The 115343-nt window shown below is 32.1% G+C and carries 114 protein-coding genes and 1 other RNA gene (2 of these 115 running past the window's edge); 76 read left to right on the top strand and 39 right to left on the bottom strand.

Annotation, left to right across the window (positions count from 1 at the left end):
- Positions 1-1218, top strand: the 3' portion of a protein-coding gene (menD, locus tag RSE15_RS04410) for a 2-succinyl-5-enolpyruvyl-6-hydroxy-3-cyclohexene-1-carboxylic-acid synthase (protein ID WP_324069755.1). Its footprint begins 441 nt before the window's first position; only the last 1218 of its 1659 coding nucleotides appear in the window; its start codon lies beyond the left edge, outside the window; the stop codon is at positions 1216-1218.
- Between the two features lie 127 nt (positions 1219-1345).
- On the opposite strand, the gene RSE15_RS04405 is transcribed toward menD, so the two are convergent.
- Complete coding sequence (locus RSE15_RS04405; RefSeq protein WP_324069754.1) at positions 1346-2080, bottom strand: NERD domain-containing protein; 735 nt, start codon at positions 2078-2080, stop codon at positions 1346-1348.
- Between the two features lie 109 nt (positions 2081-2189).
- Between RSE15_RS04405 and RSE15_RS04400 the strand changes: the two genes are divergently transcribed.
- From RSE15_RS04400 to priA, 21 genes are all read left to right on the top strand, one after another.
- Positions 2190-2960, top strand: a complete 771-nt coding sequence (locus RSE15_RS04400; RefSeq protein WP_324069753.1) for an OmpA family protein — start codon at positions 2190-2192, stop codon at positions 2958-2960.
- A 56-nt stretch (positions 2961-3016) separates the two neighbouring features.
- Positions 3017-3841 carry an OmpA family protein gene (locus RSE15_RS04395; protein WP_324069752.1) on the top strand — a complete coding sequence of 275 codons (825 nt, stop codon included), beginning with the start codon at positions 3017-3019 and terminating at the stop codon, positions 3839-3841.
- Positions 3838-4287 (top strand): hypothetical protein, encoded by a 450-nt coding sequence (locus tag RSE15_RS04390; RefSeq protein WP_324069750.1) that lies wholly within the window; start codon positions 3838-3840, stop codon positions 4285-4287. The genes RSE15_RS04395 and RSE15_RS04390 overlap by 4 nt, the downstream gene beginning before the upstream one ends.
- Before the next feature lie 75 nt (positions 4288-4362).
- Positions 4363-5541, top strand: coding sequence for an AIR synthase related protein (locus tag RSE15_RS04385; RefSeq protein WP_324069748.1), 1179 nt, complete (start codon positions 4363-4365; stop codon positions 5539-5541).
- Between the two features lie 72 nt (positions 5542-5613).
- Positions 5614-7146 carry a glutamine-hydrolyzing GMP synthase gene (gene guaA / locus RSE15_RS04380; protein WP_324069747.1) on the top strand — a complete coding sequence of 511 codons (1533 nt, stop codon included), beginning with the start codon at positions 5614-5616 and terminating at the stop codon, positions 7144-7146.
- A 110-nt stretch (positions 7147-7256) separates the two neighbouring features.
- On the top strand, positions 7257-8975 hold the full coding sequence (locus RSE15_RS04375; protein ID WP_324069746.1) for an amino acid ABC transporter substrate-binding protein: 1719 nt from the start codon (positions 7257-7259) through the stop codon (positions 8973-8975).
- Positions 8975-9379, top strand: a complete 405-nt coding sequence (locus tag RSE15_RS04370) for an OsmC family protein (protein ID WP_324069745.1) — start codon at positions 8975-8977, stop codon at positions 9377-9379. Before RSE15_RS04375 ends, RSE15_RS04370 begins: the two co-directional genes overlap by 1 nt.
- 92 nt (positions 9380-9471) lie before the next feature.
- A complete protein-coding gene (locus RSE15_RS04365) occupies positions 9472-9699 on the top strand; it encodes a DUF3820 family protein (RefSeq protein ID WP_262317572.1) in 228 nt (75 codons plus the stop codon).
- Positions 9700-9956: 257 nt separating this feature from the next.
- A complete protein-coding gene (locus RSE15_RS04360; protein ID WP_324069744.1) occupies positions 9957-11570 on the top strand; it encodes a CTP synthase in 1614 nt (537 codons plus the stop codon).
- 40 nt (positions 11571-11610) lie between these two features.
- Entirely contained in the window at positions 11611-13497 is a 1887-nt protein-coding gene (gene yidC / locus RSE15_RS04355) for a membrane protein insertase YidC (protein ID WP_324069743.1), read from the top strand.
- A 284-nt stretch (positions 13498-13781) separates the two neighbouring features.
- Positions 13782-14546: a toxin-antitoxin system YwqK family antitoxin gene (locus RSE15_RS04350; RefSeq protein WP_324069742.1), complete on the top strand. Its 765-nt coding sequence runs from the start codon at positions 13782-13784 to the stop codon at positions 14544-14546.
- Positions 14547-15734, top strand: coding sequence for a tRNA 2-thiouridine(34) synthase MnmA (mnmA, locus tag RSE15_RS04345; protein ID WP_324069741.1), 1188 nt, complete (start codon positions 14547-14549; stop codon positions 15732-15734).
- 57 nt (positions 15735-15791) lie between these two features.
- On the top strand, positions 15792-17393 hold the full coding sequence (locus tag RSE15_RS04340; RefSeq protein WP_324069740.1) for a S8 family serine peptidase: 1602 nt from the start codon (positions 15792-15794) through the stop codon (positions 17391-17393).
- Positions 17393-18337, top strand: a complete 945-nt coding sequence (locus RSE15_RS04335; RefSeq protein WP_324069739.1) for an NAD(P)H-dependent flavin oxidoreductase — start codon at positions 17393-17395, stop codon at positions 18335-18337. The genes RSE15_RS04340 and RSE15_RS04335 overlap by 1 nt, the downstream gene beginning before the upstream one ends.
- Before the next feature lie 12 nt (positions 18338-18349).
- The gene (locus RSE15_RS04330) at positions 18350-18778 is read left to right on the top strand and encodes a hypothetical protein (RefSeq protein WP_324069738.1); all 429 of its coding nucleotides are present in this window, start codon (positions 18350-18352) and stop codon (positions 18776-18778) included.
- 111 nt (positions 18779-18889) lie between these two features.
- Positions 18890-20500 carry an alkaline phosphatase PafA gene (gene pafA / locus RSE15_RS04325; RefSeq protein ID WP_324069737.1) on the top strand — a complete coding sequence of 537 codons (1611 nt, stop codon included), beginning with the start codon at positions 18890-18892 and terminating at the stop codon, positions 20498-20500.
- A 148-nt stretch (positions 20501-20648) separates the two neighbouring features.
- Entirely contained in the window at positions 20649-21842 is a 1194-nt protein-coding gene (gene sucC / locus RSE15_RS04320; RefSeq protein ID WP_324069736.1) for an ADP-forming succinate--CoA ligase subunit beta, read from the top strand.
- Positions 21843-21964: 122 nt separating this feature from the next.
- The gene (gene nadC, locus RSE15_RS04315; RefSeq protein ID WP_324069735.1) at positions 21965-22822 is read left to right on the top strand and encodes a carboxylating nicotinate-nucleotide diphosphorylase; all 858 of its coding nucleotides are present in this window, start codon (positions 21965-21967) and stop codon (positions 22820-22822) included.
- Positions 22823-22825: 3 nt separating this feature from the next.
- Positions 22826-23749, top strand: a complete 924-nt coding sequence (locus tag RSE15_RS04310) for a YihY/virulence factor BrkB family protein (RefSeq protein ID WP_324069734.1) — start codon at positions 22826-22828, stop codon at positions 23747-23749.
- Between the two features lie 23 nt (positions 23750-23772).
- Positions 23773-24336 carry a chalcone isomerase family protein gene (locus RSE15_RS04305; protein WP_324069733.1) on the top strand — a complete coding sequence of 188 codons (564 nt, stop codon included), beginning with the start codon at positions 23773-23775 and terminating at the stop codon, positions 24334-24336.
- Positions 24337-24451: 115 nt separating this feature from the next.
- A complete protein-coding gene (gene priA / locus RSE15_RS04300) occupies positions 24452-26902 on the top strand; it encodes a replication restart helicase PriA (protein WP_324069732.1) in 2451 nt (816 codons plus the stop codon).
- Here priA and RSE15_RS04295 read toward each other — a convergent pair.
- On the bottom strand, positions 26899-27594 hold the full coding sequence (locus RSE15_RS04295; protein WP_324069731.1) for a LytR/AlgR family response regulator transcription factor: 696 nt from the start codon (positions 27592-27594) through the stop codon (positions 26899-26901). The two genes, priA and RSE15_RS04295, sit on opposite strands and share 4 nt — an antisense overlap.
- A gap of 151 nt (positions 27595-27745) precedes the next feature.
- Here RSE15_RS04295 and rpsF point away from each other — a divergent pair, with 151 nt between their 5' ends.
- The 6 genes from rpsF (at position 27746) to RSE15_RS04265 (ending at position 32122) form a co-directional block, all read left to right on the top strand.
- Positions 27746-28087, top strand: a complete 342-nt coding sequence (gene rpsF / locus RSE15_RS04290) for a 30S ribosomal protein S6 (RefSeq protein WP_008253663.1) — start codon at positions 27746-27748, stop codon at positions 28085-28087.
- 2 nt (positions 28088-28089) lie between these two features.
- Positions 28090-28386, top strand: a complete 297-nt coding sequence (gene rpsR / locus RSE15_RS04285) for a 30S ribosomal protein S18 (protein ID WP_008253655.1) — start codon at positions 28090-28092, stop codon at positions 28384-28386.
- A gap of 63 nt (positions 28387-28449) precedes the next feature.
- The gene (gene rplI, locus RSE15_RS04280) at positions 28450-28893 is read left to right on the top strand and encodes a 50S ribosomal protein L9 (RefSeq protein ID WP_324069730.1); all 444 of its coding nucleotides are present in this window, start codon (positions 28450-28452) and stop codon (positions 28891-28893) included.
- Between the two features lie 73 nt (positions 28894-28966).
- A complete protein-coding gene (locus RSE15_RS04275; protein ID WP_324069729.1) occupies positions 28967-29440 on the top strand; it encodes a DUF6495 family protein in 474 nt (157 codons plus the stop codon).
- A gap of 2 nt (positions 29441-29442) precedes the next feature.
- Entirely contained in the window at positions 29443-31434 is a 1992-nt protein-coding gene (gene ligA, locus RSE15_RS04270) for an NAD-dependent DNA ligase LigA (RefSeq protein WP_324069728.1), read from the top strand.
- Positions 31427-32122, top strand: a complete 696-nt coding sequence (locus tag RSE15_RS04265; RefSeq protein ID WP_324069727.1) for a hypothetical protein — start codon at positions 31427-31429, stop codon at positions 32120-32122. Before ligA ends, RSE15_RS04265 begins: the two co-directional genes overlap by 8 nt.
- 11 nt (positions 32123-32133) lie before the next feature.
- Here the strand turns inward: RSE15_RS04265 and RSE15_RS04260 are convergent, their stop codons facing one another.
- Entirely contained in the window at positions 32134-33051 is a 918-nt protein-coding gene (locus RSE15_RS04260) for a metallophosphatase (protein ID WP_324069726.1), read from the bottom strand.
- A gap of 9 nt (positions 33052-33060) precedes the next feature.
- Entirely contained in the window at positions 33061-33849 is a 789-nt protein-coding gene (locus RSE15_RS04255; RefSeq protein ID WP_324069725.1) for a 5'-nucleotidase C-terminal domain-containing protein, read from the bottom strand.
- Positions 33850-33893: 44 nt separating this feature from the next.
- Here RSE15_RS04255 and RSE15_RS04250 point away from each other — a divergent pair, with 44 nt between their 5' ends.
- The 14 genes from RSE15_RS04250 to RSE15_RS04185 all read left to right on the top strand — a co-directional run bounded on the left by RSE15_RS04250 (position 33894) and on the right by RSE15_RS04185 (position 53991).
- Positions 33894-34412 carry a DUF6913 domain-containing protein gene (locus RSE15_RS04250; RefSeq protein ID WP_324069724.1) on the top strand — a complete coding sequence of 173 codons (519 nt, stop codon included), beginning with the start codon at positions 33894-33896 and terminating at the stop codon, positions 34410-34412.
- Positions 34413-34414: 2 nt separating this feature from the next.
- Positions 34415-35293 (top strand): 4-hydroxy-tetrahydrodipicolinate synthase, encoded by an 879-nt coding sequence (dapA, locus tag RSE15_RS04245; RefSeq protein WP_324069723.1) that lies wholly within the window; start codon positions 34415-34417, stop codon positions 35291-35293.
- 97 nt (positions 35294-35390) lie between these two features.
- The gene (locus tag RSE15_RS04240) at positions 35391-36185 is read left to right on the top strand and encodes an outer membrane protein assembly factor BamD (protein WP_324069722.1); all 795 of its coding nucleotides are present in this window, start codon (positions 35391-35393) and stop codon (positions 36183-36185) included.
- Positions 36186-36195: 10 nt separating this feature from the next.
- Complete coding sequence (locus RSE15_RS04235) at positions 36196-36510, top strand: DNA-directed RNA polymerase subunit omega (protein WP_324069721.1); 315 nt, start codon at positions 36196-36198, stop codon at positions 36508-36510.
- Positions 36511-36516: 6 nt separating this feature from the next.
- On the top strand, positions 36517-37728 hold the full coding sequence (coaBC, locus tag RSE15_RS04230; RefSeq protein ID WP_324069720.1) for a bifunctional phosphopantothenoylcysteine decarboxylase/phosphopantothenate--cysteine ligase CoaBC: 1212 nt from the start codon (positions 36517-36519) through the stop codon (positions 37726-37728).
- Entirely contained in the window at positions 37718-38611 is an 894-nt protein-coding gene (locus RSE15_RS04225) for a type IX secretion system protein PorD (protein ID WP_324069719.1), read from the top strand. Before coaBC ends, RSE15_RS04225 begins: the two co-directional genes overlap by 11 nt.
- A gap of 23 nt (positions 38612-38634) precedes the next feature.
- Positions 38635-40287 (top strand): DNA repair protein RecN, encoded by a 1653-nt coding sequence (recN, locus tag RSE15_RS04220; RefSeq protein WP_324069718.1) that lies wholly within the window; start codon positions 38635-38637, stop codon positions 40285-40287.
- 62 nt (positions 40288-40349) lie between these two features.
- On the top strand, positions 40350-41540 hold the full coding sequence (fabV, locus tag RSE15_RS04215; RefSeq protein ID WP_324069717.1) for an enoyl-ACP reductase FabV: 1191 nt from the start codon (positions 40350-40352) through the stop codon (positions 41538-41540).
- Positions 41541-41791: 251 nt separating this feature from the next.
- Entirely contained in the window at positions 41792-45715 is a 3924-nt protein-coding gene (locus RSE15_RS04210) for an NIDO-like domain-containing protein (protein WP_324069716.1), read from the top strand.
- A 107-nt stretch (positions 45716-45822) separates the two neighbouring features.
- On the top strand, positions 45823-49890 hold the full coding sequence (locus RSE15_RS04205; RefSeq protein ID WP_324069715.1) for an NIDO-like domain-containing protein: 4068 nt from the start codon (positions 45823-45825) through the stop codon (positions 49888-49890).
- Positions 49891-50030: 140 nt separating this feature from the next.
- The gene (locus RSE15_RS04200; protein ID WP_324069714.1) at positions 50031-51029 is read left to right on the top strand and encodes a glycosyltransferase family 2 protein; all 999 of its coding nucleotides are present in this window, start codon (positions 50031-50033) and stop codon (positions 51027-51029) included.
- Positions 51030-51031: 2 nt separating this feature from the next.
- Positions 51032-51619 carry a dephospho-CoA kinase gene (coaE, locus tag RSE15_RS04195; RefSeq protein ID WP_324069713.1) on the top strand — a complete coding sequence of 196 codons (588 nt, stop codon included), beginning with the start codon at positions 51032-51034 and terminating at the stop codon, positions 51617-51619.
- 71 nt (positions 51620-51690) lie between these two features.
- On the top strand, positions 51691-53274 hold the full coding sequence (locus RSE15_RS04190) for a sensor histidine kinase (RefSeq protein WP_324069711.1): 1584 nt from the start codon (positions 51691-51693) through the stop codon (positions 53272-53274).
- Positions 53275-53292: 18 nt separating this feature from the next.
- Positions 53293-53991 carry a response regulator transcription factor gene (locus RSE15_RS04185; RefSeq protein WP_324069710.1) on the top strand — a complete coding sequence of 233 codons (699 nt, stop codon included), beginning with the start codon at positions 53293-53295 and terminating at the stop codon, positions 53989-53991.
- 30 nt (positions 53992-54021) lie between these two features.
- Here RSE15_RS04185 and RSE15_RS04180 read toward each other — a convergent pair whose 3' ends face one another.
- The 8 genes from RSE15_RS04180 to RSE15_RS04145 form a co-directional block, all read right to left on the bottom strand.
- Positions 54022-54747 carry an acyl-[acyl-carrier-protein] thioesterase gene (locus RSE15_RS04180; RefSeq protein ID WP_324069709.1) on the bottom strand — a complete coding sequence of 242 codons (726 nt, stop codon included), beginning with the start codon at positions 54745-54747 and terminating at the stop codon, positions 54022-54024.
- Between the two features lie 2 nt (positions 54748-54749).
- A complete protein-coding gene (miaA, locus tag RSE15_RS04175; RefSeq protein WP_324069708.1) occupies positions 54750-55676 on the bottom strand; it encodes a tRNA (adenosine(37)-N6)-dimethylallyltransferase MiaA in 927 nt (308 codons plus the stop codon).
- A 2-nt stretch (positions 55677-55678) separates the two neighbouring features.
- A complete protein-coding gene (locus tag RSE15_RS04170; RefSeq protein ID WP_324070403.1) occupies positions 55679-57040 on the bottom strand; it encodes an exonuclease domain-containing protein in 1362 nt (453 codons plus the stop codon).
- 62 nt (positions 57041-57102) lie between these two features.
- Complete coding sequence (locus tag RSE15_RS04165) at positions 57103-57768, bottom strand: YggS family pyridoxal phosphate-dependent enzyme (protein WP_324069707.1); 666 nt, start codon at positions 57766-57768, stop codon at positions 57103-57105.
- A complete protein-coding gene (locus RSE15_RS04160; protein ID WP_324069706.1) occupies positions 57753-58277 on the bottom strand; it encodes a hypothetical protein in 525 nt (174 codons plus the stop codon). Before RSE15_RS04160 ends, RSE15_RS04165 begins: the two co-directional genes overlap by 16 nt.
- A gap of 87 nt (positions 58278-58364) precedes the next feature.
- On the bottom strand, positions 58365-59585 hold the full coding sequence (locus tag RSE15_RS04155; RefSeq protein WP_324069705.1) for a DUF1015 domain-containing protein: 1221 nt from the start codon (positions 59583-59585) through the stop codon (positions 58365-58367).
- Positions 59586-59650: 65 nt separating this feature from the next.
- Positions 59651-60541 carry a 3-hydroxyacyl-CoA dehydrogenase family protein gene (locus RSE15_RS04150; RefSeq protein WP_324069704.1) on the bottom strand — a complete coding sequence of 297 codons (891 nt, stop codon included), beginning with the start codon at positions 60539-60541 and terminating at the stop codon, positions 59651-59653.
- Positions 60542-60573: 32 nt separating this feature from the next.
- Complete coding sequence (locus RSE15_RS04145; RefSeq protein ID WP_324069703.1) at positions 60574-61539, bottom strand: Gfo/Idh/MocA family protein; 966 nt, start codon at positions 61537-61539, stop codon at positions 60574-60576.
- Positions 61540-61682: 143 nt separating this feature from the next.
- Here RSE15_RS04145 and RSE15_RS04140 point away from each other — a divergent pair, with 143 nt between their 5' ends.
- The gene (locus tag RSE15_RS04140; protein ID WP_324069702.1) at positions 61683-62324 is read left to right on the top strand and encodes a protein-L-isoaspartate(D-aspartate) O-methyltransferase; all 642 of its coding nucleotides are present in this window, start codon (positions 61683-61685) and stop codon (positions 62322-62324) included.
- Here the strand turns inward: RSE15_RS04140 and RSE15_RS04135 are convergent, their stop codons facing one another.
- Together RSE15_RS04135 and smpB are read right to left on the bottom strand one after the other, a co-directional pair.
- Complete coding sequence (locus tag RSE15_RS04135) at positions 62325-62687, bottom strand: helix-turn-helix domain-containing protein (RefSeq protein ID WP_324069701.1); 363 nt, start codon at positions 62685-62687, stop codon at positions 62325-62327.
- A gap of 10 nt (positions 62688-62697) precedes the next feature.
- Complete coding sequence (smpB, locus tag RSE15_RS04130; protein ID WP_324069700.1) at positions 62698-63150, bottom strand: SsrA-binding protein SmpB; 453 nt, start codon at positions 63148-63150, stop codon at positions 62698-62700.
- 138 nt (positions 63151-63288) lie between these two features.
- Between smpB and RSE15_RS04125 the strand changes: the two genes are divergently transcribed.
- The 3 genes from RSE15_RS04125 to RSE15_RS04115 all read left to right on the top strand — a co-directional run bounded on the left by RSE15_RS04125 (position 63289) and on the right by RSE15_RS04115 (position 64609).
- Complete coding sequence (locus RSE15_RS04125) at positions 63289-63963, top strand: OmpW/AlkL family protein (RefSeq protein ID WP_324069699.1); 675 nt, start codon at positions 63289-63291, stop codon at positions 63961-63963.
- A gap of 171 nt (positions 63964-64134) precedes the next feature.
- Positions 64135-64416, top strand: coding sequence for a hypothetical protein (locus RSE15_RS04120; protein ID WP_324069698.1), 282 nt, complete (start codon positions 64135-64137; stop codon positions 64414-64416).
- A gap of 19 nt (positions 64417-64435) precedes the next feature.
- Positions 64436-64609: a hypothetical protein gene (locus RSE15_RS04115; protein WP_324069697.1), complete on the top strand. Its 174-nt coding sequence runs from the start codon at positions 64436-64438 to the stop codon at positions 64607-64609.
- A 168-nt stretch (positions 64610-64777) separates the two neighbouring features.
- Here RSE15_RS04115 and RSE15_RS04110 read toward each other — a convergent pair whose 3' ends face one another.
- Together RSE15_RS04110 and RSE15_RS04105 are read right to left on the bottom strand one after the other, a co-directional pair.
- Complete coding sequence (locus RSE15_RS04110; RefSeq protein WP_324069696.1) at positions 64778-64918, bottom strand: SsrA-binding protein; 141 nt, start codon at positions 64916-64918, stop codon at positions 64778-64780.
- Positions 64919-65163: 245 nt separating this feature from the next.
- Complete coding sequence (locus RSE15_RS04105) at positions 65164-67707, bottom strand: zinc-dependent metalloprotease (protein WP_324069695.1); 2544 nt, start codon at positions 67705-67707, stop codon at positions 65164-65166.
- 186 nt (positions 67708-67893) lie between these two features.
- On the opposite strand from RSE15_RS04105, the gene RSE15_RS04100 reads away from it, so the two are divergent.
- The 3 genes from RSE15_RS04100 to RSE15_RS04090 all read left to right on the top strand — a co-directional run bounded on the left by RSE15_RS04100 (position 67894) and on the right by RSE15_RS04090 (position 69822).
- Positions 67894-68844, top strand: a complete 951-nt coding sequence (locus RSE15_RS04100; RefSeq protein ID WP_324069694.1) for an NAD(P)H-dependent flavin oxidoreductase — start codon at positions 67894-67896, stop codon at positions 68842-68844.
- 34 nt (positions 68845-68878) lie between these two features.
- On the top strand, positions 68879-69268 hold the full coding sequence (locus tag RSE15_RS04095; RefSeq protein WP_324069693.1) for a hypothetical protein: 390 nt from the start codon (positions 68879-68881) through the stop codon (positions 69266-69268).
- Between the two features lie 83 nt (positions 69269-69351).
- Positions 69352-69822: a hypothetical protein gene (locus RSE15_RS04090; RefSeq protein ID WP_324069692.1), complete on the top strand. Its 471-nt coding sequence runs from the start codon at positions 69352-69354 to the stop codon at positions 69820-69822.
- A 51-nt stretch (positions 69823-69873) separates the two neighbouring features.
- Here the strand turns inward: RSE15_RS04090 and RSE15_RS04085 are convergent, their stop codons facing one another.
- Complete coding sequence (locus tag RSE15_RS04085; RefSeq protein WP_324069691.1) at positions 69874-70917, bottom strand: glutaminyl-peptide cyclotransferase; 1044 nt, start codon at positions 70915-70917, stop codon at positions 69874-69876.
- Positions 70918-71005: 88 nt separating this feature from the next.
- Between RSE15_RS04085 and ffs the strand changes: the two genes are divergently transcribed.
- Positions 71006-71104: signal recognition particle sRNA small type (gene ffs / locus RSE15_RS04080), an RNA gene on the top strand.
- Positions 71105-71225: 121 nt separating this feature from the next.
- Here the strand turns inward: ffs and RSE15_RS04075 are convergent.
- The 3 genes from RSE15_RS04075 to RSE15_RS04065 form a co-directional block, all read right to left on the bottom strand.
- Positions 71226-72347 (bottom strand): endonuclease, encoded by a 1122-nt coding sequence (locus RSE15_RS04075; RefSeq protein ID WP_324069690.1) that lies wholly within the window; start codon positions 72345-72347, stop codon positions 71226-71228.
- A 3-nt stretch (positions 72348-72350) separates the two neighbouring features.
- Positions 72351-73568 carry an RsmB/NOP family class I SAM-dependent RNA methyltransferase gene (locus RSE15_RS04070; RefSeq protein ID WP_324069689.1) on the bottom strand — a complete coding sequence of 406 codons (1218 nt, stop codon included), beginning with the start codon at positions 73566-73568 and terminating at the stop codon, positions 72351-72353.
- Positions 73569-73654: 86 nt separating this feature from the next.
- Entirely contained in the window at positions 73655-74788 is a 1134-nt protein-coding gene (locus RSE15_RS04065) for a hypothetical protein (RefSeq protein WP_324069688.1), read from the bottom strand.
- A gap of 161 nt (positions 74789-74949) precedes the next feature.
- On the opposite strand from RSE15_RS04065, the gene RSE15_RS04060 reads away from it, so the two are divergent.
- On the top strand, positions 74950-75981 hold the full coding sequence (locus RSE15_RS04060; RefSeq protein ID WP_324069687.1) for a WD40/YVTN/BNR-like repeat-containing protein: 1032 nt from the start codon (positions 74950-74952) through the stop codon (positions 75979-75981).
- 82 nt (positions 75982-76063) lie between these two features.
- On the opposite strand, the gene RSE15_RS04055 is transcribed toward RSE15_RS04060, so the two are convergent.
- Genes RSE15_RS04055 through RSE15_RS04045 form a run of 3 tightly spaced genes read right to left on the bottom strand, consistent with a single transcriptional unit; the run spans position 76064 to position 77540 of the window.
- Positions 76064-76513 carry a sensor of ECF-type sigma factor gene (locus RSE15_RS04055; RefSeq protein ID WP_324069686.1) on the bottom strand — a complete coding sequence of 150 codons (450 nt, stop codon included), beginning with the start codon at positions 76511-76513 and terminating at the stop codon, positions 76064-76066.
- Between the two features lie 19 nt (positions 76514-76532).
- The gene (locus tag RSE15_RS04050) at positions 76533-76967 is read right to left on the bottom strand and encodes a hypothetical protein (RefSeq protein ID WP_324069685.1); all 435 of its coding nucleotides are present in this window, start codon (positions 76965-76967) and stop codon (positions 76533-76535) included.
- Between the two features lie 30 nt (positions 76968-76997).
- Complete coding sequence (locus RSE15_RS04045) at positions 76998-77540, bottom strand: RNA polymerase sigma factor (protein WP_324069684.1); 543 nt, start codon at positions 77538-77540, stop codon at positions 76998-77000.
- A 118-nt stretch (positions 77541-77658) separates the two neighbouring features.
- Here RSE15_RS04045 and pdxH point away from each other — a divergent pair, with 118 nt between their 5' ends.
- Complete coding sequence (gene pdxH, locus RSE15_RS04040) at positions 77659-78303, top strand: pyridoxamine 5'-phosphate oxidase (RefSeq protein WP_324069683.1); 645 nt, start codon at positions 77659-77661, stop codon at positions 78301-78303.
- A gap of 125 nt (positions 78304-78428) precedes the next feature.
- Here pdxH and RSE15_RS04035 read toward each other — a convergent pair whose 3' ends face one another.
- From RSE15_RS04035 to RSE15_RS03985, 11 genes are all read right to left on the bottom strand, one after another.
- Positions 78429-79052 (bottom strand): hypothetical protein, encoded by a 624-nt coding sequence (locus RSE15_RS04035; RefSeq protein ID WP_324069682.1) that lies wholly within the window; start codon positions 79050-79052, stop codon positions 78429-78431.
- A 486-nt stretch (positions 79053-79538) separates the two neighbouring features.
- Positions 79539-80051 (bottom strand): hypothetical protein, encoded by a 513-nt coding sequence (locus RSE15_RS04030; RefSeq protein ID WP_324069681.1) that lies wholly within the window; start codon positions 80049-80051, stop codon positions 79539-79541.
- A gap of 489 nt (positions 80052-80540) precedes the next feature.
- Positions 80541-80840, bottom strand: a complete 300-nt coding sequence (locus tag RSE15_RS04025; protein ID WP_133606404.1) for a type II toxin-antitoxin system RelE/ParE family toxin — start codon at positions 80838-80840, stop codon at positions 80541-80543.
- Positions 80837-81085 (bottom strand): type II toxin-antitoxin system ParD family antitoxin, encoded by a 249-nt coding sequence (locus RSE15_RS04020; RefSeq protein WP_324069679.1) that lies wholly within the window; start codon positions 81083-81085, stop codon positions 80837-80839. Before RSE15_RS04020 ends, RSE15_RS04025 begins: the two co-directional genes overlap by 4 nt.
- 220 nt (positions 81086-81305) lie before the next feature.
- Positions 81306-81755, bottom strand: coding sequence for a hypothetical protein (locus RSE15_RS04015; RefSeq protein WP_324069678.1), 450 nt, complete (start codon positions 81753-81755; stop codon positions 81306-81308).
- A gap of 169 nt (positions 81756-81924) precedes the next feature.
- Positions 81925-82335: a DUF4265 domain-containing protein gene (locus tag RSE15_RS04010; protein ID WP_324069677.1), complete on the bottom strand. Its 411-nt coding sequence runs from the start codon at positions 82333-82335 to the stop codon at positions 81925-81927.
- Between the two features lie 61 nt (positions 82336-82396).
- Positions 82397-82561: a hypothetical protein gene (locus RSE15_RS04005; protein WP_324069676.1), complete on the bottom strand. Its 165-nt coding sequence runs from the start codon at positions 82559-82561 to the stop codon at positions 82397-82399.
- Between the two features lie 168 nt (positions 82562-82729).
- Positions 82730-83089 carry a hypothetical protein gene (locus tag RSE15_RS04000; protein WP_324069675.1) on the bottom strand — a complete coding sequence of 120 codons (360 nt, stop codon included), beginning with the start codon at positions 83087-83089 and terminating at the stop codon, positions 82730-82732.
- 159 nt (positions 83090-83248) lie between these two features.
- The gene (locus RSE15_RS03995) at positions 83249-83602 is read right to left on the bottom strand and encodes a hypothetical protein (RefSeq protein ID WP_324069674.1); all 354 of its coding nucleotides are present in this window, start codon (positions 83600-83602) and stop codon (positions 83249-83251) included.
- 165 nt (positions 83603-83767) lie between these two features.
- Positions 83768-84178 (bottom strand): hypothetical protein, encoded by a 411-nt coding sequence (locus RSE15_RS03990; RefSeq protein WP_324069673.1) that lies wholly within the window; start codon positions 84176-84178, stop codon positions 83768-83770.
- 114 nt (positions 84179-84292) lie between these two features.
- Positions 84293-84487 carry a hypothetical protein gene (locus RSE15_RS03985; RefSeq protein WP_324069672.1) on the bottom strand — a complete coding sequence of 65 codons (195 nt, stop codon included), beginning with the start codon at positions 84485-84487 and terminating at the stop codon, positions 84293-84295.
- Positions 84488-84564: 77 nt separating this feature from the next.
- Here RSE15_RS03985 and RSE15_RS03980 point away from each other — a divergent pair, with 77 nt between their 5' ends.
- The 23 genes from RSE15_RS03980 (at position 84565) to RSE15_RS03870 (ending at position 111619) form a co-directional block, all read left to right on the top strand.
- Positions 84565-84906 (top strand): hypothetical protein, encoded by a 342-nt coding sequence (locus RSE15_RS03980; protein WP_324069671.1) that lies wholly within the window; start codon positions 84565-84567, stop codon positions 84904-84906.
- Positions 84907-85265: 359 nt separating this feature from the next.
- Positions 85266-86483 (top strand): tyrosine-type recombinase/integrase, encoded by a 1218-nt coding sequence (locus RSE15_RS03975; RefSeq protein WP_324069670.1) that lies wholly within the window; start codon positions 85266-85268, stop codon positions 86481-86483.
- Between the two features lie 270 nt (positions 86484-86753).
- The gene (locus RSE15_RS03970; protein WP_188601943.1) at positions 86754-87641 is read left to right on the top strand and encodes a hypothetical protein; all 888 of its coding nucleotides are present in this window, start codon (positions 86754-86756) and stop codon (positions 87639-87641) included.
- Between the two features lie 144 nt (positions 87642-87785).
- Positions 87786-88067 carry a helix-turn-helix domain-containing protein gene (locus tag RSE15_RS03965; RefSeq protein ID WP_103727006.1) on the top strand — a complete coding sequence of 94 codons (282 nt, stop codon included), beginning with the start codon at positions 87786-87788 and terminating at the stop codon, positions 88065-88067.
- A 97-nt stretch (positions 88068-88164) separates the two neighbouring features.
- Complete coding sequence (locus tag RSE15_RS03960; RefSeq protein WP_324069669.1) at positions 88165-90258, top strand: VapE domain-containing protein; 2094 nt, start codon at positions 88165-88167, stop codon at positions 90256-90258.
- Positions 90259-90629: 371 nt separating this feature from the next.
- Entirely contained in the window at positions 90630-90920 is a 291-nt protein-coding gene (locus tag RSE15_RS03955; protein ID WP_324069668.1) for a DUF6660 family protein, read from the top strand.
- A gap of 96 nt (positions 90921-91016) precedes the next feature.
- Positions 91017-95333, top strand: coding sequence for a CusA/CzcA family heavy metal efflux RND transporter (locus tag RSE15_RS03950; protein WP_315176716.1), 4317 nt, complete (start codon positions 91017-91019; stop codon positions 95331-95333).
- 11 nt (positions 95334-95344) lie between these two features.
- Positions 95345-96613 (top strand): efflux RND transporter periplasmic adaptor subunit, encoded by a 1269-nt coding sequence (locus tag RSE15_RS03945; RefSeq protein WP_324069667.1) that lies wholly within the window; start codon positions 95345-95347, stop codon positions 96611-96613.
- A 31-nt stretch (positions 96614-96644) separates the two neighbouring features.
- Positions 96645-97001 (top strand): hypothetical protein, encoded by a 357-nt coding sequence (locus RSE15_RS03940; protein ID WP_064715035.1) that lies wholly within the window; start codon positions 96645-96647, stop codon positions 96999-97001.
- Between the two features lie 5 nt (positions 97002-97006).
- A complete protein-coding gene (locus RSE15_RS03935) occupies positions 97007-97633 on the top strand; it encodes a class I SAM-dependent methyltransferase (RefSeq protein ID WP_064715036.1) in 627 nt (208 codons plus the stop codon).
- The gene (locus RSE15_RS03930) at positions 97623-99614 is read left to right on the top strand and encodes a heavy metal translocating P-type ATPase (protein WP_064715277.1); all 1992 of its coding nucleotides are present in this window, start codon (positions 97623-97625) and stop codon (positions 99612-99614) included. The genes RSE15_RS03935 and RSE15_RS03930 overlap by 11 nt, the downstream gene beginning before the upstream one ends.
- A gap of 59 nt (positions 99615-99673) precedes the next feature.
- Positions 99674-100051, top strand: a complete 378-nt coding sequence (locus RSE15_RS03925) for a hypothetical protein (protein ID WP_324069666.1) — start codon at positions 99674-99676, stop codon at positions 100049-100051.
- A gap of 191 nt (positions 100052-100242) precedes the next feature.
- Complete coding sequence (locus RSE15_RS03920; RefSeq protein ID WP_315176711.1) at positions 100243-101112, top strand: DUF3347 domain-containing protein; 870 nt, start codon at positions 100243-100245, stop codon at positions 101110-101112.
- A 17-nt stretch (positions 101113-101129) separates the two neighbouring features.
- Entirely contained in the window at positions 101130-102185 is a 1056-nt protein-coding gene (locus RSE15_RS03915) for a YncE family protein (protein ID WP_315176710.1), read from the top strand.
- A 74-nt stretch (positions 102186-102259) separates the two neighbouring features.
- On the top strand, positions 102260-102730 hold the full coding sequence (locus RSE15_RS03910) for a TlpA family protein disulfide reductase (protein WP_315176708.1): 471 nt from the start codon (positions 102260-102262) through the stop codon (positions 102728-102730).
- A gap of 1 nt (position 102731) precedes the next feature.
- A complete protein-coding gene (locus RSE15_RS03905) occupies positions 102732-103220 on the top strand; it encodes a heavy-metal-associated domain-containing protein (protein ID WP_064715040.1) in 489 nt (162 codons plus the stop codon).
- Complete coding sequence (locus RSE15_RS03900) at positions 103220-104032, top strand: hypothetical protein (RefSeq protein WP_064715041.1); 813 nt, start codon at positions 103220-103222, stop codon at positions 104030-104032. The genes RSE15_RS03905 and RSE15_RS03900 overlap by 1 nt, the downstream gene beginning before the upstream one ends.
- A gap of 21 nt (positions 104033-104053) precedes the next feature.
- On the top strand, positions 104054-104791 hold the full coding sequence (locus RSE15_RS03895) for a DUF3347 domain-containing protein (RefSeq protein WP_064715042.1): 738 nt from the start codon (positions 104054-104056) through the stop codon (positions 104789-104791).
- A 1-nt stretch (position 104792) separates the two neighbouring features.
- On the top strand, positions 104793-105251 hold the full coding sequence (locus RSE15_RS03890) for a heme-binding domain-containing protein (protein ID WP_064715043.1): 459 nt from the start codon (positions 104793-104795) through the stop codon (positions 105249-105251).
- A 5-nt stretch (positions 105252-105256) separates the two neighbouring features.
- Positions 105257-105817, top strand: a complete 561-nt coding sequence (locus RSE15_RS03885) for a helix-turn-helix domain-containing protein (protein WP_064715044.1) — start codon at positions 105257-105259, stop codon at positions 105815-105817.
- 76 nt (positions 105818-105893) lie between these two features.
- Positions 105894-108431 (top strand): heavy metal translocating P-type ATPase, encoded by a 2538-nt coding sequence (locus RSE15_RS03880; protein ID WP_324069665.1) that lies wholly within the window; start codon positions 105894-105896, stop codon positions 108429-108431.
- 9 nt (positions 108432-108440) lie between these two features.
- Positions 108441-109313 (top strand): DUF2911 domain-containing protein, encoded by an 873-nt coding sequence (locus RSE15_RS03875; protein ID WP_229324094.1) that lies wholly within the window; start codon positions 108441-108443, stop codon positions 109311-109313.
- Between the two features lie 32 nt (positions 109314-109345).
- Positions 109346-111619, top strand: a complete 2274-nt coding sequence (locus RSE15_RS03870; protein WP_315176701.1) for a multicopper oxidase domain-containing protein — start codon at positions 109346-109348, stop codon at positions 111617-111619.
- Between the two features lie 76 nt (positions 111620-111695).
- On the opposite strand, the gene RSE15_RS03865 is transcribed toward RSE15_RS03870, so the two are convergent.
- Positions 111696-111836 carry a hypothetical protein gene (locus tag RSE15_RS03865; protein ID WP_315176699.1) on the bottom strand — a complete coding sequence of 47 codons (141 nt, stop codon included), beginning with the start codon at positions 111834-111836 and terminating at the stop codon, positions 111696-111698.
- Positions 111837-113138: 1302 nt separating this feature from the next.
- On the opposite strand from RSE15_RS03865, the gene RSE15_RS03860 reads away from it, so the two are divergent.
- On the top strand, positions 113139-113561 hold the full coding sequence (locus RSE15_RS03860; protein ID WP_315176697.1) for a DUF6943 family protein: 423 nt from the start codon (positions 113139-113141) through the stop codon (positions 113559-113561).
- A 185-nt stretch (positions 113562-113746) separates the two neighbouring features.
- On the opposite strand, the gene RSE15_RS03855 is transcribed toward RSE15_RS03860, so the two are convergent.
- The 4 genes from RSE15_RS03855 to RSE15_RS03840 form a co-directional block, all read right to left on the bottom strand.
- Positions 113747-113989 (bottom strand): hypothetical protein, encoded by a 243-nt coding sequence (locus tag RSE15_RS03855; RefSeq protein WP_324069664.1) that lies wholly within the window; start codon positions 113987-113989, stop codon positions 113747-113749.
- On the bottom strand, positions 113979-114242 hold the full coding sequence (locus tag RSE15_RS03850; protein WP_103726998.1) for a hypothetical protein: 264 nt from the start codon (positions 114240-114242) through the stop codon (positions 113979-113981). The genes RSE15_RS03855 and RSE15_RS03850 overlap by 11 nt, the downstream gene beginning before the upstream one ends.
- 12 nt (positions 114243-114254) lie before the next feature.
- Positions 114255-114707: a DUF5675 family protein gene (locus RSE15_RS03845; protein WP_315176696.1), complete on the bottom strand. Its 453-nt coding sequence runs from the start codon at positions 114705-114707 to the stop codon at positions 114255-114257.
- 68 nt (positions 114708-114775) lie between these two features.
- A protein-coding gene (locus RSE15_RS03840; protein ID WP_315176695.1) for a hypothetical protein crosses the window boundary here: on the bottom strand, positions 114776-115343 show its 3' portion. 236 nt of this gene lie beyond the right edge of the window; the window shows 568 of its 804 coding nt (coding positions 237-804); its start codon lies off the right edge, out of view; its stop codon occupies positions 114776-114778.

The raw sequence follows: 115343 nt of genomic DNA, 5'->3' as shown, positions 1-115343 counted from the left end.
ATGGCGTTGCATATTTCGGTTACCCAAAAAGGGCCAGTGCATGTTAATGCGCCTTTTGAAGAACCTTTGTATGAAACAGTTACCGAATTACAAGTACAACCAAAAATCATCGATTTTAATACCGAAGAAAAGCAGTTTAAAATAGAAAATTTAAGTATTGAAACATGGAGTAATGCCACTAAGAAATTGGTTTTAGTAGGAGAGTTGCTTCCAAATTCAGTAGAACAAAAATATTTAGATGTTTTAGCGAATGACCCTAGTGTGGTGGTGTTAACAGAAAAGACATCGAATTTACATCATCCAACATTCATCGACCAAATTGATACATTGATTACGCCATTTACGGATGAAGATTTCAAAGCGTTTCAACCCGAAATTCTTTTAACTTTTGGCGGAATGGTCGTTTCGAAACGTATCAAAGCGTTTTTACGAAAATACAAACCAGCACATCATTGGCATGTAGACGAATTACGTGCGTATGATACTTTTGGAGCACTTACGAATCATTTTGAAACTAAAATCAATACATTTTTAAGTCAGTTATTTACTGAAAAAACAGTTGAAAGTTCATATCAATCAAGTATTGCAGAGATTTGGAAGAGCAGAGTAGCCAAACACCAACAATACATTGCGCAAATTCCGTTTTCCGATTTTAAAGTGTTTGATTTTCTTTGTAAAAATGTGCCTAGTAATATTCAATTACAAGTAAGCAACAGTTCGGCAATACGCTATTTGCAATTGTTTGATTTGAATAAAACCGTGCAAGTTTTCTGCAATCGAGGCACAAGTGGAATTGATGGAAGTACTTCTACAGCCATTGGAGCTGCTTTAGCGTCTGATTTACCAACGATGTTGATTACAGGCGATATTAGTTTTTTATACGACAGCAATGCTTTGTGGAACAATTACATTCCAAAAAACTTCAAAATCATTTTACTGAATAACAGCGGTGGAGGGATTTTCAGAATTCTACCAGGTCATCAAGAAACCGAAACGTTTAACACGTATTTTGAAACTTCGCACCAATTAAACGCCTCACATTTAGCCAAAATGTATGGATTGTATTATTTAGAAGCAAATGATGAAGCTACATTACAACAACATTACAAAGAGTTTCTAAACCAAAACGAAAAACCAAGTATTCTAGAAATTTTCACTCCAGAAAAAGAGAATAATAGTATTTTATTAGATTTTTTTAGAAGTTTGAAGGGATTTTAGTAACACTTAAGATTGTTAGTAGACGACGAACTTTGGACACTAACAAAACACAGAGAATTGTTATTTACGAAGTAATTAGAAATAGAAATCCCAATCGAAAGATTGGGATATTTGTTGTTGAATAAGATTATATATTTCTAATGAATTTACATTTTGGATAGGATTTGCAACCTAAAAAATCACCAAATTTTCCATTTCTTCTAATTAAATTATCATCACAATTTGGACATGTATTTTCATTAATTAACTTTTCTCTTTTTTGAATTCGATTTTTAATTGATTTTATATGTTTTTGTTTATCAAAAGTGTTGATTAAATTGTCCGATTTGATTTTTCTAAAAATAATTTCTTTATCATCTATTGACAAATTTTTTTCTTGATAATTTTTTATAAATGGCAAAAGTTGATAAGAATAAATTACATCTTTTGATGTGTTAACTTTGATAGTAGCTCTTGTTGAGAAAACAATAATTGATTTATATTTTAAATTAGGATATTCTTTAAGGCAAGTCTTTAAAGCATTTATATGTCTATGATTTTGCCGTATTGGATTATAAAATTTTATTTTACTTTTAAAAATAACTTGTTGCCAATATTCTGTATTTTCTCCTCCAAATATCCATCCTTTGAAATTTTTTGTTTCAATAACAAAAATGCCAAAATCTGAAATAATTAAATGGTCTATTTGAGTAGTGACTGCTCCTGATTTTAAAACAATATTATTTATTACTTTATATTCTGTTTTGTCTAAAAGTAATAAAATAGATGAAATTGTTTTTTCTCCAACTAAACCTTTTATTCTTTTTGAAAAGGTAATTAAAAGAATGAGCCCAAATAAAAATAGTATTACAACAAATTTCATTTCAATTAAAACGATTTAAATTGTTTATTCCAAAAATATAAAAAAAGTGTACAACTTAAACAATCAATCCGCAATATTTTACTATTTTCGGTAAACCAAATTTTATACAATGAAAAACCTACTTTTCCTTTTTTTATCTATTAATTCTATTTCTTTTGGACAATCTAAATTTACGGTCTATTTTGATACCGATTCGCATCAATTAAAACTTTCTGAGTTAAACAGATTGGATGATTTTTTAAAGAATAAAGACCTAAAATTTACCAAAGTAATTGGGTATTGCGATTATCGTGCTTCAAATCGTTATAACGATACTTTGGCATTGAAAAGAGCAAATTTTGTATTCGGAATTATCGAAAAAGTAACCAATCAAAAACAATTAGTAATCGAGAGTAAAGGTGAAAATTTCGAACAAAATTCTGATTTAGCTTTAAACCGAAAAGTTGAAATTTATTTTGAAGAGATTCTTGTAAAAATTGAAGAAGAAGTAGTGTCATATGGTTTAGAGAATCAATTTTTAAAGGCAAAAGTTGGTGATAAACTCGTTTTAAAAAACCTTTATTTTTATAATCGTTCAGGAATTCTAAGGCCTGAATCTAAACCTGTTTTTGAAGAATTATTAGCAATAATGCGCGCTAATCCAAAACTTAAAATCGAAATCCAAGGTCATATTTGTTGTCAAAAAGGAAAAGATGTTGAAGATACAGCTAAAATTAGAGCGTTAACCATTTATAATTATTTGGTAAACAATGGAATTGCAGCAAATAGATTGAATTATATAAGTTTTGGAAGTACACTTCCCATTCATAAAATTCCTGAAAAAACAGAAGAAGAACGCAATGAGAATCGTAGAGTAGAAATTCAAATAATTGAAAATTAACTTTAGGATTCTTTTGTATGTACTATATTTGTTGTTATTTCGTAAAAATTAAAAAAATGAAATTTGTATTTTCAATAGTTTTTTTCTGGTTAGGATATTTTTCTTTTTCGCAAGATCAAGTTGCATTTTATTTTGACAATAATAAATTTGAATTGAATAAAACGGAAGCTGCTAAATTTCAAAAATGGATTTCAGAGAATACAACTTCTAAAATTCTTTCCATTACTGGTTCTACGGACGAAGTAGGTACTTCAGGATTTAACGATACGTTATCGAAAAAAAGAGTAAGTCATATTTTTAACCAAATTAAAGGAAAGGTAAATATAAGACCCGATTTTAAAAGCATTTCTTTAGGGGAAAAGGGAGCTACTTCTAAAAACAAAGCTGAAAACAGAAAAGCGATAATTCATTTTTTGTTAGAAAAAGATTTAGCAAAAGAAAATGAAATTTTAGGTATTAAAGAAATTGAACCAGAAGTTATAATTCCAGAAGATGCTACTTTAGCAGAAAAAGTCAAGTTGTCAAAAGTTGGGATGAAAATCACTTTGAATAATATCAATTTTTATCAAAATACATTTGCAACTATGCCCGAATCGCAAGGAACTTTGTATGATTTATTATTTATCATGCAAAATAATCCCGAGTTAAAAATCGAAATTCAAGGTCATATTTGTTGTATTGATAAAGATTACCGAAATTTGTCACTTGATCGTGCAAAACAAATTAAGCGTTTTCTCGTTTATAATGGAATACAAGATTATCGTGTTAAAACGAAAGGTTTTGGTGTGACACAACCGATACATCCTATTCCTGAAGCAACGCCAGAGCAAGCAGCAGAAAACAGAAGAGTGGAAATTGAAATTTTAAGTAAAACAAGATGAAAAAAATAATTGGTAGTATATTGGTTGTGGTTTTAGTCCTATTAAATAGTAGTTGTAATGATAGTTGCGACGAAGGAAATAAACCTACACCAGCTTCTTTTTTTGTAAATATTGTTGATGAAGTTTCGGGTGTAAATGTTTTTGAAAATGAAACGTATACTTTTCAACAGATTACTGTAACTGATTTAAATGATGTTGCGATTCCCTATAAATTTATTACAAGTGCTAATTTAATTCAGATTTTTCCTCTTGATATAAATCCTACAGGAAATACTTTGCGTGTAAAACTGAATAATGAAACAACTTTGCAAATGGATGAGATCGATGTGGATTTTGATGTTTCTTCCAGTGCAGGTGAATGTTTTACTACGTATAAAATTGAAAATATCCTGTTTCCAAATCATACATCTGAATTCGTAGAGGGAGTTTTTGTTATAAAAATTTAACAATTTCTAAATTCAAACTTCTAATTTCTAATTTTTAAAACTATCTTTGCGCCACAACAACAACACACTACATTCATGAGTTCTGATACGAGCAAACGCTACAATTTACGAGGAGTTTCGGCTTCTAAAGAAGATGTGCACCAAGCTATCAAAAACATTGACAAAGGCTTATTTCCGCAAGCATTTTGTAAAATTATCCCTGATTATTTAACTAACGACGACCAATATTGCATCATTATGCATGCAGACGGTGCAGGAACCAAGTCTTCCTTAGCCTATATGTATTGGAAAGAGACAGGAGATATTTCAGTTTGGAAAGGAATTGCTCAAGATGCCTTAATCATGAATATTGATGATTTATTATGTGTTGGTGCAACCGATAATATCTTACTTTCATCCACTATTGGAAGAAACAAAAATCTAATTCCTGGCGAAGTTATTTCAGCCATCATCAACGGAACGGAAGAATTAATTTCAGATTTAAAAAGTCACGGAGTTACCATTCATTCAACCGGTGGAGAAACTGCTGATGTAGGAGACTTAGTTCGTACGATTATCGTAGATTCAACCGTAACAGCTCGCATGAAACGTGCAGATGTAATTGATAATGCTAATATTCAAGCAGGTGATGTAATTGTAGGATTGGCTTCATTTGGTCAAGCTACTTACGAAAAGGAATACAATGGCGGAATGGGAAGTAACGGTTTAACTTCAGCTCGTCATGATGTTTTTGCAAAATATTTGGCTGAAAAATATCCGGAAAGTTTTGATGCATCAGTTCCAAATGAGCTAGTGTATTCAGGTCAAACGAAATTAACGGATACAGTCGAAAATAGTCCAATTGACGCAGGAAAATTAGTGCTTTCTCCAACGAGAACGTATGCCCCGGTTATCAAAAAGATCTTATCAAAATACAATTCAAATCAAATTCATGGAATGGTGCATTGCAGTGGTGGTGCCCAAACAAAAGTGCTTCACTTCGTAGAAAACGTTCACGTGATTAAAGATAATTTATTTCCAGTCCCACCATTGTTCCAATTAATTCAAGAGCAATCCAAAACCGATTGGAAAGAAATGTACCAAGTTTTCAATTGTGGTCACCGCATGGAATTATATGTTCCTGCCGAAGTAGCGCAAGACATCATCGAAATTTCAAAATCATTCAACATCGACGCACAAATCGTAGGAAGAGTTGAAAAATCAGATAGCAAGAAATTAACAATTATATCCGAATACGGAAAATTTGAATATTAATCTGTAGAGACAAGTCATGACTTGTCTCTCTGTTTTTAATGAAATTAAAATTTACAACACAACAACAATAAAATGCAACACAACATATTAATTTTAGATTTCGGTTCGCAATACACCCAATTAATTGCCCGAAGAGTAAGAGAATTAAATATTTTCTGCGAGATTTTTCCATTCGATAAAATTCCAGCAGATTTATCATCATATAAAGCAGTAATTTTAGGTGGAAGTCCATGTTCAGTGCGTTCAGAAGAAGCACTTCACCCAGATTTATCTCAAATTAGAGGCAAAATGCCGTTGTTAGCAGTTTGTTACGGAGCACAATATTTAGCCCATTTTTCAGGTGGAGAAGTAGCAGCTTCTAACACAAGAGAATACGGAAGAGCAAATCTTTCGTACATCAAAGAGAACGAATTGTTTTTAGAAGGTGTTTCTGAAAATAGCCAAGTTTGGATGAGTCACTCGGATTCCATCAAGAAACTTCCGACAAATGGTGTCATGATTGCGAGTACAAAAGACGTAGAAAACGCAGCATATAAAATTGAAGGAGAAACTACTTATGCCATTCAATTTCACCCAGAAGTATACCATTCAACAGATGGAAAACAAATGTTGGAAAACTTCTTAGTGAAAATTGCGCAAGTACCTCAAACCTTCACGCCAAACGCTTTCGTAGAGGAAGTGGTTGCAGAAATGAAAGCTAAAATCGGAAACGATAAAGTGGTTTTAGGACTTTCGGGTGGTGTAGATTCAACAGTAGCCGCGGTTTTATTGAATAAAGCAATTGGTGAAAACTTATATTGTATTTTCGTCAACAACGGATTATTACGTAAAAACGAATTCCAAAATGTACTAAATCAGTACAAAGGAATGGGTTTAAACGTAAAAGGAGTTGATGCTTCGGCACGCTTTTTGGATGCGTTAGCTGGATTAGATGATCCAGAAGCAAAACGTAAAGCCATTGGAAAAGCGTTCATTGAAGTTTTTGATGATGAAGCACACCAGTTAACCGATGTAAAATGGTTAGGTCAAGGTACAATTTATCCAGATGTTATCGAATCAGTTTCGGCAACTGGCGGACCTTCGGCAACGATTAAATCGCATCATAATGTAGGGGGATTGCCTGATTTTATGAAATTGCAAGTTGTAGAGCCTTTACGAATGTTATTTAAAGATGAGGTTCGTAGAGTAGGAAGATCATTAGGAATTGACGAAGAATTATTAGGTCGTCATCCATTTCCAGGACCAGGATTAGCGATTCGTATTTTAGGTGATATTACACCAGAAAAAGTTGCTATTTTGCAAGAAGTAGATGCTGTTTTCATCAACGGATTAAAAGAACATGGATTATACGACAAAGTATGGCAAGCGGGAGCAATCTTATTGCCTGTAAATAGTGTTGGAGTAATGGGTGATGAGCGTACTTATGAAAAAGTAGTAGCATTGCGTGCAGTAGAATCTACAGATGGAATGACAGCGGATTGGGTACATTTACCTTATGAATTCTTAATGAAGATTTCGAATGAAATTATAAATAATGTTAGAGGCGTGAATAGAGTGGTGTATGACATCAGTTCGAAACCACCTGCAACGATAGAATGGGAATAAAATAAATTTTTCAAATTCAACATATAAATTTCAATAGCAATTATTTTTATTCTATTTTTACGATATAAATTGCTATTGAAATTTTTGTTTTTAAAATGTTATAGAGTATCATGAAAAGAATCATTTTTTTTATTTTTTTATTTCAAGCTTTTACTTTTCAGCTTCAAGCACAAATAAAACATATTGTAGCAAAGGGGGAAACTGTTTTTCAAATTGCAAAAAAATACCAAATAACTCCCTACGATATTTATCGTTTGAACCCAGATGCTAAAGGAGGTGTTAAAGAAAATACGACTTTATTAATTCCAAAACCATCAACGGGTAAAGCAATTATTCATGAAGTTGGAGAGAAAGAAACTCTTTACGGAATTGCTAAAAAATATAACGTAACTGTTTCTGATTTAGAAAATTGGAACAAACAACAATTAGATGGCGGGTTGAAAAAAGGGCAACAAATTTTCGTTTCCAAACCTTCCTCGAATCAGGTAAAGACTCCCTCTTTGTTTGTGCCAGATGCCAAGCCTAAATTGGATAGTAAAACAGCATTGTCTAACTATGAAGTGCAAGCGAAAGAAACGTTATATAGTTTAACCAAGAAATTTGATATTAGTCAGGAGGAGTTAATCAAGTTAAATCCTGATTTACAAGATGGCTTGAAAATTGGAATGATTTTAAAAGTGCCATCGAATGGATCTGTAATCACAAAAGCAAAAGATTCAGTTTTAGTTGCTAAAAATAAAGTGAATTTGTTAGGATCGGTAGATAAATCGAAACAAAAAAACTTAGTATTGTTGTTGCCGTTTAATATCAATAAAATTGAAACAGATTCGGTTAAAACCAAAACAGAGCAATTAAAAACTAATAAATTCTTAAACCTTACTTTGGATTTTTATGCAGGAGCGCTTATGGCAATTGATTCGGCTAAAGTGTTAGGATTGCCAGTAAATGTTAAGGTGTACGATGTAGAAAGTACTAAATATTCTTCTAATGTAGCTTCTATTATTTCTAAAAATGATTTCGAAAATGTAGATGCGGTTGTAGGACCTTTTCAAAATTCAGTAGTAGAAACAACAGCACAATTGCTAACAAAATATAATACACCAGTAATTTCGCCACTTTCTAAAGAGCGAGGGTTACCGTTACCAAATTTATATTACACCGTTCCAGCGGAAGATCGTTTACGTGCTTCGATGTTTGATTATTTCAAATCGAAAAACGGAAATGTAGTAGCCATTATTAGTGCTAAGAAAACAACTTCAAAAGATTTTATAATAGCAAATCATCCAGAAGTTAAGCATGCTTTGTTTAATGATAAAGGGGCTTTAGATGTGGCGCTTTTAAAAACAAAATTAGTTAAAGGTCAAAAGAATTTTGTTTTGATGGAAATCGAAAAAGCAAGTACTATTATAAGTATTACCAATATTTTAAAAGGGTTGCAAAAAGAATACGACATTCAATTAGCGGTTTTCGAATTATATGATGCGTTGAACTTTGAAGAAATTCCAATGAAGAATTTAACGGATTTAAAATTGTTATTTCCATCAGCAACTAAAATAGCCGAAACACCAGAAGAAAAAATATTTGAAAAACAATTCAAGAAAATTAACAATATTTATCCAAACGCTGCCGCTAAAAAAGGTTTTGATGTTACGTTTGATGCCATGTTGCGTATTTGCCAACCAGAAGGATTTGTAAAATCAGCAGCAACTACCAAAACTGAATACATTGAAAACGCATTTGATTATAATTCTAGTAACGGATTAATTTCAAATAACGCGACGTATTTATTGTACTACGACAGTGATTTAACGATTAAACAAGCACAATAATGGCAACTTCAAAAGTGACTTATTTAGGTGATTTACGCACCTCTTCTATACATTTACAATCAGGTTCGGAAATTATTTCGGATGCACCACTAGACAACAACGGAAAAGGAGAAGCTTTTTCTCCAACCGACACTGTTGCCAACGGATTAGCAAGTTGCATGTTTACCGTTATGGGAATTAAAGCACGCGATTTAGACGTAGATTTTTCAGGTTCCACTGCAGAAGTAACCAAAATTATGGGAACCGAACCAAGAAGAATTACCGAAATTCATGTAACTTTCAATTTCTCCATAAATCCCGACGAAAAAACAAAAACTATCTTAGAAAGAACGGCAATGACTTGTCCTGTTTTATTAAGCTTGCATCCAGATATTGAAAAGGATGTTGTTTTTAATTGGAAGTAATAGATAAAAGAACAAAGATGAAAGAGAAAAGAATATAGGCAGTTTTAAAAAGTCTTTCTTCTATTCTCTTTTTTCTAACCTCTAAAGCAAAAATGACCAACCAAGAACTTCTCGTAAAACTCGCACATACTAAAATGCCGTTTGGCAAATACGAAGGCTATTACTTAATCGACCTTCCGGAGTATTATGTGGTTTGGTATGCCAATAAAGGTTTCCCAAAAGGACAATTAGGCGAACAATTAAAATTGGTACACGAACTCAAGCTAAACGGCTTAGAAGAACTCGTTCGAAACATCCGCAGAAACTTTCCAAAAAAATAAAATTTTTTTGCCACGGATTAAAGGATTTTCAAGGATTAATCAGTGTTAATCTTTGTAATCCGTGGCTATTAAAATTGATAATTTGTATTCTTTGTAGAAACGTTGGATTTTTCCTTCACTAGAAAGTATATTGTTTACAATTTAATTACAAAATTGATACATCGACTAATTGGCACATTGACTAATTAGTGTTATCTTTGCACGATTTTATTATAGATAAAAGATATTTATCGCAACAACAACACAACAACAATACAATGAACCAAACTAAGTACATTTTTGTTACCGGAGGTGTGACTTCTTCTTTAGGGAAAGGAATCATCGCTGCTTCGTTAGCTAAATTATTGCAAGCCAGAGGATACCGAACGACCATTCAAAAGTTTGATCCATACATAAACGTGGATCCAGGAACATTAAATCCTTACGAACACGGAGAATGTTATGTAACAGACGATGGAGCAGAAACGGATTTAGATTTAGGTCACTATGAGCGTTTTTTAAACGTTCCTACTTCTCAAGCGAACAACGTAACTACAGGAAGAGTGTATCTTTCAGTTATTGAAAAAGAACGTAGAGGAGAATTTTTAGGAAAAACGGTTCAGGTAGTACCTCATATCACAAACGAAATCAAGGAACGCATGCAGTTACTTGGAAAATCGGGTGATTTTGATATTGTAATTACTGAGATTGGTGGAACTGTTGGAGATATAGAATCATTACCTTATATCGAGTCAGTACGTCAATTGATTTGGGAATTAGGTGAAAATAACGGAATCGTAATTCATTTAACGCTAGTGCCTTATTTGGCTGCTGCCGGAGAATTAAAAACGAAACCAACACAACATTCGGTGAAAACTTTAATGGAAAGCGGAATCAAAGCTGATATTTTAGTGTGTAGAACTGAACATGAAATTTCGCAAGATTTACGTCAAAAATTAGCGTTGTTTTGTAATGTAAAAAAAGAAGCGGTAATTCAATCGATTGATGCTTCCACTATTTATGAAGTTCCCAATTTAATGTTGGAAGAAGGATTGGATAGAGTAGCGTTGAAAAAATTAGATTTACCGGAAAAAAATACACCAGATTTAAACAACTGGAACGAGTTCTTATTTAGATTGAAAAATCCTAAGCACGAAGTAAACATTGGTTTGGTTGGAAAATATGTGGAATTGCAAGATTCGTACAAATCGATTTTAGAAGCTTTTATTCATGCAGGAGCAGCAAATGAGACCAAAGTGAATGTTATTTCTATTCATTCTGAATATTTAGATGCCAATTCGGCAGAAAGTCAGTTGAAAGATTTAGATGGTATACTTGTTGCACCAGGTTTTGGCGGTCGTGGAATTGAAGGTAAAATCGATACGGTTCGTTATGCAAGAGAAAATAATATTCCATTTTTCGGAATTTGTTTGGGAATGCAAATGGCGGTCATTGAATATTCGCGAAATGTTTTAGGTTATACGGATGCGAATTCAACCGAAATGAATGAAAATACAACTCATCCCGTTATTAATTTAATGGAAGAGCAAAAAAATATTGAAAACAAAGGAGGAACTATGCGTTTAGGTGCATGGAAATGTAGTATCAAAGAAAATACGTTGGCACAAAAAATCTATGGTAAAACGGAGATTATGGAGCGCCACCGTCACCGTTACGAATTCAATGGTGCGTATTTAAACGAATTAGAAAAAGCAGGATTAGTAGCTTCGGGAGTAAATCCAGATACGAAGTTGGTAGAAATTGTTGAAATTCCTACACATCCTTTCTTTATCGGCGTTCAATACCATCCTGAATATAAAAGTACTGTTGCAAATCCGCACCCACTTTTTGTGAGTTTTGTAGCTGCAGCTGTACAACATAAAACTAAATAATCGGTTCATTAAAAACTGAACTTTGAACACTAATAAATAGATGGAAGAAAAAAAATTAGACCTTAATTCGATTATCGGATTTGTATTGATTTCTGGAATTTTGATTTGGATGTTATATTCCAATGCTCCAACACCAGAAGAACAAAAGGAAAAAGAGAAAAAAGAGCAATTAGACAAACAAGCCAAAGAAGTTAAAACGGTTACCTCAACGGTTGCGGCAACTCCAGTAGCGGATTCTACTAATAATGCTGCAACGCAAGCACAATTAGGTTCGTTTGGATATTCTGCAACACTTCCGTCAGCTACAGATGCTGTTACAGAAATCAAGAATGAAGTTTTATCACTTAAAATTTCTAATAAAGGAGGTTATATTACAGAAGCAACTGTTTTAGGATTTGATCAATTTGAGAAAAATTCAAAAAAAGCGGTTCAAATCATTAAAGATAAAAACGCTTCTTTAGACATTGCTTTAAATACAACTGATAACAGAACGTTGCATACAAAAGACATGTATTTTGAACCTAAGTTAACTACTGAAGGTAAAAATCAAGTTTTGACATTACAATTAAAAGCAGGTCCAGATCAGTTTTTGGAATATCGTTATGTGTTAAAACCTAACGAATACATGTTAGATTTTGCTATCCGTTCTCAAGGTTTAGAAAAAGTAGTGAATACTTCTAAACCATTAGATTTAGAATGGCAATTAAAATCATACAGAAACGAGAAAAGTATTTCGTATGAAAATCGTTATACGGAGTTAGTTTTCGAATATGAAGATGATAAGGATGATTATTTAAACGCAGCAAAAGATTCAGAAGATGAAGCAAAAGATGTTTCTTACATTGCTTTCAAACAACATTTATTCACTTCTATTTTATTAACCGATACGAAGTTTAAAACAGCAAAATTCAAATCTGATAATTTAGTGGATGATGAAGAAATTGATACTGTTTTTACAAAGAATTTCACAGCACAAGTTCCTTTAGAATTTAAAAACGGTGCTTTGAATTATAACATGAATTGGTATTATGGTCCTTCAGATTATACTATCTTAAATGATTATGAGAAAAATCTTGACGAAATTATGCCATTAGGTTGGGGAATTTTTGGATGGATTAACCGTTATATTTTTATTCCTGTATTCGGATTTATTTCAGCGTTAGGTATTGGTTACGGAATTGCGATTATTTTATTCACGATTTTAGTTCGTATAGTAATGTCGCCAGTAACATATAAATCATACTTGTCACAGGCAAAAATGAAAGTGTTACGTCCTGAAATTGCTGAATTGAATGAAAAATTCAAGGACAATCCGATGAAGAAACAACAAGAAACTATGAAGTTGTATTCTAAAGCCGGCGTAAATCCTATGGCAGGATGTTTACCAGCCTTGATGCAAATGCCTATTTTCTATGCCTTGTTTCAGTTCTTCCCATCGATGTTCGATTTAAGACAAAAATCGTTCTTATGGGCAGATGATTTATCTTCATTTGATGCTGTACTTCAATTACCTTTCCATATTCCATTTTATGGAAGTCACGTGAGTTTATTCCCAATTTTAGCGTCTATTGCTATTTTCTTCTACATGAAAATGACAACTGGAGACCAGGCAATGAGTACACCTCCACAAGAAGGGATGCCTGATATGGGGAAAATCATGAAAATTATGATTTATATTTCTCCAATTATGATGTTGTTTTTCTTTAACAACTATGCATCAGGATTGAGTTTATATTACTTCGTTTCTAACTTAATTACGATTGGAATTATGTTGGTTATCAAGAATTACATCGTGAAAGAAGACAAAATTCATGCTCAAATTCAGGAGAATAAAACAAAAGAGAAAACGGAAAGTAAATTCCAAAGAAAAATGCGCGAAATGATGGAGCAAGCAGAAGCTCAAAAAGCCGCACAAAAGAAAAAGTAAATTTATCTTAATATTAACCCTGTCTGCACCGACAGGGTTTCTTTTTTAGTAATTATGAGAATTGCAATTATAGGATTTGGTAACTTAAGCAATATATTTAATTAAGAAAAGGAGAATATATATCAAAAAAAGCATGTACATTTATTTTATTGGAGTAATTAGTTTAGGATGTATAGAATTAACAAAATTTAATTAAACAAAAGATTATGTTTATTTGATTAATTTTGTAAAGGGAATAATAATTGCTTATAAATTATAGTTACATAGAAAATAAAGAACATAAAATGAAACAAATTTTCGTATTGCTTTTAGTATTAAATTCTTTTTTAGGATTTACTCAAGATAATATCAATCAATTAGATGATAAAGGAAATCGTCATGGTTTGTGGAGAGGAACTCATAAAGAATCGAATAGAATTCGTTATGAAGGCACTTTTAATCATGGAAAAGAAACAGGTATATTTAAATATTTTGATGATACTAAAGCCGCAACTGTAATTGCAACGCGTGATTTTTCTAAAGGTAACGGTTCTTGTTATGCTGTATTTTATGATCAAAAAGGGAATAAAGTTAGTGAAGGAACTTTGGCAAATAAACTACCATCAGGTGAGTGGAAGTATTATCATTTTGAATCAAAACAGTTAATGACTCTAGAATTTTATAAAAACGGAAAGTTAGATGGCGTTAGAAAGGTTTTTTATAAAGATGGAACAATTGCTGAAGAAACTAACTATAAAATGGGGGTTAAAGTTGGAAATTCTAAAACTTATTCTGAAAAAGGTCAATTAATAGATTCTCATATCTATAAAAATGGACAATATGATGGTATAGCAACTTATTATGATGGAATGGGGAATAAAATGTATGAAGGAAATTATGTTAATGGAAAACGTGTAGGTATTTGGAAATTTTTTGAGAAAAATAAAGTAATTAATGAAGTAAAAGCAGCAAAATTTAGTAAAGAATTAATAAAATACGAGCAAAGAAATACACAAGAAGTATCAAAAACGCTCGATCAATTGAAACAAGAAAAAGGAGGGCAGGAATAAATGAAACGAGTAGTAGTTGGACTTTCTGGAGGGGTAGACTCAAGTGTTGCCGCTTATTTATTAAAAGAACAAGGTTATGAAGTTATCGGGTTGTTTATGAAAAATTGGCACGATGATTCAGTTACAATTTCTAATGAATGCCCTTGGTTAGAAGATAGTAATGATGCTTTATTAGTAGCAGAAAAATTGGGAATTCCTTTCCAAACGGTTGATTTGTCAGAACAATACAAAGAAAAAATTGTCGATTACATGTTTAACGAATACGAAAAAGGAAGAACTCCAAATCCTGACGTATTGTGTAACCGTGAAATTAAATTTGACGTTTTTATGAAAATTGCAATGTCTTTAGGTGCTGATTATGTAGCAACGGGACATTATTGCCGCAAAGGAACACTTGAAAAAGACGGAAAAGAAGTATATCAATTATTAGCAGGTAAAGATGACAATAAAGATCAATCTTATTTTTTATGTCAATTATCACAAGAGCAACTTTCAAAAGCTTTATTTCCAATTGGCGAATTAACAAAACCAGAAGTTCGTGAAATTGCATCTAAATTGGATTTGATTACTGCTGAAAAGAAAGATTCGCAAGGGCTTTGTTTTATTGGTAAAGTTCGGTTACCCGAGTTTTTACAACAAAAATTACAACCTAAAGAAGGTATTATTATTGAAATTCCTACTGAAGCAATTGTGTATACTCAAGAAAAACCTCAATTCAGCTCAGATGAAGAGGCTTTTGCTTTTGAAGCCAAACGCATTGATTACTTGAAAGTGCCTGGTAAAGTTATGGGCAAACATCAAGGTGCTCATTATTTCACAAAAGGACAACGTAAAGGATTAAATGTTGGTGGAACAAAAGAGCCTTTATTCATCATTGAAACAGATGTAGAAAAAAATATCATTTACACGGGTCAAGGAAATAATCATCCAGGCTTATTCAAAAAAGCATTGTTTATTGCAAATGATGAAGTACATTGGATAAGAGAAGATTTAGCATTAAAAGAAAGTGAAAAAATGGAGGTAATGGCTAGAATTCGTTATCGTCAACCTCTTCAAAAAGCAACATTACATCAATTTAAAGAGGGAATGTATGTTGTGTTTGAAAAACAGCAATCTGCAATTACAGAAGGACAATTTGTAGCTTGGCACCATAATGATGAAGTTTTAGGAAGTGGTGTTATTGCTTAATAAAATTATAATTCTTCAATTAAAATAAGTAAATTTGATTATGATAAACACATTTATATGAAGAATTTCTTATTTTTTGTAGTATTTATTTTTAATTTAGGTTTTTCTCAAGAAGACGCATGGGTGTATTTTAATGACAAACCTGATGCAACTAATTATTTATCAAATCCGCTTACTATGCTCACGCAAAGAGCTTTAGATAGAAGAACTGCGCAAGGAATTGCATTAAATAATACAGATGTTCCAATAGCCCAAACCTATATTGATCAAGTTGATTTAGCAACAGGTATTTCTGTTTTGGCAAAATCAAAGTGGCTGAATGCTTTGCATATTAGGGGTACTCAAACAGATATTCAAGCTTTAACGAGTTTGCCATTTGTAAATTCGATTGAGTTTGCAAATCAAACATTAAACAATAGAAGTATAGCTACAAATAATTCTCAGGTCAATAAACAAATGAATGTTGAAATTACATATAATTATGGTACTTCAGCTAATCAAATTCAAATGCTAAACGGACACTTATTGCATGAGCAAAATTATACGGGTGCAGGGAAAATTATTGCGGTTTTAGACTCAGGTTTTTTAAATGTAAATACGGTTCAACCATTCCAACGTCTTTTTACAAATAATTTAATATTAGGAGGTTACAATTATGTAAGTCAAAGTTCTGATGTTTATACATTGCATAATCACGGAACGATGGTGCTTTCTTGCATGGGTGGTTATGTAGATGGTCAATTAATCGGTACAGCTCCAGATGCCCAATATTATTTATTTGTTACCGAAGATGTAGCTGGAGAAAATCCAGTAGAAGAAAGTTATTGGGTAGAAGCTGCAGAAGAAGCCGATAGATTAGGAGTTGATGTAATTACGTCATCACTTGGTTATTTTGGTTATGATAATCCAAATTACAGCCATACATATAGTCAAATGACCGGAAATCAAGCTTTTGCTTCAAGAGGTGCTAATATTGCTTTTTCAAAAGGTATTGTGGTTATTGCAAGTGCAGGAAATTCGGGTGCTTCTGCGAATCCTTATGTTGGTGTTCCAGCTGAAGCTACAAATGTATTGGCTGTTGGAGCTGTTAAGGCAGATGAAACGTATGCAGCATTTAGTTCCAGAGGGCCTTCGTTTGACGGTCGTGTGAAGCCAGATGTTATGGCTCAAGGACAAGCTTCGGTGGTGTCAAATACAAGTGGAACCATTGTAACAGCAAACGGAACTTCCTTTGCGGGACCTATTATGGCTGGTATGATTACAAGCTTTTGGTCAGCAGTACCAAATTTAACAGCAGCAGAAGTGGTGCAATTTGTAAAAGAATCATCAGATAGATTTACGATTCCAACAAATCAATTTGGATATGGAATTCCAGATTTTCAATTGGCTTTAAATAATGCTTTGTCAACCGTTTTATTTGATAATGAGACCATATTAATCTATCCTAATCCCCTTCAAAACGAGCTTACAATTCAACTTCCTAAGTCAGAATCAATAGGGAAATTAACATTGTGTAACAATTTAGGACAACAGGTAAGCGAATTTACTATTTCAGAAGCGAATAAGACAATTTATCTCTCTAATTTGGCATCAGGATTGTATTTTTACCAATTCAATACAACTAATAAATCAACTACAGGAAAATTATTAAAATTATAATGAATAAAATTACCCAACTCTTCAATATAAAATATCCAATTATTCAAGGTGGAATGATTTGGAACAGTGGTTATAAATTAGCTAGTGCAGTAAGTAATGCTGGTGGATTAGGATTAATTGGGGCAGGTTCTATGTATCCAGAAGTATTAAGAGAACACATTCAAAAATGTAAAAAAGCAACAGATAAACCTTTTGGAGTAAACGTACCAATGTTATATCCTAACATTGAAGAAATTATGCAAATTCTAAAAGAAGAAGAAGTAAAAATCGTTTTTACTTCAGCTGGAAATCCAAAAACATGGACTCCATTTTTAAAAGAAAATGGCATAACCGTTGTACATGTTGTAAGTAGTTCAAAATTTGCTCTAAAAGCCCAAGAAGCGGGAGTGGATGCTGTTGTTGCAGAAGGCTTTGAAGCTGGTGGACACAATGGTAGAGAAGAAACTACAACATTGACTCTTATTCCAATGGTGCGAGAACAAATTGATATTCCACTTATTGCTGCAGGAGGAATTGCAACAGGAAGAGGAATGCTTGCCGCTATGACTTTAGGTGCCGATGGTGTTCAAATGGGAAGCCGTTTTGCTGCTTCAACCGAAAGTTCTGCTCACGATGAATTCAAAAGAACGATTGTGGAAACGGGTGAAGGCGATACGCAATTAACTTTAAAAGAGTTAGCTCCTGTTCGATTAATCAAAAACAAATTCTTTAATGATGTTCAGGAATTATATGCTAAATGTCCGTCTAAAGAAGATTTAGAAAATTTACTTGGAAAGCGTAGAGCAAAACGTGGTATGTTTGAAGGTGATTTAATAGAAGGAGAACTAGAAATTGGTCAAATTGCAGGATTAATTCACGATATTTTACCTGTTGAAACTATTGTTGATAACATAATAACGGAATTTAACGTTGCTAAACATGAGGTTGCTACCTTTGAATTTTAATATAATAATGAAATGAAGAGTTTAAAATACATTCTATTGTTCTTGTTTTTTGCATCGGTGACTGCTTATGCGCAAAAATATAATTTCAAAACTTCTGGTTTTATGGTAAGCCAGAAAGACAAAAAAGGAAATTGGGGCGATTGGTCTAAATTACAAAAAACCGAAATGACCGTACTTTTAGATATGGAAAGTCATAGAATTGTGGTGTATTCAGAAGTGTTACAATTGTTTTCTATTATAAAATATGGAAATCAAGAAACGATAGGAGATGATGATGTGGTAAAGTTTAATTGTGTAGATAATAATGGAGTAGAGTGTACTTTAGCTATTTACACAAGAAAAAAACAAGGTAGTAGAAACCAACTTTACATTACATATCAAGACATAATTATTGCTTACAATATGGATGTTCTTGAAGATAAGGCAGCTAAGAAAAAATAAATTTAAATTATACTTGAAATGACTTTTTATTGAATCCAATAGAAAGTCATTTTTTTATTTATTAACATTCCATTTACATCAAAAACGTACTTTTGTATAAATTATTTAAAAATGAAGAAAGCCTTAATCTTATTAGTTGTTTTAGTTTCTTTTTTAGTAACTGCTCAAGACAAACCAAAATTAGTCGTTGGAATCGTGGTTGACCAAATGAAAATGGAATATCTATACCGTTTTTCAAGCGATTTTTCTGAAAATGGTTTCAAAAGATTAATGAATCAAGGTTATACGTTTCATAATACGCACTACAATTACATGCCAACATACACAGCTCCAGGTCATGCTTCAGTTTACACCGGAACTACGCCATCGGTTCATGGAATTGTTGGTAACGAATGGTTTAATAAAGATACAGGAAAAGAAATGTATTGTACTGATGATGCAACTGTTTCAACCATTGGAGATGATTCTGAAAAAGAAGGCAAAATGTCGCCAAGAAACTTGCAAAGTTCTACTATCACTGACGAATTAAAGTTGTCAACCAATTTCAAAGGAAAAGTGATTGGAATGAGTATTAAAGATAGAGGAGCCATTCTTCCAGCTGGGCATTTTGCTGACTGGGCATTTTGGTACAGCAAAACTGGAGCATTTATATCAAGCACCTATTATGGGGAAAAACTTCCAGATTGGGCAACGCAATTCAATGCCGAGAAAAATTATTTAAAATATGTAAGCAAAGGTTGGAATTTACTAAAACCAAAAGAAGCTTACAATGAAAGTTTAACGGATAACAATCCATACGAAGGAAAATTATATAAAAAAGCACCGTTTATGCCTTACAACTTGCAAGATATGTATGATGCAAACGATGTTGGAATCCTACGTTCAACGCCTTATGGAAATAACTTATTAGCCGATTTTGCTAAAAAAGCCATCGAAAGTGAAAATTTAGGAAAAGATAATATTACCGATTTCTTAGCCGTAAGTTTCTCCTCTACAGATTATATTGGTCACGTTTTAGGACCACGTTCTATTGAATTACAAGACACCTATTTGCGTTTAGACGAAACGATTGCTGATTTCTTGGCTTACTTAGATAAAACCGTTGGAAAAGGAAATTACTTGGTTTTCTTAACAGCTGATCACGCTGGTGCGGAAAATGTAACCTATTTGAAAGATAATAAATACAAGGTAGATAACATCAATTATAAAAACATTCAAAAAGAGTTAAAGGAGTTTTCAGAATCTACTTTTGGAGAAAATTTAGTATTGGATTATTCCAATTATAATGTGTTTATTGATAAAAGTAAAGTCAAATCAAAAGGCTTGAATTTACAAGAGGTAAAACAGAATTTTAAAGATTATTTGCAAAAACAAGATTACATCAAACGTGTTTATACCGAAGAAGAAGTGGCAAACGCTAACGAAAGTGACTATTATTTAAACTTTGTTTCCAAAGGCTACGACCCAACACAAAATGGAGAATTAGTATTGATTTTTAAACCAGGTTATGTTGAGTATTCTTCAACTGGAACTACGCATGGTTCACCTTATTCTTATGATACGCATGTTCCACTAATTTTCTTTGGTTGGAACATCAAAAAAGGACAAACCCACGACAGAAAAGAAATCATCCAAATTGCGCCAACTATCACACAAATGCTAAAAATCACTATGCCAAATAGTACTGATGGTAAGGTTTTGTTAGAGGTTTTAGGGGAGTAAAAATTAATACAACATCAATTTGGGCTTATTTCAATTAATAAATTAATGTATATCAAATTCCCAAATTAAACCAAAAAAAGTTAGTCCATTAAAAATTACTTTGCTATTTTTGTGGCACTTTTTTAAACAAGATAAACGCATAATAATTATGAACATACACGAATATCAGGGTAAAGAAATCCTAGCTAGTTATGGAGTACGCGTTCAACGTGGAATTGTAGCTAACAATCCAGTTGAGGCGGTTGCTGCAGCAAAACAATTGACTGCTGAAACAGGTACAAGTTGGTACGTAGTAAAAGCACAAATCCATGCTGGAGGTAGAGGAAAAGGTGGAGGAGTTAAATTAGCTAAAAACTTAGATCAAGTTACTGAAATTTCTGAGCAAATCATCGGAATGCAGTTAATTACACCACAAACACCACCTGAAGGAAAAACAGTTCACAAAGTTTTAATTGCTGAAGATGTATATTATCCTGGAGAAAGTGAAACTTCTGAATTCTATGTGTCAGTTTTATTAAATAGAGCTACGGGTAGAAATATGATTATGTATTCTACAGAAGGTGGAATGGATATTGAAGAAGTGGCAGAGCACACTCCTCATTTAATTTTTACAGAAGAAATTGATCCTGCTATTGGATTACAAGGTTTCCAAGCTAGAAAAATTGCCTTCAATTTAGGTCTTTCTGGAAATGCTTTCAAAGAAATGGTTAAATTTATTGATGCTTTATACAATGCTTACATTGGTTCAGATGCTTCAATGTTTGAAATTAACCCAGTATTAAAAACATCTGATAATAAAATTTTAGCAGTTGATGCTAAAGTAAATATCGACGATAACGCTCTATTCAGACAAGCAAAATATGCTGAAATGAGAGATGTTAGAGAAGAAAATCCAATTGAAGTTGAAGCTAAAGAAGCTGGATTAAACTATGTTGACCTTGACGGTACAGTAGGATGTATGGTGAATGGTGCTGGTTTAGCAATGGCAACTATGGATTTAATTAAATACGCAGGTTTTGAACCAGCTAACTTCTTAGATGTAGGTGGAACTGCTGATGCAAAACGTGTTGAATTAGCTTTTAGAATTATCTTAAAAGATCCAAACGTTAAAGCAATTTTAATCAACATTTTTGGAGGAATCGTTCGTTGTGACCGTGTAGCTCAAGGTGTTGTAGATGCATATAAAAACATGGGTGATGACATTAAAGTGCCAATCATTGTTCGTTTACAAGGAACAAACGCAGAAATCGCTAAAGAATTAATTGATAATTCAGGTATGCCAATTTTATCTGCTGTTCAATTCCAAGAAGCAGCTGACCAAGTTAAAGCAGCTTTATCTTAATTAGAACTTAAGACCAATTATAAAAAGACTCTCAGATTTATCTGGGAGTTTTTTGTTTTTGCACCCACAATATTTTTAAAACATCAAAGGATTTCTTACATTAGCCATTCAATTAAAACATCATGATTTCAGAAGCCCAATTTCAAAAAGAATTAGAAATAATCATTAGTAATGCCATTCGAGAAGATGTTGGAGATGGTGACCATAGTTCGTTGGCTTGTATTCCAGCATCGGCGGAAGGAAAAGCTAAATTATTAGTGAAAGATGAGGGCATTATTGCTGGAGTAGAATTCGCTAAAATGATTTTTAACTATGTGGATAAAAACATGGTTGTGGAGGTAGTAATTCAAGATGGTGAAAAAGTTAAGCACGGCGATATTGTTTTGTATGTTTCAGGAAGTTCACAATCTATTTTAAAAGCAGAACGTTTGGTTTTAAATTCAATGCAACGAATGAGTGCTATAGCAACTAAAACTAAAATGTTTGTTGATTTATTAGAAGGTACTAAAACCAAAATTTTAGATACTCGTAAAACCACACCAGGTATTCGTGCCATAGAAAAATGGGCAGTGAAAATTGGAGGTGGAGAAAATCACCGATTTGCCTTATACGATATGATTATGTTAAAGGATAATCATATTGATTTTGCAGGTGGAATAGCGGAAGCAATTGCTAAAACAAAACACTATTTAATCGATAATAACAAAGATTTAAAAATTATAGTTGAAGCCAGAAATTTGGATGAAGTACAGCAAATTTTAGATGCTGGAGGTGTATACAGAATTCTATTAGATAATTTCGATTACGAAACGACCAAGAAAGCTGTTGCGATGATTGGAAATCAATCTTTAACAGAATCTTCAGGAAATATTAATGAAAAAACGATTCGTAATTATGCAGAATGTGGTGTAAATTACATTTCTTCTGGGGCTTTAACACATTCTGTTTATAACATGGATTTAAGCTTAAAAGCGATATAAATTATGTCGGAAGAAATAGAAAATAAAATCAATAAAATTCCTATTGTAAAGCAGCTAGTTTTCTTTGCAAAAGCCATAAAGTTAAAATCTTTAGAAGGAATGTCTCTATATGATATTTTGGAAATGTATGTTTTAGGGATTTTTAGAGGTGCTTTTTCATATCGAGCAAGTGCTATTGCATTTAGTTTCTTCATGGCGTTATTTCCATTTGCCTTATTTATTTTGAATTTAATTCCATTTATTCCTTTAGAAAATTTTCAAGCCGATTTTTTAAAATTTGTTGAAGAAGGTGTTCCGCCAAATACGTATGATGCTATCGAAATCATATTAAAAGATATCATGGGGACCAGTCACCAAGGGTTGTTATCTTCTGGTTTTATTTTGTCAATATTATTAATGACAAACGGTATTAATGCTATTTTAGGAGGATTTGAAATGTCTGAACACATAACAATTACTCGTGGGTTTTTTAAGCAGTATTTTATTTCATTAGCCATCTCTTTAGTTTTGTCAATGATATTAATCATTACGGTTTCAGCCATTGTAATTACGGAGGTTATGATTCAAAAAATTAATATTCATGGGTATGTTGCAGATGTTTCGGTAATTGAATGGAGTCGTTTTGGCTTTATTATTTTAATGATTTTAATTACAACTTCTATCCTATATAAATTTGGTACTAAAGAAACTTCAAAAATTTCGTTTATAAGTTATGGAGCTGTGTTTACTACTATCTTAATTATCATTTCTTCCTATATTTTTGGAGTATATGTTGTAAAGTTTGCACGTTATAATGAGTTATATGGTTCTATTGGTACGCTTCTTGTACTTATGTTTTATATTTGGATTAACTGCATGGTTTTGTTATTAGGATTTGAATTAAATGCAACAATTTCAAAATTGAAAAGAAAAAATTTATATATTTAACCAAACTAAAAAAAAATCAAATTATGAAAAAACAGGTTATTACACTTTTATTGCTAGTTGCGACTGTATTTACTGTAAATGCACAAAAAACGGTAGCAGGAGTTAAAGTAGATGCTAAAATGAGTTTAGAAGGGCAAAATTTAATATTAAATGGAGCTGGAACTCGTGTTAAGATGTTTATGGATATGTATGTTGGTGCTTTATATGTAGAGAAAAAAAGCGCAAATGCTACCGAAATCATGAACAGTAAAGAAGGAGCTGCTATTAAATTAAACATTGTTTCAGGATTAATTACTTCTGATAAAATGGTTTCTGCTATTAACGAAGGTTTCGAAAATGCAACAGGTAAGAAAACAGCACCATTAAAAGCTAAAATTGACAAATTCAAAGGCTTCTTTAAAGAAGAAATTAAAAAAGGAGATGTTTTTATTATCATCAACGTACCAAATGAAGGAGTTGTTGTTTATAAAAATGGAGTTAAAAAAGGAAGCATTGACGGACACGATTTCAAAAAAGCTTTATTCGGAATTTGGTTATGCGACAAACCTGCTGATAAAGATTTAAAAGATGAGATGTTAGGAAAATAATTCTAACTAAATACAAAAGCTAAGCGTTCTCAACTGAGGACGCTTTTTTTATTGATGAGTTTATCTTTTCTCTTTTTTCTTTTCTCTATTCTCTTTTTCCAACTATATTTGTTCTATGCTGTATTTTATCGAAGTCGTTTTACCGTTGGCTGTTTCAAAAACCTTTACATATCAGGTTTCTGAGGCAGAATTTAACTACATTCAAATTGGAATGCGAGTGGCAGTTCCTTTTGGTAAAACAAAGATTTATACGGCTCTGGTGTTGAGTAAAACCAATACACCACCTCAATTATATGATGCAAAAGAAATTCATCAAATTTTAGATGAAAGACCAGTTGTAAATTCAAAACAAATTGAACATTGGAAATGGATTGCTTCCTATTATATGTGTTCGCTGGGTGAGGTTTTTAGAAGTGCATTGCCTTCAGGTTATATCTTAGAGAGTGAAACAATTATTTCGGCAAAAGAAAATTCTGAAATTGATTGTAATGAACTAAAAGATGATGAATATCTAATTTTAGAAGCCTTAAAAAGTCAATCTTCTATTACAGTTCAAGAGGTGATTAAAATTTTAGGAAAGAAAACCGTTTTCCCAATAATTAATCGATTATTGACAAAAGGCGCTTTGGTTTTACAAGAAGAAATTTCGGAACAATACAAACCGAAGTTAGTTCGCTATATTAAATTGCACGAATCTTTTTTACAACAAGAACAATTAGCCGAGTTATTGGAAGTGTTATCCAAAGCCAAAAAACAACGCGAATTGGTTTTGTATTATTTTCAATTACAAGCTCGAGAAAAAGCACCTATTTCGGTTAAGAAATTAATTGAAACATCAGGTAGTACTTCAGCTATTGTTAAATCGTTGGTCGATAAAACTATTTTTGAAGAATATTACATTGCAAAAGATAGAGTGACTTTCGATAAAAAAGAGGATAGTCAATTTGTATTGAGTGAAGCCCAACAATTAACATTTGATAGTATTCAAGAAAATTTTAAAACGTTCGATGTGAATTTGTTACATGGTGTGACGGCTTCGGGTAAAACCGAAATTTACATTAAACTTTTAGAACAATATATTAAGGCAGGAAAGCAAGTGTTGTTTTTATTGCCAGAAATAGCTCTTACTACACAATTAGTCCAAAGATTAACTGCTTATTTTGGAAATGAAGTAGCGGTTTTTCATTCAAAATATACAAATAACGAAAGAATTGAAGTTTGGAATCAAGTCATAGAAAATTCTCCAAAAGCTAAAGTAGTTATTGGTGTTCGAAGTGCTTTGTTTCTTCCATTTTCAAATCTAGGTTGTATTATTGTGGATGAAGAGCATGAGCAAACGTTCAAACAACATGATCCAGCGCCAAGATATCATGCACGTGATGCTGCCATAGTTTTGGCTAAGCAACACGGTGCAAAAGTGGTTTTAGGAAGTGCTACGCCTTCTTTAGAAACCTATTATAACGTGCAATCTAATAAATACGGTTTAACTGAATTAAAAGTGCGTTATGGAAATGTAGTATTGCCTGAAATTCAATTGGTTGATTTAAAAGATAAATATTTCAGAAAGAAAATGTCAGGCCATTTTTCAGATGAATTATTGGAGGAAATTACTGAAACGTTGTCTAAAGGCGAACAAGTTATTTTATTTCAAAACCGCAGAGGATTTTCACCTTATGTGGAATGTATGACGTGTGGTCATGTGCCGCATTGTCCAAGTTGCGATGTGAGTTTGACGTATTATAAATTTAAAAATCAATTACGTTGTCATTATTGTGGTCATTCGATTGCAAATCCTACACATTGTCATAGTTGTCAATCAGTGGATGTTACTTCAAAAGGTTTCGGAACCGAGCAAATCGAAATGGAATTGAAAACACTTTTTCCAGAGAAAAATATCGGAAGAATGGATCAAGATACTACTCGAGGTAAATTTGGTTTTGAAAAGATAATTGATTCGTTTAAAAACAGAGAAATTGATGTTTTGGTAGGAACGCAAATGCTTGCCAAAGGTTTAGACTTTGACAACGTAACTTTAGTTGGAATATTAAATGCCGATAATTTATTGAATCAGCCGAATTTCAGAGCTTACGAAAGAGCATATCAAATGATGATGCAAGTTTCAGGTAGGGCAGGACGTTCTGAAAAGAAAGGGAAAGTCATCATTCAGACCTATAACCCCTATCATAATACTATTCAGCAAGTTTTGGGTAATGATTATTTGGGAATGTATAAAGAACAAATTTACGAGCGTCAGAATTTTAAATATCCGCCATTTTTTCGATTAGTAAAACTAACATTGAAACATCGTGATTTTGATAAGTTAAAAGAAGGTTCTATGTGGTTGTATAATGTGTTGTCTCAAAATTTAGATATGCCAGTTTTGGGTCCGGAAGAGCCAGCTATAAATAGAATTCGAAATGAATACATTAGGACTATAATGGTTAAAATACCAATTCAAAAAAACTTAGGCGCAACCAAACAAACTGTAGCAAAAGTGTTAATGAGTTTTGAAGCGGTTCCACAATATCGTTCTATTAAAGTAAAAGTGGATGTAGATGTGTATTAAGCGTTTTCTATAGCTCTAACAATTTCTTCTTTTTTGTTTCTGCTTAACGGTATTTTAGTTGTTCCAATTTCGGCAAACTTACTATTGAATTTTTCTACGCGATCTAAATTGATGATATATGATTTATGTACGCGAATAAATTTACCTTCTGGGAGTTCTTTTTCAAAACCTTTCATGGTTGATAATACTAAATGACTTTCATCATCAGTCACTAATTTAATATAATCACCATAGGCTTCAATCCATTTTATTTTAGAAACAAATATTTTAAGTTTTTTTAAGTTACTTTTAATCACAATACTTTCTATATTTTCTTCGTTGTTTTCAGAACGAAGAAAGTGCAACTCAATAGCTTTTTTTACTGCTTTTATAAAACGTTCCTTAGAAATTGGTTTTTGAAGAAAATCAGTAGCTTCATAATCAAAAGCTTTTACAGCATAGTCAGCTTTAGAAGTGATAAATATAATTTGTGGTTTTATTTTTAGTCCATCTAAAAAATCAAAGCCGTTAATTAAGGGCATTTCAATGTCTAAAAACATTAAGTCAATAGTGTTGTTATTAATGCAATTCTTAGCTTCAAGGGCATTAGCAAAATCTCCAATTAAATTCAATAATATTGATTCGTTAACTAGTTTTGTGATAGTAATTCTTTGAAGGGCGCTATCATCTAATACAATACAATTCAACTTCATAGTCTGATTTTTTATTCGGGATTGATAAAAGTAGAATATATATTACAAAAAAACAAATTTATTCGTGTAAAATTAATATCTGCTTTGATTTGTTAATTCAAATAAAAGTATTATTTTTGCACCCAATTTTATAACAATAAATATAAAGATTATGAATCATTATGAAACTGTTTTCATCTTGAATCCCGTTTTATCTGAACAACAGGTAAAGGAAACAGTAAGCAAGTTTGAAGATTTTCTTACTTCTAAAGGGTCTGAGATGGTATCGAAAGAAGATTGGGGCTTAAAAAAATTAGCTTACGAAATTCAACACAAGAAAAGTGGATTTTACCACTTATTCGAATTCAAAGCGCCAGCTGAAATTATTATTGCATTTGAAACTGAATTCCGTCGTGACGAGCGTGTTATGCGTTTCTTAACTGTGTCTTTAGACAAACATGCAATTTCTTGGGCAGAAAGAAGAAGAGTTAAATTAAAAGCTAAATCAAACTAATCATGTCTACATTAGAGCAATCTGCAAAAGGTAAAAAAGACGGAGATATCAGATATCTTACGCCTTTAAACATAGATACAAACAAAACTAAAAAGTATTGTCGTTTTAAAAAATCAGGTATCAAATACATCGATTATAAAGACGCAGACTTTTTATTGAAATTTGTTAACGAGCAAGGTAAAATTTTACCAAGACGTTTAACAGGTACTTCATTAAAATACCAAAGAAAAGTTTCTGTAGCTGTTAAAAGAGCTCGTCACTTAGCTTTAATGCCATACGTGGCCGATTTATTAAAATAATATTTAACAAATAGTTGTTGCTTCGCCATAAGCGGGCTAACTTCTACTAAAAAGGACAACAACATGGAACTTATCTTAAAACAAGACGTTCAAAATTTAGGATTTAAAGATGATGTAGTAACTGTGAAAAACGGATACGGACGTAACTTCTTAATTCCTCAAGGTGCTGCTATTTTAGCTACTCCTTCTGCTAAAAAAGTTTTAGCCGAAAACTTAAAGCAAAAAGCGCACAAAGAAGCTAAAATTGTTGCAGATGCTAAATCTTTAGCAGAAGCATTAAAAGCTTTTGAAATTAAAATTACAGCTAAAGCTGGTGGTGATAAATTGTTTGGTTCTGTTACTAATGCTAACATTGCAGAAGTATTAGAAGCTAACGGTCATTCTATTGATAGAAAATTCATCACAAGTGGTGTTGTTAAACGTGTAGGTAAATATACTGCAAGCGTAAGATTACACAGAGACGTTATCGTTGAATTAGCTTACGAAATCGTAGGTGAAAAAGCATAATTTTTCTTAAAATATAAATTAGCTCCGATATTATCGGGGCTTTTTTTTTATCTTTACTTTATAAAATTACTACATGAAGTACACAAGATTAACTAAAGAGCAATTAGAAGAATTACATCCCGAATTTATTACCTTTTTAGCTACCCAATCGATAGATAAAAAGGAATGGGATGAAATCAAACAAAATAAACCACAAATTGCCGAACAAGAAATCGATGTTTTTTCCGATATGATTTGGGAAAAAGCATTGACGAATGTTACACATATTGATCATTTTTCTAAAAACTATATTTTTCTTTTTAAATGTTTGCAAAATGCGGTTTTTTCTTTCGTAATAAAAACCAATAATCCACAAATTGATTTTGTTTCTGCCGATGGAATTCACTGGTTATCTGAAAATCTTTTTTCTGATGATGTAGAAATAACAAGAGGAAAAAAAGAGTTAACTGAAAACAGAAACGAATCGTTGTTTGAAATCATCAAGCAAGGAGGAATCATCAGCAAAGGAGAATTGTTTACCAAATTAGACAGCTTAATCAATCAATAAATATGAGCTTTTTAGAGACTATTAAGAATTTAAGAGACGAATTAAACCAACATAATTACAATTATTATGTGTTGGACAATCCTACAATTTCTGACTTTGAATTTGATCAAAAGCTAAAACAATTGCAAGATTTAGAAGCACAACATCCTGAATCTTTTGATGAAAATTCACCAACTCAACGAGTAGGAGGAATGGTTACCAAAAATTTCGAAACCATAAAACACGAATATCGCATGTATTCGTTGGATAATTCCTATTCTATTGAAGATTTGCAGGATTGGGAAATCCGAATTCAAAAGGTTTTAGGTGATGTTCCGTTAGAATATACATGTGAATTAAAATACGATGGTGCATCAATTAGTATTGGTTATGAGAATGGTCGTTTGGTTCGTGCGGTAACGCGTGGCGATGGTTTTCAAGGCGATGATGTAACCAATAATATTAAAACTATAAAAGCAGTTCCAATTCATTTAAAAGGCGATTTTCCTGAAAAATTTGACATTCGTGGCGAAATCATTCTTCCGTTTGCTGGATTTGAAAAAATGAACCAAGAATTAATTGAAATTGGCGAAACTCCTTATTCAAATCCAAGAAATACAGCATCTGGAAGTTTAAAATTGCAAGACAGTGCTGAGGTAGCCAAGCGGCCATTAGATTGTTTGTTGTACTTCGTAATTGGGAATAATTTAACATTTAAAACGCAATATGAAGGCTTGCAAAAAGCTAGAGATTGGGGATTTAAAGTGCCATCACAATCTAAATTAGCTAAAAATTTAAACGAAGTTTTTGAATACATTAATTATTGGGACAAACACCGTCACGATTTACCTTATGAAACGGATGGTGTGGTAATAAAAGTCAATAATTTACAGCATCAAGAGGAATTAGGTTATACGGCAAAATCACCACGTTGGGCGATGGCTTATAAGTTTAAAGCCGAACAAGTAACTACGAAATTAAATTCGATTTCGTATCAAGTTGGGCGAACTGGTGCTATTACTCCAGTAGCAAATTTAGAACCTGTGCAATTGGCAGGAACTATTGTAAAACGTGCTTCATTGCACAATGCCGATCAAATCGAAAAATTAGATATCCGAATTGGAGATGAAGTTTTTGTTGAAAAAGGTGGCGAAATTATTCCGAAAATTATTGCAGTTGCTAATCGCGGAATTCAAGCCGAGCCTACACAATACATCACACATTGTCCGGAATGTCAAACTGAACTGGTTAGAACTGAAGGCGAAGCAAATCATTTTTGTCCGAATTTTTATGGTTGTCCGCCGCAGATTATTGGAAGAGTTCAGCATTTCATTACCCGAAAAGCAATGGATATTGATGGTTTAGGTGGTGAAACAGTTGCGTTGTTATTCAATGCGGGTTTAGTTACGAATTATGCTGATTTGTATGAATTGAAAAAGGAACAAATCATTCCCTTAGAACGAATGGCTGAAAAGTCAGCTGAGAATTTGATTAATGGAATTGAAAAATCCAAAACCATTCCTTTTGAACGAGTTTTATATGCTTTAGGAATTCGTTATGTAGGTGAAACGGTGGCAAAAAAATTAGCCAAACATTACAAGTCTATAGATGCTTTAACAAATGCGAGTATTATGGATTTGATTTTAGTAGATGAAATTGGCGATAAAATTGCACAAAGTGTGGTGCAATTCTTTGAAAATCAAGAAAATATTCGTATTATTGATAGGCTTAAGAATTATGGTGTTCAATTAGAGTCAGGTGTAGAAGATATCTTACTTTCTGAAAAGTTAAAAGGGAAAACTTTTGTGGTTTCAGGTGTTTTTGAGATTTATTCGAGAGATGAACTCAAAAAAGCGATTGAAGATAATGGCGGAAAAGTAGGAAGTTCAATTTCTTCTAAAACCGATTTTGTAATTGCAGGAGATAATATGGGACCATCAAAATTAGAAAAAGCGAATCAATTAAAAATTACAATAATTTCTGAAACAGATTTTAAAAACATGATAGATGGGTAAAGTACATTCTGCTTTAATTCTTTATTTTGCGGCTATTTTATTGTATTTAATAGCTGTATTGTTAGGAAGTGATAATTTAGAGCTTTTGAGTAAGCCTATTATTATTCCTGCGGTCTATTATTTTTATTATTTTAGTGTAAAAGGAAAAATTAATTTTTTATTTTCTTTTTCAATTCTATCCTATTTTTTTGCTGAGATCTTACTATTGATTAGTTCTACTGACTTCTTGTATCCAGGATTGATTTCTTTTGGAATTCCTTATTTAATTATCACTTATTTTTTAGCTCAGGATTTTTTGTATTACTTAAAAAAACGAAAATATTCTATCAATAATTTTTCATTTTATATCATAATAATTTTGCTATTATATTTATTATATAATGTTTTGTCTTTTATTAATGAATCATCTAAACTAGAATTTAGTTTCTATATTTTTAATGGTATTCTATTGTTTGTAATGGGAATATTTGCTTTTTTAATTCAATTTAATTTTAACAACAAAACCATATTATACATGGTGTTAATGGTTGTTTTTTTTATTATTTCTGATTTGTTTTTTATTTTTTCAAAATCAACAAAAGATGTAATTGCTCTAAAAATGATTAGTATTATTAGCCAACAGTTGTCTTATTTTTTTTATGTGTCTTATTTTATTTATAGAACTAAAACCTATTATTTTAAAAAGTAAGTGATTGTTGTTTAAACAATAATATTTTTTCCTTTGTTGATTACTTCATTATTATTGGATAAATAAAAATCAATTCTACCTAAATTTAGTCCAAAACATCCTACTTGATTGATTAAAACATCTTTTCCTTCACTATTTTTTTCAATTATAGGTTTGTCTAAAAAAGTATGTGTGTGACCACCAATTATTAAATCAATATATTTTGTTTTTTGTGCTAATAGGATATCACTTGGTTTTTCAGGTTCATCTTTGTATTTGAAGCCCAAATGCGACAAACAAATAACTAAATCACATTTTTTTTCTTCTTTGAGAATTCGCGTCATGTCTTGTGCTACTTCAATCGGATTGTTGTAAACGGTTTCTTTATAAAGTTTCTTGTCAACAAGTCCATCTAATTGAACGCCTAATCCAAAGATTCCAATTTTAATTCCGTCTTTAATAATGATTTTATATGGTTTTACAATATCATTTAAAATAGTGTTTTTAAAATCATAATTAGCGGATACGAAATCAAATTTTGCATGAGGTAATTGGGCGTAAAAACCATCAATTCCGTTGTCAAAATCATGGTTTCCCATTGTAGCTAAATCATATTGCATCATGCTCATTAGCTTGAATTCTAACTCTCCGCCATAATAGTTAAAATAAGGTGTTCCTTGAAAAATATCACCAGCATCTAATAAAAGAACATTTTTTTCTTCTTTACGAATGCCTTCAATAATAGCTGCTCTTCTGGCGGCTCCACCTAAGTTTGGATTTTTTGGATGATCTGCAGGAAATGGATCAATATGGCTATGCACATCATTAGTATGCAAAATAGTGATTTTTTTAATATCGCTTGGGGTAGAAAAACTGCTTAAACTCACTCCAGTTAAGCCAAGTAAAGCTGAACTCGCAGCTGTTTTTTGGATAAAATCTCTTCTTTTCATAGTTAAGTGTTATTCTAAAATTATTGTTTCAGTTGTAATGTTTGGAAGAATATCTACTTTTTTGAAATAATCAATTAACATATTTCTAAGTTTATATTCTATGTCGAATTTGATTTTACTTTCTTTAAAAAACGTCATATTGTCACCACCATTTGCTAAATAATCGGAAGTCGCCACATAATAAATCTGATTATCATTTAAACTTTGATTGTTAATTTCAATTTTATTGATTGTTAAAGTTGTTTTATCAATGTAAATTTTCATTCCATATAAAGGGTGTGGCTTCTTTTCTTTTATGAAATATTCGGCTAACGTTTTTATTTCTTTTCCAGTAAGTCCAACAATTACTAGGCTATTCTCAAAAGGCATTACTTCATAGGCTGTTCTTGAGGTAACATCGCCTTTTGGAATTATAGCTCTTATTCCGCCATTATTTAGTAAACAAATATCAATGTTTTTTTGCTCTCTTTTTTGGAAAATAGGATTTCCAAGTTCAAAAGTAATTTCGGCTAGTAAATTCCCTATATTAGTATGCCATTTTCCTTTACTTTTATCTTGTGTTTCAGGGCAATAAGCTAAAACATTGTTTAAATCCTTTTTGATGTTATTGCTATAGGGTTTTACATAACTTGCAATTGCTTCGTTTTCACCTCGTTCATCGGTTATACCAATTTTTTTTCCTTCAATTTTAATAGTTTGATAGGAAGACGTTGATTTACAGGATATAATTAAGTTAAATGTTAATAATATAACAAAAAACCGAAAAGATATTGTATTCTTTTTTACATTTACAAGCATAATATAAGCTTAATTTTTAATTTTGTTGAATAGGTAAAAATACTATGTTTTATAATATTATAAAGAACTTTTTTCTTAAAAAAAATGTTACTAAAAAGTTAGCAACACATAATGCTTTGGCTTCAAATGAAAAAGTAGTTACGGTTGGCGTTTTAGTAGATGAATCGTATTTTAGTCAAACTCAGCAATTATTAGATAAAATTGTTTCTCAAGGAATTGATGCTAGTAATATTTCGCTGTTGGTTTATAAAGATAAAATAAAGAAAAAGGAAGAAATTAATGAACCTTTTTTAACGTTGAAAGATGTTTCAATTTCAGGTGAAATAACTAAAGAAGTTGTGAATGATTTTATTAAAACTCCTTTTGATTTATTAATAAATTATTACGACGTAAATAAAAGTTCACTTTTACTTTTGTCTATTAAGTCAAAAGCAAAATTTAAAGTTGGATTTGATACGGTAGATAAAAGAGTTAATCATTTCATTATTAAGTCGCTAGTTGAAAATTTTGACGAATTTGTCTTGGAATTATTCAAGTATTTAAAAATTTTAAATAAAATATAAAAATGCAATCATTTATTGGAACTGGTGTTGCTTTAGTTACACCATTTAAAAAAGATTTCTCAGTTGATGTTGAAGCTTTAACAAGAATTGTTAACCATGTAATCGATGGAGGAGTAGAGTATCTAGTAGTACTAGGAACAACTGCAGAATCGGCAACTTTATCTCAAGAAGAAAAAGAATTGGTGATTGATACCATTGTAAAAGCTAATGCAGGAAAATTGCCTCTTGTTTTGGGTGTTGGGGGAAATAATACACTTAAAGTTGTGGAAGAATTGAAAACAAGAGATTTTTCTAATTTTGAGGCTATTTTATCGGTTTCTCCTTATTATAATAAACCAACGCAAGAAGGAATTTATCAGCATTTTAAAGCTGTTGCAGAAGCGTCTCCAATTCCGGTTATTTTATATAATGTTCCAGGAAGAACCGCAAGTAATATGTTGCCATCGACCGTAATTCGTATTGCAAATGATTTTAAAAATGTAATTGGAATTAAAGAAGCGGCAGGTGATATTGTGCAAGCAATGAAATTAATTCAAACCAAACCAGAAGGGTTTTTGGTGATTTCTGGAGATGATATGATTACTTTACCAATGGTTTTAGCAGGTGGAGCAGGAGTAATATCTGTTATTGGAGAAGGTTTTCCAAAGGAATTTTCTGAAATGGTGCGTTTAGGTTTGCAAAGAAGAGTAGATGAAGCGTATAAATTACATTATTTATTGGCTGATAGTATTGATATGATTTTTGAACAAGGGAATCCCGGAGGGATAAAAGAAGTGTTTAAAAGTTTAGGTCTTAGTGAAAATACGGTTCGATTGCCACTTGTAAATGTTAATGAAGATTTAGCAAGTCGTTTGAATCTTTTCACAAAGAAATTAAGTTAAAAAAAGATTTTTGTTGTAAATAAATAATGTCTAAATTTGCAGTTGCTTTTTTGGACTTCAAAAATATTGAATTTTAAGAAAGTTTAAATTTAAATAAATGAGTAAAGTAGTTAGTTTCCTTTTTATTGCGTTTTTTTTGATTTCTTGCAGTGAGTATCAAAAAGCTTTAAAATCAGATGATGTTGCGGTTAAAAATGAAGCTGCAAATAAAATGTATGAGGCAGGAAAGTATTTAAAAGCTATTAGATTGTATGAACAAATTGCTCCAGCTTATAAAGGGAAACCAAGCGCTGAGCGAATGTTTTATTTTTATTCTATGGCTTTGTATAAATCAAATCAATACTATTTAGCAGGGTATCAGCTGGAAAATTTTGTTGCTACGTATCCTAAAAGTGAAAAAAGAGAAGAGTGTGCTTTTTTAGCTGCTGAATGCTTTTATAAATTATCACCTAGTTATAGTTTAGATCAAACGGATACAAGTAAAGCTTTGGATAAAATGCAACATTTTATTGATGTGTACCCAGATTCTCAGTTTTTACCACAAGCAAATGTTTGTGTAAAAGAATTAAGAGAAAAATTAGAGAAAAAAGCATTTGAAATTGCAAAACAGTATAATACTATAGCTGATTACAAAGGTGCTTTAAAAGCTTTTGATAATTTCATAGCAGATTATCCTGGAACACCTTTTAAAGAACAAGCTTTATATTACAGATTAGATTCGGCATATAATTTAGCAATTAATAGTGTTGAAGCAAAAAAGCAAGAACGTTTAACTTATGCTAAATCAACATATACAAACTTGATAAAGCATAATAGTCAGTCAGAATACAAAGATAAAGCCGATAAAATGTTGGCTGAAGTAGAAAAAGAATTACAAAAATATACCAAATAAAAAGTAAATCATGGATTTAAAGAAAACAAATGCTCCTGTAAACACTATTACTTACAATAAAAGTAAATTAGAAGAGCCTACTGGAAACATTTATGAAGCGATAACTATCATGGCTAAACGCGCTAATCAAATCAATACTGAAATTAAAAAAGAATTGATTGAAAAATTAGAGGAGTTTGCAACTTATAATGATAGTTTAGAAGAAGTTTTTGAAAATAAAGAACAAATTGAAGTTTCAAAATTCTATGAAAAATTACCTAAACCACATGCTTTATCAGTACAAGAGTGGGAAGAAGGTAAAATTTATTACAGAGACTCTAAATAAATCAACATGTCTGTTTTAAGCGGTAAAAAAATCTTACTAGGTATTTCTGGTGGTATAGCTGCATATAAAACAGCCACATTGGTTAGATTATTCATAAAAGCAGGTGCACAAGTACAGGTTGTAATGTCGCCTGCTTCTTTGCATTTTGTTACACCACTTACTATAGCAACTCTTTCAAAAAATCCGGTTTATTCTACCTTTTATGATGAAGAAGAAGGTACAGGTGAATGGAATAATCATGTAGAATTAGGCTTATGGGCTGACTTAATGATTGTTGCTCCTGCTACAGCTAATACGCTCTCTAAAATGGCAAATGGTAATTGTGATAATTTATTAATTGCAACCTATCTTTCTGCTAAATGTCCTGTTTATTTTGCTCCTGCAATGGATTTTGATATGTATAAACACCCATCTACTTTAGATAGTTTTTTAAAATTGAAGTCCTTTGGAAATATAATAATTCCAGCTGAAAATGGTGAATTAGCTAGTGGTTTATCTGGTGAAGGGAGAATGGCTGAACCTGAAAATATTATCACTTTTTTAGAAAATGATATTTTAGATAAGTTGCCCTTAAAAGGAAAAAACATCTTAATTACTGCAGGTCCTACCTATGAGGCTATTGATCCAGTTCGTTTTATTGGAAATCATTCTTCAGGCAAAATGGGGTTTGATATTGCTAATGAAGCTGCTAATAAAGGAGCCAATGTAATTTTAGTTTCTGGACCTACTCATTTAAAGGTGAGTAACTCTTCAATTGAATTAATTCGCGTTACATCAGCTCAAGAAATGTATGATGTTTGTCTTGAATGTTATTATGGTGTTGATGTTGCTATTGCTGCAGCTGCCGTTGCAGATTATCGTCCAAAAAATGTTGCAAGTCAGAAAATAAAAAAGAATGAAGCAACGTTCTCTATAGAGCTTGAAAAAACAAAAGATATTTTAGCAACCCTTGGTGAACAAAAGAAAAATCAGTTTTTGATTGGTTTTGCATTAGAAACTGAAAATGAAATTGAACATGCAAAACAAAAAATTCAGAAAAAAAACTTAGATTTGATAGTTTTAAATTCTTTAAATGATGAAAGAGCGGGTTTTGGAAGTCCAACAAATAAAGTAACTTTTATTTCAAAAGACTTTTCTATTGAGCCAAAAGAGCTAAAATCAAAAGAAGAAGTAGCTCAAGATATTATTAATAAAGTAATTCAATTTTATGATGCGTAAAGTATTAGTAGTAATAGTTTTCTTATTTTCGTTTGTAAATGTGTTTTCACAAGAGCTAAATGCAACAGTTTCTGTGAATTATCAACAAGTTGCTAATGGAAATCCTCAATTATTTAAAAATTTAGAATCACAAGTGAAAGAATTTTTAAATACAACTAAATGGACTACAAAAGAATATAAAGATGTTGAAAAAATTGATTGCAATTTTTTTATTAATGTAAATTCCTATGGTTCAAATGTTTTTGAAGCGACTTTGCAGATACAATCTTCAAGACCTATTTATAATGCTTCATTATCTTCGCCAATATTAAATATTAACGACAAAAATTTTACTTTTAAATTCATAGAGTATGAAAATTTAATTTATGATCAAAACTCATTTAACTCTAATTTAGTCTCTGTTTTGGCTTTTTATTCAAATTTGATAATAGGTTTGGATTTAGACAGTTTTTCAGAATCTGGAGGAACCCAATATCTTGAAATAGCTTCAAATATTGTTAATGTAGCTCAAACCAGTGGATACAAAGGATGGAGTCAGTCAGAAGGGAATAACAACAATAGAAATTTTTTAATTTCCGATATTTTATCGAATACTTTTACACCTTTTAGATCCTCTCTTTATCAATACCACCGCTTAGGATTAGATATCATGGAAAGTGATGTTAAAAAAGGAAAAGAAGGCGTTATCAAAGCAATTTCTACATTAGCGCTTATACAAAAAACAAGACCCAATGCCTTGCTAACCAGAACTTTTTTTGATGCCAAGGTAGATGAAATAGTTTCTATATTTGGCGGCGGGCCAAGTCTTAATGTTGCAACATTGGTTGAAACATTAAATAGAATTTCACCGTTGAATTCTCAAAAATGGAGTGAAATTAAATAATAATTTATAAAAATATATTATTAATGTTACTTTCTCTTTCTATAAAAAATTATGCTTTAATAGAATATCTCGAAACTGATTTTTCTAATCAATTTTCCGTTATTACAGGAGAAACAGGTGCTGGAAAGTCAATTCTTTTGGGAGCTTTAGGTTTGGTTTTAGGTAATAGAGCTGATTTAACCTCACTTAAGGATAAGGAACAAAAATGCATTATTGAAGCACAATTTGCAATCTCTAATTATAATTTACAGTCGTTTTTTAATGAAAATGACATGGACTATGATGATAAAACTATTATTAGAAGAGAAATTTTACCCTCTGGGAAATCAAGAGCATTTGTAAATGACAGTCCTGTTAATCTTCAAGAGTTACAAGAGCTTGGCGCTTTATTGTTGGATATTCATTCCCAACATCAAACTCGGGAATTGACAGAAGAAAATTACCAAATTGATATTTTAGATGCTGTAGCCAATAATAATGATTTAGTGGTTGCATACAAACAAGCATTAACTACTTATAAATCGATTCAAAAGGAAGTAAAACAATTAACTTCTGAAAAAGAGGCTTTGGTTAAGGAATATGAATATAATTCGTATTTGTTAAATGAACTATTAGTTGCTAATTTGGTGGATGGTGAACAAGAAGACCTAGAGCAAGAGCTTGAACAACTAAGTAATGTTGAATTCATAAAAGAAAATTTTGAAAGAATTTTAGCTGTTGCCAACGAAGAGCAAGTAGGGGCTTTGGTGAATTTAAAGGAAATGAAAATATCCCTTCAAAAAATTATTGGCTTTTCAACTTTATATGCTCAATTGTATGAACGGTTGACAAGTAGTTTGCTTGAAATTGAAGATATAGTTTCTGAATGTGAACAAAATAATGAAAAAATATTAGCCGATCCTGAACGATTAGAATTTGTAAATACAAAACTACAATCTATTTATAATTTACAAAAGAAACACCAAGTACAATCTATTGCTGAATTACTGGTAATTCAAAATGAATTGGATGCTAAAGTTATTCGAGTTGACGATTTGGATGGTGCTATTAATAAATTACAATCCGAGTTAAATAAGCAGCAATCTAAAGTAGATGAAATTGCCAAAACTATTTTTGAAAATAGAAAAAAAATAGTTCCTGTCTTAATTGATAAAATGAAAACAATTTTATCGCAATTAGGAATGGTTGAAGCAAATTTTCAAATTGAAATTAACCATACCAATTCGTATTTTCAAAAAGGGAAAGATGAAGTTGTTTTGTTGTTTTCGGCCAATAAAGGAACAAGTTTTGGTTCATTGAAAAAAGTTGCTTCGGGCGGAGAAATGTCTCGTATTATGTTAGCTATAAAAGCTGTTTTGGCCAATTATTCTAAATTACCAACCATTATTTTTGATGAAATTGATACGGGTGTTTCTGGAGAAATTGCAATTAAAATGGGAGAGATAATGAAAGAAATGAGCACTACAATGCAGGTGTTTGCAATTACTCATTTACCACAAATAGCCGCTAAAGGGAATTCTCATTATAAAGTCTCTAAGCGAAATCAAGGAGAAACAACGATATCTGAATTAAATCTGTTAACTTCAGAAGAAAGAATTCAGCATATTGCAGAAATGTTATCAGGAAAAGATATTACCGATTCGGCTTTACAACATGCAAAAGCTTTGTTGAATTAATTTTTTAAAGTACTTTTGTTGACCAATTTAACGAAAACAAACCAACATAAAATAGGAATAAGATGATTATAGAACCAAGAATGAGAGGATTTATTTGTTTAACAGCTCATCCAAAAGGTTGTGAACAAAATGTAAAAAATCAAATTGAATATGTAAAGTCTAAAGGAAAAATAAACGGACCTAAACGAGTATTAGTTATTGGTGCTTCGACTGGTTTTGGTTTGGCTTCAAGAATTACAAGTGCTTTTGGTTCTGATGCTGCTACTATTGGCGTGTTTTTTGAAAAAGCACCATCAGAAGGAAAAACGGCTTCTCCGGGTTGGTATAACTCTGCAGCTTTTGAGCAAGAAGCACAAAAAGCGGGATTGTATGCAAAAAGTATCAATGGTGATGCCTTCTCAAATGAAGTAAAACAACAAACTATTGAATTGATTAAGGCTGATTTAGGTCAGATTGATTTAATTATTTACAGTTTGGCTTCCCCTGTTCGTCAACATCCTGTAACTGGTGTTTTACACCGTTCAACTTTAAAACCTATTGGTTCAACTTTTACAAATAAAACAGTTGATTTTCATACAGGAAATGTGACCAATGTGTCAATTGAACCTGCAAATGAAGAAGATATTGCAAATACGGTTGTTGTAATGGGAGGTGAAGATTGGTCTATGTGGATGGACGCACTTAAGGGTGCAGGAGTGCTAGCAGAAGGAGCAACTACAATTGCTTATTCATACATAGGACCTGAAGTTACTGAAGCGGTTTACAGAAAGGGTACTATCGGAAGAGCAAAAGATCATTTAGAAGCAACAGCATTTGAAATAACAGAAAAATTAAAAGATATCAATGGAAAAGGTTTTGTTTCTGTAAATAAAGCGTTAGTTACGCAAGCAAGTTCAGCTATTCCAGTAATACCATTATATATTTCATTGTTATACAAGATAATGAAAGCTGAAGGAATACATGAAGGTTGTATAGAACAAATCCAGCGTTTATATGCAGAGAGATTATATGCAGGAAATGCTGTTCCAACAGATGATAAAGGTAGAATTCGTATTGATGATTTGGAAATGAGAGCTGATGTTCAAGAACGCATTGCAAAATTATGGTTAGAATCTACAACTGAAACATTAGTAGAATTAGGAGATTTAGCGGGTTATAAGCAAGATTTCTTAAACTTATTTGGTTTTGGATTTGAAGGTATCGATTACCAAGCTGATGTAAATGAATTGTTTATGGTTCCAAGTATTAGATAAATTTTAAAAATTATAAATAAAATAACCTCGATTTTATCGAGGTTATTTTATTTATGCTAATTATTATATATGAAATACGGCTTTTAAAAAAGTTATAAAAATAATTTTCCACAAAAAAATGGACACTTTATCGGCATTTTAATACATTTCAACGATATTAAGGAAATAATGAAACAAGGATTAATAATTTGTTAAAAATATATGAGTTAATTGTTTAAATTTGTTTTTGATAAATTATAAATTATTAATAAATGAAAAAAATTACTTTTATTTTATTTGCACTCTTTACGTGTTGGCAAATAAATGCTCAGGTAAGTTCTTATGCTTTTGCTGAATCTACCGAGGCATATGCGCAAATTACGGGTACTACATCGACCGCTACTGGTGATGATGGTGAACAAAATGCATTGCCAATTGGCTTTAATTTTAATTTTGGAGGTACTATTTATAACACATTTAGTATTAGTACAAATGGGATTATTAAGTTAGGAGGGAATATTGTCGATGGTGTTGATAACCATTGGGGAAATGGTTTGACCAATGCTGCTCAAGTTAATAAGCCATTAATAGCAGTTTTTTGGGATGATAACCATTTAGGTTCTGGTACTATACGTTATGCGGTTACTGGTTCTTCACCAAATCAAGTATTAACTATAAATTGGCACAATACTAAGATTGGTGGTGGTGGAAATAATGGTGGAGCAGATGTTTCTACAATTATTAGATTATATGAGACAACAAATGTTATTGAAATGGTGTATAGTACTCCATTTACAACAGCTAATACTGTTACCGCTTCGGTTGGGTTAAATGATGCAACATCTTTTTTGAGTGTAACTCCAGCTGCTACTTCAACTGTATCATCAGTAACGGCAAACAATGCAATTAATGCGACTGTAATGGCTAATTTAGCTGGTAAAAAACTTACATTTACACCGCCTTCATGTGCTGCTCCTGGAAGTTTTGTTGCATCAGCAATAACTCCTACATCTGCTACTATTTCATGGAATGCTGCTATACCAGTTCCTTCAATAGGTTATGAATATTATTATTCTAATGTAAATACGGCTCCTTCAGGTGCTGGTACATCGACTACTAATTTAACAGAAAGTTTATCAGGATTAAGTGTTAATACAGCTTATTATGTTTGGTTACGCTCAGATTGTGGTAGTGGAACTTACAGTGCGTGGTCTGGTCCTTTTACTTTTGCTACTCCTTGTAATCCATATTCAGTTCCTTATTTCGAAGGCTTTGAATCTGGTTATACACACAATACCACAGTTGCAGGGTGTCTGTCTCAAGCTTCTGTAACAGGAGGAGGTGTTTGGACTGCAAATAGTACATTTACAGATTACAATAGAACTCCAAGAACGGGTTCTTATAATGCTTTTTTGGTGTATAGTAATAATGATTGGATGTTTATTCCAATTCAATTAGTTGGAGGAACTAGTTATAGAGTTTCTTTATATGCTCGTCAAGATGGTGGTACTGCTACAGATTCAAATATGGCAATCAGCTATGGCTCTACAAATAGTGCGGCTGGCATGACTAATTCAATTGTTGCTGCAATAGGAATTATTAACGGAAATTATCAAGAAATATTCGGTGATTTTACTCCAGCAACTTCAGGTACTTATTATGTAGGTATTAAAGGATTTATGAATGGTACACCTTGGTACATTTCTTTAGATGATATTTCAATCACTGAATCGCCATCTTGTTTGAATCCAACAGCTATAATTGCTTCAAATATTACATCAAATTCAGTTGACTTATCTTGGACTGACGGTTCAGGTGGTTTACAATTTGATTATGAATATGTAATTCAAGCTCCAGGTACAGGAGAGCCTACAACTAATGGTGCTCCAATTGATGATATTACTGTGATTGGAGAAGGATTTGATGTTAACGGAAATCCATTAACTGCAAATACACTTTATGAAGTATATGTGCGATCAGTTTGTGGTGCAGGAGATTTTAGTACCTGGTCTGGTCCAATTACTTTTAGAACTTTGTGTAATGCAGTGGGAACTATTAATCAAAATTTTGATGGTGTAACAACACCTGCATTACCTGATTGTTGGTCAAAAATTTTAAGAGGTGCAACATTGTCAACATTTGCAACTGTTACTACTACAGGAACTACAACTAATTCTGCTCCAAATTCTGCTGCATTATATAATTCTAGTTCAGCGACAACAACTACTGATGATATTATTTTAGTCTCTCCAGTTTTATCTAATTTAAGCGCTGGAACTCACAGATTAAAATTTTATGCTAGAACAACTGGTTCAATTCAAGTTGGAACTTTAAATAACAATACAGCATCTGCGGTATTTACACCATTTCAAACTATTGCTACAACAGCAACTTCAACACTTTATGTAGTTGATTTTAGTGCTTATGCAGGTACAGATACTTTTATAGGTTTCCGTCATAACGCTGGTACTTATATAACTATTTATGTAGATGATGTAGTTTGGGAACCAATTCCAGCATCTGCTCCATCATGTGCAAGTAATGTTGTTGCTACACCAAACCCTTCTTGTGGAAATTTTGCTAACTCAATTACTTGGGACGCAACTCCAAATGCTGATGGATATTATATTACAGTAGGTACTACTTCAGGTGGTAGTGATATTGCAAATGCTACAGCTATTACAACAAATATCTATTCATTTTCTGGTAACTTTGGAACTACCTATTTTTATACTATTGTTCCTCATAATGCAATTGGTTCAGCCACAGGTTGTACAGAACAATCTTTTACTACTAATGCAAATGGATGTTATTGTGTATCTGCTCCAACATCTGTTGATGGAACAGGTATTACAAATGTTCAATTAGTAGCTACAAACTTTGCAAACACAGTTTCTACAGCACCAGTTTATAATGATCATACTGCTACTGTAGTTGATATGACTCAAGGAATTAATAATAATGTTCAAATTACATTTAATGTACCATCATTTGGTTCAAATAGTTATAATTATAATACTGTGATTTGGATTGATGCAAATGATAATTTTACTTTCGAGTCTTCAGAAATTGTTTATACTGGTCTTTCGGCTACAACAGCAGCACCTACATTATTGAATGCATCTTTTGTTATGCCTGCTGGAATTTCATTAGGTCAACATAGAATGAGAATTGTTGCTACAGATGCATTACAAACTCCTTCTAATCCTTGTTATTCTGGTACTTATGGAGAAACAGCTGATTTTACAATTAACATTGTTGCGGCTTCATGTACACCTCCTTCTGCTCAAGCTACTATTGTTCCAGTTTGTGGTACTGCACAATTTACTGTTGATGTTAACGTAACAGTTTTAGGAAGTGGTACGCCTTCAATTTCAGATGGTACAACAACATGGCCTGTATCTGCAATTGGTGTGGTTAATGTTGGTCCTTTTGCTTCAGGTTCTTCTGTAACTTTAACTTTATTACATGGATCAGATGCTACTTGTAATTTACCTTTAGGTTCTTTAACATATTCTTGCCCTCCAGCTAATGATGATTGTATAAATGCAATTGCTTTAACTCCAGGTGGAGTATTTGGAGATAACGATATTGTTGGAACAAATGCTGCTGCTACAGCTTCTGCTGGTGAAACAGCTCCAGGATGTGCTAGTTACTTAGGTGGTGATGTTTGGTATTCTGCAGTAGTACCTGCTTCTGGTAGTTTGACATTTGAACTTAATACAAACGTAGGCGGTATAACTGATGGTGCTGGTGCGGTATATAGTGGTACTTGTGGTTCATTAGTATTATTGGGTTGCAACGATTCTGCAAGTTCAGATCCAAACGATCAGCCATTAGTTACAGTAACTAATAGAAATCCAGGAGAAGTGCTTTATTTTAGAGTTTGGGAATATAGTAATGATGCTTTTGGTACTTTCAAAGTGTCAGCTTATGATGCTTCATTATCTTCAGATTCATTTAATAATGCTAATTTCTCAGCTTATCCAAACCCTGTTAAAGATGTATTAAATATTTCATATACTACTGAAATTTCTTCTGTAAGAGTTATCAATATGATAGGTCAAGAGGTACTTTCGAAAAATATAAATGCAACTTCATCACAGGTTGACATGTCTCAATTAAGCGCTGGTACTTACATTGTAAATGTAACAGTTGGAGACGCTATTAAAACTTTAAAAGTAGTTAAGCAATAATTAATTTATTTATGTTATGATTAAAGTCCCGATTTATCGGGACTTTTTTTATAATTATTTTTTTTACTGAAAAAAATAATTAATTTTATGGCAAATTTTTTAATATTATGAAAAAACAAAATTTATTATTTATACTTCTTTTTTTTATAAACCTTATCAATGCACAAAGTGTACCAAATTATTATTTTAGTCATTCGATAGGTTCATATGTCGAAACAAGTGCTTCGGCTACACTTCTCTCTAGTGTCCGTGCTGATGATGCTATAAGTACTGCCCAAAACATTGGTTTCTCTTTTGTTTACGACGGTAGTACCTATACGCAATTCAAAATGTCATCAAATGGGTTTATTAGTTTTGGTGCGGGTTCTAGTTCAAGAATATCAAATACTTTTACTTCTGCTGTATATTCTAGTTCTAGACCATTTATAGCGCCTCTATGGGATGATTTATCTGGTATAAGTACTAATTCAGTAGCCGCTTATGAAGTAACAGGAAGCGCTCCAAATAGAGTACTTACGGTTGAATGGCGTAATTGGTTTTGGGATAAAAATGCCGCTACTGCAGCTATTCCAAATCCTACAATTAGCTTTCAAGTTAAATTATATGAAACTACTAATGTGGTAGAATTTTTGTATCGTCAAGAAACAGGTTCTGTGTCACCTGTATCAGGAGGAGCTTCTATTGGAATTGGTTCATCTGGTAGTGCAAGTTATTTAAATTTGACAAGCGTTAGTAATCCAGTGGTTTCTAACTCTAACCATGTTATAGATATAACTACAAAACCATTGACTGGTCAAATATTTTCGTTCAGTCCTTGTGCGCCTATTTTAGCTCCAACAATTAGTTCAACAGCTACAAGTTGTTCATCGGCAGGTACTAGTACTATTTCAAATTATAGTGCTTCTAATACTTATACCTTTTCACCTGCTACATCAGGAATTACAATAGCACCAAGTGGTTTGATATCAGGCATGGCAGAAGGAATAAGTTATACAGTTATTGCAACAAATGGAGCATGTTCATCAGTAGCTTCTGCTTCTTTTTCGAATGCTACACAATTACCTACACCTTTGGTTCCAACGATTAGTTCAACGGCTACAAGTTGTTCATCAGCGGGAACAAGTACAATTTCGAATTATGATGCTTCAAATACATATACTTTTACGCCTGCTACGTCAGAAATTACTATAGATGCAACAGGATTAATATCAGGTTTAATAGAAGGAACAAGTTATACAGTTATTGCAACAAACGGAGGATGTTCATCAGTATCTTCTGCTTCTTTTTCGAATGTTGCACAATTACCTACACCTTTGGTTCCAACGATTAGTTCAACGGCTACAAGTTGTTCATCAGCGGGAACAAGTACAATTTCGAATTATGATGCTTCAAATACCTATGTATTTACACCTGCTACATCAGGAATTACAATAGCACCAAGTGGTTTGATATCAGGCATGGCAGAAGGAATAAGTTATACAGTTATTGCAACAAACGGAGGATGTTCATCAGTAGCTTCTGCTTCTTTTTCGAATGCTACACAATTACCTACACCTTTGGTTCCAACGATTAGTTCAACGGCTACAAGTTGTTCATCAGCGGGAACAAGTACAATTTCGAATTATGATGCTTCAAATACATATACTTTTACGCCTGCTACGTCAGGAATTACTATAGATGCAACAGGATTAATATCAGGTTTAATAGAAGGAACAAGTTATACAGTTATTGCAACAAATGGAGCATGTTCATCAGTAGCTTCTGCTTCTTTTTCGAATGCTACACAATTACCTACACCTTTGGTTCCAACGATTAGTTCAACGGCTACAAGTTGTTCATCAGCGGGAACAAGTACAATTTCGAATTATGATGCTTCAAATACATATACTTTTACACCTGCTACGTCAGGAATTACTATAGATGCAACAGGATTAATATCAGGTTTAATAGAAGGAACAAGTTATACAGTTATTGCAACAAACGGAGGATGTTCATCAGTAGCTTCTGCTTCTTTTTCGAATGCTACACAATTACCTACACCTTTGGTTCCAACGATTAGTTCAACGGCTACAAGTTGTTCATCAGCGGGAACAAGTACAATTTCGAATTATGATGCTTCAAATACTTATACCTTTTCACCTGCTACATCAGGAATTACAATAGCACCAAGTGGTTTGATATCAGGCATGGCAGAAGGAATAAGTTATACAGTTATTGCAACAAACGGAGGATGTTCATCAGTAGCTTCTGCTTCTTTTTCGAATGCTACACAATTACCTACACCTTTGGTTCCAACGATTAGTTCAACGGCTACAAGTTGTTCATCAGCGGGAACAAGTACAATTTCGAATTATGATGCTTCAAATACATATACTTTTACGCCTGCTACGTCAGGAATTACTATAGATGCAACAGGATTAATATCAGGTTTAATAGAAGGAACAAGTTATACAGTTATTGCAACAAACGGAGGATGTTCATCAGTAGCTTCTGCTTCTTTTTCTAATGCTACACAATTACCTACACCTTTGGTTCCAACGATTAGTTCAACGGCTACAAGTTGTTCATCAGCGGGAACAAGTACAATTTCGAATTATGATGCTTCAAATACTTATACCTTTTCACCTGCTACATCAGGAATTACAATAGCACCAAGTGGTTTGATATCAGGCATGGCAGAAGGAATAAGTTATACAGTTATTGCAACAAACGGAGGATGTTCATCAGTAGCTTCTGCTTCTTTTTCGAATGCTACACAATTACCTACACCTTTGGTTCCAACGATTAGTTCAACGGCTACAAGTTGTTCATCAGCGGGAACAAGTACAATTTCGAATTATGATGCTTCAAATACATATACTTTTACGCCTGCTACGTCAGGAATTACTATAGATGCAACAGGATTAATATCAGGTTTAATAGAAGGAACAAGTTATACAGTTATTGCAACAAATGGAGCATGTTCATCAGTAGCTTCTGCTTCTTTTTCGAATGCTACACAATTACCTACACCTTTGGTTCCAACGATTAGTTCAACGGCTACAAGTTGTTCATCAGCGGGAACAAGTACAATTTCGAATTATGATGCTTCAAATACCTATGTATTTACACCTGCTACATCAGGAATTACAATAGCATCAAGTGGTTTGATATCAGGCATGGCAGAAGGAATAAGTTATACAGTTATTGCAACAAATGGAGGATGTTCATCAGTATCTTCTGCTTCTTTTTCAAATTCATCCATGTTGATTTTACCAACATTAACAGCGTCAACTTCTTTAAATTGTTTAAATAATCAATTTTCAATTGATATTAATGTAACTTCACTAGGTATTGGATCATTTATCTTAACTGATGGTATATCAACTTGGCCAATAACATCAATTGGAATAATTAATTTAGGACCATATAACTTTGGAACTTCAATTAACATAAATATTTCAGATCCTCTAAATTTAATTTGTAATAGTTTAGTAGATACTTTTTCTGTCTTAGGATGTCCTCCAGCTAATGATAATTGTGCAAATGCTCAAGTATTGACTCCAGGCGGTGTATTTGATGATAATGATATTGTTGGAACAAGTTTTGCTGCTACGGCTTCAGTTGGTGAGACAGCTCCAGGTTGTGCAAGTTATTTAGGAGGTGATGTTTGGTATTCTGCTGTAGTTCCTGCTTCTGGAAGTTTAACTTTTGAACTTAACACAAACATAGGTGGTATTACAGATGGTGCTGGTGCTGTTTACAGTGGTTCATGTGGTGCATTAGTGTTAGTAGATTGTGATGATTCTTCAAGTGCTACTCCAAATGATCAACCATTGATTTCTGTTAGTGGAAGAACACCAGGTGAAGTGCTTTACTTTAGAGTTTGGGAATCTGGGAATGATATTTCAGGAACTTTCTTAGTATCAGCCTATGATGCTTCGTTATCTTCAGGTTCATTTGATAATGCTAATTTCTCTGCTTATCCAAACCCTGTTAAAGATGTATTAAATGTTTCTTACACTTCTGAAATTTCTTCTGTTAGAGTTATTAATATGATAGGTCAAGAAGTAATTTCTAAAAACATTAATGAAACTTCATCACAAATTGATATGTCTCAATTAAGTGCTGGTACATACATTGTAAATGTAACAGTAGGTGATACTATCAAAACTTTAAAAGTAGTTAAGCAATAATTAATAGTTTAAGTTAATGATTAAAGTCCCGATTTATCGGGACTTTTTTTGTTTTAAAAATGACGTTTACAATCTTCATAAAAGTTAAAACTTCGATACATAATCTTTAAATTTTATGTAGGTTTGTAAAAAAAAGTAACATGTATTTTTCGTTTATTGTTCCCGTTTATAATCGACCCGATGAAGTTGATGAATTATTAGAAAGTTTAACAAAATTCACTTCTAATATTCCTTTTGAGGTTGTAATAATCGAAGATGGTTCAACAATTCCATGTCATAGTATTATTGAAAAATATAGTCATAAATTAACTATTTCGTATTTTTTTAAACCAAACTCTGGACCTGGAGATTCTCGAAATTTTGGAATGCAAAATGCGAAAGGCGATTATTTTATTATTTTAGATTCAGATTGTATAATTCCTTCAGATTATTTAACACATGTTCAAAAGAGTTTAGAATTAGAATATGTAGATTGTTTTGGTGGTCCTGATGCTGCATTGGATTCATTTTCAGATATTCAAAAAGCAATTAATTTTACAATGACATCTTTTTTAACTACAGGGGGAATTAGAGGTGGAAGTGAAAAAGTTGATAAATTTCAACCTCGAAGTTTTAATATGGGATTGTCTAAAAAAGCTTTTGAGGCGTCTAATGGTTTTGGAAATATTCACCCTGGTGAAGATCCAGATTTATCAATTAGATTATGGAATTTAGGTTTTAAAACTAAATTAATTAAAAATGCTTTTGTGTATCATAAAAGAAGAATTAGTTGGGAAAAATTTCAAATTCAAGTAAATAAATTTGGAAAGGCAAGACCAATATTAAATTCATGGTATCCTGAGTATGCTAAAATTACTTTTTGGTTTCCAAGTCTTTTTTTAATTGGATTTTTATTTTCAGTTCTATTAACATTTTTTGCTATTTATATATTTATTGCTTTATACATATTTTATTTTTCGTTGCTTTTTATGAGTTCTTTATTGACTAATAAAAGTTTAAAAATAGCGTTATATTCAATATGGGCAGCTGTAATTCAATTTTATGGATATGGAAAAGGTTTTTTACTTTCTTTTTATAAAGTTGTATTATTAAAAAAACAGCCACAAGTGGCATTTCCAGAATTATTTTTTAAGAAGTAAAAATGACTAGAATTATTGGTTTAACAGGTGGGATAGGAAGTGGTAAATCTACCGTAGCTAATTATATTGCTTCAAAAGGTATTCCAGTTTACATAGCAGATGAAGAAGCTAAGAAAATAATGGAACGTACTGATGTTAAACATAATATTCAAAATTTGTTTCCCCAATCCGTTTTAAATGATGATAACACTTTAAATCGGAATAAAATTGCTGAATTTGTATTTTCTAATCCTGAGAAATTAAAACAACTAAATGCGATTGTTCATCCAGAAGTTAAAAATCATTTTGGTAATTGGATAAATGAACATAAAAATGTCCCTTTTATAATTAAAGAAGTAGCTATTTTGTTTGAAACAGGAGGTCATAAAGATTGCGATAAAGTAATCTTAATAACAGCTCCAGAAGAAGTTAGGATAGAAAGAGCTATGAAACGAGATAATTCAAGTAAAAAGAGCGTTTCAGCACGAATTAAAAATCAACTTCCCGAAGCAGATAAAATAAAACTAAGCGATTTTGTTGTAGAAAATACAAATTTGGAAACAACTTTATTAAAAATTGATGAAATTCTTAAAATTTTAGCAAAAACATAATAAAAGGTTATTATGTTAATCTTTGGTTAATGTATTTTAACAAGAAGTGTTAAAATGTTAAATTTGTTTCGATGAATAAATCAAGATTTAGATTATTGGTCTTTTTAATGAGTTTGTCATTAATAGGAATTATTTTAGTTCAATTGTATTGGATATCTACTTCTTTGGATAAAAATGAAGAAGAATTCAAATACCATGTGCAACAAGTTTTAGGAAACGTTTCTAATACAATCAATGAAAAAGAAATGGTTTCTTTCTATAACTATTATAATAAAATTATTGATAGCACCGGAAAAATACCTAAAGAAGAAGAATTAAAAGAGATTTATTTTTACGAGCGTGATAAAAAAACGAATGAAACTATAATTTACACGAACACATTAGTCGCTGAAAATTATGGTATTAACGGTTCTTTTTTCGATAAAAACGCTGAAGCTATTAATTTTGGGAAAGTTATTTCAAAAAGAAAAACGGAAGTTTTTAATGGAAATACTATAAATGATGGAACGTTAAAGATTCGTTCTTTTCCAGATGTTTCCATGAAAAAAGTAGGAAGCGTTACAAGTTTAGACAAAGCAAATTTTGAAGTAACATTTAAAGATGTAGTCTCTTTAAAACCATTGCAAGAAAGAGTTTCGACGGAACAATTAGGTAAATATTTAAAAGACGAACTTCATAAGTATGGTGTAAAAACACCTTTTGAATTTGGAATATACAGTAATGGTTTAGCAACTAAAATACGTTCTGAAGACTTTAAATACAATAGTAATACAACATATGGGATACCTGTATTTCAAGACAATGAAGGACTTTCTAAATATCAATTATTAGTTAGTTTTCCACAAAAAAATAAATTTGTTTTTTCTTCATTAATTGGAATTTCAAGTCTGTCTTTATTGTTTACTTTGGTTATTGTTTTAACTTATTCAAGTGCCTTGAATCAATTAATAAAACAAAAACAAATTTCTGAAATCAAAACCGATTTCATTAACAATATGACGCATGAATTTAAAACGCCTATTGCTACTATCAATTTAGCTTTAGATGCAATTAAGAATCCAAAAATTATTGATGATAAAGAAAAAGTGCAACGATATCTTCAAATGATAAAAGAAGAAAACAAACGAATGCACGCTCAGGTTGAAAATGTTTTACGAATTTCTAAATTAGAAAAAAACGAATTAGATATTTCAAAAGAACCTCGAGATGTTTCAGAAATTATTGAAGATGCAATAGAGCATGTTAGTTTAATTGTAGAAGATAGAGAAGGAATTATTCATCAACATTTTAATGCACAACGAAATACAATCCTTTTAAACGAAGTTCATTTTACCAACGTATTAGTAAATGTGTTAGATAATGCAATTAAATATTCGCCAAATGCACCAGTAATTGATGTATTTACCGAAAATATTAAAGACTTTATCTTGATTAAAATTCAAGATCAAGGAGCAGGAATGAGTAAAGTAGCTCAAAAAAGAGTTTTTGAAAAATTCTATCGTGAACATACTGGAGATTTACACAATGTTAAAGGTCACGGTTTAGGTTTAGCGTATGTAAAACAAATTATTGAAGACCATAACGGGCAAATATTTGTAGAAAGCGAAAAAGGAAAAGGTAGCACCTTTATTATAAAATTACCATTAATAAATTAAAAAGATACACTATAAACTATGGAAGCAAAAAAAATATTATTAGTTGAAGACGATCCAAATTTTGGCGCTGTTTTAAAAGATTATTTAATGATCAATGATTTTGAAGTGACGTTAGCAAAAAACGGAATGGAAGGCTTTGAAAAATTTAAAAAAGATACATACGATTTATGCATCTTGGATGTCATGATGCCCTATAAAGATGGTTACACTTTAGCTAGAGAAATTCGTGAAAAGAATCAAGAAGTGCCTATTATTTTCTTAACAGCAAAAACACTAAAAGAAGATGTGTTGAAAGGATATAAAGTAGGAGCAGACGATTATTTAAACAAACCGTTTGATTCAGAAGTGCTTTTAATGAAAATTAAAGCTATTATCCAAAGAAAAGCTTCAGAAGTGAAACCAGATACAACTAAATTTGAATTTGAAATTGGTAAATTCCATTTAAACTCAAAATTACGTTTCTTAACTTTTCCTGGGCAAGAACCTATTAAATTATCACCAAAAGAGTGTGAGCTATTAAAAATGTTAGCACTTCATGAAAATGACTTAATGCCTAGAGAATTAGCATTAACAAAAATTTGGAGAGATGATAATTATTTCACTTCAAGAAGTATGGACGTATATATCGCTAAATTGAGAAAATTCTTAAAACAAGATGAAAATGTAGAAATCTTAAACATTCATGGTGAAGGTTTTAGATTAGTAATCAAAAAATAACAAAAAAGTCCTGAGTAATCAGGACTTTTTTTATTCGTTTATTTCTAATGCGAAGCAAATCTTATCTTCTTTAGAGATTACATATGTATTTTCATTATTTGAAATGATCACTTCGTCATTCAAATTCAATTCTTTTAGAAAATTCATTTCAAAACCTTTTATGTGCTGTTTTAGGATAAATTTTCTATCCATGGTATTTAGACACCATTCTAGGTATTTTACATTGTTAGCGTGATTTACAATATCTAAATCTGATAATTGTACTTTGTAATCCAAAACTTTTTCAAAAGGAATATCCAAATTAATTCGTTGTACCGATTTTTCAGTAGCGCTGTGTTCTGGATATTTGATAAAATGCTCGTGAGGTAAAGCTAAATTTTCAGGTCTTCTGATTTGAGTATTCAATACTGCCCAATAGGTTTCGCAACCTGCTAATTTTTCATTACCACGATACAATTCCAAACATCGAGTTGAACGCGAATTTTCTAACGATTTAATCCACGTTTTTACGGTAACTTTCTCTTTCCATTTCGGTAAGCTGATAATTTCTAAACGCATTTTGCTCATTACCCAAGCTTGGTGATGTTCTTGCATATCACTAAAACTAATTCCACCTAAATCGGCATGAATTCCAGCAGTGATTTGAAAAATATTGCATAAATCGGTGTATTTCAACAAACCATTTGGATAGCATTGTAGAAAGTTGATTTCGTATTCTTGTTTTAAGATAGAAGTAAAATGAGGAGAAATGGGCATTTTTATAATTTTTGAATCTGTGATTCTATTTTTTTTATAATCTCTTTTTTATCCATCAAATAATCAAACCAACTCACATTTTCAGTTCGTTTAAACCAAGTGATTTGTCGTTTAGCAAAACGTCGCGTATTCATTTTAATTTGTTCGATAGCGAATTCTAAGGTTGTTTTTCCCTCAAAATAATCGAATAATTCTCTGTAACCAACTGTTTGCAATGCATTCAATTGTTTATTTGGATACAATGCTTGTGCTTCGGCTAAAAGGCCTTCATTTAGCATGATATCAACGCGTTGGTTGATTCTATCGTACATTATTTCTCTGTCCGCTTCTAAACCAATGATAATAGGAGTGAAGTTTCTCACATTTTTTCGTTTTCCAATAAAACTTGAATAGGGTTTTCCCGTTCCTAAACATACTTCCACAAAACGTTTCATTCGTTGCGGATTTTGAAGTGTTTGCGGATTTTCAGTTTGCAATTTTTGATAATATTCCGAATCTAATTTTTGTAATTGCTCTTGCAAATATTCGATACCTAAGCTATCAAATTTTGTATTAATTGTTTCTCTTACCGAATCATCAATATCCGGAAAATCATCAAATCCTTTCAAAACCGCCTCCACATACAAACCTGAACCACCGACCATAATTTGAATGTTGTTTTTCTGAAATAATTCGTCCAATTTAGCTAAAGCTTCTTGTTCAAAATCACCAACTGAATAACTTTCAAAAATCGATTTATTTTGAATAAAATGATGTGGTGTCGCAGCTAATTCTTCATCACTTGGAACAGCCGTACCAATTTTCATTTCTTTAAAAAACTGACGGCTATCGCACGAAATAATATCGCAACCAAAATGTTGTGCTAAAGCAATACTTAGCGCCGTTTTTCCGATGGCTGTTGGCCCGATGATTGTGATTAGGTAATTCAACTTTAAAACTTAATTACTTTGTAAACTTTGTTTTTGCGTAAATAACTTTGAATAATCGTTTTAATATCGCGATTATGTTGCATCGGTATAATGATGTTTTTCAGAATATCGATGTTAGTAATTTGATAATTTAATTCGTAAAAGCAATAACCTTTGTAAACACCATTCTCAATTAAGACAGCACTTCTTTCATCAAAAGTTCTACCGCGATCAATGATAATCATGTTGTTGTTTTCAAAAGCGTTTTCCTCTATAAATTCGGTTACTCTTTCGTTATAACTTTCCGGAGATTCTTCGCCAATACAAGCACCATTGCATTCTTTTATTTTATGTTGAAAACAAGCGTTTTTTGTAATGTATAAACCATTGATTTTCTGACACAAATTGTGTTTTTCGGTAATTTTAAACAAAGCATTTCTTCCTTCTTGTAAGGTAGTGAATGACGTAATTTCTTTTTTACGACCATCTGCTTTTTCAACGCTTAACGCTAAATAACCTTCTACATTTTTATGCATGTATAAGGCATATTGAAAAATGCTTTTGCGTTGCGCTCTATTATAAATAGGTTTGTTGATTTTAATTTCTTCACTTTCTTTTAAAAGTGCTATTAATTCGCTACCCGTTTCTTCAACTGAGACAGCAAATACATCGCGTTGTATTTTTTTACTTTTACTTGAAGTTCCCGTGAAATGTTGGTTGACGCGTTTTTTGATGTTTTTACTTTTACCAATGTAAATCAAATCGCCTTTTTCATTGTGAATGTAGTAGATTCCCGTTTTGGAAGGCAAACTTTCTACGATATCTAATAGTTTTGGTGAAATTCCCGATTTGATTTCCGTTTTAATGAAACTTTTTACGATTTCTTTTTCAACGTCTTTTGCCATCAACATTTTGAACAACTTCACAGTTGCCATGGCATCACCACTAGCTCTGTGACGGTCTGCCATTGGAATTCCTAACGCACGAACTAATTTTCCTAAACTATACGATTCTTGTTCCGGAATTAACTTTTTAGCTAATTCAACCGTGCAAAGAGTTTGTTTCTTGAAATCATAACCCAAACGTCTGAATTCGGTTTTTAAAATACGATAATCGAAAGATGCATTATGAGCTACGACAACGCAGCCTTCTGTAATTTCGATAATTCTTTTAGCAACTTCATAGAATTTTGGAGCACTTCTAAGCATGGCATTATTAATCCCAGTCAATTTCACCACAAAAGGTTGAATTGGCTTTTCTGGATTTACCAAACTAATGAATTGGTCCACCACCTCATGACCATCAAATTTATAAATGGCGATTTCGGTAATTCCTTCTTCGTTGAATTGGCCTCCAGTGGTTTCTATGTCGAGTATGCAATAAATAGTTTAAAAGTTTAAAAGGTTATGTATGATAGTAAAGACGCGATTAATCGCGTCTTTACAAATTATCTGGATCCAAATATACTACTTCCAATTCGAACCATTGTACTTCCGCATGAAATTGCGAGTTGATAATCGCCCGACATGCCCATTGAGAGAGTGTTCAGTTGAAAGTGTTCAGTGTTCAGTGTTTTGTATTTATCAAAAATCGTTTTTAGATGCTTGAATTCTTTTTCGATTTGGTTTTTATTTTCGGTGAACGTTGCCATTCCCATTAAACCAACGATTCTGATGTTTTTAAAATTATCCTTGTCATTCTGAACTTGTTTCATTAGCTCTTCCAATTCTTGTTCATCTAATCCAAATTTACTTTCTTCTTCGGCAATATACACTTGTAATAAACAATCAATTACGCGATTATTTTTTGTCGCTTGTTTGTTGATTTCTTGTAATAATTTCAAACTATCCACGCCATGAATCAAACTCACATAAGGCGCCATGAATTTTACTTTGTTGGTTTGCACGTGACCAATCATGTGCCATTCAATGTCTTTTGGCATGACTTCCCATTTATCGGTCATTTCTTGGATTTTGTTTTCTCCAAAAATACGTTGCCCAGCATCGTAAGCTTCCATTAAATCAGCCACAGGTTTGGTTTTTGAAACCGCTACCAATGTAACACGTGCTGGAATTTGGGATTTTATGGTATTGAGGTTTATTGAGATTGACATTTTTTTATTTGATCTATTAATGAATTTAAAATTAGATGTTCATCAATTATTATTTTTTCATTCTTTAATTCTTTGTAAGTTTTGAAAATATTTAAAACTTCAATTTGTTTCCAATTGTTTTCATAGTTAATCAAATATTCTGACTTTCTATTTTGTATATTTAAATAATAAACCTTATCACAATATCTTCTACTAGAAATGACCTTCAATTTAATGTCTGATTCTGAAATTAAAAAATCTTCTTGCCAAATGGTATTATATTTTTTCCCGAAAAAAGTTAATTTATTTTCATCAAAGCATATTTTGTAAATTTCATTTTTCGAATAGATTATTGAGTAAAAAATAGTAAAAATTAGATATAATGTTAGAATAATTAAAAAGTAACTATTTACATTTATTTTTTCAATAAAAAGTACTATAAAAACAATAATTAATGTTAAAATAAATAATTTGAATTTATTCCAAAATCTTAAATTGAATTTTCTACTTTCTGTTTCAAATATTTTCATAAAATGTAAAATACATTCTGAAACTAGTTCAGAACTAAAAAAATGTTTTTATTTTCTTTTACTCCCAACTTCCATCTCCAAACTCTATTAAAGCTCATACACCACCAAACCACTTCTAAACTTCGGTTCAATGTATGTTGATTTTGGCGGCATGATTAAATTATTATCGGCTAACGCTTTTATTTCATTGATATCAGAGGGGTAGAGCATGAAGCCTACTTCAAATTCGCCTTCATCGATTAGATCTTTTATTACCGAAATGGATTGCTTTCCAGGAATGTAATCAATTCGTTCGTCGTTACGTAAATCTTCGATGCCTAATATTGGAAATAATACTTTGTTGTATAAAATTTGAGCGTCCAAACTATCTAGAATCGAAGATTTATTGTGGTTTTCATGTTTGTAAAAAAGGGCATAAAAACTACCATCTAAATACATGCCAAATTCAAACTTGTTTTGGGGTTTCCATATTTCTTGGTCTTTCGCTTTAATGATAAAGTTTTCGGATAATTTTTTGATAAAATCATCTTTACTCAAACCATTCAAATCGCGAATTAATCGGTTGAATTCGTAAATTTTGACATTACTTTCGGCAATTAAAAAACTCATGAAATAATTCAAGTTTTCATTGCCTAAATGCTTGTCTTGTTCGTATAACAATTCCGCTGAAGCCGAGCGATGATGCCCGTCTGCAATATATAAATTTGGAATTCCTTCAAAATGTTCTTGTAGCCAATCGATTTCCGATTGTGTATCAATTTTCCAAAGCGTGTGTTTTTCTTTATTGGTAGTTGAATATTCGTAAACAGGTTTACTCTTTTTTCGCAACGCAATAAACGTATTAATCTCCACACTATCAGGATAAGTGATTAAAACGGGTTCGGTGTTAAAATTCGTTTGATGTAAATAATCTTTGAATAATTCCACCCGATATTGCAAGGTGTCTTCGTGTTTTTTGATGACGTTATCTTGGTAATCTTTCACCGAAGTTCCAGCAATAATTCCAGTAAAAGTTTGTCCTTTTGACTGAATTTCGTACAGATAAAAAACAGGATGTTCTTCTTCAATCAGAATTTGGTCGTGTTTAAAATCTTGATATTTGTTTGCAACGGCTTTAAAACGCTTTTCCAAAGACACTTTTTGCGCATTGGCATAAGCAGGATGAATCACATGCAAAAACGAATACGGATTAAAATCCAACCAAGCAGCAAGCTCAGCCGAACTGTAATCGTCATACGTTCTGCAAGTAACTAAGGCAACTTTATCCGCTGCCGGACGAACTGCTTTGAAAGGTTTTATTTTAGCCATTTTTATTTAGTTATCAGTCTCAGTCGCAGTATTCAGATGTAAATGCGACTGAAAACTGTGACTTTTTACTTTGAAAATTGTTTTGCAATTTTCTCTGCTTTTTTGCTTTCAGAATAATCATAAAATCCTTCACCCGATTTTACACCTAATTTTCCAGCCATTACCATGTTTACTAATAATGGACAAGGTGCGTATTTTGGATTTTTGAATCCGTCGTACATTACGTTTAAGATAGACAAACAAACGTCTAATCCGATGAAGTCTGCTAATTGTAATGGTCCCATTGGGTGCGCCATTCCTAATTTCATCACGGTATCAATTTCTTGTACACCAGCAACTCCGTTATATAATGTCTCGATTGATTCGTTAATCATAGGCATTAAGATTCTGTTGGCTACAAAACCTGGATAATCGTTTACTTCAGTAGGTGTTTTTCCTAATTTAACTGATAAATCCATGATGATTTTAGTCACTTCATCCGAAGTAGAATATCCACGGATAATTTCAACCAATTTCATAATTGGCACCGGATTCATAAAGTGCATTCCGATAACTCTTTCTGGATGAACAACTTGTGCTCCAATTTGAGTGATAGAAATTGAAGAAGTGTTAGAAGCTAAAATTACGTTATGGTTACAAACATCGCTCAATTGTTTGAAGATGTTCATTTTTAAAGTAACGTTTTCGGTAGCCGCTTCCACTACTAAATCACAACCTACCACACCGTCTTTGATGTCAGTGTACGTAATAATATTTCCGATGGTTTTGATTTTGTCATCTTCCGTAATAGTTCCTTTTGAAACCATTCTGTCAAGGTTAGCAGCTATAGTTGCCATTCCTTTTTCTAATGATTTGTCTGAAATATCAATTAATTTTACGGTAAATCCGCTTTGTGCAAAAGTATGTGCAATTCCGTTGCCCATAGTTCCTGCACCAATTACAGCTATTGTGTTCATTTTTTATTTTAGGATTTTTAGTTTATTATTTATTACTTATTCATACAATCAATAATCTGATACGCCACACGTAATGCTTCGGTTCCGTCTTCTAATGTTACGATGGGTGTGGTGTCGTTATTGATGGCATCTGCAAATGTTTCTAATTCGTCCAAAATCGCATTATTAGCTTGTACATTTGGATTGTCAAAATAGATTTGTTTTTTTACGCCTTCGGCATTTTGTAAAATCATATCAAAATCGCCAGGTACTTCTGGAGCATCTTGCATGCGAACAATTTCACACACTTTGTCTAAATAGTCAACAGCAATGTAGGCGTCTTTTTGGAAGAAACGCGATTTGCGCATGTTTTTCATGGAGATACGACTCGAAGTAATATTGGCTACGCAACCGTTTTCAAATTCAATTCGTGCATTGGTAATGTCTGGAGAATCTGAAATCACCGCAACACTACTAGCGTTAATAGATTTTACTTTTGATTTTACTACGCTTAAAATCGCATCAATATCGTGAATCATCAAATCTAAAACCACAGGAACATCAGTACCACGTGGATTAAATTCAGCCAAACGATGCGTTTCAATAAACATTGGATTCTTGATTTTATCTTTCACAGCGGTAAACGCAGGATTAAAACGTTCTACATGTCCAACCTGACCTTTAACATTGTGTTTTTTAGCTAAAGCGATAATTTCTTCGGCTTCTTCAACTGTATTTGAGATTGGTTTTTCAATAAAAATGTGTTTACCAGCTTCAATAACTTGTTTAGCACATTCAAAATGTTGTAATGTAGGAGTTACAATATCAACAACATCAACCGCATCAATTAACGCAGCAATGGAATCAAATTTTTTGTAACCAAATTCGGCAGCTACTTTGTTTGCATTTTCATCAAAAGCATCGTAAAAGCCTACTAATTCATATTTTTCTGATTGTTTTAATAATCGTAAATGTATTTTTCCAAGGTGACCCGCACCTAAAACGCCTACTCTTAGCATAAGATTAAATTTTATCAAAAGTACAATTTTAGTTTAAAGTTCAAAAGTTTAAGTTTCAAAACTTCGGAATAAAAGTTTCAGAAATTTTACATTTGATATTTAGATTTTTCAAGCTATTTTTACGAAATAAATTATTACCCAAATTGAAAGATACTAATAAACATCAAGGACTTAGAAATCAGCTTGTAAAGCAGTTGGAAGAAAAAGGAATTACCGATAAGAATGTATTGGCAGCTATTAGTAAAATTCCACGTCATTTATTTTTAGATTCGAGTTTTGAAGATTTTGCTTATCAAGATAAAGCATTTCCTATAGGTGCTGATCAAACTATTTCACAACCCTACACTGTAGCTTTTCAATCTCAATTATTAGAAATTAAAAAAGAGCATAAAATTCTAGAAATTGGAACTGGAAGTGGTTATCAAACGGCAGTTTTGTGTAAATTGGGAGCAATTGTCTATTCCATTGAACGACAAAATCAATTGTTTAAAAAGACCTCACTTTTGTTGCCAAAATTGAGTATTCGTCCGAAAAAATTAATATTTGGCGATGGTTACAAAGGTTTTGCCGAGGAGGCTCCTTTTGATGGTATCATTGTGACAGCTGGAGCTCCATTTATTCCACAACCATTGATGGCACAATTAAAAATAGGAGGAAGGTTAGTAATTCCGGTAGGAGAAAAAGATCAAATTATGACGTTGTTGATTCGTAAAAACGAGACACAGTTTGAAAAGCATGAATTTGGTGATTTCCGTTTTGTACCTCTTTTAGAAAATAAAAATTAATTAGCGAAGATTCGTTAATTTTTGTTTTAAAACTTCCAATTCATCTAAGATGGAAGTAATTTCTTTTTCTTTGGATGAATTCCCAACTTCAATGCCTTTTTGTTGAAGAATTTCAGTAATGGCTTGAATGGCAAACGTATTTAGATCGAAATTTTGGTCTAATTTCACTTTGTACCAAGAGACCAATAATGGTTTTAAATCGATTTCTAAAATTTGGGCAAGCGTTTGAATTTGTTTTTTGGTTGGAATTCTAAAACCGTTTTCAAACTTACTAATTAAGGCTTGATCAATTTTTGTAAGTTCGGCTAACTTTCTTGTGGAAAATCCTTTATCAATGCGAGCTTGTTTTAGAATTTCTTTCATTGTGATACGATTAGAAGCTTTTTTTAATTCGGTCTAAATCACGTTTTGTGTCTTGTTCTTTTAACGATTCACGTTTATCATAATTCTTTTTACCACGACACAATGCTATATCTAGTTTTGCTAATCCTTTTTCGTTGGTAAATAATCGAAGTGGTACTATGGTTAATCCTTTGTTGTCAGAATCTTTAAAAAGTTTCTTTAGTTCTTTTTTGTTTAATAATAATTTACGTTCACTTTTTGTTTTATGGTTATAATGCGTTCCATATAAATATTCTTCAATATTAGAATTAATTACAAAAAGTTCCCCTTCATTAAATTCACAAAAACTTTCTGTAATAGAAGCTTTTCCTAAACGGATTGATTTAATTTCGGTTCCAGTTAGGACAATTCCAGCAGTGTATTTGTCTAAAATTTCGTAATCGAATTTAGCTCTTTTATTAAGGATATTTACGGTCTTTAGCATAAGGCTACAAATGTAAATTAAAATTGTAGTATTTTAAAAAGATAATTACAGATAAAATTTTTTTAATCTATGATTTATATCAGTTTTTAGCGTTTTTCTACTAAATATCTTTGACTTATAATTTTAAAACTTAACAAAATGAGAAAAATAGTTTTTGCTTTAATGGCGATGTCTTTAATGACAGTAAATTTTGTAAACGCACAAGATAACGAAACAAAAGAAGAATCGAAATCAAATGAATTTAAAAGATGGCAAGTTAGATTAAGAGCGGTTGGAGTTGCTCCAGATGAAAGTGCTTCAATTGGTATTATTGGTGGTGATGTTGCTATTTCAAATGCTTTAATTCCTGAATTAGACTTTACTTATTTTTTTACAGAAAATTTTGCAGCTGAGTTAATATTAGGTACGGCAAAACATGATGTTCAAGCAATTAATACAGCAGCTGGCGATGTAAATTTAGGCAGTGTTTGGTTATTGCCTCCAACATTAACAGCGCAATATCATTTTTATACTTCAGACAAAAAAGTTTTCAAGCCATACATTGGAGCGGGTGTAAATTATACATTATTTTACAATGTTAAATCGGGAGATGTTGCTGATGTATCATATGATAATGCTTTAGGTTATGCAGCACAATTGGGGTTCGATTTAATGCTAGATGAAACATTTTTTATCAACTTAGATGTTAAACGTTTATTTTTAAGTACCGATGTTAGTGTTGATGCTTCAAATTTAGCACCAGGATTAATCATCCCAGCGGAAGTAGATGTCAATCCTTGGTTAGTAGGAGTAGGTGTTGGTATGAAGTTTTAATACGTATTTAAAAAAAATCAGTTAAAAGAGATCGTCAAAAGCGGTCTCTTTTTTTACTTTAATTTCAGGTAAATTTTAAACGACTTTAGACTTCAAAATTAAAAAGTAAAAAAACTACTTTTATATACTTTTTTTTTTAACTTTAAAAACCCTAATTAAACTACTAAAACCATGAGTACTACATTTGAATTAATAGACAAAGAAATAATAGCATTATTAAATTTCCCAAAGTCGGATGTGTTAGAAGATAATGATGAAATATCTTCTCGTAAAAACGAATTAGATCGCGCGCTTTCATTAGGTAATTTAGAGCATGTTAAAATTAAAATTTACTTTGAAGACGATAAGTCAAAAAAAATGGTAGAAACTACAATTTGGGGAGTAACAGATAACCGAGTAATTTTAAAACAAGGTGTTGTAATTCCAGTAAATAGAATTCATAAAATTGTTTAATCTTAATTTTTTAAATCATATGAGAAAAATAGCTCTTTTAGGTTTGTTATTTTTGTTTTCAATAGGTGCTTTAGCGCAAGAAACAAAAGTAATTAAAGATGGTAAAAAAGTTACCAAAGAACAAGTTGTAAAGAACAAGAAAGAATTTCAAAAGAAATTAGACGCAGCTAAAAAAAAAAGAGGCATCCACTAAAAAAGATACAAAAAAAAGGTAAAGAAACTAAAGCTAAAGTTATAGTTAATAAATCGGCAGCAGAATAAAAAGAAGATTTAAACGAGACTGGCATTTATAAAACAGCAGAAAAAAAGTATATACTAAACCCCAAGGCGGAAAATAATATATGAATAAAACGTATATTGATTAATCTAATGATTTTATGGTTACCCAATACCGATAAGCAATAATTGCTTTTTGCCATTTTTTAGCTTTGATAGGATCTAAACGTTGTTTGGTAAAACTAGGTAAAAGAGCTTTGTTAAGTTTGGCAATTATTTTATACATCGTTTAATTTTTGGCAAATATAGTAAAATTAAAAATCCCGATTTTGAATATTAGTTAAAATGATTTTTAATCATATTAACCTATAAAATAATGATTTTTTAAAGCATTTTAAATATTTAAATAAACTTGATTTCTAAAATATTTTTTTATCTTTCTACTGAATTTATATAAATACTAAATCATATATTTAGATATTAAAAGTTATTCTGAAAATCAAATTTTCAGAATAACTTTTGAATAATAAATTATTTTGGTTTCATTGCATTTTCAATTCGCGCCACTAAATCATTAAGGTGAAATTTAGTTAATCGATCAGGTGTAGTTGAAGCAGCAACTTTTAATTGACTTTTTAGTTCATTTAATTGACCTCTAGCAATTGATGGAATATCAGTATCTGCTAAAACAATTCGTCTGCCACTAAAAAAGGTTACATTGCTTTTATCACTAGACATGGTTTCAATAAGTTTAGAAACAAATAGTTTTTGTAAATTTCTTCTATAAATATCAATAGGAGTGTTCATTTTTATTTCAGAGAAAATACCTCTTCTTAAATCACTCATTAATTCATCTACTGAATAATTCGCTTTGTTTTGAGAAGAAGTTTCTAACAATCGAACCAAACGATCTCCAGATAATAAACTGGATAAAGTTCCATCTTGAATCGATTTAATTGCTTCAACTCCATTTTCAGGTTTAATTTTAGATAAAATATTTTGATCTAATAACCACATAGGTGTTTTAAATAATTGTTTATTTAAAAATGCAACTGCTTCGTTTTGAATAGCTGAAGGAACAACTTCATATTGGCTTCCTTCCATGTCATATGTTTTTGGTGTTTCATAAATACCTCCTACATTTTTAGTAACATGTCCCATGTAACGTCTAAATTGACCTGTTAATGAATTATATAAACCATTTAGTTCATCATAATCTTCACCGTTTTCTTTACTCCATTCAATTAAGTTAGGTAGAATTCGTTTTAAGTTTTTAATACCATAATCGGATGCTTTCATGGCGTTATCTCCTAAATCTTCTGTTTGGTATCTTGGGTCGTACGGATTAGTTTCGGTACCAAACCATAAACGACGATTTTTATAGGCATCTTTAGTCATCTCATTTAAAAGTGCTTTTTCAGCATCTGCATCTTTAGCATCTTTGAAATACGAATAACCCCATTTAATAGCCCATTTGTCATAATCACCAATTCTTGGAAATAAATCGGTTACACCATCTTCTGGTTGTGCAACATAATTAAAACGAGCATAATCCATAATAGATGAAGTGTGACCATTTTTCTTTTGAAACTCTGGATTTCTCAACATTTCAACCGGAGTAGCAAAACTTGCACCCATATTGTGACGAAGACCAAGCGTATGACCAACTTCATGAGCTGCCACAAATCGGATTAATTCGCCCATTAATTTATCATTAAATTTTTTGTTTCTTGCTTGAGGATCAACAGCTGCTGTTTGAATCAAATACCAATCACGTAATAAACTCATGATATTATGATACCAACCAATATGACTTTCCATGATTTCTCCTGTTCTTGGATCGTGAACGTTTGGTCCGTATGCATTTTGAATTTCAGCTGCAAAGTATCTTAATACAGAGAAACGTGCGTCTTCTAAACTCATGGTTGGATCATTTTCTGGCCAATATTCGCCACGAATAGCATTTTTCCATCCTGCAAATTCAAAAGCTTCTTGCCAATCGTCAATACCTTGTTTGATAAAAGGTTTCCATTTATCAGGAGTTGCAGGATCTAAATAATAAACGATAGGTTTTTTAGGTTCAATAAGTTCTCCACGTTTTTGTTTTTCAGCATCTTCTGCGTTTTTAGGTTCTAATCGCCATCTTACAGCAAAAATTTCGGTTTCTGCTTTTTGAGAATCTTCTTCAAATACATCATATCCATTTGCAAAATACCCAACTCTTTTATCAAATGCACGTTTGCGCATTGGATTGTCTGGTAATAAAATAAACGAAGTATTAAGCTCCATCGTTACTACACCAGCATCTAATCCTGCAGGTAAGTCAACTCCAACTTTTGGTGTTGGATTTCTTGAAATTTGTGGAGCAACAGTCGTAAATGTTTTAGTTGTTCTAATTTCTGTGTTGATTGGAAAACTCTTCACAAATTGAATGAATGATTTATCTTTTTGGAAAGTTTGAATACTTAGTAATTGTTTGTTAACTGAATTCAATGAAAAGGTTTGTAAATCAGAGTCGAAGGCAGTTGTCATATCTATAACACTTGCGATATTATTCTTTCCAGAAGCATCTTTTTTATAGGCTAGAATTTCATAAATTCCTATAATTGGATCGGCACTTGAATTTTTAACCGACTTTGTAATTGGCTTGTCCTCATCGGGAGTCATAATTACATAGGTAATCGAACGAAGCAAAATGGTGTTGTTTTGACCTTTTTCAAATCGAACAACTTGACGATTTACTTCTTCTCCTCCAAAAATTCCACCTCCAGCAGGCGTTTTAGAATATCTAGTTATTGTCATAATCTCTTTTCCAATTAAAGAATCTGAGATTTCAAAAAGGTATTTTTCACCTACTTTGTGAACATCAATTAAACCATTTTGAGTAACTGCAGTTGAATCGATTACCTTTTTATAAGGCTTAGGTTCTTTTTTTGCATCTGGTTTTTTTGCATCTGGATTAACAGCTGCTACTGCATTTGATTTTGTATTGTCTTTTTTCTTACGCTGTGCCACTAGGTCAGTAGTAAATGAAAATAATACAAGACAAATGAATACGGTTAGTTTTTTTGTCATTTTTAATTTAAGTTAGTTTTCATTCAAATTTATTTTAATTTTAATTGCTGTGTTATTTTATTAAGATTTTATTAAGACTTTTAACATATGTTCTCACGTTTTTTGTTTTATAACTTAAAATATTAACTTTGTTATGCATGCATAGTATTTTTATTTTTTCTATATTTGAAAATAAATTGAATTAAAATGGAAAAACAATCGTTGACTTCGCTTTTACAAATTACACATCCGGTAATAATGGCTCCTATGTTTTTAGTATCCAATACTAAAATGGTTATTGAGGGAATGAAAAGTGGAATTGCAGGTTGTATACCGGCGTTGAATTATAGAACATTAGATGAGCTTCAAGCTTCTATTAGAGAATTAAAAGCAGCCAAAGTTGCAGGAGGTAGTTTTGGTTATAATTTAATAGTTAACAAATCTAACGTTAAGTACAAAGAGCAATTACGTGTTTTATGTGAAGAAAAGGTAGATTTTATACTAACATCATTAGGTTCTCCAGAAGAAACTATTAAAGAAGCGCAAAAAGTTGGTATCAAAGTTTTTTGCGATGTGACTGACTTATCATTTGCTAAAAAAGTAGAAGGATTAGGAGCTGATGCTCTTGTGGCAGTTAATAACGAAGCAGGTGGTCATAGAGGAAATATTAATCCAGAAGAACTAATTAAATCTTTAAACGAAAACACATCATTACCTGTTATTTCAGCAGGTGGAGTAGGAAGTAAGGCAGATTTAGATAAGATGTTAAGCTATGGAGCTGTTGGTGTTTCTGTAGGAAGTCCGTTTATTGCCTCAAATGAAGCTGGTGTTTCTCAAGAATACAAACAAGCATGTGTGGATTACGGAGCAAAAGATATAGTAATGACGGAACGTATTTCTGGAACGCCTTGTACCGTTATCAATACACCCTATGTTCAAAAAGTAGGAACTAAACAAACTTGGTTAGAAACTTTATTGAATAAAAACAAAAGTCTTAAAAAATGGGTCAAAATGATTCGTTTTTATATCGGAATGAAAGCTACAGAAAAAGCAGCCACCCAAGTAACCTATAAAACGGTTTGGGTAGCGGGACCAAGTATTGAGGATACAAAAGCTATTTTACCTGTTAAGGATATTGTGACTAAATTGGTGAAGTAGTTCTTTATGCTTATATTTGTTTAAAATAATTCCTTTGAAAAAAGTCATTCAATGTATTAGAGCTATAGTAACCGTTTTTATATTCGGTTATTTGTTGTTGCATGGAAATGATTCTTTAGTTGTTCCTCAACTAATAAAAACAGCTTCTACAAAAGAATGTAATTCCCATTTTAGCCAAGGAAAAATCGATTTTAATCAGGAAGGCATTCAGAAAGAGTCAATTTCATTAAAAACCAGTCAAAATTATTCAGGTTCTAATGAAATTGTAAGAAAACAAATTCCTGCGTTTTTATTATTGACTTCTCCTATTCAGTTAGAATTATTAAATAAAAATAGTTTTGAAGTTTTTTTTGTAAAAAAGCATCTTCTCAATCTATTTTTTGGTACTTCAAGAATTATTTTTCCGTTTCATTATTTTTGGTAAAATTTATTTTAAATCTAGTTAATCTCAAATAAATTCAATATTTGAGAAGTTTTTTTATACACTTAATTTAAAATAAATTCAAAATGGATATTACCAACACTATAATCGGAATCGTATTTTTTTCATTAATCTTTATTCCTATTTTCATCATTAATAATAATGTTAGAAAAAGAAAAAATCAATTATTAAACACATTGAATGAATTATCATCTGACAAAAGCACAAAATTTTCAGATTGTGATTTTTGGACGAATAATTCTGGGATAGGCATTAAAGGGGACATGTTAGCTTTCTTCAGAAAAGGAGAAGATGCTCAGATTAACGAAGTTATTAATCTAAAAGAAGTTAAAAAATGCTCGTTAGTTCAATTTGATAAACACGGAAACGTTCCAAAAAGCAATTACGAAATTAATAAATTAGCTTTGTATTTAACGTTGAGCAATCACAAAGAGATCCATTTAGTTTTCTTTCATGCTGATGCTAAAAATTTCGTTATTGGAGAAGAATTTAGAATAGCAAAAAAATGGTTAGATGTTATTACAAGTAAAATCTAATAAGCAAAAAAGCCTCAGAAATGAGGCTTTTTTTTATGTTTTTTTTTAAAATTACTCAACAGTTATCTCAAAAACTTTATCCCAATTTTTACCTGTTACAAAATACGTTTTTGTTGCAGAATTGTAAGCAATTCCGTTTAAAACATCGATTTCTACATGCTTAGTTACCTTGTTTTTTAATTCGCTTAAATTGATAATCGCTTCAATTGAACCATTCTTAGGATTTATAATAGCAATAGCGTCTTTTTGGTAAATATTAGCCCAAATTTTCCCATTAACCCATTCTAGTTCATTTACTTGTTCAATTTTAGTGCCATTGGTGTAAACATTAATATAATCTTCAACTTTTAAAGTTTCTGGATTTAAAATATAGATTTTCTCAGAACCGTCACTCATGTATAGTTTTTCACCATCATTTGTAATTCCCCATCCGTCCATTTCGTAAGGAAATGTTTTTTCTAATTTGAAAGTTTTTGCATCATACACAAAACCTGTTTTTTCTTTCCAAGTCAATTGATAGATTTTGTCTTTTAAAATGGTAATGCCTTCTCCAAAATACATATCTTCTAACTTAATTTGTTCGGTTACTTTCCCAGTTTTAAAATCGGTTTTTCTTAAAGTTGATTCTTTGTATTGTCCCGTTCCTTCTAATAAAACGCCATTATAGAATTCAAAACCTTGGGTGTAAGCTTTAATATCGTGAGGATATGTATTGATTATTTTATAATTTAAAACTTTTGGTGCTTGGCTAGCATAAATAGAAAATCCCGAAGTAATATCAATGTTTTGTCCTTTAAAATACACTAAAGCCTTAATCGTTTGGTTGCCTAATTTTTGATTGCTCAATGCAAAAGGCAATTTTTCATTTCCTTTTACAGAACCAATTTTAATTTCGTTAATGTAGTAAACAACAGAATCTATTGTTTTGTTTTCTTTGTTTTGAAGAACTAAATCAATGCTTTCTTCAAGCTTAAGAATTGGTTTTATTGTTGAATTTTCAATCGAAAATAAATTTTTTAATGTATTTTCATCTTCTTTACAAGATGTAGAAATCACACCTAATACAATGAAAGCGAATAGCTTAACTTTTAACATGGTTGAAATATTTAATAAGGTAAATATACAATGATTTTTTATACTCACAATTGCCTTGCAAAAATATAAAAAGGTTGTATATTTGCACTGGCAAGTCCTACACGACCAGCTCCTGCAGACTCCTCCAGGGTGGGAACACAGCAAAGGTATGTGGTTGTAGCGGTGCGATGTAGGTCGCTTGCCATTTTTTATTTCTTTTGAATTGTTGTCCCGTTTGTTCGGGATTTATTATAAAATTATTTCTAATTGCAATATTAATTAAAAACGCCCAGAATTATTTCTGGGCGTTTTTAATTAGGTTTATATTATTAATTTACAATTATTTTCTTTGTAGCTAAAGCTTTTTCAGAAGCCAATTGAACTAAATAAAATCCACTTGACAAATTGTTTACTTTATAAGAATTATCTACCCTTACAGGATTTTTTATTTCTTTAATGATTTGTCCGTTGATGTTGTAAAAAATAATTGATTCTAACTCTTTTTCACTGGAAATAGTAACTTCATTATTAATTACCGGATTTGGATAAATTGAAATAGAATTTTCTAATACAAAGTTTTCAGAAGTTAATGTTGAGCATTGTGTTGGAAAAATTTGGCACAAATATTCTGGATGGTCAATATATGGGTTTCTATTATTTTGTCTTGCGTAAACAGCATTATTTCTATCAATTTCTCGTTGACTAACGGGGTCATTTAAATGCCATTTTAATAAAATATTTAAGAACGTATTTGTGTATACTTGATCAGATGTTCCATTAAACATGCTAAATGTAAACCCTGTAACTTGAGTTTCATATCTTGTACCAAAGTATAATAACATTCTAGCGATATCTCCTTTAAACTCATTTATTGGTTCAAAAACCGTTGAACTATATCCAGATGAATAGCCAGAATTTAAATTATTACCTTTTTTTGACCCATTAGAATAAGTATTTGATGCAGTAGCTACAACTCCAAAAGGTAAATCCCCTCTTTGTGCATTTACATATTTATCTGAAGGCACAACAAAATGTGCGTCTGAATACATTGGAGTAGCAGAACTGAAAGCTGATTGTGGAATTATATGTTCACGATTATATTTATCGCATTCTACAGATCCACCAGTTCCATTGTCTTGATTGGTACCATAAGTAAAAGCACACTCTGGGCCTGTTGGATTTTCAGTATACATATCTAACATAGTTCCATCATTTTCATAGTATGAATCAATATCAGAGGTGGTGTAAGTAATATATAATCCAGCATAACCTTGATCAAAAGCTATATGCTCAGATGATAACCCATCATTTACATTATCAATAATTTTTCTCAATTGCGTTTTTAAAGTTAATCCTGTTCCAGTTGCAGTAGCGTAATAGTTAGCTGGAATTTGTGCCATTCCAATTAAAGAACACAATAAAAATGTTAAAAGGATAATATTTTTTTTCATATTTTATTTATTTTTTCTTTCTAATAATGCCATGTAAAATCCGTCAAAGCCACTTTCGCTGGCTAAGACTTTTTGATCTTTGACAAAATTAAACTCTTTTCCAATTTCAGTGCTTAAGAAACGCTTAATTTGTTCTTGGTTTTCTGAAGGTAATACAGAACAAGTTGCATATACTAACTTTCCGCCTGGTTTTACAATCTTAGAATAATTCTCCAAAACTTCCGCTTGAATTTTCTTGATATTCTCAATGAATTCAGGTTGTAATTTCCATTTGCTATCTGGATTTCTTTTTAAAACACCTAATCCACTACAAGGAGCATCAATTAAGACTCTGTCTGCTTTTTCGTGTAACTTTTTGATTGTTTTAGTGCTTTCAATTACTCTTGGTTCAATGTTGAAAGATCCATTTCTTTTAGCGCGAATTTTTAATTGTTTCAATTTACTTTCGTATAAATCCATTGCAATTAATTGGCCTTTATTTTCCATTAACGAAGCCAAGTGCAATGTCTTTCCTCCAGCGCCAGCGCAAGTATCAACTACTCGCATTCCTGGTTTTACATCTAAGAAATAAGCAACTAATTGTGAAGAAGCATCTTGAACCTCAAACAATCCGTCTTTAAAAGCGTCAGTTAAAAATACATTTGCTCTTTCTGTTAAAATTAAAGCATCTGGATATTCTTTGTGAAACTCGGTTTCAATATTCAAATCCATCAAGATAGCTCTTAATTTTTCTTTTGTAGTTTTTAGGCGGTTTACTCTCAGAATAACCTTGGCTTGCTCGTTTTGCGCTGCCAATTCTTTGGTCCAAACTTCTTCGCCTAGCTCTTTAACCCCTAATTCATCCATCCAATCTGGAATAGACTCTTTAAATTTTCTAGTTTTGGTTAATTCATCAAATTTTCCTTTGATTCTTCTGACAGGAGTATCTTCAAAATACTTCCAATCGGGAAGGTTATAACCTCTTAATACAGCCCATACCGCAAATATTCTCCAGATTTTATCTCTGTCGAAAGGTTCTTTAACTTCAGCAATTTCAGTATATAAACGTTTCCATCTAACAATTTCATAAATTGTTTCAGCAACGAATTTTCGATCATGACTTCCCCAACGTTTGTCTTTTTTTAAAGCTCTTGCGACAACTTTATCGGCATATTCACCTTCATTAAAAATCGCCATAAGCGAATCAATTGTAGTGAATACTAAATTTCTGTGTAATCTCATTGTATATTTTAAATCAGCCCGAGAATTCGGGACGCAAAGATAGGAATAAAAATAAAAAAAGCTGTCAAATTTGACAGCTTTAATATTTATCCTCTTCCGCTAGATCTTGAACACGAATTCCTTGTGTTTGAATTGCTACTAGGGGTGCTACTTCTACCTTGTGAAGAACTTCCTCTTGAAGAACTACTTCTTGCTTGTGAATTTCCCTGATTTCCATTGGTGGATACAGAATTTCTAGTTCCAGAAGAATTGTTTCTATTCTCTGAATATACTCTTGTGCCTTCAGTTCTATTTCTTGTTTCAGATGAAACCCTAGGTGTTTCAGTATTTCTAGTTTCATTGTTGTATCTAGGACTATTGCCTTCAGTTCTAGTTCTTGGTGTTGTTGTATTTGTTGCTCGTGTTACACGTGGAGTATTGCTAGAGATTCTGTTGTTGTAACCATTCATTTCGTTATTGCCTCTAGGCGAACGAATAGTTCTGTTATTGTCTAATTCTTGTCGGTTGCTATATCCAGTGTTTCTGTTTGTAAATGAACGATTAGGATGCATTCTTTCGTACCCATTACCTCTTCTGCCATAATAATTATTATATACATTTCCACATCTTCTGTAACTTGCATAATGATACGAATGACCATAGTTGATGTGTACATGAATATGGTTTCTGTATCTAAAAATTGGGTATGGATTCCAATAACTGTAATAACTAGGATAATAATTCCAATACCATGATGAATAATACGGACGATAATTTCCTATCCAAAAAGTGTTATATATAATGGGTGTGTGCACATATACTGGTTCATAAATATAATTTGTTCCGTACATATAAACATCTCCAACCACTTGCACTTGTACTTGATTATCTCTATCTCGCGCCACTTCAATGGTTGCAACATCTTGAAAAACATCTTTATCTAAAACCGCTTGCACTACCACTAAATGGACATTGTCTTCAACCGATTCAATTACTCTTAAATAATCTACATAATTATCGTTATTTAAGTCTAAATTGGAAATTTGAGTTTTAGGGTCGTTTAATCTTCTTTCAAAATCTTCTAAATTGGAAGCATCACCAAAAATAGTAGCAACTGCTCTTAAATCTAAATTATCGCTAATATCAGAATTTGAAGCTTTTACAGTAGTTTTTTCTTGTGCTACAAGTACATTCATTGTTAAGGATGTAAGTATGCTTAAAGTAAGTAATTTCGTTTTCATAACAGTTGTTTTTGGTTAAACACTAATTTCATATATTCTATTATCCAATTTCTGTGCCAAAAAAAAATAAATATATTTATTTTACTGATTTTCAATTGTTTAAAATTTTTATTCTATGCATAAAATATATTCTCTTATATTTGGAATTATATTTCTATCTCATGAAAAACTATTTATTTATCCTTTTAATTTGTATTGGTTGTGCTTCAAAAAAAGAAATTGTTAGTCCAACATTTGAATCCAAAATTATTTCTACCGAAAAATTGAGTTGTAGAGCCATTCTTGTGGAGGCTGAAAAAGTTTGGATGGGAATGGATAAAGGCAGAATTGGCATTTATGATAGAAAAAAAGATACCTTAGTAATAAAATCGATTGCAAATGTTTCAAATACAACTGAATTTAGAAGTATTGCAAGTACAAAGCAAGCTATTTTTATCTTAGCCGTTGGAAATCCTGCAGTTTTAATTCGAATTGATAAAAATACGTTGGACGAAACGATTGTTTACAAAGAAGAACACGAAAAAGTTTTTTATGATAGCATGCAATTTGCTGATGATTTAAACGGTTTTGCAATGGGTGATCCAATTGAAAATTGTTTGTCATTTATTAAAACTAATGACGGCGGTACAACTTGGCAAAAAGTCAGTTGTTCTAATTTTCCAGTAGCTGCAAATGGCGAGGCTGCTTTTGCAACAAGTAATACCAATTTAATAGTAAAAGGAAAATCTATTTTTATGGTTTCTGGTGGTAAACAATCGAGAGTTTTTGTTTCTAACGATTTTGGTACTACATGGAAGGCTTACGAAACTCCAATTGTGCAAGGAGAGGAAATGACAGGAATTTTTACTGCCGACTTTTACGATGAGAAAACAGGAATGATTGCAGGTGGAAATTACACGAAACAAGAGCAAAATTGGGCGAACAAAGCTATTACAACAAATGGCGGTAAAACATGGAATTTAATTGCTGATAAACAAGCTTTTGGTTATGCATCCTGTGTTCAGTTTGTGCCAAATAGTAAAGGTAAAAAGATAATAGCTGTGGGAGGAACCGGACTTTATTATACTTCAGATTTTGGAAAATCGTGGCTTAAATTTTCTGAGGAGAAAGATTTTTACACGTTTAGATTTGCATCGGAAACCGTTTTTTTTGTTTCGGGGAAAAATAAAGTAGCTCGATTTGAAATGAAGTAAACTTTTATCAAGAGAAACTTATTTTTGTTCTTAAATAAAAAAAGCTGAAACGAGTTCAGCTTAGTAAGTTAGACTATTTGAATTAACCTCTTCTTCGATCTTTTATTTGTTTTAACAATGTTCTATTAAAATCATCTTCAGCTTTTTTTAGTTTGATGATTTTTTTTGCACTAATTACGCCTTGTAAATCTCTGATGAATTTTTTACGAAGGTTAAATAAGTTTTCTTCGATTGTTTCCATTTGAATCAATAGGCTAGAAGCGTCTTTTTCTGATAATTTCTCAACACTTCCAGGCTCAAATCGATCTAGAATGGCTCTCATTTTTTCATGACGCAATTCGGATTGTTTTTCATCAAATGCATTATATATTGGCCAAAATTTTTGTGCTTCTTCCGTTGTTAAATTCAATTGTTCAGTTATGTAAGCTATTTTTAATGCTTTCACTTTTTCTTTTTTTTCTCTAAATCCTTGCGAAAAGGATAATGTAGAAATTAACAAGAATACGATTGGATATATGATTTTTGTTTTCATAAAATTATTTTTTAATTCGTTATTCGTTTATTAAGTAATCTAAATTGGCTGATTCTGATAAATAATTTTCAATGGTTTCATCAGTAACATTATCATTGGTTAGTGCATTTTCCAATTCAGAAATATCTTCATCGGTTAAATGTTTTGTTAGTTCGGTTGTTCCAACACTTTGTTGTTCTGCTAAATAGTTTTCAATAGTTGCAGCATCTAAATTACTTTCTTTGGCCATATTAAAATATACTGGAATGGCAATAGCTAATAAAAATAGGGCAGCAATACTACTAATCCACACTTGTTTTCTGTAAAATAACGAAACGACTTTAACCTCATTTTTGGATGGATTTTTGGCTGAAATTTCTTGCATCATTTTAGCTTCAAATTGCTCAAAATAATGCTCTGGAGTTTTAAATCCAGTTGAAATTTTTTCGTTATTTTCTATATCAAAATTCTTCATGTTTATTAGACAAAAATAATGGTTAAAGGTTTAATTGGTATGTAAATATTCTTCTATTTTTTTTACCGCAATATGGTAACTAGCTTTTAATGCTCCAACAGATGTGGTTAAAATCTCAGACATTTCTTCGTATTTTAATTCTTCAAAATATCTCATTTTAAAAACTAATTGTTGTTTTTCGGGCAAAATAGCAATTGCTTTTTGGAGCTTTAATTGTATTTCATTGCCATCAAAAAAAACATCACTTTCTAATTTATTTATTGCTTTTTGTTGTACTTCCTCGTTAGAAATACCTTGTTTTTTTGCTCTTTGTTGCATAAAGGTAATAGCTTCATTCGTTGCAATTCGATACATCCATGAGAATAATTTGCTGTCGCCTTTAAAATTTTTAAGATTTGAAAATATCTTTATGAATGTGTTTTGAAGCACATCGTCGGCATCATCATGATTTAAAACCATGTTTCTGATTTGATTATACAATGGTTTTTGATATAATTGCAAGAGTTTTCGAAACGCTTCATTCTGCGTTTTTGGTTCTAATAATTCTAAAATAAATGCTTTTTCGTCTTGCAAAATAGAGTTCTTATTTACTTAAGACTAAAGATATTCAAAAAGGTTTAATTTTAATTTTTGTTTTCTTAAAAAAACGAGATGTAGTTTGTAACTTTGCTTTTTAAACCTACATTATTCTATGAAAGATTTAAGTAATTACAGGAAATCCTACGATAAAAGTGAATTATTGGAAAATCAAATTCCCGAAGATCCAATTAATTTATTTCATAGATGGTTTTACGAAGCAGAAGATTTAAATGCCGCCGATGAAGTCAATGCAATGACTGTCGCTACTATTGGTTTAGATGGTTTTCCAAAATCTAGAGTAGTTTTATTGAAAAAATTTAACGAAGAAGGTTTTATTTTTTATACCAATTATAATTCTGAAAAGGGAAAAGCAATACTCAACAATCCAAATGTTTGTTTATCTTTTTTTTGGCCTGGAGTTGAACGTCAGATTATTATCAAAGGAATTGCCGAGAAAACAGCTGATAGTATTTCCGATAATTATTTTGCTTCACGTCCCGATGGAAGTAAATTAGGGGCAATTGTGTCGCCTCAGAGTGAAGTAATTCCAAATCGAGAATTTTTAGAAAATAATTTAAAGGAATTAGAACAAGAGTGGGAGGGAAAAGAAATTTTGCGACCTGCGCATTGGGGAGGTTTTTTAGTTCGCCCAGTAGCTGTAGAGTTTTGGCAAGGAAGACCAAATCGTTTACACGACCGAATTCGCTATCAATTAACTAACGATTTTGATTGGACTATAGAGCGTTTGTCGCCTTGATGTTTGCTTAAAGGTTAAAAGGTTACTTTATGCAGCTTTTAGAAGTGTTGAAGAATCACTAAATAATAATCATTCTATTCATTAGGTGTAGTCATTAAAGCAAACTGCGGTTAGTGGATAATTTTTTATTTAAATTCATTAAGTTTATCATTTGGTAAATCGTATTCATAAATTTTGTGGTTTTCAATATCATAATAAATCCATTGCATTAGAGTGAAATGACTTTCAAAACTATAGCCAATACCTAAAACTTCGTAAGCTCTATTGTTCATCGTTTGCTCTTCAATAGAGTATTCGATTTCCTCCTTTTTCTTTACGCGACTTTTAATCGACTCATTTTTGGAATTTGCAATATAGTATTGCGCAACTAAATAAAGTTTGTTTAGATAGTCATCAGAATAGCCATCTTCTCCGCTCCAATGATATTTCATTTCTTTATTATAGGTTTTTATAAATTTTGAAAGAGTGCCATCTTGTATTTTTTTGATAGAAATAAGTTGATTTATAATCTGTGCTGATTCATCATCTCCCGCCAAATAAACGGTATCTTTTTTCCATTGGATTTCGCAAATATCTCCTCTATATAAAATGCTGTAGTCAATATCACCAGTTATAAAGACAAAATCTTCGCCTTCTTTTTTTGAATAGAGTAAGTTATTATCACCCTCATCGGTGTATTCAACGAATTCAAATTTATCTTTTAATGTTTCTACTTTTTTTGAGGTTTTGTGAATACCGTTTTCTATCACGGTGGAATTATTAGATTCCTTATGCTGGCATGAAAAAAGTAGAACAATAATTATGATATAGCTTAATTTATATTTGTTTATCTTTTTTTTTATTTGTAATTGTTCGGTTTTTAAAACTATCATTTTTCCAACTTAGGTTATTGATTTTTAATTGTTTTAGGTGGTTTCCCAAAAAAGCCACTGGTAATTCGTTATTTTGATTAACTATATTTTCATCCGAACTAGAATAGATTGTGAAATCCAAAGAAGCAGAATTTATATTTGGGTTTGATAAAAGGCTTTCTAATTCATCAAAATATTTATACGGGAAATAAATTGCATCTTTACTTTGATTGCTTAATTTATCCCAATCTTTATCAGAAACATCGAACGAAATTCCATAAATTCCTTTTAAATTTTTTTACTTTATTTTTAATATCGCCTTTACCATTTCAAATAAATCCCTTGACACTACATTTCTTGAAATCACTGTTAGTGGCTAGCATATTATTCTTGTTGAATCCATTCGTATTTGTCATTTTTTAGATAAATTATTCCACCGCCACAACTTTCTTCAGCATGTATAAATATTCCATCGTTTAAAAGTTTGATTTTATCAGATTCTTTTATTTCCTTTTCTGATAAGATATCTCCTTCTTCATTTACATTATTCCAATAAGTTTTATTTTTCGGTGCTTTTTCAAATATTCCTACCCAATCAATTTCATTGAATCCTTGCTTTAAAATATCATTTCCCATTCCAAAATAATCTGTTCTTTTTCCATTTCCGAATACTATTCGTAATCCACTTTTTCCACTTTTTGTACTTCTAACAATTTCGCCAGTTTCATTCAGTTTATCTCCGTCTAAATCACAAGTAATTTTATTGATTTTATGTTTTTTAGATAGTTCAATTGTATTATTAACTTTTTTCTCAACTTCTGTTTTCTGTTGTTTCTCGTTTTCTTTTTTACAAGAAAAAAGAGTAATTACAATTAGTGATAATATTACAATTCTCATACATTTATTTTTTATTTAAATATTATCTAATACTTGTTTTAGGAAGTTCTTTCAAATTATTAAATCTTATTTTTCGATATGATTGATTTCAATTTCAAAGTCGTCATCAATATCAATGTAAGCAATACAAATGAAATTAATCCATAAACTATTAAAGCTTGTTCGTTATAGACAACTAAAGTTTTTTTATCAAAATAGTTTCCTTCTGAATTGTAATCCATTCTAATTCGAGTATAAATCAACCAACTAAATAATGCAGTCAATAGGGCAAGAATAATAATCAGTACTATAAGAGTTTTAGCTTTCATTTAATTAAGATTCTTGAGTCTCCGATAAGCTTGTGGTTAACGTTCCGCGGCTTGCTTTCAGTGGCGTTGAACCAACACCAAGCCATTACAAATATAACAAAACATTCCATTCAGCAGCGGATTTTCCGTAGGAAAATCCGGAAGTAGCCATTGAAGCAAACCGCGGTTAGCAGTTACCATTTTATTCGTTTAGCCGATTTTCTATATCCATTTGTTGATGTAGAATTCGGATAATCTCTAACTCACTTTGTTTTTCGTTGATTTTGTAGAAAATAAAATGGGATTTGACCTGAGAACGTAAATAATCTTTTCTGACATGGCTAAAATCAGAACCAGAATTTGGTTTTTGACATAGATATTCTATTTCATCAAAAATCAAATTCAAATACCTGTCAGCTTGTTCTGCAGACCAAGTTTCAATTGTATAAAGCCAAATTTTTTCAAGATCATTTGATGCTTCTTTACTTATTTTGTAAATCATTTACACAAATGTTTGTTATGTAAATCCTTTAAAAAAGTATCTCTGTTAAAATCTTTTACAAATCCAGATTTTTCTCCTTTTTTAAGTTCTTTGATAAGTTCAGCTTTTTTTGATTCTTCTTGCTCAAACATTCTTAATGCAGTTCTTACAACTTCGCTTGCTGAAGAAAACCGACCACTTCTTAATTGCTGATTAATAAAATCATCAAAATAATCTCCTAATAGTATTGATGTGTTTTTTGCCATGACAAATAAATTTAAAAAGCAAATATACCAAGTTTTGGTATAATATCAAATTTTACGGAGATTTTTTATGGTTACCGCTAACGTTCTGCGGCTTGCTCTCAGTGGCGTTGCACCAACACCAAGCCATTACAAATATAACAAAACATTCCATTCAGCAGCGGATTTTCCGTAGGAAAATCCGGAAGTAGCCATTGAAGCAAACCGCTGTTACCAGTAGTTTTTAGTGTGAAAATTTTACTTCAAATAATTTTAACATTGATTCAACAGTTCTCTTGTCATTAATCATTGTAATATCTTTTATTTTAGATTTTAAATGATTTTCAAATACTTTTACAACTATTATTTTATTTTTTTCATCATAATATAAAGTCCAATTTTCCCATTCTTTTATTTTGGATGGTTTATAATCGATTATATATTCATTTACAATATTTAAAAATTCATTTTCGCTATAACTTTCTAAATGTTTAAAATTTACAGATAATAGCGTGCTGTCTTTTTTTGAGAAATGGAAAAGCACTTGTTCTAAATCATTAACACTTTTTGTTTCTATAAATGATTCTTCTGAATCTAAAGGAGAATATTTTGATTGAATTTCTTTATAATTGACTTTAAATTGTGAAAATGAATTACAAGTAAAAACTAAAAATAAAATAACGATTTTTTTCATCTTTTCGTTTTTTTTTTAAATTACTGCTAACGGTTTGCAGATTTGCGATGGGCGGGCTTTTCAGCACAAATGTTCATTCGGAGAACTGAACTTCCTGTAACCACAAAACTGTCTGCGGAGCACGAAACCCCGCCTATTGCAAATGTGCTGTTATAGCCAGTTGTTTTTCTCATTGTATGTGTCCGTCCGATAAACAAGGTTCTGCGTAACCAATAGTCTCTTGCGTTTCTAACTCGTCTAACTTTTTCTTTATGCTTTTATAGTCAACAGTTGAAGGGATTTCCATTGAAAAATATCCTTCATTAACTTTTTCCGAAACACAACCAAGTTCTTTGAATGTGTCTCGGATTTGATTTATGTCTTTTGACTTGTCCATTAACACAATTTGAACTGTAGAGTTGCCTGAATATTCTACTGTCTTGCGATAAGTAAACATTTGTTCATGGTCGTCAAATTTCGCAAACACAATGTCGTCTGAAGCTACAAGTGGTGAGTAAAATGGAATGCTATCGAGCTTGTAAAGTTCTTTTTCTTTGTCAACAAATGTCGCCCACATTATCTCGACCGATTCTTCGTCCAAGACGTCACAGTGAAAGCGGAATAATATTTTAATGTAATTGTCGTCTTTTGCGTCATTATATTTACTCAGATTTTTTCTGTTTTCTCCCTTTCAAAACTTTTTTCTTGAGAGATGATTTTTTTGCTAATGATGCCAAGTCTGAATTTGGGTCATTAAACTGTTCATCAAGTTCTCTTTTGGTTAGTCCTTTAAGGTCTTTGTGTGTCGTATGAATACTTCTTGACATATTGGTCGTTTTACAATTGGCTATAACGTTATGAGGCTTGCTTTCAGTGGCGTTGCACCAACACCAAGCCATTACAAATATAACAAAACATTCCATTCAGCAGCGGATTTTCCGTAGGAAAATCCGGAAGTAGCCATTGAAGCAAACCGCTGTTGTAAACAGTTTTAATTAACCATCCCAAACATCAAAGTCAATAACTGTATTATTTTCGTTAAAGTATAAAGTCAATCTACCAGTATTTATTCCGTTATGCGAATAGCCTAAATAATAAGAGAGTTCGTTTTTAGTTTCAGAATCGGGTTTGCCTAATAATTTATGAATTTCGTTTTTAGTCATGCCTTTCAATTCGTAGTTTTTACGCAAACTATTCATCATGTCCCAACGTAGAGACCATTCTTCTTCGGTATTTTCCCAATTTTTCCATTTTTCTGAGTCAAATTTTTCTCCAGATATTTTTCCACGCAAAGAAAATCCTGTAATAATTAGAATTGAAAAAAGTAATATCGCTATTTTAGTTTTTTTACTCAAAGTTTTTTCAAAATTGTTTACAACGTTCCGCCGCTAGCCGACTGTGGCGGTCAAAGCGAAACAATTTTTCCTTACTAAGATAAACGTTTTTCGTGTAAACCAAACGCCAAACTAGCACTTACCAGCCATAGCGGCTAGCGGCTGTTACATGCAGGCTTTTTATTTATAATACAACTTTTCAATCTCCTTATCACTTAAGAATTCAAATTCATTCAGAAAAGCTGCGCCATTTCCTCCATTCGGATTTCTATAACCAATCACAATTCCTTTCTCAGTTGATTCCGCTTGAATTATGACGACTAATTCTTTTATGTCATTATCTTCATTTGTCAGAAAAGCTAGTTTTGGTAAATCAATTTCATATGGATAATGTTGAGCAACATTTTTAATACAGAAAACAGCAATACCATTTTTTGCCTCATTTTCGGTAGCGATCTTGCCATTAATCACCGGAATTGATTTCCACGAATTAATTTCAAATGCGGGCCATTTATTTTCGTTATCGTTTTTCATTTAAGTTCTGGTCAGGTAAGCTTGCATGTAACGGTCGGGTATTTGCGAAGAAGCGGTTAAATATGCCGAAACTTCGATTAAGCACCAAAGTTAATAAATAATTACTGAACTTTGGTTAAGCACTTAACCCGCTTTTTTGCAAATACCTTGTTGGCAGTAGTATTTTTATTCATACAATAAGCCCAATTCATTTTTTATGTCTTTTCTTTCTGTTAATTTTGTTGGATTTACACTCCAATTTTCTGCAATTTTCATTACCAACTCTTCATCTGCAAAAATTAAATCTTCTCTATCCCAATAATTTTCATCTTCTGCTTCTTTAGAAAACGAATTAAATAAATTTAAATCTTTTTCGATTTCGCTCGGATTCCCAAAAACTTTAATGTTTTCTCCTCTTTCTCCAATATATGCATAAATTCGTTCTGTTTTTCCATTTATCGATTTCATCCAATTATGATATTCTACAACACGATGAGTTCCGAAAAATTGAGCTTCTCCAAATTCCGAACTTAATTTATTTATTAATATTTCAAGTTCTTCAATACTTTCTTTTGTATCACCAGAAACTAATTTCATTCCAACCGCCAAAGTCCATTCTCCTATTTGTGGTGTTATATAAACTGAATTTTCATAGGCATTTTCTATTCCACTTTTCCAGTTTGAAAGTTTAGGATTTTTGAAGTTAAGAATTTAAGCTATTCTTTGTTTATTATTGGTTTTTACTGCAATCCAAACTATTTTGTAACCAAAATCAATTGGATTGTCGTTTTCAGTCAAAATTAACTTTGATTTAGGTTTGTATTCTGCTGTAATTCCATTTCGTTTAGCAAACCAAATTGATAAAGCAATAAAAGCAATTATTCCAATTATTAATGTTGTTTTCATTTTTACGTGTAATATTACTGCCAACGTCATTCAGCTTGTTGCAGTTGCAAAATTAATAACTAAAAATTACAAAAATTATGGACTATTCAATTAAAATTTTACAAGATAACCTTGACAAACTTAATAGTAGATATGAAAGATTTGTATCTAATGGCTCTGTTGAAATAACAAGTATTATTGCTTTAGATAACAGAAAAAAAGCACGTCATTTAGAACAAGCCATTACTGAACTAAACCAAGCCTTGCAATTGCAACAAACTGGTGTTATGCCTCGTTTTATTTCACTTGTAACTTCTTTTGATTTTAATTCTATTAATGAAAAAATAGATTGGTTAGGTATACAAAGAGAAGATATAATTTCTTTACAGCATACAAAAAACGATGGTTTCTGCCTATACTATTTCAAAAATGAGGCATAACGTTCCGGCGCTTGGCGAGGTTGCGAACTTCGGAACCGATTATTTTCTATTAAAGATAAAATTTCTTGCGAAATGTAAACGTGAATTTACAACAAAATTCGCAATCTTGCCAAACCCCTGTTATCCTCATTTTATAATTGCCAGTTCTTAATTGCACTTAAAGTGTTGTATTCATTGACTTTATTAAATTTGACAATGCAATTTTAAGCATAAAAAAGCAATGAAATACTTGTTTTGTTGTACCCAATGTTGTACCTTCGTATCACGATGCACCCAATTGAAAACCCAGTATTTACAATACTTTCACTCGTTTGCATTGCTTTACAAATATAGTACAACATTTCTAATTTCCTAACACTATGGCATCAATTAAACTAATTTTAAGAACACACCAGGCAGACCAAACCGGACACAGCCCTTTGTACATTCGAATTATAAAAGATAGAAAAACGAAATTTATCACTGCTGGAGTGAAGCTCAAAGAGAACGAGTGGGATGAAGTAAAGCAGAAAGTAAAAAAGAACCATCCCAACAGCGCGAGGATGAATGCTGCATTATCTCAAAAAATTGCAGATGCTGAAGGTCAGGTTGCGGATATGGAAAGAAAGATAAAAACCGTTTCCATCAAAAAACTAAAAGAAGCCATCAAGGGAAAAGAAGTGCCAAACTTTTTTCAATATGCTTATGCTCGATGTGAAAAAATAAAAGGTAGCGTTTCGTTTGGAACTTATAAAAATTATATGCTTTACACAAAGAAATTTGAAAATTATGTAGGCAGCAAGGATGTTTATTTTGATGATATTACGGTGTCAGTTTTAAAGGACTATATGGCTCATATGGGAAATATTCTAAAAAACGGAGCAACGACACAACGCTATTCAATAATGATCTTGGCGATAATGTTCAAGGAAGCTATTAAAGAAGACATCATTCCAGAATATATGTATCCATTCAACAAACTGACATTAAAAAAAGATACCGAGAAAAGAGTATTCCTAAACAAAGACCAAATCGAAAAACTAACCAATTTAGACCTCAAAGAAGGAAAGAAAGCGGATTTATGGAGAGATTTATTCCTATTCTCAATTTATGCCGGAGGATTAAGATTTAGCGATGTTATCGAGCTGCAATACACCAATTACAATAGCGAAGAGCAAAGAATAAAAAAAGTAATCCGTAAAACAGGAAGATTACACCAGTTTAAAATTGGTAAAGTGGCGATTGATATTTTGAATAAATACATCAAAGAAGATGCACAACCAGATGATTATATTTTCCCAATTATTACAGATAAAAAATCATACAACAAGAGTGAAGAAATACGTTATTTCATTTCACAAAGAGAAAATCATTCTGCAAATTTCCAACTCAACCGAATGGGTAAAATGTTGAAACTACCGTTTCCACTTTCGTTCCATTTATCGCGACACAGTTTTGCAACAAATGCGTTAAATAATGGAATGAGAATTGAGCACGTTTCTAAATTAATGGACCACACAGACATCAGTACAACGCAGATATATGCTAAAATCATTAGCGAAGAATTAGACAAAGCAGTTGACAGTTACATTTTCTAAATAACGTGTAAAGTCCCTATTTTATTGACTTCATCCGATTGTTAATAACTTCATTTAAAATCCTTTAACAAGGATTTTTTTTATTTTCTACATTTGCAAAATAGAAATCTAGTAATTTTTAAAGCAAACAAATCGAAAAAAAGATGATTGCTCTTTATAAGCCAAACAGCAACAAGAAAACATCAAATTTTAAACCGCTTTTAATTACAATTTTTAAGTAAATGAATAACAAAAAAGACATACTACAATTTGAATTCAAAGGATCAAAATATGCAAACCGCAGAGTTTGTAGAATTATTGGCAGTGCCACAGGCACAAGCCAAAAATCCTTTATTTGATATTATTGTCGAAGACAAAATCAACATTCAAAACTATTGCAATGCCTTAATTGCAAAAATTCTAGAACTCAAACAATCTCATTTTCCTGCATTTATCGATTATCAATTCAACCTGGTGAAGAACCCAGAAGTATGGATTTGTAAACTAGAAAAACTATTAGCCAACAATGAAGCTTTTTTCAGCTCCAAAACGGCAATGAGTAGATACAATAAATTATACATCTTAATCGAAAAAAAACGAACAGAGCTGCAATCTTCGAGAGTAAAAGAGCCAGTTGCAAAAACTCCAAAAAGACTAATAAACGCAGAAAGTGAAGAAAGATATTTCTCATTTTCAGAGGTTAAAAAACACATCGCTACTCTAACTAATTATCCAGATAAAATACTTTATTTGAATGAAGAAATTTGTGAGTATAAGCAATCAGAAGTATATTTTATCAATAACAAACTATTGGATTACAAAAAACAATGCAAAGCTTTACTGAAACAAATCCAAAATGAAAAAATCTTAAAATGTCAATTAGAGAAAGAACAAGCTGAAGAGAAAAATAAAATAGCTTTAGAGAAAAAGCCAACATTAAAAATTCGTTTGAATGGTCCAATTAATATTTTAACGGATGCTTACAAACAAATGATGTATGAGGTAAAGCCAAATGGGAAACCTTACATTGAGTATAAGATAAAAGAAATTGCAAAATTTATTTGTGATAATTATTTAGACGAAAATGGAAATGAACTTTCAATGCTTACAATTCAAACGTATTTATCGCCAACTCGAACCGATAAGAACCCAAATAATGATTGGAAAATAAAACTATAGTCCGATTTTTTCTAAAATTAACATTTCAACTTTTCAACATCCATAAGGGCTAACAAACTTTTTAGTCCGATAAGACCAAATAAGTCTAATCGGACTTTTTTTGATTTCGTCCATTTGCACCATAACAATTTAAAACTTTTAAAAATGGATGCAATTATCTTCACAAAAGACCAGTTCACAGATCTAATGAGCAAATTAGACACTATTCAATCTCAAATTTCTATCAAGGCAGACCCTAAGAAAGAAACCTTTTTAGACAATCAAGAATTTCTATTATTGATGAAAATTTCAAAACGTACAGCTCAAACCTGGAGAGACGAAGGCAAAATTTCATTCAGTCAAGTAGGAAACAAAATCTACTACAAACTTTCTGATGTTGAAAAGCTATTGCAAGAGCATTACAACAAATCATTTAAAGGACGATAGTATGAGCAGCTGCAACGGAACTTGTGAGTTTTGCGATTGCAAAACTCACAAAAATGAGAACCAACAACTGCCAACCAACAACTATCAACTTTAAACTATGGTAACAATATTCAAGAATTTCAAAGAAGTTGTAGAACACAAAACAATTGCAACAATTTTGGAGGAAATTAAAACCGGAAAGTACAAACCCGGCATAATTTACTTGCGTAAATCTTTATCTGAAAAAAAAGAAGAAGCATACAACAAAGCCAAAAAATCACTTCCAGCATTCACACCTTCAGGAAAATTTGTTGGTGGTCGTAAATTGGAATTCCTAACAGAGTATTCAAAGTTTATAATCTTAGACATCGACAAATTAAGTACAAACGATTTACAAAAATCAAAAAGTATAGCTGCACAAAGTGAGTTTACTTATGCGTGTTTTATTAGTCCTTCTGGAAACGGTTTAAAAATTTTAGTAAAAATAGAAACGCCAAAAACCGAACATAAAGAAACGTTCCTAAAAGTTCAAGCTTATTACGAGAATATTTTAAAACTAGAAATCGACAAATCAGGAAAAGATTTAACGAGGTTATGCTTTTATTCCTGGGATGAAAATCTATATCTGAACGAGAACGCTTCCACATTTGTCACATCGAACGAAGTTGCGATGCCTTTGATTGAAACACAGCCAGAACCTAAAGCCAAAATCTCTGAACCTATTTTAGATTACGATGCTATTTACAACCACTGCATAAAATTCACTGAAAAAAAAGTACAATTTGTGAATGGTAGTCGCAACGTATTCGTACACCAATTGGCGTGTAACCTAAATCGAAAAGGAGTAGCATTGCAAGAAGCACTAGGATATATTTTAACCGATTTTGGATATGATGAAAAAGAAGTAACACAAGCTGTCAACAGTGCTTACGGAAATATTCACGAGTTTGGAAAGAACGAGAAATTTGAACAACCAAACAAATCAAAAAAGAAAGATAATTTTTCAATTACAGATACTACTGAAGACGACGACGAAGACAAACCAAAACCAACGCAAATAGACCGTTTAGAGCTGTTTTTATCAACAAGATATGTATTTCGTCATAATATCGTTTCTGGCAAATTAGAGTTTCAATATTTCGGTAAAAAGAAATGGAATGTGATGAATGACTTTATAGAAAATTCAATGCTTCGCGAATGTCTAAAAGGAAGAATTAAAACAAACCTGTCATCATTAAGAAACTTATTGTATTCTGATTTTTGTGAGCTGTTCAATCCATTTGAAGATTACTTTTTTAATTTACCAACCTATGATGAAAAGACCGATTACATAACAGAATTAGCAAATACAATAACAACTACAAAACAAGACCTTTGGCAGCAATGTTTTAAAAAGTGGTTAGTGGCTATGGTGGGTTGTGTTCTTGATGATAAAGTAATCAATCACACCGTTATTGTCTTTAGTGGCAAACAAGGATTAGGAAAAACAACTTGGGTGGAGAAGCTAGTTCCCAAACAATTGAAAGAATATCTATTTTCCGGAACCATAAACCCAAACAATAAAGATACGTTGGTACAACTAGCGGAATGTATGTTAATCAACTTGGACGAATTAGAAAACTTAAACCGTTCTGAAATAGGATCACTAAAAGAAATCATTACCAAAACCCAAATCAGAATGAGAAAAGCCTACGGTCACAACAACGAAACTATGCCAAGACGCGCATCATTTGCCGGAAGTGTTAACACAGCTCAGTTCTTAAACGACAGTACAGGAAGCAGAAGGTTTCTTTGTTTTGAGTTGGAAGGCATAAAATACCAGCACGATGTAGATATTAATATGGCATTTTCACAAGCTTTGTTTCTTTTCAAAAGTGGTTTTAGATTTTGGTTTGACCAGGAAGAAATCAAGAACATTACAGCCAATAATGAACAGTATCAGTTACACAGCCCAGAAGAAGAATTATTATTAACTTGGTTTGAACCTTGCGAAAGAGGAAAGGCTAATGTTTTCCTAAATGCTTCTCAAATAGCAGCCAAACTGGCTGAAAAAGCTAAAATAAACATTACAGACGGAACAGTCAACAAATTAGGAAAAGCACTCAAGAAACATAATTTTATTCGTTTTAACACAAAAAATGGTTATGTGTATGCACTCAACGAGTTTAGTTATGAAGAAGTTGATAATAAAAATAAGGAACTAAAAGAATAAGTTCAACAGATAAAAATTAAGGGTGCAATTTGCACCTTTTTTTATTGTTTTGAATTGATAAGATTGATAACCAAATTTTGCCATAAACAGTTGAAGTTTTTTTCTTTAAAAATAATCAAGACATAATAATATAAATTAACGCAATTCAATAAATCAATACAATCAGTTTGCATCAAAATAACCAAATAAATCAGTTTTTTATAAAACCATAAAATAAAAAAATGTTTACCTCATTTTTTGCTTATCAATCTTATCAATTCATTCTAAAGCATCAAAAAGCAAATAAATGAACTTATGATTATTGTCAATTAAATAAAATCCCTATTTTTACATCCGTGAAATTTTTAAACTACATATTATCAATCTATCTTGTGGCACTATCGTGTTTGCCTTGTGCTGATATAGAAGTAAGCAGTGCAGCACATAAAGCTACTGAAATTGCTTCTAATCACGATGACCACTCACACAATAAAAAAAATGATCTATGTTCACCTTTTTGTATTTGCAATTGTTGTGGACAGCAAATCTTAAATTTTAGTCAAGAAATAGCACCTCAGTTTAGAAAAATTGCAACAGAAATAACTACTCAAATTCCTGCCTATAAATCCATACTTACTTCTAATTTCTACGGAAGTATTTGGAAACCACCTCAAATAGCATAATGAAGCCCGAGTAATTTCGGGTTAGAAAGTTGTGACCTTTTCACAAATAATAGCAAAAGCAATTTTGCTAATCTTCTAATTCATTATACCATTTCAATGTTAGACAAAATCATACAATTCAGTATCAAGAATAAGTTTATAATACTCTTATTTACTTTAGTTCTAGTAGCTTGGGGAAGCTATTCTATAAAAAATCTACCACTCGATGCGTTGCCTGACGTGACTAATAATCAGGTACAAATTATTACAACTGCTCCAACTTTAGCTAGTCAAGAAGTCGAGCAGTTAATTACCTATCCTTTAGAACAATCGGTAAAGACTATTCCAAAAGTAATTGAATTACGAAGTATTTCTCGTTTCGGATTATCGGTTGTTACTGTAGTTTTCAAAGACGATGTTGATATTTTTTGGGCAAGAGAACAAATATTTCAACGCCTTCAAGAAGCAAAAGAAAATATCCCTGTCTATGCAGGTACTCCAGGTTTAGCACCTATCTCAACAGGATTGGGAGAAATTTATCAATATGATGTCTATGCTAAAAAAGGCTATGAAGACAAATATGATGCAATTAAATTACGAACCATTCAAGATTGGATTATCATTCCGCAATTACAAGGCATTGAAGGTGTTGCCGAAGTCAGCACTTGGGGTGGAAAATTAAAACAATATGAAATCGCTGTAAATCCAAATACATTAAATAGTTTGGGTGTAACTATTACAGAAATCTTTGATGCACTAGAAAAAAACAATCAAAATACCGGTGGTGCATACATCGAAAAAGACCAATACGCTTACTTCATTCGTGGTGTGGGAATGGCAACAGGGATTAAAGATTTAGAAAACGTAGTAGTCAAAAACAGGAATGGAGCACCAGTGTTAATTCGTGATGTCGCTACAGTCCGAGAAGGCATTGCACTACGATATGGTGCTTCTACAAAAGATGGTAAAGGAGAAATTGTTTGTGGATTAGCATTAATGTTAAAAGGCGAAAATTCCAGTGCTGTGGTAGATCGAGTGAAAGAAAAAATGGCTCAGATAAACAAAACACTTCCAGAAGGAGTGGTTGCAGAAGCATTCATTGACAGGGGTAAATTAGTAGATAATGCCATAGGAACAGTTACTAAAAACCTATTGGAAGGAGCATTAATAGTAATTTTTGTATTGATATTATTTTTAGGTAATCTTCGAGCAGGGTTAATTGTAGCATCGGTAATTCCACTATCGATGCTTTTTGCAGTAATCTTAATGAACTATTTTGGCGTAAGTGGAAACCTAATGAGTTTAGGCGCAATCGATTTTGGTATCATAGTCGATGGGGCAGTTATTATTGTAGAAGCCACAATGCACCATTTGCAAAAACTCAATCGACAAAAAGATTTAACCCAAGCAGAAATGGATAGCGAAGTTTATAAATCGGCTTCAAAAATTCGTAATAGTGCCGCTTTTGGCGAAATTATTATCTTAATTGTTTATTTACCAATATTTGCACTAGTCGGCACAGAAGGAAAAATGTTTAAACCAATGGCAATGACAGTAGGTTTTGCAGTAATCGGAGCATTCATTTTGTCATTAACTTATGTGCCAATGATGAGTGCAATGTTCTTATCAAAAAACACCGAACACAAACCCAACTTTAGCGATAAAATGATGGCGTGGTTCGAAAAAATTTACACACCGTTTTTAGATAAAGCGTTACGTTTCAAAAAAGCAGTTTTAGCCATTTCGTTAGCACTATTTGTTTTTGCAGTTATTGTTTTTCAAAATATGGGTGGCGAATTTATTCCAACCATCGAAGAAGGAGATTTGGCAATCAATGCAACTATTATGACAGGAAGTTCGCTCTCGCAAATGGTGGAAACCACAACCAAATACGAAAAAATATTAAAAGCAAAGTTCCCAGAAATTAAAACTATTGTTACTAAAATTGGAAGCGGAGAAATTCCAACCGACCCAATGCCAATAGAAAGTGGCGATTTAATTATTGTTTTAAAAGACAAATCAGAATGGACATCTGCTGACAATTGGGAAGATTTAGCCAATTTGATGAAAGAAGAAATGGAAGCTATTCCTGGAGCGAATATCGAAATTTCTCAACCTATTCAAATGCGTTTCAACGAATTAATGACAGGAAGCCGAAGCGATATAGCCATTAAAATTTTTGGTGATGATTTAGAAGTTTTAGATACTAAAGCCAATGAATTAATAGGTAAAATCAATAAAATAGAAGGTATTGGAGATTTAAAAGCCGATAAAGTAACAGGACTTCCTCAAATCACAGTCAAATACGATTATAATAAAATTGCTTTATATGGTTTAAATATTGCCGACATCAATCAAATTATACGTTCTTCTTTTGCAGGCGAAAGCGCAGGTAAAATCTACGAAGAAAGCAAACGTTTTGATGTTGTCGTTAGAATGAACAAAGACAATCGTAGCGACATAACGGATGTTTCTAATCTGTTTATTCCATTACCAAACGGACAGCAAGTACCACTTTCGCAAGTAGCTTCTATCAATTACGAACAAGGTCCAGTGCAAGTTTCTCGTGAAAATGGTAAACGTAGAATTACAATAGGTTTAAATGTTCGTGGTCGTGATGTAAAAAGTGTTGTCGAAGAAATTCAACAAAAATTAGAAACCAGTTTTAAACTTCCTGCTGGGTATTATGTTACGTATGGAGGACAATTTGAAAATTTGGTGGAAGCCAACAAACGCCTTTCGGTAGCTTTACCAATCGCTTTAGGATTAATTATGGTGTTGTTATTTTTTACTTTCAATAGTATGAAACAAGCCGCATTAATTTTCACAGCCATTCCATTATCAGCAATCGGTGGCGTTTTTGCACTTTGGTTACGAGGAATGCCATTTAGTATATCAGCAGGCATTGGATTTATTGCTTTGTTTGGAATAGCTGTGTTGAACGGAATTGTGCTAATCTCCTATTTCAACCAACTCAAATCCGAAGGGATAACCGACCCATTACAACGGGTTTTAATAGGTACAAAAACCAGACTTAGACCAGTATTAATGACTGCTGCGGTTGCTTCATTAGGATTTTTGCCAATGGCATTATCAACTAGTGGTGGAGCCGAAGTACAAAAACCATTAGCAACGGTAGTTATTGGCGGATTAGTTTCGGCAACATTACTAACCTTAATCGTTTTACCAATACTTTATTTATTATTTGAAAAGGGAATTAAAAGAAGAAAAAAAATGTCAAATCCAATTGTAACAATACTCGTTTTGTTAATTAGTAGCTTTTCGTTTGCTCAAAACAGTCAAACAATAACATTAGAAAAAGCTATTGAAAAAGCAAAAGCAAATAACATCGACTTAAAAATCGCGGATAAGGAAATTGAAAAACAAACTGTTCTAAAGAAAACAGCATTTCAAGTAGATCCTTTGCAAGTGCAATACCAAGGCGGACAATTCAATAGTGTCGATTACGACCACAACGTTTCTATTCAACAATACTTTCCAATTGGTAAAATCACAAAAGCCAATCGCCAACTGCAAGAGGAATTAGCCAAATTGGCTGAAAAACGAAAAGCATTAACGGAGTATGAAATTGAAAAAGCCGTATCATTAGCATACTATCAATATTTATATGGAATTTCTATTCAAAAGTTAAATAATGAGTTGTTCGAGATTTATGCTAAATTCCTTAAAAATGCAGAGCTTCGTTTTCAAATCGGAGAAAGTGGCAACATTGAAGTAATCAGTGCTAAAGCCAAATCGAAAGAAATCGAAACCCAAAAAGCACAGTTAGAATATGACTTGGTAGTTTATCAAAAGCAATTGCAATATTTCATTCAAACAGATGAAAACATAGTTCCTGATGCCAATACACCATTGCAATATGCTAATCCAACAACGAGTAAAGATGACAAAATACAAGGATTAGTAAACGATTATTACACACAGCAAATTTCAGTGTATCAAAAGGAAGCCAATACGTTCAAAGCAATGCGAACTCCTAAATTAGGTTTGGGGTATTTTGGTCAAACCATCGATACAAAATCCTATTTTCAGGGTTTTACTGCCGGATTGCAAATTCCTTTATTTGGTGGTGCAAATACAGCAAAAGCCAAAGCATCAGAAATTAGTATTTCGCAATCGCAATTAGAATTAGATAAAAGCAAATTGACTTTGAAATTACAGAAAGAAGAACTACAAAATGAGTTTGAAAAACAGAAAAAAGCACTTGTATATTACCAAAACGAAGGATTGCAATATGCCGAACAAATTATTACAACGGCTCAAAAAAGCTATGCCAATGGTGATATGAGTTACTGGTCATACATTAGTTTTTTAAACCAAGCCATTGACATCAAAAAGCAAAATGCCGAAGCCGTTAATACTTACAATCAAAGTGCTATTCAATTGCAATTCCCATCATTCAACAACAATTAATATTCAACAATATGAAAAATATAATAATAAACAACAGTTTTAAAACAAGGATCAAAACCAATCTCTTGCTTCTTTCTTCTTGTTTCTTTCTGCTAACTTCTTGTGGAGAAAAGAAAACCAAAGAAACCCACGAAGAAGAAAAATCAGAAACCGAAGTTGCCTTGACAGAAGCGCAATTTAAAACTATTGGTATCGAAACAGGCGGTATCGAAATGAAAAACCTAAATACGGTAATCAAAGCCAATGGTTATACAGCAGTTCCACCACAAAACATGGCTAATATTTCAACCTTAATTGGTGGCGTTGTTAAAGATATTTATGTGTTAGAAGGAACTTACGTTGCAAAAGGTAAAACATTGGCAACTATTCAAAACCTTGAAGTTACCGAAATGCAAGAAGATTACAATTCCGCTATTGCCAACATTGAATACTTGCAATTGGAATATAATCGTCAAAAAACATTGAGCGATGAAAATGTAAATCCTCGCAAAACATTTCAAGAAGTAAAATCAAAATTAGCAGTAGAAAAAGCTAAAGCACAAGCCGCAAAAAACAAGCTGCAAGCGTTAAATGTTAGTTTAAGCGGAAACACTTCGTTAATTCCAATTGTTTCGCCAATAAGCGGTTATGTGGGTAAAATAAGTATAACAAAAGGAGCATTTGCAGAAACAGGCGTAACACTTTTTGAAGTAGTAGATAACAGCCAAATGCACTTGGATTTAAATGTGTTTGAAAAAGATTTGGGAAAAATTTCCGTAGGTCAAGAAGTCGATTTTGTATTAACCAATCAGTCCAATAAATCCATTAAAGGGAAAATATTTGGCATCAATAAATCATTTTCCAACGAAAGCAAAACAGTTGCGGTTCATGCCAAAATCAATCCAAGCGATGCCAAAGATTTAATTTCCGGAATGTATGTAGCTGCCAATATCAATATCACCAATCAAACCGTTCAGGCACTTCCAAAAGATGCAATTGTTAGAAATGGCGATAAATATTACATTTACATTCAAGAAGAGCACCAACAAGAAGCTCCAAAAGTAAAAGAAGAAGAGCATCAACATAAAGAAGGAGAAGAACATTCAGAACACGCTGAAGGCAAAGAAGAAGGACACAATGAAGTGCACTTCAAAGCAATCGAAGTGGTTCCTGGAACTACTGATTTAGGTTACACCGAAATAAAATTAGTCGAAGAAATTCCTGCCGATGCGAAAATTGTTATAAAAGGTGCTTTTTACTTACTAGCAACTTCAAAAGGTGGCGGTGAACACGAACATTAAAAATAAATTATTAATCATTAAATAAAATCAAATGAAAAATTCAATTTTAAAATCAATCTTTTTTTTAACACTATTATTTTTTACAAGCAATACTGCTTCTGCACAAAAAGCCAATCAAAAAGCTGTAATCAAAACTTTTTTACATTGTGATCATTGTAAAGAATGTGAAACTTGTGGTTTAAAATTCAAAACTGAAATGCTCAAAATTAAAGGTTTAAAAATGTATGAGCTTGACGATAAAGCAATGACATTTACAGTGTATTATAATGCAAAGAAAACAACCTTACAGACCATTAAAGAAGGTATTTCTAAATTAGGATACGATGCAGATGAAGTAAAAGCCGATCCAAAAGCGTATGAAAATTTAGATGGATGTTGTAAAGCGTAATCCAAATGGAAAACAAAAAATCACATTGGGAAAATGTTTTTGCAACCAAAAATCCTAATGAAGTAAGTTGGACACAAAAATATCCAAAAACTTCAATGGAGTATTTAAAAAATGTAAACCTATCAAAAACTGCCAATATAATTGATATTGGCGGTGGCGATAGCAATTTTGTGGATGCCTTATTAGAAAAAGGATATCAAAATATTTGGGTATTGGACATCTCTGAATTTGCTTTAGAAAGAGCCAAAAAACGTTTAGGAGATAAAGCCGATTTAATACATTGGATTGTTTCTGATATCACAGAATTTAATCCCGAAGTCAAGTTTGATTTTTGGCACGACAGGGCTGTTTTTCATTTTCTAACAGGAGAAGAAAGTATAAGGAAATATGTTACAATCGTTAGTAATGCTATAGCTCAAAATGGAAATTTTCTATTAGGTACTTTTTCAGAAAATGGTCCTTTAAAATGTAGTGGATTGGAAATAAAACAATATTCAGAAAATTCGATGAAACAAACTTTTATAGAAAATTTTGAAGCAATAAAATGTTTTACAGAAAACCATACCACACCATTTGATACCATCCAGAACTTTCAATTTTGTGGATTTAAAAAAAATAGAAATGGAACATAAACATAAATACGATGCTAAAGGCAATCAGCTTTGTTGCACTCTCGAAGAAAAAATAAATAAAAAAACCGAAAATCATTCTGATGATGACGGACAAGACCACGAGCATTCTAGTGTAGAAAAATCTACGTTTCAAATGTTTTTGCCAGCAATCATAAGTTTTATTTTATTATTGATTGCCATAGGTTTTGATAATTATTTTAAACAATCATGGTTTACAGGTTATGTTAGAATAGGATGGTATATTCTAGCATACATTCCAGTGGGATTTCCAGTAGTCAAAGAAGCGTTTGAAAGCATTCGCAAAGGCGAGATATTTTCAGAATTTCTTTTAATGAGTATTGCAACTATTGGAGCGTTTGCTATAGGCGAATTTCCTGAAGGTGTTGCCGTAATGTTATTTTATGCCATTGGCGAAATATTCCAATCATTGGCGGTTCAAAGAGCAAAAGCTAACATCAAAACGTTACTTGACCAAAGACCAGACGAAGTAACTATTCTCGAAAACAATGTTGCCAAAACTATCAAAGCATCAACCGCTAAAATTGGAGATATTATCCAACTAAAAGCAGGAGAAAAATTAGGATTAGATGGAGAATTACTTTCAGATACTGCTGCATTTAATACTGCTGCACTAACGGGAGAAAGTAAGCCAGACACCAAAGCAAAAGGAGAAACTGTTTTAGCAGGAATGATAAACATACATTCGGTTTGTCAAGTAAAAGTAACGGTTGCTTATACAGATAGTAAACTGTCAAAAATTCTCGAAATGGTGCAAGATGCTACAGCCAAAAAAGCACCAACAGAATTATTTATCAGAAAGTTTGCCAAAATATATACACCAATTGTAGTTGTTTTAGCCATTGCAATATGTGTTGTACCGATGTTATTTGTAGAAAATTACCAGTTTAGAGATTGGTTGTATCGAGCTTTAGTTTTCTTAGTTATTTCGTGTCCTTGTGCATTAGTTATAAGTATTCCTTTAGGTTATTTTGGTGGAATTGGAGCAGCTTCTAAAAACGGAATCCTTTTCAAAGGAAGTAATTTTCTTGATGTAATGTCCACTATTCAAAACGTGGTAATGGACAAAACAGGAACAATGACCGAAGGCGTCTTCAAAGTGCAGGAAGTTGTTTTTAATACTGATTTTAACAAAGATGATTTGTTACAATTGGTAAATGCTTTAGAAAGTCAAAGTACACATCCTGTTGCAACTGCCATTCATCAATACGTTGGAAAAATTGATAGTAATATCAAATTAGAAAATGTAGAAGAAATTTCCGGACATGGTTTAAAAGCTGAAGTTAACGGAAAAGAATTGTTAGTTGGTAATTTCAAACTAATGGATAAATTCTCAATTGCTTATGATATTGATCCAAAAAGTATTGTTTACACATTAATTGCAGTAGCTTACGATAAAAATTTCGTTGGTTATCTTACAATAGCTGATAGCATAAAAGAAGACGCACAAATCACAATCGACAAACTAAAAGCATTAGGTATAAAAACCACAATGTTAAGTGGAGATAAAGACAATGTAGTTCAATTTGTAGCACAAAAACTCGGAATTACAAATGCCTTTGGCGATTTATTGCCCGAAGATAAAGTAAACAAAGTCAAAGAAATCATCGCCAAAAATGAAACAGTTTGTTTTGTTGGCGATGGCGTAAACGATGCGCCAGTAGTCGCATTAAGCAACGTAGGTATTGCAATGGGCGGTTTAGGAAGCGATGCCACCATCGAAACTGCCGATGTAGTTATTCAAGACGATATGCCTTCAAAAATTCCAATGGCAATAAACATTGGTAAGCAAACCAAAAAAATTGTTTGGCAAAATATTACGTTGGCTTTTGTAGTAAAAGCAATTGTTTTAATACTCGGTGCAGGAGGTTTAGCCACAATGTGGGAAGCTGTTTTTGCCGATGTAGGTGTGGCACTTTTAGCTATTTTAAATGCAGTCAGAATTCAGAAAATGAGATTTTAACATCAATTTTAACAAAAAGCAATAATTTTTATTTAATTTTGTACTGTTTTAATAGAGATATGAAAAAATACCACTTTATACTATTAGTCTTATTAGGCATATTTCTTATGCCTGGTAGTGCTATAGCTTGTGGTAAAGGTTCAGAAAAAAGTTCTTGCAAAAAAGAAATTTCATCCAATCAGAAAGAAAAAAAGAGTTGTTGCGATAGTGATAGTTCAAAGGGCAAAGACAACAAAGGTTGTAAAGGAAATTGCGGTCATTCAAAATGTGGATGTTCTTCAACGTGTCCAACTTCCTCAGTAAGCTTTGTATCTGAAATTAGTTTTAAAAATTACAAGTATAGTTATTCTTCAATCGAGAAGACTAAATTTTCATACATAACACCATCAATCTCTGATGGGTTTTATTCCATTTGGCTAATACCTAAAATAAGCTAAATCCAATTTTTGACAGCCATAAGTGTGTCAAATTCATAGCGTTTCGCTATACAAACCATACAGTTTTCTGATAGTTTATGAGATACCATTAAAGGTACTTTCTCTACTGTCCTCATCCAACTGTTTAGTATTCAAATTTATTTTTATCAATCAATCAAAGTACATCACTTTGGTTACAAACGTTATTTAAAATGAAAAATTCATTCATGAAAATAATGGTAGCAATTATTGTATTGCTATCAAATACAACGATTGCACAAATCAAAAACGCAACAACCGAACAAGTAAAAATATATGGCAACTGCGGAATGTGTGAGACTAAAATCGAAAAAGCAGGAAACATTAAAAAAATAGCAAATGTCGATTGGAACCACGAAACCCAAATGGCTACTTTAACCTACGATGCAAAAAAGACAAATCAAGATGAAATTCTAAAAAGAATTGCATTGGTCGGTTACGATAGTGATAAATTCCTTGCTCCTGATGATGTGTATAATAACCTACACGGTTGTTGTCAATACGACAGAGTGGCAAAAGTGCCTGTAAAAGAAGACAACAAAACTACTGCTAGTAGCGAAGACCATTCTAATCACAACCATTCTGAAATGATCACAACCGAGGTTCAAAAGGATAATCAATTGAAAGTAATTTTCGATAATTACTTCTTGTTAAAAGATGCTCTTATTGCTTCTGACGGAACTAAAACAGCCTTGGCTTCAAAAGAACTTTTAACGGCAATTAATAATGTAAAAATGGACAAACTTGAAATGGAGTCGCACATGGTCTGGATGAAAGTTGTAAATACGATAAAAGAAGATGCGGAACATATCGCTGATACAAAAGATGTAAAACACCAACGCGATCACTTCACTACACTATCCAAAGACATTTACTCATTAATCAAGGCTTCTAAATATGAAACTCCGGTATACTATCAATTCTGTCCAATGTTCAATGATGGTAAAGGTGCTAATTGGCTAAGCAAAGAGAATGCAGTAAAAAACCCTTACTATGGTTCAATGATGTTAAGTTGTGGTAAAACGGTAGAAACAATTAAATAATTTAAAAAAATATATAAATGAAAAATTTATCAATACTAGCTTCATTCGTTGGAGCAATACTTTTCACTTCTTGTAATAATAATGACGACAATATGGATATGACATTAAATGTTGATTTTCCAGCGGCATATATTGTAAATGGCGAAGATGCCACTGTTACAGTCCTTAAATTGAGTACTAACGAAGTCGCTGGCACAATAGAATTAATGGGAACAGGTTCTGATATGATTATGTGGCCACACCACATCTCATCACATCAAAATCATTTAGCAATTGGAGTACCTGGTATGGACTTAAGCGCCGGGCATTCAGGATTAAATACATCGGGGATGAACGGTAAATTGTTAGTAATCGATGCAATGAATGGTTCAATTATAAAAAATATCAATCTCCCTTTAATGAACCATAACACAATCTATTCTCCTAACGGAAATGAAATTTGGGTACCTCAAATGGATGAAATGAATAGCAAAGTTCTGGTATATGATGCTACTTCGAATACATTATTAAATACAATTAATGTTGGAATGATGGCAGCTGAATTAACATTCTCTTCCGATGGTACCAAAGCTTATGTAGCAAATGGTGATGATGACAGCATAACAGTTATAAATACTGCCACAAAAGCGATAGTCACAACTATTGCCGTTGGAGATAACCCTGTTGGTGCTTGGACAGGAAGTAATGGTAAAATGTATGTCGATAATGAAGACGGACAAACTATTTCTGTGATTGATGTTGCAACAAACTCAGTAGATGAAACAATTACTTTAGGTTTCATGCCGGGAATAGCATCATATAACGGTCCTAAAAATGAATTATGGGTTTCGGATCCAATGAATGGAAAAGTACATTATTGGACTTGGGATGCGGGAATGAATATGTGGATGCATGGAAGTTCACTTAACACTGGTGCTGGTGCTCACGCAATTGCTTTCACAACAGACGGTAACACTGCCTATGTGACAAATCAAACGGCAAATACAGTTTCAGTTGTCAATACTACTAACCATACGGTGACCAAAACAATTAACGTGGGAAATAAACCAAATGGTATTGTTATAAAAATGTAAAACTTTATAAAACTAAGTCTGATGGTAGCATTGGACTTAGTCTTACAACAAAAAGTAATACTAAATCGATGTAAATGAAAATATTTTTTTATATAACAGTACTCATATTGTACTCATTTTCAATAAAAGCCCAAATTAAGGTTGGTGATACAATACCATCACTTACACTAAAAAGTAATAGCAACAGTGATGTAAACACCTCATCATTCAAAGGCAAATATATACTTATCGATTTTTGGGCATCTTGGTGTGCGCCTTGTAGATTAGGCAATAAGAGGTTAGTAAAACTCCATAATGACATAGATACAGCAAAAATTGAAATAATAGGAATATCAATCGATACAGACATAAGTAAGTGGCTTAAAGCTGTTGAAAAAGATAAAATCAAATTTACACAGTTAATAGATCCTGAAGGTTTTGATGCCAATACAGCAATAAAATTTGGTGTTGATGAATTACCATCAAAATACCTATTTAATCCCCAAGGTATTCTAATAGCAAAAAATCCCTCAGAAGAAGAAATAATTAAATTAATAAAAGAATAAAATGAAAACAATATATATTCTGATTACATCAATGGTTTTGATGTTTTCACTTAATAGTAATGCCCAAATAGTAAAAGCCGAAATTAGAGCCACTGGTTTAACCTGTTCTATGTGTTCAAATGCTATAAATAAACAGCTAAAAACAGTGCCCGAAGTGGTTAACGTTGAAATCGATTTAAACTCCAATACCTTTACAGTAACGCTAAAAGAAGGAAACGAATTAAGCCCTAAAATATTTAAAGAAAAAGTAGAAAAAGCAGGTTTTTTTATCGGTTCATTAGTAGTTACCGCAAAATCAAATACCATAACTCAAAGTTCATACATAATGGTTAATGATAAAAAAAGTAATGCTTCTGAAATACAGTTTCAAGTGGTTGATAAAGGATATGTAACCGAGAAAGAATTTAAAAAATTATCAAAGTCCTATAAGAATATTGATACGTATGCTTCGAATAATGAAGATGATTTTCACATTAAAATGATAAACTAATGAGAAAGGTAATTTTATTTTTTGCAGCCATCAGTTGCCAAACTATTTTTAGTCAAGAATTATTTGTAGTAACAGATCCTGCAAGTAATGTTCCTGCTAATTCATTAGCCGTAAATGTGATGCAATCTGCTTTTAAAGAAAAATTTGAGCCAGGTTACAACTATCATTTAATGCCCGAGGTAACTTATGGTATAAATAAAAATTTAATGGTTCGTGGTTCCGCTTTTATCAGCACAAGAACTAATGCATTGTATGCAGAAGGTGGTGGTTTTATGGCTAAGTACAGGTTTTATTCTACAGATGATTTAAACAGTCACTTTCGCTTAGCAACTTATGGAAGATTTAGCTTCAATCGTGCTGATATTCATCAAGAGCAAATTGAAATAGTAGGACACAATACTGGTTTTGAAACCGGGATAATCGCAACAAAGTTGGTCAAAAAGGTAGCCATAAGTTCATCGCTTAGTTTTGAAAAAGCATTGGATAACAAACCAAAATATCCTTTTCCGGATACTATTGGTGATAATGCAACGAACTATACTTTGTCTTTTGGAAAATTGATGTACCCTAAAAAATATACGAGTTTCAAGCAAACCAACATCAATTTAATGGTTGAATTTGTAGGTCAAACCATCAACGAAAATGGTAAATCCTACTTAGACGTTGTGCCGGCTGTACAATTCATTTTTAACAGTCAAGCACGATTAGATCTTGCCTACCGTCAAGAGTTAGTAAGTTCAATGATACGTTCTGCTCCAAATGGGTTTTACTTCAATTTATATTACACTTTTTTCAATTTAAAAAAACAATAAAAATCTAAATAATAACATGTCATGAAAGCACTTATTCTATCAGCTATTATAGCTATCACTTTAGTTTCTTGTAATCAAAAAAACAAAGAGACAGAAAACAAGACCACAGAAACTTCAACAAATTCAAATGAAATATATGCGTGTTCCATGCACCCAGAGATTACAGGAAAAAAAGGAGAAGAATGTTCCAAATGTGGTATGGAATTAACAGAACCAGTTGCCCAAGTTGAGCCAATCCATGAAGAAAATGAAAAAACTCAAGAACTCAAAGACACCACAAAACTACCAACTAATGACGTTAAAGAAAAAGTAATTGAAACAAAAACTCCTTTTTCAATTAATGCAATAGTTGCAAACTATTTAAAAATAAAAAATGCACTAACAAAAGACGATGCCAAAGCCGCTGCTATTGCAGGTAAATCATTATTCAACGATTTTAATACAATCAACTCAAATAGTTTAACTACTACTCAAAAAAAAGAGTATTTAGATATTGCAGACGATGCAAAAGAACATGCAAAACACATTAGTGATAATGCTGGGAAAATCGACCATCAAAGAGAACATTTTGTTACGCTAAGTAAGGATATTAATGATTTGATTAAAATGTTTGGAACAAAGCAAAAATTGTATCAAGATTTTTGTCCAATGGCAAATGATGGCAAAGGAGCTATTTGGATTAGTGAAACAAAAGAAATTAAAAATCCATTTTATGGCTCTCAAATGTTGACTTGTGGTAGTTTGAAAAAAACGTTATAAAATGACACGAAAATTAAAAAAGATTGCATTAGTATTCTTTTTAATGTTTGTAGCTATTCAATTCTACCAACCAAAACAAAATGTAAGTAGTTCATTCGATATTGGAAAAAACTTTGCTAATAATTATAAAGTACCTCCAAAAATTCTTAATTCATTGCAAAAAGCTTGTTATGACTGCCATAGTAATACTACTAAGTATTTATGGTACGATTACATTCAACCAGCAAGATTATTTGTAGAAAGCCACATTAAAAATGGAAAAGAAGAACTGAATTTTAATGAATTTGCGACTTATTCAAATAGAAAACAACAAAGTAAACTAGAAGCAATAAGTAGAGAAATAAAATCGGGTACTATGCCATTAAGTTCATACACACAATTACATCAGGATGCTATTCTTGATGAAACCCAAAAGCAAGAAATAATCAGTTGGATTGAACAGACAATCAATAAAGAATAGTAAGCATGAAACTTTATATTAAAAATATGGTTTGTAGTCGTTGCAAAATGGTGGTTAAGTCCGAGTTAGAAAAGCTTGGACTAAAACTTTTATCTATTAATTTGGGTGAAGTCGAAATTATGGAACCCTTTTCTGATGTTCAAAAAAATGAAATTAGTAAAATATTGAAAGTATTTGGCTTTGAACTGATTGATGATAAGAAAAGTAAAACGATTGATAAGATTAAAACAGTAATCATTGATTTGGTTCAAAACAAGAATAATGATTTGAAAATTAATTTATCCAACTACCTTTCACAAGAACTGCATCAAGACTATAATACCCTGAGTAATCTCTTTTCAGAAGTTGAAAACACTACTATTGAGAAGTATTTCATCAATCAGAAAATTGAAAAAGTAAAAGAGTTAATTATGTACGATGAACTCTCATTAAGTGAAATTGCGTATTCTTTAAATTACAGCACGGTTTCACATTTGAGCAATCAATTCAAAAAAGTAACTGGCTTTTCGCCAACCTACTTTAAGAATATCAAAACCATTAAAAGAAAGCAAATAGAAGATTTATAAATTTTGCATATCAAACCCAAAATTATGCAAATGCAAAAATCGGTTATGATAGAAATTTGTATTAAAATTATTAAAGATGATACATACTTACAGCATTACCGGAATGACTTGCGATGGTTGTCTCGCTAAAGTCGAAAAAACGTTGAATACTATTGAGGGTATTGAGGCAAAAGTTTCATTAAATCCAGCAGTAGCAACAATAACTATGGAAAAGCACATTCCAACAGAAAAGCTACAGGAAGCCTTGACAGCAGTGGGAAAATACTCCATAGAAATGAGCAACGGTAAAACCAAGGAGCATAGTACAACGAATGAAGCTTCGGGAAAATCATGTTGCTCTGTCCATTCCAACGATCATAATAAAGAAACTGTTGTCCCAACAAATACCCAAGGAAAGTATTATTGCCCAATGCATTGCGAAGGCGAAAAAGTGTACGACAAGGCAGGTGACTGTCCTGTGTGTGGAATGGATTTAGTTAAAGCACCAGAGTTAACGGTGAGTAAAACGTTGTATACGTGTCCTATGCATCCCGAAGTAATTCAAGAAGGTCCTGGTTCATGTCCAATATGCGGAATGGATTTAGTCCCAATGGAACCAAGCGAAAGCGAAGACCAAAAAACGTATACCGATTTGGTTAAAAAAATGAAAATTGCAGTCGTATTTACCGTTCCCATTTTTGCAATTGCAATGATAGAAATGGCACACAACAATCCTTTACTACAACTAATGGATGCTTCAAAATGGAATTTGGTACAATTAATATTATCGCTTCCTGTAGTGTTTTATGCCTGTTGGGTATTTTTTATTCGCGCTTGGAAATCCATCATTACTTGGAATTTAAATATGTTTACCCTAATCGGAATTGGTACAGGAGTGGCATTTCTTTTCAGTTTGGTCGGGATGTTTTTCCCAGATATTTTTCCTAGCGAATTCAAAACAGAACACGGAACAGTATTACTATACTTCGAAGCTACAACCGTTATTCTAACTCTTGTATTATTAGGACAATTACTTGAAGCAAGAGCACACAGTCAGACTAGTGGAGCTATCAAAGAATTATTAAAACTCGCACCAACCGAAGCCACTTTGGTTATTGATGGTAGCGATAAAGTAATTTCAATCCACGATATTAAAAAAGGTGATTTACTTCGGGTTAAGCCTGGTGACAAAATTCCAGTTGACGGAAAAATAACCGATGGAGAAAGTAGTATTGATGAAGCAATGATTACAGGAGAACCAATACCCGTTGATAAAAAGAAAGACGATAATGTAATTGCAGGAACAATCAATGGGAATAAATCTTTTATTATGGTTGCAGAAAAAGTGGGTTCAGAAACTTTGCTTTCACAAATCGTGCAAATGGTTAATGACGCTTCTCGTTCGAGAGCGCCAATTCAGAAATTAGCAGACAGTATTTCCAAATACTTCGTGCCCATTGTAGTCATCATTTCTGTTATAACCTTTTTCATTTGGGCAAAATTTGGTCCCGAACCGGCATTAGTATATGGTTTTATAAATGCCATCGCAGTATTAATCATCGCGTGTCCTTGTGCATTAGGATTGGCAACGCCTATGTCAGTAATGGTAGGTGTTGGTAAAGGCGCACAATCAGGGGTTTTGATAAAAAATGCAGAAGCTTTAGAAAACATGAATAAGGTTAATGTTTTAATTACAGATAAAACAGGAACAATAACCGAAGGAAAACCATCGGTCGAAAAAATTTATGCGACCAATAACAATGATAACGATTTATTGCAAAGCATAGCTTCATTAAACCAATATAGTGAGCATCCATTAGCACAAGCCGTAGTCAATTATGGCAAAACAAAATCCATTTCATTAATCGAAGTAAAAGATTTTGAAGCCATTGCCGGAAAAGGAGTTACAGGAACAGTAACCAATAAAAAAGTAGCATTAGGTAATAAAAAACTAATGGAACAAGTAAAAGCTAGTATTTCTGACGATATAGAAAACAAAATCATTACCGAACAAAAACTAGGAAAAACCGTTTCATATATTGCAGTAGAAGGTATTGCTGTTGGATTTGTATCCATTACTGATGCCATAAAAACGTCAAGTGCCGCTGCAATAAAAGAACTGATGCAACAAGGAGTTGAAGTAATTATGATGACAGGCGATAATATCAATACAGCCAAAGCTGTTGCAGAAGAATTGAACCTGTCTTCCTATAAAGCAGGATGTTTACCCGAAGACAAATTAAACGAAATCAAAAAATTACAAGCAGAAGGCAAAATTGTGGCCATGGCTGGTGATGGTATCAACGATGCACCGGCATTAGCACAAGCCAATATCGGAATAGCTATGGGAACAGGAACAGATGTCGCAATTGAAAGTGCCAAAATAACTTTAGTCAAAGGCGATTTACAAGGCATTGTAAAAGCCAAGAACTTAAGCCATGCTGTTATGAAAAACATCAAGCAAAATTTATTTTTTGCCTTTTTCTATAACGTATTGGGTGTTCCAATCGCAGCTGGTGTTCTATATCCATTTTTCGGTATATTATTATCCCCAATGATTGCGGCTTTAGCCATGTCATTTAGTTCTGTATCAGTAATTGTAAATGCGTTACGATTACGCACATTAAAACTTTAAAATTATAAAATGAAAAAAACAATCTTAACAGGCTTAATTATTTTGCAATCCTTATTATTATCTGCCCAAGACAAAGTCCAGATAAGAGTTACTTCAGCCAGTCCTGCGGCATCTTTTGAGCAAGAAGTCGGCAGCGGAAAAATAAAAATAACATACAGCAGACCATTAGTAAGAGGTCGTAAAATATTTGGGGAGTTAGTACCTTTTGATAAGCTTTGGCGAACTGGCGCAAGTGATTGTACCGTCATAACCACTTCCGAAGATATTTCTTTTGGTAACAATGTATTAAAAGCAGGAAGCTATTCAATATTCTCAATTCCTTCAATAAATGAGTGGACTATAATTGTTAACTCAGATACTACCTTGCATGGAGAAACGGGCTATGATGAAAAAAAAGATATAATGCGTTTCAAAGTCCCTTTAGAAAAAAGCCCCAATTTTTATGAAACTTTTACTATTGAATTAAATGATATCAATAGCAAAGGCGAAGCATTCCTAAAAATACTTTGGGAAAATACAATGGTTAAAATACCGGTAAAGAGCAAGGAGGACGATACAATAGTGGCATTGATAGATCAACATATAATTAAGGGTAAAACTCAGGATGCCAATTTATTATTTCAGGCAGCTAATTATTATTACAGTACTAATAGAGATTATAAACAAGCAATTATATGGCTTTTGGAAGCAGAAAAAATAAATCCTCAAAATTTCTATTATCCTAATCTAAGACAAAAATTAGCTTCTGAAAACAAAGATTACACTATTGCAATTGAAGCTGCAAAGCGAGCCATTTCAATTGCTGATAAGGAGAAAATGAAAAAAACTATTGATAGTTTGAACAATAAAATTTCAGATTGGGAAATCTTGTTAAAAAAATAATAGTGTAAAATTAAAATAATACAATTACTATAATGGATATACAAAACATTCTTTCAAAAAAACTGTTACCAATCGTAATCTTCGTTTTGGCAACACAAACGCTGTTTTCGCAAAACATAGTTCGTTACGATTTATATGTTCGTGATACCATCGTAAACTATTCTGGAAAAGAAAAAAGAGCAATTGCAGTAAATGGTCAAATTCCTATGCCAACATTAACATTTACAGAAGGTGATATTGCTGAAATTTATGTACATAACGAATTAAAAGAAAGCACTTCATTGCATTGGCACGGACTATTTTTACCTAATAAAGAAGATGGTGTCCCAAACCTTACACAAATGCCAATAGAACCGGGAACTACTCACAAATATTCGTTTCCAATAATTCAAAGCGGAACTCATTGGTACCACAGTCATTCAGGATTACAGGAACAAATTGGTATGTATGGTATGTTCATTATGAACAAAAAACAAAATGACAAAACATTCCGAAAAGGTATAGATGATTTACCAACTGTGCCTATTATTTTAAGTGAATGGACCGATTTAAAACCCGAGAACGTTCACCGAATGTTGCACAATGCAACCGATTGGTTTGCAATTAAAAAAGGAACAACACAAAGTTATGCTGAAGCCATAAAACAAGGTCATTTCAAAACAAAAATAGCCAATGAATGGAAACGAATGAATGCTATGGATGTGAGCGATGTATATTATGATAAGTTTCTGATTAATGGTAAAAATGAAAGTCAGTTATCACAGTTTAAAAGTGGAGATAAAGTTCGTTTGCGTGTGGCAAATGGTGGAGCTTCATCATACTTTTGGTTAACTTATGCTGGAGGAAAAATAACAGTTGTAGCTAGTGATGGTAACGATGTAGAACCTGTTGAAGTAGATAGATTATTGATAGCAGTATCCGAGACTTATGACATTATAGTTACAATTCCTGCAAGTAATACTTCTTATGAATTTTTAGCAACTCCAGAAGACCGCACAAAATCTACTTCATTATACATTGGAAATGGCATCAAACAATTGATTGCTCCGTTGCCAAAATTAAAATATTTTGAGGGAATGAAAATGATGAACGGAATGATGAAAATGAATGGGGATTTAGATGATATGGGAATGAGTATGTCCTTAAATCAAATGGATATGAATGTAGTAATGTACCCAGAAATAACTGGTGCAGTAAGCGCAAAACATAAGGGTACTATGAGCGATATGGAAACGAGTACCGATCATTCCAATCACAATCAAAATCAGTACAATGCCAATGCGTTATCTACAATTACAACACTCAATTATGCCATGTTGAAAGCGACCGATAAAACAACTTTACCCAAAGATGCCCCAGTAAAAGAACTTCGTTTTGAACTAACAGGTAACATGAACCGATATGTTTGGAGTTTAGACAATAAAGTAGTTTCTGAAACAGATAAAATCCTAATAAAAAAAGGAGAAAACATTAGAATTACACTTTACAATGGTTCCATGATGCGTCATCCAATGCACTTACATGGACATGATTTCAGAATATTAAATGGTCAAGAGGAATATGCACCATTAAAAAATGTAATGGACTTAATGCCTATGGAAACCAACATAATTGAATTCAATGCCAATGTTGAAGGAGATTGGTTTTTTCATTGTCATATTTTGTATCACATGATGGCAGGAATGGGAAGAGTATTCACCTATGAAAACCAAACGCCAAATCCGCTAATTCCAAATCCAAAAGTAGCACAAAGAAAATTATTTGCCGAAGACCGAAAATTTCATTTTATGGGAGAAAATGATTTTGCAACAAATGGAAACGACGGAATGGCAATGTTTAGCAACACACGTTGGAGCATCGGTACAGAATGGCGCTTGGGTTATAATGATATACACGGTTACGAAACAGAAACTCATATTGGAAGATACATTGGTAAAATGCAATGGATTATGCCATTTGTTGGTTTCGATTGGAGATACAGAAAAATGGAGAATGGTGAAACAGAAAAAAACCTTTTCGGGCAAGGAAGCACCAAAGACGGACGTTCTGTTTTTAGTGCAGGATTAGAATATACAATGCCAATGCTTATAAAAGCACAAGCCGAAGTTTTTACCGATGGAAATTTCAGATTACAATTTGAAAGAATGGATATTCCAGTTTCTACAAGAATAAGAATGGATTTGATGTGGAATACCGATAAAGAATATATGGCAGGTTTACGATACATTATCAAAAGAAATTTTAGTGTCAGAACACATTACGATAGTGATATGGGGTTAGGTATTGGATTAAGTTTAAATTATTAATACATATAAATATTGTTGTAAAATAAATAAAGTATCTCAATCAGCTGCACAAAAAACGTCTTTAGTCCAAGTATTCTTAACTCATAGCTGCCGTTTGCTTCATTTCATTAATCTCTAAAGTAGTAAAAGACAAAGTAATTTCGTCCAGTGGTAAAAAGGACGTTTTACATTTCAGTTGCCACTCCTTTGCCAACGCTCCAAAAAAAATTACTGGCACAGTTTTTAGAAAAAACACGTACGCTTCGCAACTTGCGCCAGTAATTTTTTTTCCCAAGCTGTGTTACATAATTGAGTATTATAGTTCATCACAAAGCGAGTTTATTGTTTTTTTGGTTTTTGCAATGAAGCTATAATATCATTTATGTAAAACAGCCGCCACACCCAACGCGCTTGCCAGTGGCTCCAGGACAACATTTTTTGCAGCTCCCATCGCATCACCCAGCTACAAAAAACACCGTCCTTCGCCACTGTCTTTAACAACGTTCGCCATTTCATCGGAAACTTTACGGTCATACTTCCTTTTAAGAACGTTCACGGTAACTGTTTTTAGCAACTTTACGCATAAATCGGTAGTATTTGCATTGCTTTTGTAAGTGTTGTAAAATGCTTATCAACTCTATTTCTAATATTCACGATATAGGAATAAGCATTTTTCAACACCCACAAAATCAAGAGAAGCCAGCAAGAGTATCATTTTTTTATTTGCCAGAAAATCCCAAGTAATTGCTTCAGCGGAAAAGCCGATGCCATACCGTTCCTAATAAAATGTATTTAAAGCTTGAAGCATTATCTTTCTTTCAAATCTATGGCATCAACTTTTCCACAAAAGCAATCAGAAACATCCCAGTCAGCAAATAAAAAAATGATACACTTGCACGCGCTACTGCACCGTCGCACTTGGTATTATAATGCATTGTTTTTTGAAGATGCTTTCCATTTTCAGTACAACTTTCCGTTTAAATTGAAACTTCTCATTTCATAAGACGATTAGGCATCCTCAAAAATCAAATCCAAGAAAGAGTATCAAATTCTCTGGCCGGATGAAAAGCATTTTTATTTTTTGATTTGGTTTTTTCATCCATCCAAAGAATTTGATACCCTTTCCGAAGACGACCATCTTTCAAATCAACTCCCAATCCTTCTGATAAAATCCGTTTAAACAAGAACATTCCGATTGGATATTCAAAACAAAAAATAAAAAAAAAGAGAGCAAAGATAAGTTCCAGGTATTCAGAAAAAAAAGTTCAAGCCCTACGGGTTTTAAAAAAAATCTCCACCCATAACGGTTCGCATAAACACTCACTTCCGATTTCACACCCACACTTCCGATGATGTATCGGGTAGTATTTTTTTTAAAAAACTTTTTTATCTGAAACCTTCCACTTGAACAGACGGCTTTCTTTTTTTCTTTTTTTTCTTTTGAAAAATTTTATAGGTCGAGCGTAGCGAGGCACACCTGCATTTCAAGAGAAAATCCGCGAAAAATTGAAAATCTAATCAATTTTTAAAGCCGAATGTTATGCAGAATTTTATCATCAAAACCCACCGAGTTGGAACGATTTATTCAAAACCACATTTATTCCTACTTAACAAAGGGATGAACAGCGGAAAGCCACAAAAAGAGCCATTTACAAACAGTTTTGTTATCATTTTTCAAAACGAGGAGGACTGCGAAAGCCTTTTTTTCATTGCTTATAGTTTATGGCAAACAAAATTTTGGCACCAGCATTTAGTAGGTTCAGTAATTCCGTTTTTACGTCTAAATGATTTTAAAAAAGAATTCAATCCACAATCTAGATTGATGATGGTGGAACACGAGCAGCACCAAAAAAATGTTGCAGCTCTCAAACTCTTGGAGAAAAAAGAAAAGCAATACAAAGAGGATATGATGCTTATAAATGACCTTCGCAGAGCCATTTTATACCGTTACCATAGAAAATAAAACAATCCTGGTCCAAAAGGACTAGGATTGTTTGCTCCTCATTCCCAAGCAAACTAATACATAAGTGCAATATGATTGCACCACTTAAATAAATCGAAGAAAAGCAAAGCAATTGCCATTTATTGACTGCTATAAACAAAAGAAGCTCCGAAAATCGGAGCTTCTAAAGTCAATTTATTGGTTTTTTATTCCTTCGGTTCTGGCTGTTCTTCAGCTTTAACCGCCGTTTGTGAAACGACAGAAATAATACTTCCACCAAGTACCAAGTAACCAGCTGCCGAAACTAAACCGACAGGCAAGGCAACAGGTGAAGCGATGATAGCACCGCCAACAGAAGCTAAAGCAATTCCAACAGTGCGAAGAATTTTAAACCATTTTGGAGTAGGAGCGACAACACGCTCGACTACATTCATATTTTTATTTTTCATAATCTTGACTTTTTAAGATTGTTAATTCAATTATTTGTACTCTTTTTTCTAAATATTCTACTTTCTGGTTCAGTAAGTCATTGCCACTTTTAAACTCGGTTTTAATGATTAAAGCCATCGTTTTTACTTCAACCAAATCTTTTTCCATACTCTTAAAATCGGTGTGTAATTGCTTGATAAAATAAGCCACAATCGAGAGTAATAAGGTGATTAGTGTTCCAAAAAGTGTAGCGATGATATTGATGTTTTCCATTTTTGGGACTTTTTAAAATTGAAAATTATTTTCAATTACAATTTTGTTGTTTGGTTCTCTTGCCAGTGCTACCAATTTTGGATAAATCATTTTGTAAGCTGCAACACTTTGAGAAACTTGGTAATTTCCATCAATAAACCCAAAACCAAAACCACAAAGCGGACAACCGGCAGTATCTTTTATGGTATTTCCGGTATGGATATAAACAAAGCTAAAGTTGGGTAAACCTGAAATCTCAATCATTCCTTCGTGCAGCTTTCCAAAAGCTTTTTTGTAATCCACATTTTTAGCTCCGTGAGTGTTCAGCTTTAAACTAAATACACCTTTTGGTATAGCAGTTTGAGAAGAGATTTTCACTTCTCTAATTTTATCCTCTAACAAATAACATTGAAAGATGCCGTTAATGTACAACTGGCTCAATGTACTTTCTTTGCCCTGGGCTACTCTAATTATTTTGCTTTCCATAGTCTTGATAGATTTGAGATTAAACAAAAAATCCCTCACTTTTGGCGAGGGATTTTCGGAAGGTTTTTCTAAAAAGCATCCTCAACTTTCAAGCAGTTACCACTGGAAAACAAGTAGTAATTTCCGCCGACTTGTTGATAAAACTCAATTCCGATACATTGCAAAACAGTAACATTTGCTGTTGGAAGAACTCCACCAGGTAAAGTTGCTGTTACGGTTGTAGCAGGAACTGGAGCATACAAATCCAAGAAAGCACTGTATTGAATATCGTTTACCTCATTCAAGTCTGCATCCATAGGATCATAACTGTTTGTGGTAGCGTTGTATTCAAAATCACTCACAACTGAAAGAGAACTAATCAAACGGAAATGAGTTGCACCTGATGGAGCATTAACCAAATTCGCTGGATTAAAAGCATCTACAACAAAATCACCAGTTTCTCTATCAACTCCGTGAGTTAATGAGTAAGGAGCGTTGAAAATCCCATTGAAAGAAGAGTTTTTGTCAAACTCAAATCCTTTCAAGTAACTACGTTGTGTAGTGATTTCAATTTTACGGTAACCTCTGGCTTCCGTTTGGTCTTCAAGGTTGATTTTCTTCATAATAGAAGTTAATCTTCCAGTTACTTGGCTGTCG

The sequence above is a fragment of the Flavobacterium sp. genome (assembly GCF_035195345.1).
Lineage (GTDB): Bacteria > Bacteroidota > Bacteroidia > Flavobacteriales > Flavobacteriaceae > Flavobacterium.
Note: the sequence above shows the minus strand (reverse complement) of the source record. Positions and strands in the feature narration are given on the sequence as shown.

Bases quoted from the DNA above. Each gene is read 5' to 3' on its own strand.
- RSE15_RS04405 (WP_324069754.1), bottom strand. From the start codon at position 2,080: ATGAAATTTGTTGTAATACTATTTTTATTTGGGCTCATTCTTTTAATT.
- RSE15_RS04400 (WP_324069753.1), top strand. From the start codon at position 2,190: ATGAAAAACCTACTTTTCCTTTTTTTATCTATTAATTCTATTTCTTTT.
- RSE15_RS04395 (WP_324069752.1), top strand. From the start codon at position 3,017: ATGAAATTTGTATTTTCAATAGTTTTTTTCTGGTTAGGATATTTTTCT.
- RSE15_RS04390 (WP_324069750.1), top strand. From the start codon at position 3,838: ATGAAAAAAATAATTGGTAGTATATTGGTTGTGGTTTTAGTCCTATTA.
- RSE15_RS04385 (WP_324069748.1), top strand. From the start codon at position 4,363: ATGAGTTCTGATACGAGCAAACGCTACAATTTACGAGGAGTTTCGGCT.
- guaA (WP_324069747.1), top strand. From the start codon at position 5,614: ATGCAACACAACATATTAATTTTAGATTTCGGTTCGCAATACACCCAA.
- RSE15_RS04375 (WP_324069746.1), top strand. From the start codon at position 7,257: ATGAAAAGAATCATTTTTTTTATTTTTTTATTTCAAGCTTTTACTTTT.
- RSE15_RS04370 (WP_324069745.1), top strand. From the start codon at position 8,975: ATGGCAACTTCAAAAGTGACTTATTTAGGTGATTTACGCACCTCTTCT.
- RSE15_RS04365 (WP_262317572.1), top strand. From the start codon at position 9,472: ATGACCAACCAAGAACTTCTCGTAAAACTCGCACATACTAAAATGCCG.
- RSE15_RS04360 (WP_324069744.1), top strand. From the start codon at position 9,957: ATGAACCAAACTAAGTACATTTTTGTTACCGGAGGTGTGACTTCTTCT.
- yidC (WP_324069743.1), top strand. From the start codon at position 11,611: ATGGAAGAAAAAAAATTAGACCTTAATTCGATTATCGGATTTGTATTG.
- RSE15_RS04350 (WP_324069742.1), top strand. From the start codon at position 13,782: ATGAAACAAATTTTCGTATTGCTTTTAGTATTAAATTCTTTTTTAGGA.
- mnmA (WP_324069741.1), top strand. From the start codon at position 14,547: ATGAAACGAGTAGTAGTTGGACTTTCTGGAGGGGTAGACTCAAGTGTT.
- RSE15_RS04340 (WP_324069740.1), top strand. From the start codon at position 15,792: ATGAAGAATTTCTTATTTTTTGTAGTATTTATTTTTAATTTAGGTTTT.
- RSE15_RS04335 (WP_324069739.1), top strand. From the start codon at position 17,393: ATGAATAAAATTACCCAACTCTTCAATATAAAATATCCAATTATTCAA.
- RSE15_RS04330 (WP_324069738.1), top strand. From the start codon at position 18,350: ATGAAGAGTTTAAAATACATTCTATTGTTCTTGTTTTTTGCATCGGTG.
- pafA (WP_324069737.1), top strand. From the start codon at position 18,890: ATGAAGAAAGCCTTAATCTTATTAGTTGTTTTAGTTTCTTTTTTAGTA.
- sucC (WP_324069736.1), top strand. From the start codon at position 20,649: ATGAACATACACGAATATCAGGGTAAAGAAATCCTAGCTAGTTATGGA.
- nadC (WP_324069735.1), top strand. From the start codon at position 21,965: ATGATTTCAGAAGCCCAATTTCAAAAAGAATTAGAAATAATCATTAGT.
- RSE15_RS04310 (WP_324069734.1), top strand. From the start codon at position 22,826: ATGTCGGAAGAAATAGAAAATAAAATCAATAAAATTCCTATTGTAAAG.
- RSE15_RS04305 (WP_324069733.1), top strand. From the start codon at position 23,773: ATGAAAAAACAGGTTATTACACTTTTATTGCTAGTTGCGACTGTATTT.
- priA (WP_324069732.1), top strand. From the start codon at position 24,452: ATGCTGTATTTTATCGAAGTCGTTTTACCGTTGGCTGTTTCAAAAACC.
- RSE15_RS04295 (WP_324069731.1), bottom strand. From the start codon at position 27,594: ATGAAGTTGAATTGTATTGTATTAGATGATAGCGCCCTTCAAAGAATT.
- rpsF (WP_008253663.1), top strand. From the start codon at position 27,746: ATGAATCATTATGAAACTGTTTTCATCTTGAATCCCGTTTTATCTGAA.
- rpsR (WP_008253655.1), top strand. From the start codon at position 28,090: ATGTCTACATTAGAGCAATCTGCAAAAGGTAAAAAAGACGGAGATATC.
- rplI (WP_324069730.1), top strand. From the start codon at position 28,450: ATGGAACTTATCTTAAAACAAGACGTTCAAAATTTAGGATTTAAAGAT.
- RSE15_RS04275 (WP_324069729.1), top strand. From the start codon at position 28,967: ATGAAGTACACAAGATTAACTAAAGAGCAATTAGAAGAATTACATCCC.
- ligA (WP_324069728.1), top strand. From the start codon at position 29,443: ATGAGCTTTTTAGAGACTATTAAGAATTTAAGAGACGAATTAAACCAA.
- RSE15_RS04265 (WP_324069727.1), top strand. From the start codon at position 31,427: ATGGGTAAAGTACATTCTGCTTTAATTCTTTATTTTGCGGCTATTTTA.
- RSE15_RS04260 (WP_324069726.1), bottom strand. From the start codon at position 33,051: ATGAAAAGAAGAGATTTTATCCAAAAAACAGCTGCGAGTTCAGCTTTA.
- RSE15_RS04255 (WP_324069725.1), bottom strand. From the start codon at position 33,849: ATGCTTGTAAATGTAAAAAAGAATACAATATCTTTTCGGTTTTTTGTT.
- RSE15_RS04250 (WP_324069724.1), top strand. From the start codon at position 33,894: ATGTTTTATAATATTATAAAGAACTTTTTTCTTAAAAAAAATGTTACT.
- dapA (WP_324069723.1), top strand. From the start codon at position 34,415: ATGCAATCATTTATTGGAACTGGTGTTGCTTTAGTTACACCATTTAAA.
- RSE15_RS04240 (WP_324069722.1), top strand. From the start codon at position 35,391: ATGAGTAAAGTAGTTAGTTTCCTTTTTATTGCGTTTTTTTTGATTTCT.
- RSE15_RS04235 (WP_324069721.1), top strand. From the start codon at position 36,196: ATGGATTTAAAGAAAACAAATGCTCCTGTAAACACTATTACTTACAAT.
- coaBC (WP_324069720.1), top strand. From the start codon at position 36,517: ATGTCTGTTTTAAGCGGTAAAAAAATCTTACTAGGTATTTCTGGTGGT.
- RSE15_RS04225 (WP_324069719.1), top strand. From the start codon at position 37,718: ATGATGCGTAAAGTATTAGTAGTAATAGTTTTCTTATTTTCGTTTGTA.
- recN (WP_324069718.1), top strand. From the start codon at position 38,635: ATGTTACTTTCTCTTTCTATAAAAAATTATGCTTTAATAGAATATCTC.
- fabV (WP_324069717.1), top strand. From the start codon at position 40,350: ATGATTATAGAACCAAGAATGAGAGGATTTATTTGTTTAACAGCTCAT.
- RSE15_RS04210 (WP_324069716.1), top strand. From the start codon at position 41,792: ATGAAAAAAATTACTTTTATTTTATTTGCACTCTTTACGTGTTGGCAA.
- RSE15_RS04205 (WP_324069715.1), top strand. From the start codon at position 45,823: ATGAAAAAACAAAATTTATTATTTATACTTCTTTTTTTTATAAACCTT.
- RSE15_RS04200 (WP_324069714.1), top strand. From the start codon at position 50,031: ATGTATTTTTCGTTTATTGTTCCCGTTTATAATCGACCCGATGAAGTT.
- coaE (WP_324069713.1), top strand. From the start codon at position 51,032: ATGACTAGAATTATTGGTTTAACAGGTGGGATAGGAAGTGGTAAATCT.
- RSE15_RS04190 (WP_324069711.1), top strand. From the start codon at position 51,691: ATGAATAAATCAAGATTTAGATTATTGGTCTTTTTAATGAGTTTGTCA.
- RSE15_RS04185 (WP_324069710.1), top strand. From the start codon at position 53,293: ATGGAAGCAAAAAAAATATTATTAGTTGAAGACGATCCAAATTTTGGC.
- RSE15_RS04180 (WP_324069709.1), bottom strand. From the start codon at position 54,747: ATGCCCATTTCTCCTCATTTTACTTCTATCTTAAAACAAGAATACGAA.
- RSE15_RS04165 (WP_324069707.1), bottom strand. From the start codon at position 57,768: ATGTCAATCTCAATAAACCTCAATACCATAAAATCCCAAATTCCAGCA.
- RSE15_RS04160 (WP_324069706.1), bottom strand. From the start codon at position 58,277: ATGAAAATATTTGAAACAGAAAGTAGAAAATTCAATTTAAGATTTTGG.
- RSE15_RS04155 (WP_324069705.1), bottom strand. From the start codon at position 59,585: ATGGCTAAAATAAAACCTTTCAAAGCAGTTCGTCCGGCAGCGGATAAA.
- RSE15_RS04150 (WP_324069704.1), bottom strand. From the start codon at position 60,541: ATGAACACAATAGCTGTAATTGGTGCAGGAACTATGGGCAACGGAATT.
- RSE15_RS04145 (WP_324069703.1), bottom strand. From the start codon at position 61,539: ATGCTAAGAGTAGGCGTTTTAGGTGCGGGTCACCTTGGAAAAATACAT.
- RSE15_RS04135 (WP_324069701.1), bottom strand. From the start codon at position 62,687: ATGAAAGAAATTCTAAAACAAGCTCGCATTGATAAAGGATTTTCCACA.
- smpB (WP_324069700.1), bottom strand. From the start codon at position 63,150: ATGCTAAAGACCGTAAATATCCTTAATAAAAGAGCTAAATTCGATTAC.
- RSE15_RS04125 (WP_324069699.1), top strand. From the start codon at position 63,289: ATGAGAAAAATAGTTTTTGCTTTAATGGCGATGTCTTTAATGACAGTA.
- RSE15_RS04120 (WP_324069698.1), top strand. From the start codon at position 64,135: ATGAGTACTACATTTGAATTAATAGACAAAGAAATAATAGCATTATTA.
- RSE15_RS04115 (WP_324069697.1), top strand. From the start codon at position 64,436: ATGAGAAAAATAGCTCTTTTAGGTTTGTTATTTTTGTTTTCAATAGGT.
- RSE15_RS04110 (WP_324069696.1), bottom strand. From the start codon at position 64,918: ATGTATAAAATAATTGCCAAACTTAACAAAGCTCTTTTACCTAGTTTT.
- RSE15_RS04105 (WP_324069695.1), bottom strand. From the start codon at position 67,707: ATGACAAAAAAACTAACCGTATTCATTTGTCTTGTATTATTTTCATTT.
- RSE15_RS04100 (WP_324069694.1), top strand. From the start codon at position 67,894: ATGGAAAAACAATCGTTGACTTCGCTTTTACAAATTACACATCCGGTA.
- RSE15_RS04090 (WP_324069692.1), top strand. From the start codon at position 69,352: ATGGATATTACCAACACTATAATCGGAATCGTATTTTTTTCATTAATC.
- RSE15_RS04085 (WP_324069691.1), bottom strand. From the start codon at position 70,917: ATGTTAAAAGTTAAGCTATTCGCTTTCATTGTATTAGGTGTGATTTCT.
- RSE15_RS04075 (WP_324069690.1), bottom strand. From the start codon at position 72,347: ATGAAAAAAAATATTATCCTTTTAACATTTTTATTGTGTTCTTTAATT.
- RSE15_RS04070 (WP_324069689.1), bottom strand. From the start codon at position 73,568: ATGAGATTACACAGAAATTTAGTATTCACTACAATTGATTCGCTTATG.
- RSE15_RS04065 (WP_324069688.1), bottom strand. From the start codon at position 74,788: ATGAAAACGAAATTACTTACTTTAAGCATACTTACATCCTTAACAATG.
- RSE15_RS04060 (WP_324069687.1), top strand. From the start codon at position 74,950: ATGAAAAACTATTTATTTATCCTTTTAATTTGTATTGGTTGTGCTTCA.
- RSE15_RS04055 (WP_324069686.1), bottom strand. From the start codon at position 76,513: ATGAAAACAAAAATCATATATCCAATCGTATTCTTGTTAATTTCTACA.
- RSE15_RS04050 (WP_324069685.1), bottom strand. From the start codon at position 76,967: ATGAAGAATTTTGATATAGAAAATAACGAAAAAATTTCAACTGGATTT.
- pdxH (WP_324069683.1), top strand. From the start codon at position 77,659: ATGAAAGATTTAAGTAATTACAGGAAATCCTACGATAAAAGTGAATTA.
- RSE15_RS04030 (WP_324069681.1), bottom strand. From the start codon at position 80,051: ATGAGAATTGTAATATTATCACTAATTGTAATTACTCTTTTTTCTTGT.
- RSE15_RS04025 (WP_133606404.1), bottom strand. From the start codon at position 80,840: ATGATTTACAAAATAAGTAAAGAAGCATCAAATGATCTTGAAAAAATT.
- RSE15_RS04020 (WP_324069679.1), bottom strand. From the start codon at position 81,085: ATGGCAAAAAACACATCAATACTATTAGGAGATTATTTTGATGATTTT.
- RSE15_RS04015 (WP_324069678.1), bottom strand. From the start codon at position 81,755: ATGAAAAAAATCGTTATTTTATTTTTAGTTTTTACTTGTAATTCATTT.
- RSE15_RS04005 (WP_324069676.1), bottom strand. From the start codon at position 82,561: ATGTCAAGAAGTATTCATACGACACACAAAGACCTTAAAGGACTAACC.
- RSE15_RS03995 (WP_324069674.1), bottom strand. From the start codon at position 83,602: ATGAAAAACGATAACGAAAATAAATGGCCCGCATTTGAAATTAATTCG.
- RSE15_RS03990 (WP_324069673.1), bottom strand. From the start codon at position 84,178: ATGAAATTAGTTTCTGGTGATACAAAAGAAAGTATTGAAGAACTTGAA.
- RSE15_RS03985 (WP_324069672.1), bottom strand. From the start codon at position 84,487: ATGAAAACAACATTAATAATTGGAATAATTGCTTTTATTGCTTTATCA.
- RSE15_RS03980 (WP_324069671.1), top strand. From the start codon at position 84,565: ATGGACTATTCAATTAAAATTTTACAAGATAACCTTGACAAACTTAAT.
- RSE15_RS03975 (WP_324069670.1), top strand. From the start codon at position 85,266: ATGGCATCAATTAAACTAATTTTAAGAACACACCAGGCAGACCAAACC.
- RSE15_RS03970 (WP_188601943.1), top strand. From the start codon at position 86,754: ATGCAAACCGCAGAGTTTGTAGAATTATTGGCAGTGCCACAGGCACAA.
- RSE15_RS03965 (WP_103727006.1), top strand. From the start codon at position 87,786: ATGGATGCAATTATCTTCACAAAAGACCAGTTCACAGATCTAATGAGC.
- RSE15_RS03960 (WP_324069669.1), top strand. From the start codon at position 88,165: ATGGTAACAATATTCAAGAATTTCAAAGAAGTTGTAGAACACAAAACA.
- RSE15_RS03950 (WP_315176716.1), top strand. From the start codon at position 91,017: ATGTTAGACAAAATCATACAATTCAGTATCAAGAATAAGTTTATAATA.
- RSE15_RS03945 (WP_324069667.1), top strand. From the start codon at position 95,345: ATGAAAAATATAATAATAAACAACAGTTTTAAAACAAGGATCAAAACC.
- RSE15_RS03940 (WP_064715035.1), top strand. From the start codon at position 96,645: ATGAAAAATTCAATTTTAAAATCAATCTTTTTTTTAACACTATTATTT.
- RSE15_RS03935 (WP_064715036.1), top strand. From the start codon at position 97,007: ATGGAAAACAAAAAATCACATTGGGAAAATGTTTTTGCAACCAAAAAT.
- RSE15_RS03930 (WP_064715277.1), top strand. From the start codon at position 97,623: ATGGAACATAAACATAAATACGATGCTAAAGGCAATCAGCTTTGTTGC.
- RSE15_RS03925 (WP_324069666.1), top strand. From the start codon at position 99,674: ATGAAAAAATACCACTTTATACTATTAGTCTTATTAGGCATATTTCTT.
- RSE15_RS03920 (WP_315176711.1), top strand. From the start codon at position 100,243: ATGAAAAATTCATTCATGAAAATAATGGTAGCAATTATTGTATTGCTA.
- RSE15_RS03915 (WP_315176710.1), top strand. From the start codon at position 101,130: ATGAAAAATTTATCAATACTAGCTTCATTCGTTGGAGCAATACTTTTC.
- RSE15_RS03910 (WP_315176708.1), top strand. From the start codon at position 102,260: ATGAAAATATTTTTTTATATAACAGTACTCATATTGTACTCATTTTCA.
- RSE15_RS03905 (WP_064715040.1), top strand. From the start codon at position 102,732: ATGAAAACAATATATATTCTGATTACATCAATGGTTTTGATGTTTTCA.
- RSE15_RS03900 (WP_064715041.1), top strand. From the start codon at position 103,220: ATGAGAAAGGTAATTTTATTTTTTGCAGCCATCAGTTGCCAAACTATT.
- RSE15_RS03895 (WP_064715042.1), top strand. From the start codon at position 104,054: ATGAAAGCACTTATTCTATCAGCTATTATAGCTATCACTTTAGTTTCT.
- RSE15_RS03890 (WP_064715043.1), top strand. From the start codon at position 104,793: ATGACACGAAAATTAAAAAAGATTGCATTAGTATTCTTTTTAATGTTT.
- RSE15_RS03885 (WP_064715044.1), top strand. From the start codon at position 105,257: ATGAAACTTTATATTAAAAATATGGTTTGTAGTCGTTGCAAAATGGTG.
- RSE15_RS03880 (WP_324069665.1), top strand. From the start codon at position 105,894: ATGATACATACTTACAGCATTACCGGAATGACTTGCGATGGTTGTCTC.
- RSE15_RS03875 (WP_229324094.1), top strand. From the start codon at position 108,441: ATGAAAAAAACAATCTTAACAGGCTTAATTATTTTGCAATCCTTATTA.
- RSE15_RS03870 (WP_315176701.1), top strand. From the start codon at position 109,346: ATGGATATACAAAACATTCTTTCAAAAAAACTGTTACCAATCGTAATC.
- RSE15_RS03860 (WP_315176697.1), top strand. From the start codon at position 113,139: ATGCAGAATTTTATCATCAAAACCCACCGAGTTGGAACGATTTATTCA.
- RSE15_RS03855 (WP_324069664.1), bottom strand. From the start codon at position 113,989: ATGAAAAATAAAAATATGAATGTAGTCGAGCGTGTTGTCGCTCCTACT.
- RSE15_RS03850 (WP_103726998.1), bottom strand. From the start codon at position 114,242: ATGGAAAACATCAATATCATCGCTACACTTTTTGGAACACTAATCACC.
- RSE15_RS03845 (WP_315176696.1), bottom strand. From the start codon at position 114,707: ATGGAAAGCAAAATAATTAGAGTAGCCCAGGGCAAAGAAAGTACATTG.